Origin of the sequence: Nostoc sp. (assembly GCF_036917555.1) — a bacterium.
In the GTDB taxonomy this organism is placed as follows: domain Bacteria; phylum Cyanobacteriota; class Cyanobacteriia; order Cyanobacteriales; family Nostocaceae; genus Nostoc.
On sequence record NZ_JBALDD010000033.1, the window covers coordinates 1 to 107,510 of the forward strand.

At 41.3% G+C, this 107,510-nt stretch carries 84 protein-coding genes and 1 CRISPR repeat array; of the genes, 39 read left to right on the forward strand and 45 right to left on the reverse strand.

Annotation, left to right across the window (positions count from 1 at the left end; translation table 11 throughout):
- The first annotated feature begins 196 nt into the window (after positions 1–196).
- Positions 197–523: direct repeats of the CRISPR family, unit length 37 nt; unit sequence GTTTCAATCCCTAATAGGGATTTTGATGAATTGCAAT.
- Between the two features lie 398 nt (positions 524–921).
- Positions 922–1,239: a hypothetical protein gene (locus V7K60_RS14060; RefSeq protein WP_334926405.1), complete on the reverse strand. Its 318-nt coding sequence runs from the start codon at positions 1,237–1,239 to the stop codon at positions 922–924.
- Positions 1,240–1,446: 207 nt separating this feature from the next.
- Positions 1,447–2,283: a prephenate/arogenate dehydrogenase gene (locus tag V7K60_RS14065; RefSeq protein ID WP_334926407.1), complete on the reverse strand. Its 837-nt coding sequence runs from the start codon at positions 2,281–2,283 to the stop codon at positions 1,447–1,449.
- A 70-nt stretch (positions 2,284–2,353) separates the two neighbouring features.
- Between V7K60_RS14065 and V7K60_RS14070 the strand changes: the two genes are divergently transcribed.
- The 3 genes from V7K60_RS14070 to V7K60_RS14080 all read left to right on the forward strand — a co-directional run bounded on the left by V7K60_RS14070 (position 2,354) and on the right by V7K60_RS14080 (position 5,543).
- Positions 2,354–3,925, forward strand: coding sequence for a pentapeptide repeat-containing protein (locus tag V7K60_RS14070; protein WP_334926543.1), 1,572 nt, complete (start codon positions 2,354–2,356; stop codon positions 3,923–3,925).
- 69 nt (positions 3,926–3,994) lie between these two features.
- Positions 3,995–4,588 (forward strand): DUF1517 domain-containing protein, encoded by a 594-nt coding sequence (locus tag V7K60_RS14075; protein ID WP_334926545.1) that lies wholly within the window; start codon positions 3,995–3,997, stop codon positions 4,586–4,588.
- A 70-nt stretch (positions 4,589–4,658) separates the two neighbouring features.
- On the forward strand, positions 4,659–5,543 hold the full coding sequence (locus V7K60_RS14080) for a hypothetical protein (RefSeq protein WP_334822065.1): 885 nt from the start codon (positions 4,659–4,661) through the stop codon (positions 5,541–5,543).
- Positions 5,544–6,148: 605 nt separating this feature from the next.
- Here the strand turns inward: V7K60_RS14080 and V7K60_RS14085 are convergent.
- Entirely contained in the window at positions 6,149–6,922 is a 774-nt protein-coding gene (locus V7K60_RS14085; protein WP_334926408.1) for a hypothetical protein, read from the reverse strand.
- Positions 6,923–7,149: 227 nt separating this feature from the next.
- A complete protein-coding gene (locus tag V7K60_RS14090) occupies positions 7,150–8,037 on the reverse strand; it encodes a LysR family transcriptional regulator (protein ID WP_334926409.1) in 888 nt (295 codons plus the stop codon).
- Positions 8,038–8,151: 114 nt separating this feature from the next.
- Between V7K60_RS14090 and V7K60_RS14095 the strand changes: the two genes are divergently transcribed.
- Complete coding sequence (locus V7K60_RS14095) at positions 8,152–9,630, forward strand: ketol-acid reductoisomerase (protein ID WP_334926410.1); 1,479 nt, start codon at positions 8,152–8,154, stop codon at positions 9,628–9,630.
- A 21-nt stretch (positions 9,631–9,651) separates the two neighbouring features.
- On the opposite strand, the gene V7K60_RS14100 is transcribed toward V7K60_RS14095, so the two are convergent.
- A complete protein-coding gene (locus V7K60_RS14100; protein ID WP_334926547.1) occupies positions 9,652–10,059 on the reverse strand; it encodes a hypothetical protein in 408 nt (135 codons plus the stop codon).
- 67 nt (positions 10,060–10,126) lie between these two features.
- Here V7K60_RS14100 and V7K60_RS14105 point away from each other — a divergent pair, with 67 nt between their 5' ends.
- On the forward strand, positions 10,127–10,792 hold the full coding sequence (locus V7K60_RS14105) for a class I SAM-dependent methyltransferase (protein ID WP_334926412.1): 666 nt from the start codon (positions 10,127–10,129) through the stop codon (positions 10,790–10,792).
- A gap of 59 nt (positions 10,793–10,851) precedes the next feature.
- On the opposite strand, the gene V7K60_RS14110 is transcribed toward V7K60_RS14105, so the two are convergent.
- Positions 10,852–12,540 (reverse strand): fasciclin domain-containing protein, encoded by a 1,689-nt coding sequence (locus tag V7K60_RS14110; RefSeq protein ID WP_334926414.1) that lies wholly within the window; start codon positions 12,538–12,540, stop codon positions 10,852–10,854.
- A 912-nt stretch (positions 12,541–13,452) separates the two neighbouring features.
- Here V7K60_RS14110 and V7K60_RS14115 point away from each other — a divergent pair.
- Positions 13,453–14,142 carry a hypothetical protein gene (locus V7K60_RS14115; protein ID WP_334926415.1) on the forward strand — a complete coding sequence of 230 codons (690 nt, stop codon included), beginning with the start codon at positions 13,453–13,455 and terminating at the stop codon, positions 14,140–14,142.
- A gap of 631 nt (positions 14,143–14,773) precedes the next feature.
- Here V7K60_RS14115 and V7K60_RS14120 read toward each other — a convergent pair.
- From V7K60_RS14120 to V7K60_RS14135, 4 genes are all read right to left on the reverse strand, one after another.
- Positions 14,774–15,241 (reverse strand): GNAT family N-acetyltransferase, encoded by a 468-nt coding sequence (locus V7K60_RS14120; protein WP_334926417.1) that lies wholly within the window; start codon positions 15,239–15,241, stop codon positions 14,774–14,776.
- 41 nt (positions 15,242–15,282) lie between these two features.
- Positions 15,283–16,968 (reverse strand): M14 family metallopeptidase, encoded by a 1,686-nt coding sequence (locus tag V7K60_RS14125; protein ID WP_334926419.1) that lies wholly within the window; start codon positions 16,966–16,968, stop codon positions 15,283–15,285.
- A 117-nt stretch (positions 16,969–17,085) separates the two neighbouring features.
- A complete protein-coding gene (locus V7K60_RS14130) occupies positions 17,086–20,946 on the reverse strand; it encodes a CHAT domain-containing protein (protein WP_334926420.1) in 3,861 nt (1,286 codons plus the stop codon).
- 196 nt (positions 20,947–21,142) lie between these two features.
- Positions 21,143–21,844: a hypothetical protein gene (locus V7K60_RS14135; RefSeq protein ID WP_334926422.1), complete on the reverse strand. Its 702-nt coding sequence runs from the start codon at positions 21,842–21,844 to the stop codon at positions 21,143–21,145.
- 362 nt (positions 21,845–22,206) lie between these two features.
- Here V7K60_RS14135 and V7K60_RS14140 point away from each other — a divergent pair, with 362 nt between their 5' ends.
- Positions 22,207–24,267, forward strand: coding sequence for a DNA polymerase III subunit gamma/tau (locus tag V7K60_RS14140; protein WP_334926424.1), 2,061 nt, complete (start codon positions 22,207–22,209; stop codon positions 24,265–24,267).
- Between the two features lie 437 nt (positions 24,268–24,704).
- Here the strand turns inward: V7K60_RS14140 and V7K60_RS14145 are convergent, their stop codons facing one another.
- The 3 genes from V7K60_RS14145 to V7K60_RS14155 all read right to left on the reverse strand — a co-directional run bounded on the left by V7K60_RS14145 (position 24,705) and on the right by V7K60_RS14155 (position 26,722).
- Positions 24,705–26,111: a glycosyltransferase gene (locus V7K60_RS14145; protein WP_334926426.1), complete on the reverse strand. Its 1,407-nt coding sequence runs from the start codon at positions 26,109–26,111 to the stop codon at positions 24,705–24,707.
- Positions 26,112–26,314: 203 nt separating this feature from the next.
- Positions 26,315–26,464, reverse strand: a complete 150-nt coding sequence (locus tag V7K60_RS14150) for a hypothetical protein (RefSeq protein ID WP_334926428.1) — start codon at positions 26,462–26,464, stop codon at positions 26,315–26,317.
- Positions 26,465–26,539: 75 nt separating this feature from the next.
- Positions 26,540–26,722: a hypothetical protein gene (locus V7K60_RS14155; protein WP_334926430.1), complete on the reverse strand. Its 183-nt coding sequence runs from the start codon at positions 26,720–26,722 to the stop codon at positions 26,540–26,542.
- Between the two features lie 45 nt (positions 26,723–26,767).
- On the opposite strand from V7K60_RS14155, the gene ebsA reads away from it, so the two are divergent.
- Entirely contained in the window at positions 26,768–27,142 is a 375-nt protein-coding gene (gene ebsA / locus V7K60_RS14160) for a type IV pilus biogenesis protein EbsA (RefSeq protein WP_104905290.1), read from the forward strand.
- A gap of 197 nt (positions 27,143–27,339) precedes the next feature.
- On the opposite strand, the gene V7K60_RS14165 is transcribed toward ebsA, so the two are convergent.
- Both V7K60_RS14165 and V7K60_RS14170 read right to left on the reverse strand, forming a co-directional pair.
- Positions 27,340–28,143, reverse strand: coding sequence for a PEP-CTERM sorting domain-containing protein (locus V7K60_RS14165; protein ID WP_334926432.1), 804 nt, complete (start codon positions 28,141–28,143; stop codon positions 27,340–27,342).
- Between the two features lie 315 nt (positions 28,144–28,458).
- Positions 28,459–29,874, reverse strand: coding sequence for an AAA-like domain-containing protein (locus tag V7K60_RS14170; protein ID WP_334926434.1), 1,416 nt, complete (start codon positions 29,872–29,874; stop codon positions 28,459–28,461).
- A 494-nt stretch (positions 29,875–30,368) separates the two neighbouring features.
- Here V7K60_RS14170 and V7K60_RS14175 point away from each other — a divergent pair, with 494 nt between their 5' ends.
- Complete coding sequence (locus V7K60_RS14175; protein ID WP_334926436.1) at positions 30,369–31,919, forward strand: PAS domain-containing sensor histidine kinase; 1,551 nt, start codon at positions 30,369–30,371, stop codon at positions 31,917–31,919.
- Positions 31,920–31,981: 62 nt separating this feature from the next.
- Positions 31,982–32,122: a hypothetical protein gene (locus tag V7K60_RS14180; protein WP_334926437.1), complete on the forward strand. Its 141-nt coding sequence runs from the start codon at positions 31,982–31,984 to the stop codon at positions 32,120–32,122.
- Positions 32,123–32,251: 129 nt separating this feature from the next.
- Here the strand turns inward: V7K60_RS14180 and V7K60_RS14185 are convergent, their stop codons facing one another.
- The gene (locus tag V7K60_RS14185) at positions 32,252–33,751 is read right to left on the reverse strand and encodes an SIMPL domain-containing protein (RefSeq protein ID WP_334926439.1); all 1,500 of its coding nucleotides are present in this window, start codon (positions 33,749–33,751) and stop codon (positions 32,252–32,254) included.
- Positions 33,752–34,097: 346 nt separating this feature from the next.
- Complete coding sequence (locus tag V7K60_RS14190) at positions 34,098–34,331, reverse strand: hypothetical protein (protein WP_334926441.1); 234 nt, start codon at positions 34,329–34,331, stop codon at positions 34,098–34,100.
- Positions 34,332–34,556: 225 nt separating this feature from the next.
- Between V7K60_RS14190 and V7K60_RS14195 the strand changes: the two genes are divergently transcribed.
- From V7K60_RS14195 to V7K60_RS14205, 3 genes are all read left to right on the forward strand, one after another.
- Complete coding sequence (locus V7K60_RS14195; RefSeq protein ID WP_334926443.1) at positions 34,557–35,156, forward strand: cytochrome b/b6 domain-containing protein; 600 nt, start codon at positions 34,557–34,559, stop codon at positions 35,154–35,156.
- A 129-nt stretch (positions 35,157–35,285) separates the two neighbouring features.
- A complete protein-coding gene (locus V7K60_RS14200) occupies positions 35,286–36,719 on the forward strand; it encodes a bifunctional orotidine-5'-phosphate decarboxylase/orotate phosphoribosyltransferase (RefSeq protein WP_334926445.1) in 1,434 nt (477 codons plus the stop codon).
- Positions 36,720–36,877: 158 nt separating this feature from the next.
- Positions 36,878–37,969, forward strand: coding sequence for an AI-2E family transporter (locus tag V7K60_RS14205; RefSeq protein ID WP_334926447.1), 1,092 nt, complete (start codon positions 36,878–36,880; stop codon positions 37,967–37,969).
- A 246-nt stretch (positions 37,970–38,215) separates the two neighbouring features.
- On the opposite strand, the gene V7K60_RS14210 is transcribed toward V7K60_RS14205, so the two are convergent.
- Both V7K60_RS14210 and V7K60_RS14215 read right to left on the reverse strand, forming a co-directional pair.
- Positions 38,216–38,848, reverse strand: coding sequence for an RloB family protein (locus V7K60_RS14210; protein WP_334926448.1), 633 nt, complete (start codon positions 38,846–38,848; stop codon positions 38,216–38,218).
- Positions 38,833–40,149 (reverse strand): AAA family ATPase, encoded by a 1,317-nt coding sequence (locus V7K60_RS14215; RefSeq protein ID WP_334926450.1) that lies wholly within the window; start codon positions 40,147–40,149, stop codon positions 38,833–38,835. Before V7K60_RS14215 ends, V7K60_RS14210 begins: the two co-directional genes overlap by 16 nt.
- A 204-nt stretch (positions 40,150–40,353) precedes the next feature.
- Between V7K60_RS14215 and V7K60_RS14220 the strand changes: the two genes are divergently transcribed.
- Positions 40,354–42,258, forward strand: coding sequence for a GTPase family protein (locus tag V7K60_RS14220; protein ID WP_334926463.1), 1,905 nt, complete (start codon positions 40,354–40,356; stop codon positions 42,256–42,258).
- 535 nt (positions 42,259–42,793) lie between these two features.
- Positions 42,794–44,473, forward strand: coding sequence for a hybrid sensor histidine kinase/response regulator (locus tag V7K60_RS14225; RefSeq protein WP_334926465.1), 1,680 nt, complete (start codon positions 42,794–42,796; stop codon positions 44,471–44,473).
- 36 nt (positions 44,474–44,509) lie between these two features.
- Here the strand turns inward: V7K60_RS14225 and V7K60_RS14230 are convergent, their stop codons facing one another.
- From V7K60_RS14230 to V7K60_RS14240, 3 genes are all read right to left on the reverse strand, one after another.
- On the reverse strand, positions 44,510–45,007 hold the full coding sequence (locus V7K60_RS14230; RefSeq protein WP_334926467.1) for a DUF29 domain-containing protein: 498 nt from the start codon (positions 45,005–45,007) through the stop codon (positions 44,510–44,512).
- Positions 45,008–45,232: 225 nt separating this feature from the next.
- Positions 45,233–45,559, reverse strand: coding sequence for a helix-turn-helix domain-containing protein (locus V7K60_RS14235; RefSeq protein ID WP_334926469.1), 327 nt, complete (start codon positions 45,557–45,559; stop codon positions 45,233–45,235).
- Between the two features lie 184 nt (positions 45,560–45,743).
- Positions 45,744–46,853: an S-(hydroxymethyl)glutathione dehydrogenase/class III alcohol dehydrogenase gene (locus V7K60_RS14240; RefSeq protein ID WP_334926471.1), complete on the reverse strand. Its 1,110-nt coding sequence runs from the start codon at positions 46,851–46,853 to the stop codon at positions 45,744–45,746.
- A 316-nt stretch (positions 46,854–47,169) separates the two neighbouring features.
- On the opposite strand from V7K60_RS14240, the gene V7K60_RS14245 reads away from it, so the two are divergent.
- Positions 47,170–48,453 carry a valine--pyruvate transaminase gene (locus V7K60_RS14245; protein WP_334926473.1) on the forward strand — a complete coding sequence of 428 codons (1,284 nt, stop codon included), beginning with the start codon at positions 47,170–47,172 and terminating at the stop codon, positions 48,451–48,453.
- 93 nt (positions 48,454–48,546) lie between these two features.
- Positions 48,547–49,134, forward strand: coding sequence for a ribosome maturation factor RimM (gene rimM, locus V7K60_RS14250; protein WP_334926474.1), 588 nt, complete (start codon positions 48,547–48,549; stop codon positions 49,132–49,134).
- A gap of 461 nt (positions 49,135–49,595) precedes the next feature.
- Here the strand turns inward: rimM and V7K60_RS14255 are convergent, their stop codons facing one another.
- Entirely contained in the window at positions 49,596–50,138 is a 543-nt protein-coding gene (locus V7K60_RS14255) for a GNAT family N-acetyltransferase (protein WP_334926476.1), read from the reverse strand.
- A gap of 38 nt (positions 50,139–50,176) precedes the next feature.
- Here V7K60_RS14255 and V7K60_RS14260 point away from each other — a divergent pair, with 38 nt between their 5' ends.
- From V7K60_RS14260 to V7K60_RS14285, 6 genes are all read left to right on the forward strand, one after another.
- The gene (locus V7K60_RS14260) at positions 50,177–50,383 is read left to right on the forward strand and encodes a hypothetical protein (RefSeq protein ID WP_334926478.1); all 207 of its coding nucleotides are present in this window, start codon (positions 50,177–50,179) and stop codon (positions 50,381–50,383) included.
- Between the two features lie 99 nt (positions 50,384–50,482).
- Positions 50,483–52,150 (forward strand): DUF1565 domain-containing protein, encoded by a 1,668-nt coding sequence (locus V7K60_RS14265; RefSeq protein WP_334926480.1) that lies wholly within the window; start codon positions 50,483–50,485, stop codon positions 52,148–52,150.
- A gap of 557 nt (positions 52,151–52,707) precedes the next feature.
- The gene (gene argZ, locus V7K60_RS14270) at positions 52,708–54,819 is read left to right on the forward strand and encodes a bifunctional arginine dihydrolase/ornithine cyclodeaminase (protein WP_334926482.1); all 2,112 of its coding nucleotides are present in this window, start codon (positions 52,708–52,710) and stop codon (positions 54,817–54,819) included.
- A 33-nt stretch (positions 54,820–54,852) separates the two neighbouring features.
- Positions 54,853–55,395 (forward strand): DUF2085 domain-containing protein, encoded by a 543-nt coding sequence (locus tag V7K60_RS14275; protein ID WP_334926484.1) that lies wholly within the window; start codon positions 54,853–54,855, stop codon positions 55,393–55,395.
- 716 nt (positions 55,396–56,111) lie between these two features.
- Complete coding sequence (locus V7K60_RS14280; RefSeq protein WP_334926485.1) at positions 56,112–56,420, forward strand: hypothetical protein; 309 nt, start codon at positions 56,112–56,114, stop codon at positions 56,418–56,420.
- 12 nt (positions 56,421–56,432) lie between these two features.
- Positions 56,433–56,828, forward strand: a complete 396-nt coding sequence (locus V7K60_RS14285; protein WP_334926486.1) for a hypothetical protein — start codon at positions 56,433–56,435, stop codon at positions 56,826–56,828.
- A 3-nt stretch (positions 56,829–56,831) separates the two neighbouring features.
- On the opposite strand, the gene V7K60_RS14290 is transcribed toward V7K60_RS14285, so the two are convergent.
- The 8 genes from V7K60_RS14290 to V7K60_RS14325 all read right to left on the reverse strand — a co-directional run bounded on the left by V7K60_RS14290 (position 56,832) and on the right by V7K60_RS14325 (position 66,209).
- Complete coding sequence (locus V7K60_RS14290) at positions 56,832–57,098, reverse strand: hypothetical protein (protein WP_322670393.1); 267 nt, start codon at positions 57,096–57,098, stop codon at positions 56,832–56,834.
- A gap of 87 nt (positions 57,099–57,185) precedes the next feature.
- The gene (locus V7K60_RS14295) at positions 57,186–58,469 is read right to left on the reverse strand and encodes a glycosyltransferase (protein ID WP_334926489.1); all 1,284 of its coding nucleotides are present in this window, start codon (positions 58,467–58,469) and stop codon (positions 57,186–57,188) included.
- A 906-nt stretch (positions 58,470–59,375) separates the two neighbouring features.
- Positions 59,376–60,635: a glycosyltransferase gene (locus tag V7K60_RS14300; protein WP_334926549.1), complete on the reverse strand. Its 1,260-nt coding sequence runs from the start codon at positions 60,633–60,635 to the stop codon at positions 59,376–59,378.
- A gap of 164 nt (positions 60,636–60,799) precedes the next feature.
- Entirely contained in the window at positions 60,800–61,267 is a 468-nt protein-coding gene (locus V7K60_RS14305) for a DUF2141 domain-containing protein (protein ID WP_334926490.1), read from the reverse strand.
- 77 nt (positions 61,268–61,344) lie between these two features.
- Positions 61,345–62,328, reverse strand: a complete 984-nt coding sequence (locus V7K60_RS14310) for a glycosyltransferase family 2 protein (protein ID WP_334926492.1) — start codon at positions 62,326–62,328, stop codon at positions 61,345–61,347.
- A 221-nt stretch (positions 62,329–62,549) separates the two neighbouring features.
- Complete coding sequence (locus tag V7K60_RS14315; RefSeq protein ID WP_334926494.1) at positions 62,550–63,554, reverse strand: NAD-dependent epimerase/dehydratase family protein; 1,005 nt, start codon at positions 63,552–63,554, stop codon at positions 62,550–62,552.
- Between the two features lie 207 nt (positions 63,555–63,761).
- Positions 63,762–64,940, reverse strand: a complete 1,179-nt coding sequence (devC, locus tag V7K60_RS14320) for an ABC transporter permease DevC (RefSeq protein ID WP_334926496.1) — start codon at positions 64,938–64,940, stop codon at positions 63,762–63,764.
- A gap of 60 nt (positions 64,941–65,000) precedes the next feature.
- Positions 65,001–66,209, reverse strand: a complete 1,209-nt coding sequence (locus V7K60_RS14325; protein ID WP_334926498.1) for an ABC exporter membrane fusion protein — start codon at positions 66,207–66,209, stop codon at positions 65,001–65,003.
- Between the two features lie 2,120 nt (positions 66,210–68,329).
- On the opposite strand from V7K60_RS14325, the gene V7K60_RS14335 reads away from it, so the two are divergent.
- The 7 genes from V7K60_RS14335 to V7K60_RS14365 all read left to right on the forward strand — a co-directional run bounded on the left by V7K60_RS14335 (position 68,330) and on the right by V7K60_RS14365 (position 85,513).
- A complete protein-coding gene (locus tag V7K60_RS14335) occupies positions 68,330–73,840 on the forward strand; it encodes a beta-ketoacyl synthase N-terminal-like domain-containing protein (RefSeq protein WP_334926500.1) in 5,511 nt (1,836 codons plus the stop codon).
- Positions 73,841–73,958: 118 nt separating this feature from the next.
- Complete coding sequence (locus tag V7K60_RS14340; RefSeq protein WP_334926501.1) at positions 73,959–75,686, forward strand: SDR family NAD(P)-dependent oxidoreductase; 1,728 nt, start codon at positions 73,959–73,961, stop codon at positions 75,684–75,686.
- A gap of 147 nt (positions 75,687–75,833) precedes the next feature.
- Positions 75,834–80,582 (forward strand): PfaB family protein, encoded by a 4,749-nt coding sequence (locus tag V7K60_RS14345; protein ID WP_334926503.1) that lies wholly within the window; start codon positions 75,834–75,836, stop codon positions 80,580–80,582.
- Between the two features lie 188 nt (positions 80,583–80,770).
- Positions 80,771–82,447, forward strand: coding sequence for a PfaD family polyunsaturated fatty acid/polyketide biosynthesis protein (locus V7K60_RS14350; protein ID WP_334926505.1), 1,677 nt, complete (start codon positions 80,771–80,773; stop codon positions 82,445–82,447).
- Between the two features lie 2 nt (positions 82,448–82,449).
- The gene (locus tag V7K60_RS14355) at positions 82,450–83,964 is read left to right on the forward strand and encodes a thioester reductase domain-containing protein (RefSeq protein WP_334926507.1); all 1,515 of its coding nucleotides are present in this window, start codon (positions 82,450–82,452) and stop codon (positions 83,962–83,964) included.
- Positions 83,965–84,023: 59 nt separating this feature from the next.
- Positions 84,024–84,254, forward strand: coding sequence for a hypothetical protein (locus V7K60_RS14360; protein WP_334926508.1), 231 nt, complete (start codon positions 84,024–84,026; stop codon positions 84,252–84,254).
- Positions 84,255–84,709: 455 nt separating this feature from the next.
- Positions 84,710–85,513, forward strand: a complete 804-nt coding sequence (locus V7K60_RS14365) for an SDR family NAD(P)-dependent oxidoreductase (RefSeq protein ID WP_292781029.1) — start codon at positions 84,710–84,712, stop codon at positions 85,511–85,513.
- Between the two features lie 45 nt (positions 85,514–85,558).
- Here V7K60_RS14365 and hetI read toward each other — a convergent pair whose 3' ends face one another.
- Complete coding sequence (gene hetI, locus V7K60_RS14370; protein WP_334926511.1) at positions 85,559–86,278, reverse strand: 4'-phosphopantetheinyl transferase HetI; 720 nt, start codon at positions 86,276–86,278, stop codon at positions 85,559–85,561.
- 493 nt (positions 86,279–86,771) lie between these two features.
- On the opposite strand from hetI, the gene V7K60_RS14375 reads away from it, so the two are divergent.
- Positions 86,772–86,939 (forward strand): hypothetical protein, encoded by a 168-nt coding sequence (locus V7K60_RS14375; protein ID WP_334926513.1) that lies wholly within the window; start codon positions 86,772–86,774, stop codon positions 86,937–86,939.
- A 123-nt stretch (positions 86,940–87,062) separates the two neighbouring features.
- Here V7K60_RS14375 and V7K60_RS14380 read toward each other — a convergent pair whose 3' ends face one another.
- On the reverse strand, positions 87,063–88,127 hold the full coding sequence (locus V7K60_RS14380; RefSeq protein ID WP_334926514.1) for a YheT family hydrolase: 1,065 nt from the start codon (positions 88,125–88,127) through the stop codon (positions 87,063–87,065).
- A 157-nt stretch (positions 88,128–88,284) separates the two neighbouring features.
- On the opposite strand from V7K60_RS14380, the gene V7K60_RS14385 reads away from it, so the two are divergent.
- A complete protein-coding gene (locus tag V7K60_RS14385) occupies positions 88,285–89,028 on the forward strand; it encodes a response regulator transcription factor (RefSeq protein ID WP_104905330.1) in 744 nt (247 codons plus the stop codon).
- A gap of 489 nt (positions 89,029–89,517) precedes the next feature.
- Here the strand turns inward: V7K60_RS14385 and V7K60_RS14390 are convergent, their stop codons facing one another.
- The 3 genes from V7K60_RS14390 to queA all read right to left on the reverse strand — a co-directional run bounded on the left by V7K60_RS14390 (position 89,518) and on the right by queA (position 93,298).
- The gene (locus V7K60_RS14390; RefSeq protein WP_334926516.1) at positions 89,518–90,360 is read right to left on the reverse strand and encodes a methyltransferase domain-containing protein; all 843 of its coding nucleotides are present in this window, start codon (positions 90,358–90,360) and stop codon (positions 89,518–89,520) included.
- 486 nt (positions 90,361–90,846) lie between these two features.
- On the reverse strand, positions 90,847–91,956 hold the full coding sequence (locus tag V7K60_RS14395; RefSeq protein WP_334926518.1) for a tetratricopeptide repeat protein: 1,110 nt from the start codon (positions 91,954–91,956) through the stop codon (positions 90,847–90,849).
- 112 nt (positions 91,957–92,068) lie between these two features.
- Positions 92,069–93,298 (reverse strand): tRNA preQ1(34) S-adenosylmethionine ribosyltransferase-isomerase QueA, encoded by a 1,230-nt coding sequence (gene queA, locus V7K60_RS14400; RefSeq protein WP_334926551.1) that lies wholly within the window; start codon positions 93,296–93,298, stop codon positions 92,069–92,071.
- Between the two features lie 245 nt (positions 93,299–93,543).
- Here queA and V7K60_RS14405 point away from each other — a divergent pair, with 245 nt between their 5' ends.
- On the forward strand, positions 93,544–93,933 hold the full coding sequence (locus tag V7K60_RS14405; RefSeq protein ID WP_012412259.1) for a hypothetical protein: 390 nt from the start codon (positions 93,544–93,546) through the stop codon (positions 93,931–93,933).
- 70 nt (positions 93,934–94,003) lie between these two features.
- Here V7K60_RS14405 and V7K60_RS14410 read toward each other — a convergent pair whose 3' ends face one another.
- Positions 94,004–94,501 carry a YraN family protein gene (locus tag V7K60_RS14410; protein WP_334926520.1) on the reverse strand — a complete coding sequence of 166 codons (498 nt, stop codon included), beginning with the start codon at positions 94,499–94,501 and terminating at the stop codon, positions 94,004–94,006.
- A gap of 14 nt (positions 94,502–94,515) precedes the next feature.
- Here V7K60_RS14410 and V7K60_RS14415 point away from each other — a divergent pair, with 14 nt between their 5' ends.
- Positions 94,516–95,100, forward strand: coding sequence for a pentapeptide repeat-containing protein (locus V7K60_RS14415; protein WP_442944398.1), 585 nt, complete (start codon positions 94,516–94,518; stop codon positions 95,098–95,100).
- Positions 95,101–95,185: 85 nt separating this feature from the next.
- Here the strand turns inward: V7K60_RS14415 and V7K60_RS14420 are convergent, their stop codons facing one another.
- The gene (locus tag V7K60_RS14420) at positions 95,186–95,587 is read right to left on the reverse strand and encodes a hypothetical protein (RefSeq protein ID WP_334926522.1); all 402 of its coding nucleotides are present in this window, start codon (positions 95,585–95,587) and stop codon (positions 95,186–95,188) included.
- A gap of 162 nt (positions 95,588–95,749) precedes the next feature.
- On the opposite strand from V7K60_RS14420, the gene V7K60_RS14425 reads away from it, so the two are divergent.
- The 3 genes from V7K60_RS14425 (at position 95,750) to V7K60_RS14435 (ending at position 97,745) form a co-directional block, all read left to right on the forward strand.
- Positions 95,750–96,520: a Uma2 family endonuclease gene (locus V7K60_RS14425; protein ID WP_334926524.1), complete on the forward strand. Its 771-nt coding sequence runs from the start codon at positions 95,750–95,752 to the stop codon at positions 96,518–96,520.
- Positions 96,521–96,623: 103 nt separating this feature from the next.
- On the forward strand, positions 96,624–96,746 hold the full coding sequence (locus V7K60_RS14430) for a hypothetical protein (protein ID WP_334926526.1): 123 nt from the start codon (positions 96,624–96,626) through the stop codon (positions 96,744–96,746).
- Between the two features lie 108 nt (positions 96,747–96,854).
- Positions 96,855–97,745 (forward strand): DUF6615 family protein, encoded by an 891-nt coding sequence (locus tag V7K60_RS14435; protein WP_334926528.1) that lies wholly within the window; start codon positions 96,855–96,857, stop codon positions 97,743–97,745.
- A gap of 190 nt (positions 97,746–97,935) precedes the next feature.
- Here V7K60_RS14435 and V7K60_RS14440 read toward each other — a convergent pair whose 3' ends face one another.
- From V7K60_RS14440 to V7K60_RS14450, 3 genes are all read right to left on the reverse strand, one after another.
- Positions 97,936–98,409, reverse strand: a complete 474-nt coding sequence (locus V7K60_RS14440) for a hypothetical protein (RefSeq protein ID WP_334926530.1) — start codon at positions 98,407–98,409, stop codon at positions 97,936–97,938.
- Positions 98,410–98,756: 347 nt separating this feature from the next.
- Positions 98,757–99,005 carry a hypothetical protein gene (locus V7K60_RS14445; protein WP_334926532.1) on the reverse strand — a complete coding sequence of 83 codons (249 nt, stop codon included), beginning with the start codon at positions 99,003–99,005 and terminating at the stop codon, positions 98,757–98,759.
- Between the two features lie 53 nt (positions 99,006–99,058).
- Positions 99,059–100,813, reverse strand: coding sequence for an N-acetylmuramoyl-L-alanine amidase (locus V7K60_RS14450; RefSeq protein WP_334926533.1), 1,755 nt, complete (start codon positions 100,811–100,813; stop codon positions 99,059–99,061).
- A gap of 84 nt (positions 100,814–100,897) precedes the next feature.
- Between V7K60_RS14450 and V7K60_RS14455 the strand changes: the two genes are divergently transcribed.
- Both V7K60_RS14455 and V7K60_RS14460 read left to right on the forward strand, forming a co-directional pair.
- Positions 100,898–102,535 carry a CTP synthase gene (locus tag V7K60_RS14455; protein ID WP_334926535.1) on the forward strand — a complete coding sequence of 546 codons (1,638 nt, stop codon included), beginning with the start codon at positions 100,898–100,900 and terminating at the stop codon, positions 102,533–102,535.
- 146 nt (positions 102,536–102,681) lie between these two features.
- Positions 102,682–103,104 carry a hypothetical protein gene (locus V7K60_RS14460; protein ID WP_334926537.1) on the forward strand — a complete coding sequence of 141 codons (423 nt, stop codon included), beginning with the start codon at positions 102,682–102,684 and terminating at the stop codon, positions 103,102–103,104.
- A gap of 343 nt (positions 103,105–103,447) precedes the next feature.
- Here V7K60_RS14460 and V7K60_RS14465 read toward each other — a convergent pair whose 3' ends face one another.
- From V7K60_RS14465 to V7K60_RS14480, 4 genes are all read right to left on the reverse strand, one after another.
- A complete protein-coding gene (locus tag V7K60_RS14465) occupies positions 103,448–104,923 on the reverse strand; it encodes a sugar ABC transporter substrate-binding protein (RefSeq protein WP_334926539.1) in 1,476 nt (491 codons plus the stop codon).
- A 201-nt stretch (positions 104,924–105,124) separates the two neighbouring features.
- A complete protein-coding gene (locus V7K60_RS14470; protein WP_334926541.1) occupies positions 105,125–106,027 on the reverse strand; it encodes an ROK family protein in 903 nt (300 codons plus the stop codon).
- 75 nt (positions 106,028–106,102) lie between these two features.
- A complete protein-coding gene (locus V7K60_RS14475; protein ID WP_334822535.1) occupies positions 106,103–106,312 on the reverse strand; it encodes a hypothetical protein in 210 nt (69 codons plus the stop codon).
- A gap of 87 nt (positions 106,313–106,399) precedes the next feature.
- Entirely contained in the window at positions 106,400–107,296 is an 897-nt protein-coding gene (locus V7K60_RS14480; RefSeq protein ID WP_292847128.1) for an ABC transporter permease, read from the reverse strand.
- Positions 107,297–107,510: the final 214 nt, after the last annotated feature.

Consider the following 107,510-nt stretch of genomic DNA (forward strand, 5'->3'; position numbering starts at 1 on the left):
CACGCTCTAATTTCACAAGCAGGTCTTTTCCCATAATTGTGATATTCCGCCTCAGATGTCACATTTGTCAATACCTCTTGACCTGAATCCTTACTTAATTAGTAAACGTTAAGTGCAATCGCTCTGTTGATTCAGGCTGGCGATCGCCGTGATGGTTGCAATTTTGAATACTGCGTGTTCTTCTCCATACACAGTAGTTTCAATCCCTAATAGGGATTTTGAGAAATTGCAATAATATTCGCAATTTGGCAATTTTAGGGCAACATTTGTTTCAATCCCTAATAGGGATTTTGAGAAATTACAATTTAAGAATTGTAGTTGTCGCATCTGCTACCGTGTTGTTTCAATCCCTAATAGGGATTTTGATGAATTGCAATGCTCTACTCTCTCTTATTTATGAGTAGCAGATCCAGTTTCAATCCCTAATAGGGATTTTGATGAATTGCAATTCGATCTAATCTCCACACCAAAAGCAGCAATGGCTGTGTTTCAATCCCTAATAGGGATTTTGATGAATTGCAATAGCGGAAGCCGAAAAGCCAAGTTATATGTAGTTTTCAAGGTGCGGTTGCGCGATTTGGGAGCAATCATAGCATTATAGAATTCCTTTGGGAAGAGTGCCGGGAAAGGTTAAAGGCTGCCACCCTAGTTTTTGTAAGCATTTCAGAGATTGTGCGGATGATAATTAGGTGATGACTGGGGTGAAATGCTTGCTGGTATTGAGATAGAAGCACTTTTTTGGGACTGTGGAATTTGTACACCTACCCACTCGCACATTTGACATATAGGAACTCTGTAAGATATGCGATCGCTAAAAATAATCTAATGGTGATGGGGGGCGCGATCGCTGCCTTCGGAGCCAGAAATCCAGTCTTTATATGCTTATAGCCTCCCACATCACACACAACAACACTTCTAATGTTAGTCTTGAGACTCCTCAGAGATAGATTCTGATTCTGTTTCAAGTTCTTCTGTTTTAACTTTGGGGGCTGGAGGTTTAACGGGTTTTGGGCCACGCGCTAGTGCAGGATTCACCGGTTGCCTGCCTTCATCCCTATATGATGATGCTTTTTTGCCTTTGTCAGACGAGCGTTGGCGCAGCCCGCCTTCGGCATCGCGGCTCGGTTTTGAGCTTTTGGGGTTGGATTCAATAGGGGTTACAGAATCCGAATTTTCGGAATTGCTGTCAGTGCTTCCTTGAGACTGACGTTCCGATTTCTTGATTGGACGTTCTACCATTGTTGATTTTTGTAAATTTATCTGTATGGTACATCGGTTTGGTGACTATCAGACTGTCGAGTAGCATTTTTAAAGATTTTATTATTGGAATTTCTAAGTAGCTGTGGAGAGTTGTTTTGACAAAAAAGCAGCCAACAAACTTTATTAATTAACTCACTAAATTAAAAAATGGGTGCGTTATCCATAGCTAAACGCACCCGACAACTATTAAACAAAATCAGGTCGTGCCTGTTGCCTTGATTTGAACTTTTCTTCTAAAACTGCCCAATTTTCTTGCTCAATTAAGTTAGTTAACTCATCGAGGTTTTGACGATATTGTTGGAGCGATCGCAGCAATGCTTGACGATTATACCGCGCCATCATCACGCCCAACTCTGGATTCCCACCACCCACACGACTAGTATCCCGAAAACCTGAACTAGCTAACTTTTGGGCTAATTGCAAAACATCGGGGTCAGTTTCGCTCAAACAAGCAGCAATCAACGAGGAACTGACCATTACAGGTAAATGGGAAATCCAACTCACAGCGCGGTCATGTTGTTCTGGTTGACAATAATAGATATTAGCTCCTAGCGATCGCACAATTTCTTCCACAACTGTAATTGCACTAGTTGGTGTTGTCGTTATCGGTGTTAATACGTAAGGTTTATCAACAAATAAATCTCGCTGTGCAGCTTCTATCCCACTGTCTGTTCTTCCCGCCATTGGATGACCACCAATAAAATTATCCCAAAGGGGAGTAATATCCTTGACTATCTGTGCTTTCGCCGAACCCACATCAGTCACGACTGTAGCGAGAGGCAAATGAGCGACTAACTGTTCAAATTGGGGCACAATAAGGGCTAGAGGTGTACAAATAAATACAACTTCTGTGGCTGCTAACAGGCTCAGATCGACTGATGCTTCATCAACACTGCCGAGGGTAACTGCCTTTTGACAGGTTGCTTCACGGCGACTAACTCCTAAGATATGATGTCCTTGCGATCGCAAATCAAAACCCAAAGATCCACCAATCAGTCCCAATCCTAAAATTCCAATATTCATTTTTGATTTTAACATTCCGTTTTTTATGACTTTACCAACTATTAAAGTTGGCATCCAAGGGGTAGCATTGATGACTGTAGAGGAATTACTCGAACTATACGCAGCAGGAGTCTTAAACTTTAGTGGTGTTGACCTCCCAGAAGCCAACCTGAGTGGGGTAAAACTCAGTGGCGTGAATCTGAGCGATGCTAATTTGAGTATAGTCAACCTGAGTGGTGCGAATCTGAGTGAAGCTAACTTGAGCAATGCCAAGCTGAATGTAGCTAGACTCAGTGGTGCGAATCTATGCAGCGCCATCCTTAACAACGCCAGTCTCAACGTCGCTAATTTGATTCGAGCCGATCTAAGCCGCGCTCAACTCAAAGGAGCCTCATTAATCCGCGCCGAGTTAGTTCGCGCTGACCTCAGTCGCGCTGACTTATTGGAGGCTGATCTCACCAGTGCTGATTTGCGAGAGGCGACACTCCGCCAAGCAAATCTCCGTCACGCTAACTTAAGTGAGACTGTCTTGAAAGGCGCTTCCTTGACCGGAGCCAACTTAGAGATGGCTAACTTAAACGCCAGTGACCTCAGTCGTTCTGACTTGAGCGGCGCAAATTTGCGAGATGCTGAACTCAGACAAGCCAATCTCAGCCATGCTAATTTAAGCGGGGCTGATTTGAGCGGCGCAAATCTCCGGTGGGCTGATTTGAGCGGCGCAAATCTCCGGTGGGCTGATTTGAGCGGCGCAAAATTGAGCGGGGCTGATTTAATTGGCACAGATTTAAGCAGTGCCAATTTAACAAATACAAGTTTAGTCCACGCCAATTTAACTCAGGCAAAATTAATTAGGGCAGAATGGATCGGTGCTGACTTAACTGGAGCAACTTTAACTGGAGCCAAGCTTTATGCAACCTCCAGGTTTGGTTTAAAAACTGAAGGGATGGTTTGTGAATGGGTTGATCTTAGCCCAGCTGGCGATCGCTCCATTGTCCAAAACTTCCATTCTGAAGAGTCACGAGATTTTTTTAACGAAACACCGCCAACAATTCGGATTATTGTTGATGCAGCCCTAGAACACGAAGCTAATTTTGCGATCGCTGGTGCTTACTACCAAATTGCTCAAGAATATCGAGGGCTGAAACAACCTCCAAGCATTGAAAGTGGTCGTCGTAGAACTATTTTTACCTTTCATGTAGATAGCGACGAAGCATTATTTATCACTGCTTACATTGTCATTCTTCCCTTTCTAGATGCAGCATCTACCCAAAAGAATATTTCCAGTATAGTGGAAATGATTAACAGTGAAGTTGTTGTAAACCAAAACTTAAAATTGCTAAAATCGCCTCATATAGTGAAACAATTAAATACTTTTTTAGAACAAGCTATAAATCAGGCTACAACAATTAAACAGATGAAAAGAAATATCGAAGTAGCTGCAAAATTAAATTTTTGTAAAGCTCCAATTCAAATAGTTTTAACGAATTCCAGTGCTCACACTTTGATTGTTTATGACAATCCCAACTTTGGGAAAAGATTTATTAATCGCTCTGCTCTCAATGCTTCAGCTTATGATATATGCAGTGATTCAACAAAAAATATATTACCTTCATTAGATATAATTATAGATTTTGTAAAAGGATTTCATTATATTAGTCATTAGTTATGGGGCATTGGACAAATGATTATTGACAAATGACTATTGACAAAAAACAAAATTTTGGAGGAAAAAATGCGCGATACTTTTAATAAAATGATTGGTCGGACTCGCTATGTAGTTTTTCGCCTATTTCTGCACTTAGGGGGAGGTGAGGTAGCGCCAATTTTGGGAGTATTAAATAGTGCTGGACGGGATGCGATCGATGCCGATGGCGACTTAGAAGTTTTAGGAGAAGGATTGGTAGAAATTAGCCAAACCCTGCTGCAATATGATGAATATTGGCTTTCTGCTGCCAACGAAGGTGACGTATTTTTTGATGAAGGTGAAGCGGGGGATTACGTGAATGAATTATTTACTGACTCTGCTGAAAGATATCTCAGTGAACCAGATTATGCCTCTAACTCTGGATTGAATGAACCTTTATCTATACCTGTAACCCGCAACGTCATTGTGATGATTACAGTAGCTTATGAAGGAGAAGTACCAGATTTGGAAACCGATCTTTCTAACGTTCAGGCACTCAAGGAAGGATTGAAAGCATTGATAAATTTGCATTACAAACATAGATTGAAGGCAATCCAAGTGCATTTCTCTCCAGCACAGTTGGGCGATGAACTCACTAGCGATCAACTACTGCAATATTACCCAGAATTGATTCCTTTGTAGTTTGTTGGGTAGTCCGTACTTACTACTCGTATCGATAAATTGTTAAGCTCAGAGATAGGACAATAATCCAATGATCATGACCATAGTACGTAAATTTACAGCCGTTTTTTTAGCTCTGAGTTTGTGTATCACAACTGTTGGTTGTGGAGGCGAGAACCAAAGTACTCCTCCAGCTAAGAACGTTAGCCAAACCTCTACTAACACCAAGCTGAGTGATGGAGAGTATCAAATACAACAAGCTACTTATGACGATGCAACTGGTGAGTATAGCCTGTTTTTACTTAACAATAATCCCCCAACCTTTGCAACCGAAAATTTGCAAATGGCACGGTTAACTGATGATGAAATCAAGCAGGGTAAGAAAACCTATCTAAAGGTAGAAAAAGGACAACCGATTTTATATCTAACGGAAGACTTTAAAATTGAGTACGTCCACAACGTTACTGAGAATAAAACTAATCCCCAAACAGGACAACAAGAGACGGTTGTAGTCCGTCGAGAAAATAACTTCTGGGCACCATTTGCTGGGTCTGTGGCTGGTAGCTTGGCGGGACAGGCAATTGGTAGTATGTTGTTTAGACCCCAGTATTATGTACCCCCTGTCTATCAATCAGGACAAGGATTAAGTGGCTTCGGTGGATATGGCGGAAGCTATGGCCAAGCAGTTCAAAGCTACCAAACTCGCTACAATACGCAACCTGCAGCCGTGAGAAATCGCACTACGTTCCGCAATACAGGGACAATTAGAAGGTCATATCCTGGAAATTCAAATATACGCAATACACCCCGTAGTACTACAGGTAATAACCGTCCTTCTGGTTCTGGTTTTGGTGGTAGTACGTTGCGGCCCTCTGGTAGAGCCACTTCACCCAGACGCAATTCTGGTAGTGGTTTTGGTAGTGGGCGTAGTTCAGCACCCCGCCGCTCAACTGGTTTTGGCAGCAGACGCCGTTAATAAATTCCAAATTCAATAAACTGCCTAAGAAATGAAGGTAGTGTGTTGCACAAAGAAGCCGGAGGGTAATAAGTCAATCCCCCGGCTTCTCTTTATATCGATGTAATTTGTGAGGAGGAATTATTAATTATTCGGTTAAATAATATGAAATACTAAATATAAATATTGCTAAGAGAACAGGAATCATTTTATTCAAGTCTATTCGCTTTTTTTGAATCATTTCTAAACAAGACATCGGAATCATCAAAGGCCAGAAGATAGTTGTAACCACAAAGATCACAACCGATAAAAATTTATCTTCTGGATTGGAAGCAGTATGACGTAGGGAAAATATTAACCAATTAGTTAAAAAATAGCATGTTATTAATAAGTAAGCAATAGTTAAAGTCAGTTGTATCTGATTCACCGTGAGTACTCCTGAAGTTATGTGAACTTCACTAATTATCATTCGTACAAAGTTATAACATATACAGTCGGAACCTCACCCCGTATTTGCTGACGCAAACACTCCCATCTCCTTACTAAGGAGAGGCGTTGGGGTTGAGGTTGAAAAATGTACTTTATATAAACGATAACTGCTATAGCTATAGCTATTAAAGCAATTATTAAGCGGTCTTAAAAAATCGAATAATTTCGCGGACATGATCGAGAAATTGCCCGTCAGTGGAAAGTTGCGCGATCGCATTTCTGGCTTCTCTCCCCAAACGCTCATGTTCTGTTTGATTTGTCGCCCGTAATTCTTCTAAATTAGCTGCAATTCGAGCTAAATCTCTGCGAGTTTCTTCGGTAAAACGTTGTTGAGTTGCGGATAAGGAATAAGGTTGTTCGGGATTAAGCTGATCTTCCAAAGACTGGATTTTTTGTTCCAATATAGAGAAGCGATCGCGCAGTTCAAAAATATCTTCGCGCGGATACTTCCATTCTTGGCGAATCATCGCTAACCGCGCATATAAATACTCATAAGCGCGAATCGCTGGACGCAGAATTGTTAATAACAAAGCTGCACCAGAACTTATATACCCAACCGTACTAATACCAGTGGCAGCAAGAGTATAAAGACCAACGGCTGAGAATAAGTGTAAAGCAATCGCAAGCCAGAGCGATCGCTTTGCCAACACTGTGACATACTTCACTTGTTTCTCATCGACTGGAATGCCTTTTTCAGTTGATTGTGCTGCTTCTGCTAAAACTTCTTTGGCTTGAAAATGCACATTCCACGGTACGGTAACAATTACCAACAGCCACCAGAAACTTGCACCACCAATCACCCAATCAAGAAAGTTACCTGTAGGTATGTGCAACCATTGCAGTAAGCCAAAAGCCACCAGCACCGGAACCACAATTCCAATAATAGAACTGATGAAAAAGTTAATATACATCTTGCTGCGTCTCCGGTAAAACTATCACCTCAATCATGACTGTGCCCTAGCATTTATACGGAAATACTTGTGATGGTTTTTCTAGTAGCACATATCTCACTGTGCAGAATTAAAACTTCAAAATTTCTTGGGTTCAGAATGCTTGTGATAGTTTTTTTAGTAGCACATCTGTTATTGTACGTAATTCACAATTTAAAAATTCTGATGTTCAATAGGTCAACCATAAATCAATTTTGAGGAACAATTTCTTTAATGATCTCAATAAATGTTTGCAAGATAGGTGATGACTCATCTTGTCGCCAGACGGCTGCAAGCTCCACCTTTGCGATTGACGTGTTGAGATTGGTATAAACAACCCCTGTCCTATGGATATTACGAATTGATTCAGGAGCAAGGGAAACACCCATACCAGCAGAGACAAGACCGAGTATTGTTTGCTTATGGCTTGCTTTTTGGACGACTTTAGGACTGAAACCAGCTTGTTGGAATAAACTGATACATAAATCATAATAGCTGGGTTCTAAATGACGCGACACCAAAATGAAAGATTCATTGCTTAAGGCGGACAAAGTTAATTCCGGCTTTTTAGCTAGAGGATGAGACTCTGGCAAAACCACCACAAATGGTTCTTGCAAAATCATAGACAAGTTTAGAGACGCATCATTTACAGGGGGAATCATCAGCCCAAGATGAATTTGACGGTTTTGTAAAGCCTGTACTTGGGCGCTGGTTGTCATTTCCTCTAAATCCAATTCCACGCTAGGGAAACGCTCTCGAAATACCTGAAGAACTTTCGGCAAAATGCTATAAGTTGCAAAACCAGAGAAACCCACAGCAAGTCGTCCAATTTCTCCCTGTGCAACAAGTCTTGCCACTTTTATTGCGTGAGATGCTTTATCCAAGACTTGACGCGCCTCCTGCAAAAAAGCTTTTCCTGCTTCCGTAAGCTGAACCTGACGCTTGGTGCGGTGGAATAGTGAGACGCCCAATTCTGCCTCTAATTGGCGTATTTGTTGACTTAGAGGTTGCTGTGCCATGTGGAGTCTTTGGGCTGCTCGACCAAAATGTAATTCTTCTGCAACTGCGACAAAATAGCGTAAATGCCTTAGCTCCATTTTTTGAACTTTTTAAGTGTTAATTACCTATAAAAAATGTGTTGGACAGGGTGACAGCTAGCATCTAATGTAATAGCTAGTCGTTGCGAAATATAGCACTGTAGTAATAAGTCTATGAGTAGTTTGCACTTCAACACCAAGATATTTCAAAAAGAAAAAATTCTTTTAGCAAATACAGAAGAATATATCATCCGGGGAGGGCATCATCTTTTTCCACTTTTACCCAAAGCATTTGCAGGTATTGGGCAAATCGGAGTCATAGGTTGGTCATCTCAAGGTTCTGCCCAAGCACAGAATTTAAGAGAATCTCTTAGGGGAACTGATATTAAAGTCAAAATAGGTCTGCGAGAAAATTCGACTTCTATTCCATTAGCTCAAAAAGCTGGCTTTACCACAGATGATGGCACATTGGGAGAGATGTATGAAGTACTTTCGTCTTCACAGTTGTCAATTCTTCTCATTTCTGATGCCGCACAAGCTAACAATATAGAGCGAATTTTTGAGTCTCTTTGCCCAGGTTCTACACTCGGCTTATCTCATGGATTTTTGCTGGGATACCTCAAAAGTATTGGTAAAGATTTTCCGGAAAATATTAGCGTGATTGCCGTATGTCCCAAAGGGATGGGCCTTTCAGTTAGGAGACTTTATGAGCAAGGCAAAGAAGTGAATGGGGCTGGCATTAATTCGAGCTTTGCCATTCATCAAGATATTAACGGCAAAGCAACAGACTACGCACTAGGATGGTCAATTGCCATAGGTTCGCCTGTTACATTTAAAACTACTCTTGAAGAGGAATATAAGTCTGATATCTTTGGAGAAAGAGGCGTGTTACTGGGAGCAGTTCACGGGATTGTAGAAAGTCTTTACCGCTGGTTTATTGGTCAAGGGTTTTCTAAAGAAAGTGCGTTTGCTATGAGTGTGGAATCTATCACTGGCCCAATTACTAAGCTGATTTCCCAAAAGGGAATTTTGTCTGTTTACGAGTTTTTGAATGAAACAGATCGGGAAGCTTTTAAAAAAGCCTACTCTGCTGCTTATCATCCTGCTTTTGAAATTTTGATGGAGATATATGACGATGTTGCTTCTGGAAGTGAAATCAAGAGTGTTATTGAAGCAGAACATCGGCATCAACGCTATCCTATGAAAAATATTGATGGGACACAAATGTGGCAAGTTGGCGCTAGTGTCCGTGCTAAAAGACAACCAGAAAATATTGGCGTTAATCCCATCACCGCAGGCATTTACATTGCCACAATGATTGCTCAAGTAAACTTACTTCAAGAAAAAGGGCACTCCTACTCAGAAATCGCTAATGAATCCATTATTGAAAGCGTGGATTCTCTTAATCCCTATATGCACCACAAAGGCATCGCGTTTATGGTTGATAATTGCTCGATAACAGCGCGATTAGGAGCAAGAAAATGGGCATCAAGATTCGATTACATTTTAGATCAACAAGCTTTTCCTACACTAGACTCCAATCTGAAGATAGATCAGGAACTATTCGATCAATTTTTGACGCATGAAATTCATCAAGTTTTATCAGTTTGTGCAAAATTACGTCCGTCCGTTGATATTTCAATTGTTGGGTGAATAGCGAACTTGTTATACCAATTATTGAATGAGATAACTACGCCAAATTGGTTGAGTATCTTTGCTACCTTTATCTGGAATTAGCAATCGCCAAGTTTTACCTTCTTGCTGAATTTGTAGATAAACATCGAAGGGTTTTTGTGGTTGCGTCAAGCGTCGTTTTGGTAGCTTAACAATCAAGTCGTATATTCCCCGAACGTGGAAAGCTGGTAAATTTTCAATCGTCAGGGGTTGTTCCTGGGTAATTGATAACCGCTTGATTTCAAATCCTTGAAAATCTAGATCCAACTGTTGGCTAAGTTTTTGTTGAGTTTGTTCTAGCCCAAGTGCGATCGCTTTTTGCACTAAATCGCTAGTCGGTAGCAGTCCAATACTGCCACAAGCTGTCACTAGCACCAGCAATATTACTGTCAAAACTAACCGCACCATGTTATTCCTGGGATTCCACTTATCAGCGATAGTATAACTGTAGTTTCTCTCAATTCTCTCATCTACCATGTCAAAACAGTCTATAGGTCTTGATAGCCAACTCTACAGTTATCTTTTATCCGTTTCGCTACGGGAACCAGAGATTCTTGGGAGGTTGCGCCAAGAAACCGCCAATCATCCCCGGGGTGGAATGCAGATTTCACCAGAACAAGGGCAATTTATGAGGCTTCTGGTGCAGTTGATTGGAGCGAAGAAAACCCTAGAAGTTGGAGTGTTTACGGGTTATAGCTCACTTTCTGTAGCTTTGGCATTACCGGCTGATGGCAAGATTATCGCTTGTGATGTCAGTGAAGAATTTACTGCGATCGCTCGGCGGTATTGGCAAGAAGCTGGGGTTGCCGATAAAATCGATTTACGATTGGCACCAGCTTTGGAAACTTTAGATCGGCTATTAGCAACTGGACAAGCTGAGACTTTTGATTTTGCCTTTATTGATGCTGATAAAGAAAATTATGATGGATATTATGAGCGATCGCTGCAATTAGTGCGTCCAGGTGGATTGATTGCGATCGATAATGTTTTATGGTCTGGACAAGTAGCCGAGGAGCAGAATCAAGATGAAAGCACCCAAGCTATCCGGGCGCTCAACCAGAAGTTACATCATGACGAACGCATTACCCTCTCTCTTGTCCCCATCGGCGATGGACTTACTTTAGCAATCAAGCGACCTTAATACAATAAGAGCGCACAACTAGCTGTGCGCCCTATATTCTATGTTCTACTTCTATTTACTTAGAAGTTATAGCCAATTCCTAACTGTAGTCCGACATCAGTATCATCCACAAAAGCAGCATTTACACCACCTGTTAGCGTAAGTTTAGAACCGATAGGAAGGTCTACACCACCTGTTAACAGTAATCCAATATCAGTATCAGCATTAGCTTCAATTGCTACACCAGCACCGATATAAGGGGATATAGCAAAGCTTCTTTCACCCACTGAACCTGCTCTGCGGGGAGAAAAATCTAAAGTCACAGGAACTAGAAATACTGTATCGTCCCCAAAGATTACCGATGGTCGCACTGATATATTGTTTGTCAGACCAAGTTTACTAATTACTGTAAAGTTAGTATCGCTCAGAGCTGTATCATCGCCACTCAAACCAATGTTACCACCAACTCCGATATAGCTTCTGCCACCACGAGTACTTCTACCTACGTTAACATCAGGTGTTGTACTTCCTGTTGGAGGCTGATTTAACTTACTGATGTTAACATCAGGCGGAATCAGGACTTGGTTAATTGCATGGATAATACCATTGCTAGCTTTCACATCCGCCTGGAGAACTCTGGCATTATTCACCGAGACTTGACTGTTTGCGGAATCGATTTTAACATTTACAGGTCTTCCTTCATCGGTTGTCAATTCCCCTGCCGAGAGTTGACTAGCAGTTACCGCACCGGGAACCACATGATATCTCAAAATCTTAACTAACGCTTCTCTATTCTCTGGTTGCTGTAACTGTTCTAAGGTAGCGGCAGGTAAAGCAGCAAATGCGTCATTGGTGGGAGCGAAGACTGTATAAGGGCCTGGCTGTTGAAGAATATCTGCTAGACCGGCTGTCTTTAATAAAGAAGTCAGAGTTGTAAAAGAACTACTCGATGCTGCCAGAGAAACAATATCAGTACTGGCAGGAGTGCCAGCTACAACGTACTGACTAGCTGGAAGATTGCTAGCAATGGGTTGCACCCGTCCCTGTTTAACTAAAGCTTGATATAAAAGTGCTGCTGCTTCAGCACGAGTCAAAGACTGTTGCGGATTGAGTTGTTTTACATCTGGGTAGTTGACAACAAGATTACCTACTGTTGCTGCTGCCACACTGCCAACAGCATAGTTCGGGATAGCTGAGGCATCGTTGTAGAAATTAGTAAGAGTACTTGTATCGCCACCAGTTAAACCTAAGCCACTACTTAAAGCAACGATTCCCTGCACTCTAGGAATTTCTTGATTTGGTCTAAACACATTCCCAGGATAGCCTGCCAAAAATCCAGTTTCGTAGGCGCTTTGAATTGCAGCAGCTGCCCAGTAGTTAGCAGGAACATCACTAAATCCACCTGCACTTAATTGCCGAACTCGGTTTTGGTTACTGAAAGCTTTTTGAATCAAGGCAGCAAATTCAGCACGAGTCACAGGCTGATTTGGTCTATAAGTGCCATCAGGAAAACCACTAATCACGTTATTCTCAGCTAGGGCTTGAATGAAGGGACGCGCCCAATAATCTGAGGAAACATCAGACAAGTTAACTGTTGAAGTTGGCGATGGTGTCGCAGGTGATGGTGTCTCAGGTGATGGTGTCGCAGATGGAACAGGAGTTTGAGATGAAGCTGGGGCAGAAATTACGATGGGAGTTATTGTAGCAGCTGTCATTCCCAGAACTAGCAAAGTAACCTTTGCTGATGACCAACGAAACAAACTAGACATGGAAATATCCTCTTTTCAATTTCTTGGGTTGACTATTGGAAAATACTGGATGCAAGGTTAAGTGAATACAAACATCTAGATGATTATTTGGTTCGCCTCGACATGAAAACCAGAAATGAAACCTGTTAGCTCTGGAAAATTAAAACGCTGAACATTATGAGTAGCTGCTCTGATATCTCATAACGTTTATCCTCATGTGCACCACACATAGTATCGAATTCCTATTTTTTTTTTAAGAACCACAGAACACACTAAAAATAAGCATGGCTCCTGTGATAATATAATATGTTGCAACAATAAAGAGAATTAATGCAAGTAGGCGATTTTATTCAGTTCTAAAATTGCAGTCAAGCAGTAAAATAATTGGCCTTTAATAGCCGTCTCTTTATAATTGCCGAGGAGGGTTAATGCCGTCAAATTCAATGTATCATAATCTTTAGCAATATTTAAGAAATAAAATTAATCTTGGCGATATGGTGTATTGTTAATCTTTTACCCTAATTATACAACTAACTCAGGGCTGGATTTTGAAGAAAAACTTTCACTCTTTAGATAGTTGTCCTTGATGGTAAATTTTCAAATACTAAACTGGAAATTAGTGATCGCAATCAAAAATTTCAAGAGTGATTGCGCCAAGATTTTTGGCTAGGAATTATTTTTTTACAAAAGATAATTTTATGAAAAGGAACTTACAGATAAACTAGGATTTTTGGAAGATGTCTATTGTGTTTGACTACATTGTGTCGTACACTTAAAATCAAAACAGTGGTGGAATTTGAGAAAGTTTTTTGTTGTAGCGAAAGTAGTAAAAACCTTGCTTAACTGGTGTAATTAAACACCTTGATACACTTAAAAATCTTCATATGTACTTTTAGTGTTTAGTGTGATTTCATTGTAGTTAGGAAACAATTTATGAAAAATTTACAAAAAATTTTTACAATTGCAGCCTCTAGCTTAATTACATTAGGAGGATTAATTGCTTCTCCTGCTTACGCGACAACGTTGGTATTTAGCGGACAACCTCAAAATACTTGGCAAGTCAATTTGAGTTACGACGAAAACAACATCAATTACTCAACAGAAGATGGTACAACAGTTGGCACAACCCTTGCAACTAATTTAACAATAGATGGCTATATCGGTAGTTACGACAATTCCGATGATTATGGTCGGTGGGATTGGACAAATGTTGGAGATACTATTACTTTTTCCAAGGACAACTTTTCAGATCCTTTAGAACCGCTTCAGATTAGCCTTCGGGTATATCCTCCAGTGCCGTCTGATGCCAATGCTGATGCACAATACGGTGGAACTGGTAGTTTAATTTTAGACTTTGAAACTTTAGGCAATACGGGTACAGGTTCAATAGATTTTGAGGATGGATGGTTTGCATCTGGTGGCTATACGTTCGGTGGAGACATTTTAGACTATAAAGTTACTTTGGCATTGTCTTCTAACTCAGCAAATACTATTCCTGAACCCTCTACTACTGTAGGTTTAATGCTATTTGGGTTACTCAGTGTTCAAACACTATTGCTCAAAAAAAGACAGTCTAATTCAAAGGCACGTAACACAATGGCACATTTGAAAAGCTGTTCTTGAGATGGGGAGGCACTTAGAGATGCTTGAGGAAACAAGAGTGATTTTTGGTAATTGTTACTACTTGATGGTTTTCAGTACAGTTATCTATTTATTTCCTCCAGTATTTTTAAGCTCAAGAACAGCTTGCCTCAACAAATACAAACAAACAAGCGTGCCATTCACTTTGTAATACAATTTTCAAAATTATTCGTTTTTTTGTGTAAAACCAAAACTTGAGGCATTTGTGAGAGGTTAAGGTCGGATACTATTTGTTAATAAGCAAGAGTACTCAAAATATGGCTCTTAAGGGACTTCAAGAAAATAAAATATACACCCAATAAAAATGATAATCATTATGAAGGGGAGGAAGAGGCTGCTGTAGGCAGCCTCTTCCTCCCCGTTTTGTAGTAAATTTAATGATGATTGAATTTGTGAGTGGAAAGAGGTGTCTATAGAATTAACGGATTCACTGAAGAAGTTGTTGAAAGAAACCGCAGAGCAATTAAGCTCACTGCACTCAATAGTTCTTAAGTGCAGACATTTATCTTGCATATTTATTGGGGGATAAAGCGGTTGCCGACGGCAACCGCTTTATCCCCCATAAAATGATTATCATTAGCATTCACTGTATATTTTATTCTCTGGAAGTCCCTTACAACTCCTCTGGAGGTAGGGCAACAAATCCAGTTTTCACTCCCCGCTTGAACCCGGCATTTTCATAGAATTTCAACGTCTCTTCGTGTTTTGAGCCACTCAGAAGCATCACTTTATAACACTGTTGTTGCCATGCTAAAGCTAACGCATAATGTAGCACCTGTGTACCGAATCCCTGTTGTCGATAATCGAGATGGGTGACAACATTTTCAATAATGCCGTATGGACGTGCGCCACGCGTCAAGTTGGGAACAATGGTTAAATTACATGTTCCTACTAACTGGTTATCAACATCAGCCACAATGTAATACAAGCGGGGATCATGTAAAATCCCATCCCAGATAGATTGTAAAACATCATCAGTCGGTAGAGGTGCATCAACGGGATTTAGGTGGTGATATAAAGCCAAAAGTTGGGGAAGTTCGTCGCGTGTAATTAGGCGAACGGTAATTATCGGTTTAGACAAAGCTGTATTAGAATAATTTTTGACAATTTTAAATGTGAAAATTATGGGAATGTCAATTCAGTGCGAGCAACTCCACCACGTTTATGACGGGCTAGCAGTTTAACTGTGCTACCTTGAGGCACACGCACCACCCATTCAACTTTTGCCCGATCCTTGGTAGGATCGCTGTGCCGTCTAATGGGAGTTGAAGGCTTGTAGGCTCGTCCTTCTAATTGACCTAACTCTTCACGGGGCTTACCCGTTATTAAAGTTCCCCCAGGAGGTAGTTCAATTTCACAGATACAGCCCCGCACCAGCTTTTTTTCTAAAGCTTTTTGGGTGACATTGGTGGGCAACCAGCCTGTATTATGCACAACCAATTGCACCCGATAAGTATCACCACCCAAGCTGTGAACACTGGCATCGTAAATCTCTAAACGAGGAGATATTAATAGATGCCAAACCAGCCATTCCGGGAAGAGGGCTATTTCTTTTTCCAGAAACTCAGGGGGTGGATTTGTCCAAGCGTACATCGTATCCCAGCCGCCTAGTTCAATCTGACCGAGTTGGGGATGCTCGAAGGGATACCAATCTACGTAACCCTTAAAAGCTAGTTTTTCATCATTCCAACGCAGCAACTTCAGGTCATCTTCTACAGGGTGTTCTCGCTGCCAATCGATGTATTTATAATCATTAATTCCAGCTTGGCGTTGCGGACTCCAGACTTCCACTGTCCAGGCAAATAGACCTTGATATTCATAAGCCCAGTCGTGGAATGTACCTGTAATGAAGTCTTTGGGGTCATAGCGGAAATCATGAAAGGCGGAGATGGCTGGGTATTGAGTAAGTTCAATGCCTTTAGCGCCAATGCGTTGATAGGTGCGGAGGTCATTAACAGGGAATTCGTCATCGCTGAGATGGGTGTAGGGACGGATGAGAACACCGCTAAAGGTATGAAAGGCGATCGCTCCTGTAATATTAAGATGTGTAGTGATAAACTCAACGAGCGATCGCACTTCTGTTTCAGATGTAGGATAGGGGCCAGACCCCGATTGCTCAGATTCTTGCCGCCACAAAAATGGAAAATTCCGGTTTAAATCTAGCCCTTCTTTAGAACGCTGAATTTGAATCTGAACTCCGTCATAATTTTCTATCTTTCCTTCTGGTAGTACGCGATAATACTGACCACCTGTTTCTGTTGGTTCGCGTCGCACCAGCAGGCGGGGTTCGGTAGGACAGACTTTCCAAGCCCCATTAGCATCGGGGATTCGCATCAGTAAAATCCGACCATCGCCATCGATATCTTCCATCACTAACCCATCGTTGCCTTCGTCATCATAGGGATAGGGACGAGTACCGGAGCGAATAAATTTCGGTTTGTCAGCCAGTGCCAACTCAGCACCATCAGGGTTAACACGGGGGCAAATGTAGAAGGTGCGGGTATCCAAACAACGGGTAATTTCTGGGTGAGTACCGTAGGCTGTAACTAATGTTTGCAAGAGATATAGGCAAACACTTGATGGGGCTAGTTCAGTAGCGTGGATGTTGCCATCAACCCAGAGGGCAGGTTTTTCTTGATGTGGGCCAGTGGCAAAGTTGGTAACTGTCAATAGCCAGATGTCACGTCCTTCGTAACTTTTACCAATGCTTTCTATGCGTACTAGTTGGGGAAATTCCTTCGCATAACTGTGTAGAATGCGTGTTAAGTCTTCATAACGATAGTATTTATCAAACCGAACATCTGGCATAATAAACCCCTCAGTACGAATTATTTTAAACCTATTGCCGTTTCAATTCTTGGGCTAATTTTATGGCTGGAATAGAATGTCCAAAATCAAAAATTGCTTGTGACTAAGTTTCAAAGATTAATTAGGCTTACCCATAATCATGAATGCTGCCCAGTAATAAGGATGATTATAAAGATTTTTATCTGATGCCATTTTACTATTTCTATATAGTTGTGTAGCTAAATAAGTTTGAATTCTTACTTCCTCTGGATGCAGATTATTCAAAATATCTTCATACCATTTTGTCAGTTCTCCAGCAGTTAGTTCTTTCAGCCATCGTGTTGCTTCAGCTAAAGCAGTAACTGCTGATTTATTGGGCTGTAATCGTCGGTAAAACTCAATCATCACCAAGGCACTAGCCGAAGATTCTACACTCCAGAGAGTACTCACTACATGAGGTACGCCCTGAGTTACAAAACCACTGACTAAACTCACATATTCGCTGCTGATAGTGTAGTTGTTAGTACTTAAATTTTCACAGGCAGAGAGGGTAATAAGGTTGTAACTAGCTAGATTTTGTTGGCAAATTTCATCTAGAGTAAGTCTGTCTTCACCTGCTAATGCTAATTCTGATTTTTTAGGTTCAGCTAGATTATTAGTGACATGACCCGTAAAATGCAAGATATTATAATTTTTAGATAAGGCATTTTCAACAATATTTTTTGTAGCTTCTGCTCCCTGAATTCGTTGGATATTATTAAACATCTGACTAACAATTTCAGACTCCAGTTTGGCAAATTTCAGTGGGGGATAACCTGTACTTTCAGGATGTTCAACACTGAGCAATAACTTATTTTGCCACTGCGAAATATCCTCAGTTCTGATTGATAAACCTATTTGGGCACTAGGTAGATAGGTAACGCTGAAATTTGATTCCACATTTGGTAACTCTTGCGGTGATGGCGAAGAAAGATGGAAAAGTGTATGAATGGGCAATCTATACAAGTCACGGTGAGGAATTAAGACCAGTTGGGTGATGCCTTCGAGTTCCTGTGCAATTGTGGAAATATTCAGAATTTTATACAGTTGCAACAGTTTCTCTTCCATATCAACTCGCCAAGAATGCTGACTTTTACTTTCTTTGTCGTGGGCTGTGCTGCGATATTCTTGGTATTGTTGATGCCAATCTTCTAGCCAAATTTCAAATTCAATTAGGCGTTGCACTGCTTCGGGTAGAGGCAATTCATTGAGACGGATAGCATCTTCTCCTAAAGGTATTACCCCAGCATCTTGCATGGGTGTAAACAGGAGAATTGGTGATGGAGCTTGGTCTTTGAGAATAAAAGTATGTAGGGCAACTGGACTAATATGCCAGTAAATAATTGCTGTTGTGGGATTGAATAGTTGTTGAATTGCGTCATAATAAGGGGAGTATATATTATCATTCCAGCCAGAAAGCAGCCAGTTTAAACAAGCATTTTTACCTTGTTCGGCAATTTCCCAAGCTTCTACTAAATCACCCGATTCCACAGCTAAATCAACTGCCAATTGATTGAAGCCTGCAAATTTTAGAGCTAGCTGTTTTTTACTTTCGTTTGAGCGAGTTTCTTCACTCAGTAATTGTCGCAATAAATCTGTCCCACGTTGCAGCAATTCTTGAACTTGTGTAGTTTGTCCCAAACCCATCAACACTTTGCTTAGAGATTGTAAAACCTCTAAGTGCAACTGGGGAAAATATTCTAATGTCAGGGTTAACAGCGCTTGATGGTACTCAGATGCAGCTTTGCGCCAATAATCGCGGGGATTGGTAAGTTTTTTGCCTTGCTCATAGTAAGTATTAGCGATCGCAAAATGCAATCTACCCCAACCTTCTGGATGGGTATCTGTCCGCAGATGCTTTAACCCTTCTTCGTAGCTGGCTAATTTTCCTTCGTAGCCGCCCTGTTGTAAGGTGGGATTTGTCGCTATCAGACTACTTGACAAATTCCGCAATGTCTCAGAATCTACTAAATTACCGATCGCAGTTCCCCGACCAATCCAAGCTTCCCAATAATCTTGTTTAATTTGCAAAGCGTTGTCATAACAGGCGATCGCTTCGGCAAATTGTTCTAAATAAAACAGTGCTACTGCCTGATTATACCAAGCTAAGTGGAAGTCGGGTTTGATGGTGATCGCTTGCTGATAAGAGGCGATTGCTTCTTGTCTACGTCCTAAGTTGTCTAATGCTATACCTCGGTTGTACCAAGCTAAGTAGAAATCGGCTTGAACTGAAAGTGCTTTATCCCAGGAGGCGATCGCTTCTGACCACCTGCCTAAACTAAACAGCACTACGCCCCGGTCTATCCAAACTTCATGGTACTCTGGGTCAATTTCTATAGCTCTGTCGTAAGATATAATCGCCTCGGCAAATTGTTCGCTGACAGCTAGGGCTATGCCTCGGTGATACCAGTTTTCCTGGTCTTCTGGTTCGAGTTGTAGCGCTTGGTCATAACTAGCAATCGCTTCTGGTAGCCAACCTAATTTCAGCAGTGCCAAACCCTTGCTTGACCACGCTTCTTGATAGTCTGGCTTGATTTCTATAGCTTTGTCAAAAGAAGCGATCGCTTCTTCAAAGTATCCTAATTCTCCGAGAGTTCCACCCCGGTTGTACCAAGCTTTGTAGTAGTCGGGTTTCAGTCGTGTGGCTGTTTCATAAGAGGCGATCGCTTCATCAAAACGTTCTAAATGGAACAGCGTTAAGCCTCGATTAAACCAATATTCTGAGAATTCGGGTTGTAATTCAATGGCTTGGTCATAAGATGCGATCGCGCCTAACAGATCACCTGTTTTTGCTTGGCTTAGACCTTGGTAAAACCACCCTTGAGCGTGAGTAATCGGATTATGGCTATGTCGCTCAATAATATCAGGGGAATTACTGCTTTGAACTGCCAAATCCGAAGCAAGTTGCTGGACTAAATTGGTACTTTGATCCAACCTCACCCACAACTCATCTAAAGTATTAGCTACATTTGGCTCTAAATTCGTCAAAGTGTTATCCCAGGTTTCCACCGAGGAAGACGTTGCTAATTCAGTCCTTTGTCTAGTGGAAAGGAGATTTGCTGGTGTTGTAATTTGAACAACTTCTTCTTCTTCGTCGAACCTAAGTTGGGTTAACAAGCTGATTGAATCTTCCGCTGCTGGGAGAGGGATATTTTCTGATATTGTGGTTTGGGCATCTTCCCTTTCATATTCCCATACCAGTTCCTCTAAGTTTTCCGGCAATCTTTCCTCAAAAGAGGCATTTTGGGGTGCTGACGTTATTGGTTCAACATCTGGCAGATCATATTCCCATAATTGTTCACCTAAGCTACGGATTAGCTCTTGTCCAGGGGAAGTTGGGAGAATTTCCTCATTGGTTGTGGTTTCTACCACATCTGGTTCATCATACTCCCATAACTGTTCGCCTAAATTGCGGAGCAGTTCTTGTCCAGGAGTAGTTTCTATTACATTTTGCTCATCATACTCCCATAACTGTTCGCCCAAATCACGGATCAGTTCTTGCCCAAGAGTGATTTCTAGATCATCTTCTGCCTGATTGTCAGGGTAATCTTCTATTTCTGTAGGTAAGTTTTGCATTAGCCGAATGCCAATGTCATAAGCAACTTCTCCAATTCTGCCAACACCAAGTTCCCCCAATTGCACCATCTGTGTTGCTAAAAGAGGATTTGGTGTCGGTGAAGCTAGCAAGCTTTCGCCAAACATCACTAACCAGTCTATCCAGCGTTCAGCCGGAACCCGATTTTCGATCCGTTGCAGATACCTCAATGCCCACTGTCGTCCTCGTGCTTGATGCACGCCTTCTAACAATTGGATAAACAATTGTTCCAGATCCGCATTGGTTAGTTCTGGTAGTACCCCCACCAGATTGTGTCCTCTCGCACCCTTGAGAGAACTATGCTGTTTACTTGCAATGAGGCGCTTTAAAAACCTTTTAAGCGACTGCGATATCCGCCTGAGCATCTGCCACACTCTTGGATTTTGTTTTTCTAGATTGTAGCCATCGTTGTGTTAAAAAAATCATCAATTACGTCAAAATCCATAGATTCAGACAGCGCTTCCGTAGAAGGTTAGCAAAAAATATACAAATCTTCAAGAGCATAGCATTACAACGTTACAATTTCCAGATTTAACTCTTGAATTTGACTCTGGCAAGCAGTTAATTTTCAGTTTGCTCTGTAGTCGATTGACCAGCAGGATATAACTGACTAATTAATGCCTGGACAAGCAGTTGTGGATCATCTGTTTCAACAGCAAGCTGTTGAGCAATCTGCTGACGTAAATTTTCATCCTCCTGCAACATCACAAACAACTCTTCTAGGGTGACAGTTTGGTATTCTCCCTCTGGGGGGTTCTCTAGTGTGTCTGCTGACTCTGATACTGGGGTAGCTACCTCAGAGGGCAAAGTAGTGCTAAAAGCATCTGGTCCTTCATATTCCCAAATTGGTTCGCCTTCATTGCGTGTCAACAACTGCATCCCGATATTATAGGCAATATCTCCAATTTCTCCGATGCCCAATTCACCTAATTGCACTAACCGCGCAGCCATTTCATTATTTGGTGTCGGAGATGTGAGCAATCTGTCGCCAAAGCGCCCTAACCACTCAACCCAGTCTTGAGTTGTGATGCGATGTTCGATATTATGCAGCCACTTCTGTGCCCATGCTTCCCCTCTTGCTTGATGTACTCCTTGCAACAGTTCGTTGAAGAGAAATTCCAGATCCGTATCGCTTAAAGGTGGTGCTGGTTCTTTTTCCACATTCCCCCTAGATTTTGAGGTAGTCTGTTTTCTCCCACCAAACAAGCTCTGAAAAAGCTTTTTGAGCCATTGAAATAGCCGCTTGAGCATCTGCTGCACCATCGAGTATTGCTTATCTATAAAATTGTAGCGATCGCACTGGACTATAGCGTTAGTTCAGTCAATAAAACGTATAGTCATTTGTCATTTGTCAAGAGTTATTCTCCTCTGCTCCCCAGTCTCTCAAATAGAACAAATGTACTAAATAATATGCTATAATTCCTATACATTGATGTTGAAATCATAGTAGAGGATAAGCTCTGGTTGCTTGCTTTGCTGAGTGCCAAAATTTACGGCATTAGTTGAGTCTTGGGCTATGGCAACATCGATAAATAAAGCCAGGTACGAGAGTTTAAAATAATTGAATCCTCAACTCGACTCGGTGCTACTAATTAACGTTGAAAGGCATTGAAGTCTATATTTTCATGTCTTACGAACCCCTGCACCACAAATATCGGCCCAAGAGTTTTGCTGAACTGGTGGGCCAAGAAGCGATCGCCACCACCCTCACGAACGCGATCGGCACATCTAAAATCGCCCCTGCCTACTTATTCACTGGGCCCAGAGGTACGGGGAAAACTTCTAGTGCCCGAATTCTGGCTAAATCCCTTAATTGTCTCAAAGGTGATCAGCCCACTGCTGAACCCTGTGGTGTATGTGAGGTTTGTCAGGGGATCACCAAGGGGTACGCCCTAGACGTAATTGAAATAGACGCCGCCAGTAACACTGGTGTCGATAATATCCGCGAGTTGATTGAAAAAGCCCAGTTTGCTCCTGTGCAGTGTCGCTACAAGGTTTATGTAATCGATGAATGCCACATGCTCAGTACACAGGCATTCAATGCGCTACTTAAGACACTAGAGGAACCACCGAGATATGTGGTTTTTGTATTGGCGACAACAGACCCACAACGGGTGTTACCAACGATTATTTCGCGCTGTCAAAGGTTTGATTTTAGACGCATTCAGTTAGAGGCGATGGTGAAGCATTTAAGTGCGATCGCATCTTATGAAAACATTCATATTTCACCCGACGCTGTCACCCTGGTAGCCCAACTTTCTCAGGGAGGGTTACGGGATGCCGAAAGTCTACTTGACCAATTGGGTTTATTAGCGGGTGAAGTGACACCAGAGCGAGTTTGGGATTTGGTGGGGACGGTAAGCGAACAGGACTTGTTAGCACTTTTAAATGCGATCGCTCAAGATAAACCGGAAGCAGTTCTAGACTGTACTCACTACATTCTAGATCGTGGTCGAGAACCCCTGACTATTCTGCAAAATCTTGCCGCTTTTTACCGCGATTTACTGATTGCTAAAACAGCACCCAACCGCCACGATTTGGTTGCTTGTACTCAGCAAACTTGGACAGCGCTGGTTGAATTTGCTCAATACTTCGATATGAGCGTGATTTTGGCAGGACAAAAACACTTGCGAGAAGCTGAAGTACAAATTAAAAATACCACCCAGCCGCGTTTGTGGTTGGAAGTAACATTACTAGGATTGCTACCAAGTGCGACAAATATTCAGCCACAAGCCTCAAGTGTGGCGCCACGAGTTAATACACCTGCTGTATCTCCAAGCTATCCTCCAGTAGTTGCCCAAAATCACCCAGTCTCTTCTGTACCTTTAGCTGAACCGCAAACAAATCATAATTCTACATCTCCTAATCATCAAGCGGCTGCCCAAAATCAGCCTGTCACTTCATCTCCCCCAGTTGAACCGCAAACAAATCACAATTCTGCTGCTAACTCAGTTTCACCACCAACCCCAGAACCTGTTGCTGTTCCTGTGCAACCTGCGAACATTGAACCAGTAACTTCAGAAGTTGTTGGCGAAGCAGAAGTTGGCGAAGCAGAATATGACTTAACTCAGATTTGGCAACAAGTGCTTGCCAACCTCCAGCCAAAATCAAGGCAAGAAATGCTGCGTCAAATGAGCCAACTCATCGAGTTCGACGGTGTTGTGGCTCGAATTGCGATTAAACAGGCATGGTATGACAAGGGGAAATCTTATCTACCGATGATTACGGCAGCTTTCCAGCAGACTTTCCAGCGTGAAATCCAGATAAATATAGAAAAAGGAATTTCTTCAAACTCTACCTCAGCCAAAAAAAATCCTCCGCCAAAAGACTCTACTCGCCCTCAGCAACCACCTACACCTAGCTACAACCAGCAAATTTCGCCTCCAGCGCCAGCACCACAGCCAACTAATCCATCACCAGCACCACAAAAAACCGAGTTGGCAGCAAGAAATGGCAATGGTGTAAATGGAAATGGGGTAAATGGAAACGGGATGCAAACTTTGCCTCTACCCCCAAAACAAACACCCGCACCTGATTGGGAACCTGACGAAGTAGCGATCGCAGCTCAACGTCTAGTAGAATTTTTCAACGGACAAATTATCCGTTTTGCAGATGATTTCCCAGAATTCTCCGATTCCATAACTACACCAGAATGGGTAGAAGAATCAGAAGTGGATGATGAATAAAAAATTGGGCATTGGGAAAAACCCTAAGAAAGTTCTCCCCTGTCGCTTTACTCCCAATACGGTTCGGATAAGATCCCCCCGCCTGCAGCGACCCCCTTAAAAAGCAGGGCTGATTTATTCCATTTAAAACAGGATTTGTCAAGATGTTAGCAAGAAAATTATAAGTAAGCGTGACGAAGAGACGAACATTTAAGCACTGAAATATCAGTAAAATAGTTGGTTTCATCGGTACGCCAGTAACAAAATAACTAATTTTTCATTGCTAGAACCCTTGATTTTTAAAGCTCTTTGGGGAATGAATCAGCCCTGCTTTTTAAGGGGGGTTGGGGGGATCTTCGAGAGACAAATATGTTAACCGAACCGTATTGGCTCTACTTCTCTACTGCATCATCCCCCTATTCCCCATGCCCCATTCCCCATTCCCCATTCTCTATTCCCTACTCGCCATTCCCCGTATGCAAGGTTTTCACCCATTTTAGGCGCTTTGGTCTTACCGACATCCGGGCAGTAGTACTGCTCATGACGACTAACCAGTGCAACATATATAAACTGCCACGCAAGGTTTGCACCAGCATCATAAGATATGTAGAAAGTGGGAATTTTTGATCTTGACGTACCCGCTTCAGACCTGTAAACATCCCTACCATCGACATAGAAATGGATAAGCCTGTGATCGGACTTAACATTGGTGGACGATGACGAGCGATCGCCATTAATAAATCTGGGACTGCTGCTGTCGGTAAGATATACATAATCAGCAGAAAAATCAGTAAATCCCAGCTTTTACGCCCTCCCATGCGGTTTTTGAAAATTAAATCCCAATAATCCAAATAGCGCTGATAACCGCCTTCTGCCCAACGGTTGCGCTGATGCCAGAGTGAAACTGCACTTGTCACTCCTTCTTCTTGTACTGCTGGATGGAAAACACACTCAATATCCCATTTATCCAAATGTAAGCGGATTGTCAAATCCAAATCATCGGTAATGGTTTCTTCATTCCAGCCACCGCAGCTTTCCAAGGCCGAACGCCGGACAAATTGACCATTGCCCCGCAGTTCACCAATGCCACCAAGGGCAGTTCGCTGTTGCTGAAACCAGGTATCAAGTGCCATTTCGGCCATTTGACCCTTAGTCCAAAAGTTTTGTTTAGCGTTGGCGATCGCTTTTCGCACCTGCACCGCCCCCACCTTTTCTCTTTGAAATAAAGGTATTACCTGTTGCAGCAAGTCTGGTGTTACTTGGGCATCAGCATCAAATACTGCTATAATGTCGCCCTTTGTCAGCGGCAATACCTGATTCAACGCCCCCGATTTGCCACCAGTAGCTTCTGCTGAACGCCTTAGTACTTTCAGTTGGTCGTGTTTCTGTTGGAGTTCTGCTAATAAATGTGGCGTGCTATCACTGCTGCGATCGTCAATTATCCAAATTTCGTACTGCCCACCTGGATATTCCAGATTACAAAGATTTTTGACTAATTTAGCAATTACCGCTTCCTCATTTTTCGCAGCCACCAGCACAGAAACAGAAGGTAGATCTCCCTGTATTTCTTTTGGATAGCGACGGGATTTAGTAAACACTACCACCAAAGCATGAAATCCTAGAATGGTAGTCAGTCCTAGAATAAAAATGGAAGCCCAAGAAACTAAATGTAGAGCGATCGTGCCACTCCAGACGATAGTCAAGACGAGAGCTGCTTTGCCTCTACGACCTTGAAACCGGGATGGTAGAGACATAGAATCTGTCTCTAACACTGACTCCTCATCTACTGATAGGTCAGACAACAAGGAGTTGAGCGGATCAAGCTCTTGATAAGAATCTTCTTCGGGCCAGGAATTCGCTGGCATAGGTTAGGTTGCTTGATTCAAAAACCACTATTTGTCTACAGTTAGTAATTTTACGGACAAATATCCCTAAGCTACTTTTCCCGATATTAATCGGAATGGGCAAACTGCAATACCCGCTATCCCTAAGCCAAAAGCCTCTGGGACTACCTTTGTTGTCACCGCTACTGTGCGTAATTACCTCATATTAACCGCCTTTGCTACTCTTAGACAGAGGCTTGATTCCTTTGATAGCCACTTGGGCAGGAAGCTTGTAGAGTGGGACTTTCTTCAATGAGAACTCCGGTTTGGGCAAAGTAATAGCAAGGTAGCAGCAGCTTTTTATTGGGGAAAACTGCAACAACGGTATCCACCACTTTACAGTAGGGATTTTTAGTGTTATCGTTCCCAGATTCGATAACTGTTAATGCAGCATCATTGTAACCGAAATTTTAATATTTCTTAGTAGTAACTTCATTTATTGGGCATTGAAAAGAGGCAGAGGGGCGGGGTGCAGGCTTGCCGTGAGCGTAGCCGAACAGGAGCAGGGGGGAAATTCTTCTCCCTTGCTCCCCTGCTTTTCCCCATTCCCCACTATGTGCTTTAGACACATCTTTGGGGAATACTACTAACATCCACTGATATCCCCAGTTGCTAACTAACTTGAGGAATATTTAACTATGTCTATTGAGCAACTCCAGCCTGCAACTCAACAACAAGCCAGTGTTTACTTACCTTATGTTCAAGGCGCTAGGCGCAATTTCTTACCCTATGCCATCAGTCTTTATCAAAAAGGGGTCTTGGAGGGACATCGGAAAATCGAAGCTAGCGAACATGTCCCCTTTGTCGCTTCCTGGAATGTTGCTACTTTACCCTCAGACTTAACCCGTTGCCGAATTCAGTTTGATGGCAATGCTGACCTAAGTTATGAACTGATGATGGCTAGTTTCGAGTTTATTAATTTTTTAATTGAACTTATGGACAACTATAAACGTTATCGCGTCACCGATTTTTCACAACCATTTTACCGCAAGCTACTACGTATAGATGATTAATTAAACTCAGCCGGATTTGCAAAAGTCCGGCTTATATTTAAAATTACACTAATAGTTTGTCAATTTTAAATTGATGGGTAAGTACACGCGTAGGGGCAGGGCATGCCGTGTCCCTACACCCGGTGATATAATGTTGTACCGCATCTGAAGGTAACTGTTATAAGCCTTGTGAGCTTTCTTACAACAACCTTTCAGTTTTAAAACGTCTTCCTAAGTCCGATATCTTTTCTTCTTTTCAAAACGATACCAAAACTAGCTACCATCAAAGTTCCGAGAAGGCTAGCGGGTTCTGGAATAGAAGTTTCATTTATAGGTACTTTGATTCTTAAATTTGCCAAAGTAGCGTTAGTTATGGTCAAGGATGTTACGCTTGGCAAACCTGGGATATCGGACTGGAAATCAAAGACCGTGGGAGTTAAATTACCATTGGGATTACTATATCGTTCCCCATATCCACTCACTTCAAAAGTACCTTGATACTTCTTTCCGGTGTCTGGGTCGATGACAGTACCAGTGTAGAAAGCTTTTGTGAGATTAAATTCATCCTGAACTACTCCTTGAAATGTGGTTTTTGCCAATTGTCCCTGGTAGAGAAAAGCAGTCAACTGACCACCAGAAAGAACCGGCGATGTAAGAACACCATCAAACGAGACAATCGGAATACCTTTAAAATCAACAAAGTAATGCAGACTTCCATCAGACCGTGTTTCTACCTTTAAATAATCTGACTGGTATACAGGAACATAATTAGGATGATTATTAGTACCTAAGTTCTGGTAATAAGTTCCAGTGTCATCCGTATCAATACGAGTAATACTGTTATTTAAATTGGGATTATTTCTGGGAAGCTCGATAGTACCTGATAATGTACCAGTACTTTCAATTGTGATGAATTGAGCAGCAATTGCACTTGCTCCACTGATAGCGATCGCCACTGCTGTGAGACAACTGCTGCTAACAACTGCAAAACCTAGCTTAATCCCTGATGAACTAACTTTCATTAACAAATTGTTCCTTTAATTGTCGATGGTAAACACACCTAATCTGCTGAGAACCATTGCAAATATTTCTCAAGCATGATTTATTATTCCCAAGCTGGTGATGGAAGTTTCATCATCAACAAAAAGTCTTGTCAATTGCTAGTTTTATTCTTGCGCTTGTGGAGTATGTTGGTGACAATCACCTTATTAATTAATTTAAATCTCGTGATTTGATTATAAATTTTATATTAAACTACAACGCGATCGCATCCTTTGATTTTGGCTTGATAGAGTGCTTATTCAGTAGCATTAGCTAAAGTAGCAGCGATTTACTAATTAAGTCAGTTCATCTAAGTTAGGGAGAACGAGCAACTGTTGATTTTCTTGTTTTAACAGTTCAATATGAGTATTGTTGAAATGCTCGCTTTTTTTGAGATATTGTTGGAAATATAAACGATATAGTTCATATGTAGGAGTACTGCGATCGCCTTCTAAATTAATTAGCCCTATACTCTGTAATTTATCTGCCAATCTTGGCTCTAATTTCACATAATTTGTAGTATTAATCACTTCATAAAAAGCATCACCCAATTCTGGCTCATCTCGAAGTGCTAACACATACTGCCTTAAATACTCGTTATAAATTCCGGCTTCTGTAGGTGCTTGTTGCAATAACTGCCCTAAATCCCCTTTTAATCCGCCTTTACCCATAAGGTGATACAATGCCAATCGCACCAAATAAGGATTTCCTCCCACCATTGCCATCAAACTATCGGCATCTTTACCATCTGTCCAATCCAACCCGTGACGTTGTGCTAAATCCTGCACCTGCTCTTTCGTAAAGGGAGGTAAATTAATTGTCAAACCAATATTAAATGGCGATTGAGTTAGTTTTATGGTAACAAGAATTTCCGTTGAATAAACCAGAACCAGACGTAATTTTTGCCAAATCTCTACCCTTTTGGCTTGTTCATGCCACAATCGCACTAATGGTAGCAATTCTCCAGCAATTCCCTGATACTCAAATACCCAATCCACCTCATTTAATACTAAAACCAGGGGACTTGAGAGCGCAGACAGTAAATATTTTTGGAAATATATAGAGCAGCTGACTTTGCTACCCATCTCTTCATCCCAATAATCATAGAGTTTTGATTCTAGCTGTAACTCCTGACTAACATTGGTACAGAACCAGCGCAAAAATTTATCCAAACTGGCAAATACTGCTTTGTCTGCTTGCTGAAAGTCCAAAGTTACGGTATGAAAGCCTTGCTTGTTAGCGTATGCAAGCAACCGTAAAACCAAAGAGCTTTTCCCCATCTTTTTAGGTGCTTTGATGCAAATTACACTCCCAGGTTCAGCCATTTCTGCGTAAGCGAGTTCTTCAATTGGTGGGCGAGGGATGTAAAATCTGGAATTAAGGGATACTGGGCCAGTAGGAAATTCTAAGGATATCGCTGTGGCGGCTCGGTTGAATTCTTTAATTAATTGCTGATGCGCTTCGCTAAGAGGGTGATTTTCTAGAGTCTGGCGAAAGTTGGATTTATGTATTGGCTCTTTGCAAAAATTACTCAGTACTTGCCATAAATGAGCAGCGATTTTATTGACACGTTCCTCGCGGTAGTGCGCTTCACTAGCTATATTGGTGTGGGTTTTTCCTTCCCAAGAAGAACGCAATATCAACTCTTGGAGCGTCGTTAAACCGGTTGCTTGACTGGCTTTTAGTAGCAATACTAGTTCATCTATAGTCATTACTCATTGACTCTAATTCAGTATGATATTTTCTCACACCATTAAGCTTTGGAAGTCAATGTAGACTGCCTTGTATGCATAACAGCCAGCCCTGACTAAAAAAGCTACAAAAAAGCCTTGACAATTTTTTGCATCCTGAAATTATTTGGCGTGATTCAATCATAGAATTTTTTTTACAAATTTTTCGGGGTTTTTAGGTAATTGTATGTGACTTTAACTACTTTTTTTAGACATATCTTAGAATGTAGATGCACACAATCTAGCGATTTTTTCTTTTTTCTAAAAGATTGCTATTGCGATCGCAACAGAGGTTACACGCGTCCGTTTACCTTTTTCTAAATTCCATCCTAATTTACGATATGGGCTGATATATCCCCAATCTAAGTTACAGCCTAATAAACCAACTAGGCGATTTGTCCATAACTGAATCGTCAGGATGCTAAAACAGCGTAGAGAGAGAGCTACAGAATATCTTCCTCATCGTATCAGCAGCTATGCATATTCAAGAACCCGCTACCCATGAATCAGAAGCTCCACATTCAGTACAAGATTCTCAGAGTTTCCCAGAAGCAAAAGACTTATCTCCAGAAAATCTAGATACTTGTCAATGCTCACAAGCCGCCTTACAAATGGCATTAATCGCTAGTGGCTTGGGGTTGTGGGATTGGAATCTCATAACTGACAAAACCTATTACGATCCTCAGTGGAAAAGTATCCTGGGATATAAAGTAGACGAAATCGACAACAATTATAAATCCTTTGAGCAACTTGTACATCCACAGGATTTACCAAGAATTCGCCAGGTATTGCACGATTATCTTCAAGGATGCATACCTTTGTTTGAAGTCGAATTGCGAATGTTGACTAAATCTGGGGAGTGGAAGTGGATTTTGACTTGTGGCAAAGTATTTCAGTGGGATAAATTCGGTAAACCAGTGCGGATGGTGGGAACGCACAAGGATATTAATCAGGATAAGGCGATGTCTACGACGGGCTGCGCCTACGCTACTCAACAATCCCAACTATTTGAACAACTCCAAACAGAAATTGCTCAACGCCAGTTTAGCGAAGACCAAGTTAGGGAAAAATCACAGCAGCTAGAAACTACCCTCGAAGAACTCAAATATACCCAAAAGCAGTTATTGCATAACCAAAAAATGGCTAATCTTGGTCAACTGGTGGCGGATATGGCTAACGAAATTAACAACCCCGTTAGCTCTATCTCCGGCAATCTCCATCCCGCTAGTCAATACGCTGAAAACTTAATCAGAATTATTGAACTTTACCAATATTACTATCCCACGCCTACCCCAGTTATTGCCTTACATTTGCAACACCTTGACCTTGGTTTTGTGAAGACAGATTTTTTAAAATTACTGTGGTCAATGCGAGCCGGTTCTGAGCGCGTTAAAGAAATTGTTTTCGCCTTGCAGAATTTTTCCACCTCTGACGAAGGTCAAATGAAAAAGGTTGACCTGCATGAAGGACTTGATAGTGTTCTCAGGATTTTGCAACATCGTCTCAAAGAAAAGCCTGATAGAGCAGAGATTAAAGTAATTAAAACCTTTGGTAATTTACCTTTAATCGAGTGTTACCCTGGTGAACTAAATCAGGTATTCATGAACATTTTGACTAATGCCATTGATGCCTTAGAAGAGAGGATGAAGCATGATTATTCTTTTACTCCAAAAATTTTGATTCATACAGAAGTTGTTAGCAGTCATTTATCATTGGTCAATAATCATGAACCTTGGGTAAATGATAAACTACTAGGGAAAAAACACAAAGTTATAATTCGCATTTTTGACAATGGCAAAGGTATACTTCCCCATATCCAAAGACATATATTTGAACCGTTTTTTACAACCAAGCCAGTAGGCAAAAGTCAAGGACTAGGGCTATCAATTAGTCGGCAAATTATAGTTGAAAAACATCAAGGTAAACTTAAGTGTAATTCTCAATTAGGTAAAGGCACAGAGTTGGTCATTGAAATGAATACAACAGCAAGACACTATGCCGCCATTAGAAAACACGCCAGCTTTTAGGTAATGAACCTTGGGGCAGAGGTGTTAATTTTTGCAAACTGATGCATTAACAAGGCAGGTCGATGCATTCACAATATCTGAGTTCGATAGATTTGGTGTTGTTCCAAGGAATCCAAAAGGAAAAAGTCAGCACCTACACCACCGATGAGAATGGCACGTGGCGCGGTGTAGTTGCGCCACTCCTGATTAAGAGGATGTTTTAAAAGGGTCTTTTGCTTTCATCATTAGCACAGCTAAGTATCTCAGTACATGGCTAAAACCTTGATTTATCATCAGAGCTAACTCAAGTCAGAACGGCAAAATTATACCTTCTGGGACTTTTAAAACATCCTCTAAGCAAATTGCTGCAATCCATTAAGAGGTAGATCGAGAATCACTGCTGAATTTGGAGAATAACTGATATCTAGAGAAACACTAGCTTTTATCGTTTGAGGACCACCAATTATAGGAGTTGTAGTACCGATTGCAAACGCCCTATCTGCTGTTAGATTAGACACCAAAGGAGATGGTCTAGGATTGTCATCTGAGTTAATATCAATGTCAATAATCTCTCCGGGGGTTAACTGCAAGGTACTAAAAACAGCCTGAGCCTGAGCTTTAGCATCTTTAACAGCTTCGCTCAAAACTTGCAGACGTGCCTGCTGCAATGCTTCGTCTGAGGCAGTGAAGCTGATATTCTGTATTACATTTGCGCCTGCTTGAATAGCTTTGTCAATTGCTGACCCAGCTTGATTTGTTGGTAACTCAAACTGAAGTGTGTTGAGGCCTTCAAAGCCGGTTAGGGTTTGAGTACTATTTTCATAGCTATAGACAGGATTTAGTTGAATAGATGTAGTTTGAAGTTCTTGCGCCCCAAGGTTTCGCAGTACATCAACTACTCCTGTTGAACGTTGAGCAACTTGTTCTTGAACTTCAGTTGCAGTTTTTCCCTGTACTTTAATCCCCAATTCTACATCAGTTAAAGTAGTGGCAACGCTGACCTCTCCTTGACCAGTAACTTCCAATATCTGAGTAGTTTTTGGAGCAGTGCTACCAATTAAGGGAGCGATGATCGCACGACCCGGATTTCTCACACTGGTGAGATTATCAGTAGCTGAAGCGAGAGTGCCTACTGAATTTGGAGAATAACCGATATCTAGAGAAACACTAGCTTCTATCGTCTGAGGACTACCAATTATAGGAGTTGTACTAGCTGTTGCCAAAACCCTATCTGCTGTTAGATTAGACACGAAGGGAGATGGTTCAGGATTGTCATTTGAGTTAATATCAATGTCAATAATCTCTCCGGGGGTTAACTGCAAGGTACTAAAAACAGCCCCAGCCTGAGCTTGGGCATCTTTAACAGCTTCGCTCAAAACTTGCAGACGTGCCTGCTGCAATGCTTCGTCTGAGGCAGTGAAGCTGATATTCTGTATTACATTTGCGCCTGCTTGGATAGCTTTGTCAATTGCTGACCCAGCTTGATTTGTTGGTAACTCAAACTGAAGTGTGTTGAGGCCTTCAAAGCCGGTTAGGGTTTGAGTACCATTTTCATAGCTATAGACAGGATTTAGTTGAATAGATGTAGTTTGAAGTTCTTGCGCCCCAAGGTTCCGCAGCACATCAACTACCGCTGTTGAACGTTGAGCAGCTGCTTGTTGAACTTCGGTTGCAGTTTTTCCCTGTACTTTAATCCCCAATTCTACCTCAGTTAAAGTAGTGGCAACGCTAACCTCTCCTTGACCAGTAACTTCCAATATCTGAGCAGTGTTTCCAGTAGTGCTACCAATGAAGGGATCGGCGATCGCAAGACCCGGATTTCTTACATCAGTGAGATTAGCTGTGTTAGCCATCTTATTCTCCTTGCTTAAATGATGTTTGATATCTGTTGATGTTTTAATCTTAAAGGATGTCTAAAAAGTAAACCGCGTTTATCACCAATACATACTGGATAAAAAACGCTCTCGCATTCGCCAGCCAAAATTTGATAATTTGACAACTCTAGGGTTGTCAGAAAACCCCATTCCATCAATAAAGAGCAATCCCGTACTGCTTGCCGTGGGTTACAAAGCGATATACCCCTCGGATAAAAAACAGCAATTGCAACAACAACGGGATAAACTAGCTCTATTAAACAACAAGTATAAGAAAATTATTGACTACGACAACAACGAACCCAGTTAGAAACAGATGCGGTAATCACTGAAAGCACAAGTTTAAAACAACGGTTACAAGATACTCAAAATCTGCTAGGCAATAAACATTTCTATTCAACAATATCGCATCTGTTAATTCAAAGGTAGCATCTTTGGTTCCACCTAAATGTTGATAAGCTACTTGACGTAATTCTTCTAGTCTGGCAAGTTTCATACTGGCAGGTAAGAGTAGGTGATTCAACTCTGGTGCTTGTGCCAATTGGGGGACAGTATTCAATCCGACCCCTTTTTTCCTTTTTTCCCTCATTTATATTTAGTCTAAACTCCAGTTAGAACAACCCTAGCCATACCTAAACTGACAATTAAAACAGCAGATGGACACCATCAATGTCAGAATACTGAATCTAATGATGAGAAAATAAAGATAAGCAATGCTCACCTCCAAACTTGCTGGGCTATTTACCCAAGACAGATAAACAGCAAATTTTATCAGTCAAAATTTATGACTTCCAATGTTCCCTCTCCAACTCGAAAGCGACCCACTCAAGCAATAGGAGCCAAAATTTTCCACTCTTGTAACATCATTAGTCTATTTATCATGCTCACCAGTGGACTACAAATTTACAACGCCAACCCTGTTTTTGGTGGACGCGCAGGTTTGCACATTCCTCCGATATTTACTTTAGGAGGTTGGCTTGCAGGAGGTAGACACTGGCATTTTGCAGCAATGTGGCTATTCTCGCTGAATCTGTTGTGGTATGGAATTTACATTTTAATTACCCGACGCTGGCGACATCGCTTTGTAGGTGCTAATGACTTCAAAGCATTACAAAAAACTCAAAGTTCCCAACGCCTAATTTATGCTTGGCATCGGATTGCTTATACAGCAATTATTCCTATTTTGCTGCTGGCATTATTTACAGGGATAGGAATGTATAAACCTGCTCAATTTCCCTGGATTGTGGATTTCTTTGGTGATTGGCAAGCATTGCGAATTGTTCACTTTGCCTCAGTGCCGATGGTTATCTTATTTGCAGTCATTCACTATCAATTAGGGAAAAAAGCTGGAGGTACTCAACTAACAGAATCAATGTTTCAGTAAACAAACTATGGTCATGGAGATAGGCAGACGCAGGGAATAGTGACCAATACTTCTCTACGAGAGGCTACGCCAATGACTACGCTCAGTACAAGTGACCAATGACCAATAACTCTTTTTTAAACTAAAAAAATGAACTTTTTTGATAAATTGAATCGTAATATCTTGGAAAATCAAAGCTTACTATTTGTAGGACTTGATCCAAATCCAGAGATGATGCCTGGGCGTTATGAGTCTGAAGAACTCATAGCTGGTTTGGAAAAGTGGTTACAATTCATTATTGCGGAAACTTCTGATTTCGTTTGTGCTTATAAACCGACATTTGGCTTTTACGAAGCGTTAGGTATTCCTGGTTTAGAACTGCTGTACAAAACTTTAGCAGCTATTCCAGCCCACATTCCAGTGATTTTAGATGCCAAACACAGTGACTTAAATACTAGTACCATCTTTGCCCAGACTGTGTTTACAAGATGGCAGGTGGATGCAATCACTCTCAGTCCCTATACAGGACAGGATCACGTAGCACCTTTTTTAGTCTATCCTGATAAAGCGGTGTTTATTTTATGCTGTACTTCTAATCCAGGTGCAGAAGCACTACAGCAATATCCTACAAACGAATCACCCCTTTATTTACAGGTAGTAAAAGAATCAAAAACCTGGGGAACTCCAGAACAATTGGGTTTGGAAGTGGGAACTACAAATCCTGAAATTTTAGCACTTATTCGAGCAGTTGCACCTGAACGAATTATTATGGCGCGTAGCATCTGGGCGGAGGGTCAAAACTTGAAGCAAATTTTAGAAGCTGGCTTGAATAGTAATGGTGATGGTTTACTGATTCCTGTTCCTCAAGATATGTTGGTAAATACACAATTATCAGAGGAAGTCCAGTCTCTACGTGCAGAAATTAATCAAATCAAAACTGAAATTATTCAGGAAAATTCTACTTGTTCTGTGTGGTTTCCTGATGTTTGTTTTCTAAATCAGCATCCCCACCAAGATTTGATTTTACAACTTTATGATATTGACTGCATTATGTTTGGCAGCTTTGTCCAAGCATCAGGAGCGATATTTCCTTATTACATCGACTTACGCAAAATTATTTCCAATCCCCAACTTTTTAATCAAGTTCTCACAGCTTATGAGGATATTTTGAAGAACCTGAATTTTGATAGATTAGCAGGTATTCCATACGGTTCATTACCTACTGCGACTGGTTTAGCTTTGCGCCTTCATTGTCCGATGATTTTCCCGCGTAAAGAGGTGAAAGCACACGGAACTAGAAGAGTAATTGAGGGGAACTTTCATACCGGTGAAACAGTTGTAGTGGTTGACGATATTCTCATTAGCGGCAAAAGTGTCATGGAAGGGGCAGGAAAGTTGGAATCAGCCGGATTAAAGGTTAATGATATTGTGGTATTTATCGATCATGAACAGGGGGTGAAGGATAGGTTACAGCAAAATGGTTATTGCAGTCATGCAGTTTTAACTATTTCAGAAATTACTAATACTCTCTATCAAGCAGGGCGAATAAATGAGGAGCAATTTTTAGCTTTCGCTGAAAGTTAGTAATTGGAACAATAGGGAGTAGGGAATGGAGAATTGGGAGAGACGTGATTAATCGCATCTGTACTAGGGGAAGATTTTTATTGTCTATGTCCTCTTGAGCAGATTCGATTATTCGGTTAAATCTAGTAAATAGAATAATTTTCGCTTTTAAATTAATTATGAATTTTTCACTGAATCAACTACTTAGATGGTTAATCTTTACGCTGTTATTTCCTCTAGTATTTCTCAATGGTTGGCTAGCATTTTTGCTGGTTAAAAACTTTCAACCCGTCGTAACAATTCTTGTCTTGGCTACCTTGCTTGCATTCGTTTTAAACTATCCTGTTTCGATTCTCCAACAGCGGAGAGTTAAACGCAGCTATGCAGTAGCATTAGTTTTTATATTAGCATTGGTAATTGTTGTGGCTTTAGGTATCACTTTAGTGCCCATTGTTTTAGAGCAATTTAATGATATGGTTAAAGTCTTTCCGCAATGGATTGATTCTAGCGAAGAAAAACTTCAAATTGTCAATGATTGGTTTTTTGAACATAAATTAAATGTGAATATAAGTCAGCTATTAGCACAAATTACTGACCAATTACCTAATGAATTAGAGTTTGTTTCAGATAAACTTTTAAGTATTCTCATAGATACAATTGATAGTATTTCTGAGGCATTAATCACAGTAGTGCTAACTTTTTACTTGTTGTTAGATGGTCCAAGAATTTGGGATGCAATATTTAAGAAATTACCTGGAAATATTGCCCAGCAGATAAGCCAGTCTATTCAGCAAAACTTCCAAAATTACTTAATTGGTCAGGGAACTTTGGCTTTGCTGATGGGTGTTTCAATAACATTATTGTTTTTAGGTTTTCAAGTCCAGTTTGGTTTACTCTTTGGTTTGGGAGTTGGGCTTTTGAGCTTAATTCCCTTTGGTGATGTCGTTAGTCTGGTTTTAATAACTTTAATAATAGCGTCACATGACTTTTGGCTAGCAGCTAAGGTTTTTGCCGTAGCTGTTGTCATTGATCAGTTAATCGATCAGGCGATCGCACCACGTCTACTAGGTAAGTTTACTGGTATTAGACCAATATGGGTATTAATTGCTTTGCTTGTAGGAACCAATGTTGGCGGAGTCTTGGGTTTACTAGTTGCGGTACCTATAGCTGGTTTTATCAAAGATGTAGCAGATGGTTTTTCCAAATCTGATAACGTGGGTGAGGGTGAAGCAGCATCAGAATTGTTAGTAGAAGAATCAATATCACAATAAGTTGTGGATAAAATTGTTATCTCTACTGTTAACGGGAAGTTGCAACAGTGTCATTTAGGTCGTATTCACTCAAGTCAACAACATGCTCATTGGTATTTTAGGTTTTATGGCAAGCGATCGCTATCTTTATTGTTGCTTGTGTAGACGCAAAGCGACTTATCGTTAGACATGGCTTACAAGCATTTTAAGTTTTGATGACAAGCAATAATGAGATAAAGCTGATTAAAATAATTTTAAGTAATTTCTCTAACTATTCTCTAAACTTAATAAACTACTAATCAGTTTAGGCAAGCCATTACAACAGGGATTTGAATGCTCTGATAATTCATTACCTTCTATCTGCTTTGCCATTTTTTCAGCACGTTGAATCGCTTGTTCAGTTAATGATTTTAATGGTTTTGGATACAAGCACATTGATTTGTCGTAGTTGGGTATATGCTTTTCAAGCAAATTAACTAACCTATCACGAGTGATTTGTGCAAAATGGTCTTGAAAGTGAATTAGATACCAGAGTTCAAAACAAGGATTGGTAATTGCCAGATTAATCTTTTGGCTTATAGCTCGATTTATTGCACTTTGCCAATTTGCCAGACTTTTTTCAATATGCTCATCTCCGTCAAAAACAGCCCAGGCTTTATCTTCTTTACTCCACTGCTGGTTATCTTTCCTCTGCTGTCGTTCTTCGATAAGTCTTTCAATAATACTACGTGGATCAGTTTTATTTTGATGAGGTAATACAATAATATCTAAAGTTGATGAACGTAATTCATTTCGGATACTTTTGAAATAAATTGGTTCTGTTTTACTTCCTTCACAAGCAATTAGTATTTTCTGAGCAATATTCCTACTAGGTGGGCGGCGATTTAACTTTCTTGGCACTGCTCATTACCCTGTAAAATTATTTCCTCTTCAGATGGGAGAAATGGAACGGCCCCAAAACGACCATCTAAATATGCTTTGTCAATCGCTAAATCATTTCGCACATGGAAATCAGTCAGAGGATACAACTCAGTGCTTTGATCGTCTCGCTTTTGTGTAAACCAAATTTGGTCGCGTCGTAACAAGTTATTTCTTTGTAAGGTATTATCATGACTAGTTAAAATTAGTTGAGCGTTTTTGGGATTGGTTTTAGGATTTTGAAATATTCTGATAATACTTCTTACAATATTTGGATGAATATTTGTCCCTAATTCATCAACAATTATTAATCCACCTATTTTCATCACTACTACTATCAGAAATACTAAACTAAATAAGCGTTGCGTTCCCAGAGATTCTTCATCAAAAAGCCAAGCGACTAAACCACCCTCATGGGTATTATGTATAGCAAATATATTGTAGTCATTTGGATCATCATATTTATTTTCAATTTTGATTGTTGACAGTCCTGTGTCGAATTTTTGTAAAATTGTCAATACTTCTTCAAGAACTTCATTTAACATGGAACTATCAGTACCTTGTAGTGATGTGATCGGGGTAATATCGTACTGTTCATTTCCTAAATTAATTCCAATAAAGCGAATTTTTAACCAGCGCAGAAAAGACTCAATAACATCTATTTTTAGCTTTATTAATATGCTAATAAATAACTCGTTTTCTCTAATATTATCCTGGAGTTGATTATGAGAACCAGCAAAAAAATCACCAGTTTTCCATATAAATCTTTTACTAATTTCATCCCATTGGCGATTAAATAAACGACGAGTACGCTTAGTTTTGTTTAAAGCATAGTCTAAGTTTTCTGAAATTATATGATTTTGATTAATTACTAGTGAATAAGTATAAATATTATTCTCGAATAAAGTTCTTAATTCAAATCTTGTAGGTTTTTGAGCAGAGATGCTATCTAACTTGAAAGGATCTAGTTTTGCATATTTAAAGATTCTCTGGAATTTCACCGCTTCCTGTGTGCCATGAGACATCATAAGCAATAAATAATCGAGAGCTTGGATAACATTACTTTTACCTGATGCGTTAGCTCCAAAAATTGCCAGAACAGGTAAAATTTCAATGTCCCATCCTTCAACATAATATCCAGGTGCAATTTCATGATCTGACTTCACCCGTTTGCGTTTGCTGTTTTGGCTTGTCTGACGATCGCTTTGTTTTTGAGCAACCGCACTTAGGGTTACAGGTTCTTTAATTGAGCGGTAGTTTTCAACCGTAAAATCTACAAGCATAATTCAACGCCCACAAGGCAGTTTTTTGTGATTTATTCACGTAAATCTTATCTTAAAGGCAGGCAAATCTCCACTTTTACCACAATACATCACACGAACTAGTAGCTAGATTACACTCTAATACACGCGGTAATCCAGAACTCACCACAAGATTTAGATCGACAATAACAATATAAGAAGTCTAACCAAGGCAGGTATGGGGCAATGGTGCGATTAAAACTGTGGCAGTGGGTTGTCTTAGCAATTCCGATCGCGTTTATCATCATTTTTTTACTGGTGTCTGCCGGTTCGCAAATTCACGCTTGGGGCATTAATTGGATTTGGGGTGTATTCACCGTTTTATTTGTTGGTTGGCGTTGGCTGCTAGTCAAATGGACTCAACCAGCTGTTAACCAAGTAGAAGCTGTATTAGCCCAAGTCCGTGAAGAACTGGAATCGACAGCAGAGGATACAGTAGCGCGACCTGTGGGAAGTGACACCACAAAGCTTGCAGAAGCCGCCCTTCAAGAAATTCTCCAAGCAGCACAAAGCGATCGCCCGATTTGGGAAGACTGGCAAACTTTTTGGACGCGATGCCAAGATTTAGTGGTGGCGATCGCTCATATCTACAATCCTCAGATTCAATATCCCCTGCTGAATATTTACGTCCCCCAAGCTTACGGGCTGATTCGCGGAACGGTGGATGATATGGATCGGTGGATGCAAAAGTTATCTCCTGTCCTCAATCAGGTAACGGTTGGACAAGCATACCAAGGATATGAAGTCTACCGAAAGTTGGAACCATCGGCTCGGAAATTCTGGAAAGTTTGGAACTGGGCACAGTGGATCTTAAACCCGGTGGCGGCGGTGGCAAAACAAGCCAGTCAGGGTTTCAGTAACCAAGCAACTCAGCAATTATTAGGGAATTTGAGCCAGTTATTCCGGGAAGCTGCCCTGAGAAACTTATGCCGACAAGCGATCGCTCTTTACGGACGTAGCCCAGTTCCAGCAACCGTAGTTTCCACACCAACTTTACCCAAGGCAAAAACCCAAACACTCCGACAAATCCTGACTCAAGCTCAACCAGCCAAGGCGGTTGAGCAAAAACCTGTAAATATTCTGCTGGTGGGGCGCACGGGGGCGGGAAAGAGTAGCCTGATTAACACGCTATTTCAAGCGGATCTCGCAGCCGTTGATGTTTTACCCAGTACTGATCGCATTCAGAATTATCAATGGCAGACTCAAACTGGGGAAACCCTAACGCTTTGGGATACACCTGGTTACGAACAAGTCAACCGTGCGGATCTCCGAAATATAGTGCTTGATTATGCCATTAATGCAGATTTGCTGCTGTTAGCCACCCCTGCCCTCGATCCTGCCCTGCAAATGGATGTGGACTTTTTGCAAGACATCAAAGCAGAAGTTACAGATTTACCTGCAATCGCGATCGTCACCCAGGTAGATCGGCTGCGTCCGATCCGCGAGTGGCAACCACCTTATGATTGGGAATGGGGCGAGCACGCCAAAGAAATTGCCATTCGCGAAGCCACTGAATATCGCGCCAAACAGCTGGGAAACTTCTGTAATCTAGTTTTACCCGTGGTTACAGGTGACAGCAAAACAAGACGAACCGCTTGGGGAGTGGAGGCGCTATCGTTGGGATTAGTGGATGCGATCGCACCTACCAAGCAACTCCGTCTCGCCCGCTTTTTGCGTAATCTAGAAGCCCGTACCATCGCCGCCGCCAAAATCATCGACCACTACACCTTCCAGATGACGACAACACAAGGATTGACGACATTGCTCAAAAGTCCCGTCCTTCAGTTTGTTTCTACGCTCTCAACCGGATCTCCAGCTTTAGCATATATGCTGGCGGAGCAAATTCCCGTAGAACAGTTGCCGATTATGATTGGCAAACTCCAAATGGGATATGAACTTTTCTCGCTCTTGAACCCCAACTCGCTCAACTTTGAATTGCTATCCCTTTGGCCGCTACTGCTGGAAAACTCCGCTTCACCCGATCGCAACGCCTGGGCATTTGGTCATGCCTTAGTAGAGTACTGGACTCAGAATCTAACGGTTAAACAACTTGGGCAGCGATTTGAGTATTATTTAGCGATCGCCAAATAGTTTGCCTGTGCTCGGCAATGTCTACAAAGGATTGTGACCAAAGAGGCAGGGGGCAGAGGGAAAGATAGTGGAATTAGCCCTGCCACAAGGGTTTCAGAGCAACTAAATTTATTTATGCCCAGAAGTAAAAATATTTATTTCGAGATGTGTAACACGAGAAATAATGCGTCCAAGTTTTCAGAGCAACTAAATTTATTTATGGGGTTTTCCCCCTGCTCCCTGCTCCCTGCCCCTTTTCCTCTTCTATGACGCATCTTCGATTCTCTTGCAAATGCTACGCCTAAATAACAAGTTTAAGCTGCTACGTAACCCAGTAGATTAAACACCAGAAGTTGCATTAGCAAATACGAGTAAATTAATAATATTTACGTAGAATCTTCAAAGATGTTTATACCATAACAGGAGAATCTAAAATGCGTTAATATCTTGTACTTTCAAGATCAAAGTTAAGATTACGATTGAGAGTAGGTGTCTGCTGAACCTACCCGCTTTAGCTGAGTTTTTATACAAACATCCCTTTTGTTCGGAGTTCTTTATGAAAAATACATTAGACATCTCCATTTCTCAAGAACAGAATTCAGATCAGAGCCATAGTATTTCGTCTTACAACAGGCTGCTTTCGGTTGTGAAGGATTTGGCTTGTGTGCGGACTATTGAGGAAATTATTGAGATTGTGCGTTTGGCTGCTCGCGATCTCACAAATGCTGATGGAGTAACTTTTGTATTGCGGGATAGTGAATGTTGCCACTATGTCGATGAAAACGCCATTGGGCCACTTTGGAAAGGTATGCGTTTTCCCCTCAAATCTTGCATCTCTGGTTGGGCAATGCTCAATAAAAAAGCAGCCGTGATTGAGGATATTTACCAGGATGCACGAATTCCTATTGAGGCATACAAGGTGACTTTTGTCAAAAGTTTAGTGATGGTTCCCATTCGGGTTTCCGATCCACTGGGTGCGATTGGAGCCTACTGGAGTACACACCACCTAGCCACGCCCCAAGAGATTGGAATGCTAGAGATTTTGACTGACACTACAGCAGTTGCGATCGCAAACGTGCAACTTTTCCAGAAACTGACGAACCAAAACGCCCTGAAAGACAAATTTATTGCCATGCTGGCTCACGAACTGAGGAATCCTGTTGCCCCCATCTCTAACGGCGTTCAGCTACTGAAGTTGAAGCTAGGCGAGACTGGCGCAGTTGGGGAAACAGTTTTAAGGATGCAACACCAGATTAAGCACCTCTCAAAATTGATCGATGAGTTACTTGACGTATCGTCCATCACTTATGGAAAGATTTCATTAAACCTTGAGAAGGTTAATCTGGTAGAATTGGTTCGCCAAAGTCTCAATGACTATGCACAAGCAATCAAGAGATGGAATCTTAACGTAGTACAAGACCTGCCAAACACACCCGTGTGGGCTGATGTTGACTCCACTCGCTTCTTCCAAATCTTTGGGAACCTTCTTGATAACGCCTTAAAGTTTTCCAAGCCAGACGGGACAATCTGGGTGGATCTCTCAGTTATTCCAGGTGAGAATGGCTCAGGTAGTGTAGCGGTCTTATCTGTAAGAGACTTAGGTATAGGAATAGAACCGACAATATTACCAGAACTTTTCGAGCCGTTTACCCAGGCCGATCACAGTTTAGATCGTTCGCGGGGCGGGCTAGGTTTGGGACTTTCGGTAGTAAAAAGTCTTGTGGAACTTCATGGTGGTAATGTTGAAGCCTCAAGTAGAGGGATTAATCTGGGAGCAGAATTCAGAGTCACTCTCCCTGTATGCGAAGAGATTACAACCTTGCACAACGACCTAGAGATTACAGAGGCGGCTAAAAAATCATTGAAAATTTTAGTCATCGAAGATAACGAGGATTCAGCCGTATCATTACAAGCAGTACTTGAGCATTTTGGGCATGAAGTTTCCATTGCCAATAATGGAATTTTAGGGATAGAAACCGCAAAGAAGCTTGAGCCTAATGTGATTATTTGTGACATCGGACTTCCCGAAATGGATGGATTCGCCGTTGCACAGGAACTGAGTAAAGACTCCAAATTTACTCACTCAATTATGATTGCGCTTACCGGCTACGGTAGCCAAGAGGATCGGCAGCTTGCGCTTCAGGCTGGTTTCAAATGCCACTTGACCAAGCCTGTAGACTTTGAAATTCTGATAGCAGAAATTGCTCGATACTTTGATGAAGTATTATCAAGTTGACAAATTTTACTACTTGTGAATTTTGACTGAGGAGTGTCAATTCATTAAATCATCTGTGGTAAACTCACCGGGATAAAAGCGATCGCTCAAAATTTCCTCAAAAGGATATAAACATTGCTGGGGAAAAGTTGAGAGTGGCAGATTTGTTTCTCCTGATGCCAAATCCCTACTGTTTTGATATGATTCCTGAAGTGCTTCTTCAAGGTAAAGTTTCAAACTAGGATTCTCGCTCAACAACTTCAAAATTTCCCGTCGTTGTACTCTAATTGTTGCTAACCAGCTACGACTGCGTTGCTTTGATTGATATTCCCATTTGAGCAAATGTCCAATTAATATACTCAGACGATTTCTCAATTCTTGGCGTTCCTTTCTTCCCAAAGATTCAATTTCCTCAATTAAATTGGGCAGGTCAAGCTGGTTCCATTGGTGATGACGCAAAAGGTTCGCCTGTTGTTGAGTCCAACTGTAGAAGTCATTTTCGTAGAGGTTTGGCATCAGGTTTACCGCAGGTTGTCCGGTTTGTGGTATCTGCATAGTGGGTTCAAAACAAGCGTGAACTTTCCCTAATTATAGTAAAGAAGCATAGATGTGCATTGGTGTCAAACTTTTCTGGTTTCTCCTTCCCAGACTTTGGGTGGAAATGCCGATTGTGGGGGCTAACGATGCAAAGCTAGATTATTGCTAACTTTTAAAGATACCCCTTTAGAATCAACTAAAGAGGTATCTTAAGATTTGCTATCACGAGTTTTTATCTATTACTTAGCAAACAACTTTTGTCCAAGCTTGCTTGCGGTCTTCAGGTTTTCGTTTGATGACAATCTCTACATCATTATCTAAATCATTCAAAAATTGAAATAATCTATCAATTGAAAAGCCTGAAAGTCTACCTCTCACCAATGCTGAAATTTTTGGTTGATCAATTCCTAAAACTTCAGCAGCTTGGACTTGTGTTAATTTACGGAAAGTGATTGCTTCACTGATTTTGCGTGCTAGTTCAGCTTTCACTAATCTTTCTTCAGAATTAGGTAAACCTAAGTCAGTAAATACATTTCCACTGCTAGTATAAACACTATTTTCTTTAGTCACTTATTTACTCCTTTTCTTTAGCAGCTTGTTCCGAATAGTCTTCCTGGGTGGCTTTTAACCTCTTTTTTACTAAATTTATATCTTGTTGTGATAACTATTACACCACTACCAGCTATTTATGATTATTACATCTGTGCGCTCTTACAGTTAATTGTGTTTTGATAAAAAGCTTTGCATCTAACAGTTAAAAAGTCACCACACTACGAATTGATTCACCTTTTTGCATCAATTCAAAAGCATCATTAATTTGCTCAATGGGCATCAGATGGGTAATTAAATCATCAATATTTATCTTACCTTCCATATACCAATCTACAATTTTTGGCACATCTGTACGTCCTCTAGCGCCACCGAATGCCGAACCTTTCCAAACGCGCCCAGTTACTAGTTGAAAAGGACGAGTACTGATTTCCTGTCCAGCACCAGCAACACCAATAATCACACTCACGCCCCAACCTTTGTGGCAGCATTCTAATGCTTGACGCATCAATTTAACATTACCGATACATTCAAAGCTGTAATCAGCACCGCCTTTTGTTAAATCAACCAGATAGGGAACTAAATCACCCTCTACTTCTTGAGGATTAACAAAGTGTGTCATGCCAAACTTTTCTGCCAAAGCGCGTTTGTTGGGATTAATATCTACCCCGACAATCATATTGGCCCCTACCATCCGCGCTCCTTGGATGACATTTAAGCCAATACCACCCAAACCAAAAACCACAACATTTGCTCCAGGTTCCACTTTAGCAGTATTGATGACTGCACCAATACCAGTAGTCACACCGCAGCCAATGTAACAAACCTTATCAAAGGGGGCATCTTCTCGAATTTTTGCCAAGGCGATTTCCGGCAGCACCGTATAGTTAGCAAAAGTGGATGTACCCATATAATGATGAATCATCTGCCTATCGATACTAAAGCGACTGGTGCCATCGGGCATAATACCGCGTCCTTGAGTTAGGCGAATGGCTTGACAGAGATTAGTTTTGAAACTCAAACAATATTCGCACTGGCGACATTCGGGAGTGTATAGGGGAATTACATGATCTCCTGGTTTGAGACTGGTGACACCAGCGCCTACTTCCACTACCACACCAGCACCTTCATGTCCCAAAATCGCTGGAAACAAACCTTCGGGATCATCACCAGATAGCGTAAAGGCGTCGGTATGACAAACTCCGCTTGCTTTCACCTCAACTAACACTTCACCAGCTTGCGGCCCCGATAGTTGAACAGTTTCAATCGTCAACGGCTTACCTGCGCTGTAAGCTACTGCTGCTTTAACTTCCAATGTCAGCGCTCCTGTATAGTTTTGTCATTTGTCATTTGTCATTTGTCATTGGGCATTGCTTATTTCTCCCTTGTCCCCTTGTCTCACCACTCTCTTCATAAATATTGAACGCATGATAAACTTTTGTATTACTTCATCGTATTTACTAAGCACGATCGCCGCTATAACGATAAATATTACTTTGTTAAAATATCATTCTCTAGCTAGATTGGTTAAAGGCGGCAACAAGCTGTTTTGGCAACGATGTAAACTGGATGTCAGCAGCAACCCCTAAATAATTTGTCCACCCCTCAATTAATACATTTTGTCACAGCTTATGAACCCTGCCCTAACTCAAATTGGCGCTCAAATGTCCAACCTGACTGGCGTTAGAGCAATCATGAAGGATATTATCGAAACATTACAAGCGGGTGCAGGGCAGCAATTTATTAATTTGAGTGCTGGTAATCCGTTGATTTTGCCAGAGGTAGAGCAATTATGGCGGGATTGTACTGCACAACTTCTTGCTAGTCCAGAATATGGCGAGGTAGTTTGTCGCTACGGATCAAGTCAGGGCTATGCACCATTTGTTGAAGCGATCGTCAACGACTTCAACAAACGCTACAGCTTAAACTTAAGCGATCGCAATATCCTGATTACCCCCGGTAGTCAAACCCTCTACTTCTACGCTGCCAATACATTTGGTGGCTACACCCCTAGCGGCGAGTTAAAACAAATCGTTTTGCCCCTGAGCCCTGACTACACAGGTTACGGTGGTATCTCCTTAGTTCCAAAAGCCCTAATCGCCCACAAACCGACTCTTGATATTGATGCAGCCGCCCACCGATTTAAATATCGTCCTGACTTCAGCCAACTGTCGATTACAGAAAATACTGGTTGTGTTCTCTTTTCTCGCCCCTGTAATCCTACTGGTAACGTCCTCAGCGATGATGAGGTGAAAAAGATTGCTGCTCTAGCTGCGCCTTACAATCTACCCGTGTTAATTGATTCAGCTTATGCGCCTCCCTTCCCAGCATTAAATTTTACTGAAATGACACCAGTTTTTGGTGATAACATTCTCCATTGCATGAGTTTATCGAAAGCCGGATTACCAGGAGAAAGAATTGGTATAGCTATTGGGGATGAAAAGTGGATTGAAGTGCTGGAGTGTTTCCAGGCAAATATGAGTCTTCATTCTTCACGTTACGGCCAAGCGATCGCAGCTTTTGCAATCAATTCTGGTGCTTTAGTGGAAATTTCTCACACTGTCATCCGTCCCTTTTACCAAAATAAGTTTACCGTTTTAGAAACCAGCCTAGAACAAGCGATGCCCAAGAATTTACCTTGGTTCCTCCATCGCGGTGAAGGGGCAATTTTTGCGTGGTTATGGTTACAGGATTTACCCATAAGTGATTGGGACTTTTATCAGCAAGTTAAGCAAGTAGGTGTGATTATTGTCCCAGGAAATAGCTTCTTCCCCGGTTTAGAGGAAGAGTGGGCGCACAAGCAACAATGCTTCCGCATCAGCCTCACCGGCAGCGATGAGGAGATTGTCACTGCTATGCAACGTTTAGCAAAAGTGGCTGAAGAAGCTTATAAGCGTGCGGCTGTGAGTGCCTGATTAGGGAAAGTTAGGAGTTAGGAGTTAGGAGTTAAAAGTTAGGAGTTATAAGAATTTTTTCTCCAATGCCCAATGCCCAATGACAAATGACAAATGACAAATGACAAATCAGATAATTGGCTAGAAATTGGTAAAATTGTTGCCCCTCAAGGATTGTCTGGAGAATTACGGGTTTATCCTGTATCAGACTTTCCTGAAAGATTTGAGGTGCCGGGAAAACGTTGGTTGTTGCTTCCTGGTGATATAGAACCACAACCAATCGAATTATTAACAGGACGTTATATCAGTAATAAAAATTTATATGTAATCAAATTAGCTGGCGTGGAAAATTGTGATCAGGCAGAGGCTTTGCGCGGTTGTAAGTTAATGGTGCCAGCAAGCGATCGCCCCCAATTAGGCGAAGATGAATATCATGTCCTCGATTTGATTGGTTTGGAAGTCTTCATGCAAGCATCTGGCGAACTTGTGGGTACGGTGGTAGACATCATCCCTGCGGGCAATGATTTGTTAGAAGTAAAATTACACCCATCTTTTACCATAGACAAAGGACAAATCACAAATGACAAAAAGCAAAAGACTGTTTTGATTCCATTTGTGCAAGCGATCGCACCAGTGGTAGACTTGCCATCTGGTCGCATTGAAATTACACCACCACCTGGGTTATTGGAAATTAATAATTAGGTTATTCCTTGATCTGCCTTTAGCTAGTTTTGCTGTACTGGATAGTTCAAGGCAATGCAAAGCCATCGCTTTTGTGTTTAATAAAAGCAAGTTTGCTAAGTTCCTATATTAAATTCGGGCAGTCGTTGATTGAATTCGGGCAGTCGTTGATTGAATTCGGGCAGTCGTTGATTAAATTCGGGCAGTCGTTGATTGAATTCGGGCAGTCGTTGATTAAATTCGGGCAGTCGTTAATTAAATTCGGGCAGTCGTTGATTAAATTCGGGCAGTCGTTAATTAAATTCGGGCAGTCGTTAATTAAATTCGGGTAGTCATTGATTGAATTGTTCCTCATCTGGTGATTCAGCTAATTTCACTTTCACCATGCAGCGTTGCTGAATTGAGGGATGATTTAGCAAGTTATAAAATTTCTCCCCCTACTTCCCCTGCACCCCCTCCCTGCACCCCCTGCCTGCCTAAATTCATCCCCCTGTTTTGCAACGCCCACCATGCCAATCTGCTCGACTCAGGCAATAAACAAAGCACTCATCGTCACCAAACCGTCGATACTCAATAAATTTGAAGCCAAAGCGTTCATAGAAGCGGTGAACGCGAATATTACTGGCTAGCGGATCGACAAGTATAGCCGTCACTTGCAGATCAGCAAAACATCGAGCAAGTGCAAGCCCCATCATTTGTGTTCCATAGCCTTTACCCAAATCAGTTTCTTCCCCAATCCAGATATCAATGGCACGAAGATTCGCCGTAACATCACCCCAGTAATGACTATCCTCATGTGCTGGATCAATAATCTGAATAAATCCGATGGGACGACCATCAATTTCAGCAATTAATTGCTCTCTCCATTCGGGAGCGCGGTGAAGTTCTACTTCCCAGCCCCAATCATCGTTAGGATCGGAGTCAACCACATGAGGTTGCTCATCCCAGTGGCGCAATAAATCCAAATCAGCAAAGCTAGCAGGGCGGAGGTTTATCCTGATCGCAGGTGGCAGGGCATAGTTCATACTGTTTCTCCTATGTTTTCGGCGATTCACTGGACGAATTGAATCACGACACTGTTGGGGTTTGTGACTTGAAAGAACCTTTCACCCCAAGGTTCAGTCTCGATCTCCGTTGTAATTTTCACACCTTACTGATTGAATTTGCGCGTATTCCCGATCAATATCATCTACCACAAAGACAATCAGTAAACCATCTGCTCGATGTCCCCGCATCCCAGAGCGATCGCATCATGTCAATAATTTTTTAACTCTGTAGTGAGAAGTACTTAAACTTACTTAATGCATCAACTGCTACCCACCTTCATGGTTAGCGCTAGGATAGCTATGTATTTTATGAAAGTATAAATATGGCTCAAACTTTTTACGTAAATTCAGTAGCAGGCAGTGATGCCAACCCAGGTAGCCAACAAGCCCCTTTCAAAACTATTACTAAAGCCCTTAAAGTAGCTACTGTTGATACCAAGATTCAACTAGCAAATGGTAATTACAATGCTGCTAGCGGTGAAGTCTTTCCACTAACGGTTCCATCTGGTGTGAGAGTGGTGGGTAATGAAACCGACAAAGGCAATGGTATTTTGATTGAAGGAAGTGGTAATTACCTAAGCCGTACTTTTGCTGGTCAGAATGTCACTTTGGTGTTGCTGGATAAAGCCGAACTGCGGGGCGTGACTGTAACAAATTTGGCTAGCCGTGGTAGTGGTGTCTGGATTGAATCAACTGCCCCTACTGTTGCTAATAGCACCTTCATCAATAATAAGCGGGAGGGAGTATTTGCTACAGGCGATGCTAGCCCAGTGATTCTAGGTAATGTGTTCAGTGAGAATGCAGCCAATGGAATTGCGATCGCTAAAAATTCTAAAGGTCAAATTGAAAATAACACCTACTTCAAAACAGGTTTTGGCATTGCCATTAGTGATACTGCATCACCTATCCTTCGAGATAACAGAATTTATGAAAACCGTTCTGGAATCATCATCTCTGGTAGCGCTCGTCCCGTATTACGTAATAATGTCAGTGAAAATAATACTGAAGATGGTATCACAGTGATTGGAACTGCTCTACCGGATATCGGTGGTAATAATAATCCAGGGGGCAATACTCTACGCAATAACGGTAAATTTGATTTACAAAATGCCAGTTCCAACAAGCTGGTTTCTCTAGGAAATAAAATAGATGCGTCTAAAGTCGCCGGAAACATAGAGTTTGCAGATAGTTCGGTTCCAACACCGACACCAACGCCAACACCAACACCAACACCGACACCAACGCCAACTCCAACGCCAACACCAACACCAACTCCAACTCCAACACCAACTCCAACGCCAACTCCAACACCAACTCCAACTCCAACTCCAATTCCAACTCCAACTCCAACCCCGACTCCAACGCCAACACCAACACCAACACCAACACCAACACCAACTCCAACACCTACTATTGAATTAACCGATATTGCGAATCATTGGGCAGGTGGGTTTATTCGGGAATTAGTAAAATTGGGGATAGTTAATGGTTTTCCTGATCGCACATTTAAACCCAATGCAACGATGACACGGGCACAATACGCGGCAATACTGGTAAAAGCTTTCAACCCACCACCAAGCCGGGCAGCGATCAAATTCAAAGATGTACCAGCAGACTTCTGGGCATCCAAGGTAATTCAGCAGGCATATCAAGGTTTATTTCTCTCTGGTTTTCCCGACAATACCTTTAGTCCCAACAAAAATATCCAGCGCGTGCAAGTAATTGTCTCTTTGGTGAATGGACTGGGGTTATCTAGCGATGGTACGGCAACTATTAAAGTTTTCGATGACCAAGCCAAGATTCCTGAATATGCTAAGGATGAAGTGATAAAAGCTATAGACAAGGAAATTATCGTCAATTACCCAAACCTGAAACAACTCAATCCTACCCGTGATGCTACACGCGGTGAGGTAGCGGCGATAGTGTATCAAGCTTTGGTAGATGCTGGTCGTGTAGCAGCAATCAACTCGTCTTATATAGTAACTGCTTGAAGGAGGCAGGAGGCAGGGGGCAGAAGGAGCAAATCATTTATAGGACAATACAGTTCAGTTAAGCATTTCTTCCTTCTCTTCCTTTGCGTTCTTCTCTACAAAACCCAACGCGTAGCTTGCTTCTCCGTAGCAGTATGCGTTTTTTGCGTTAGCCTATGGTAGTTTTGCGTCTACGTTAAAAAAATTGACTTTGATAAAAAGTTAAGCTTAATCCAAGCGTATTTAGCGATCGCTACCAATATTTACTATTGACTGCTTTTAACGGTGTTTTCACCTGCCCCACTTTCCTGGAAACCCAAATATATAGCAGTTTTCATGTATTTGAACCACATCTGTGCCCCTACTGCGTGGTCTATTTACCTGAAAATAGCTGTAAATCAGGCTTTCTTAATTTTGAATTTTGAATTGGTATTATTACCATAGAATTGATAACGAAGCCTTTGTAAAGTCTTCAACTATCAAAAGATAGAAGCTCTAGTAGCAGATTTTACCTGTAAAAAAACAAAAGTCTGTATTCAAAGTAAGCTTGTAGCATACAAAACGCTTGTAAGATTTTTATGACTTCCCGGATTCGCTTTTTAATGTGCCCTCCTGACCACTACGACGTGGACTATGTGATTAATCCTTGGATGGAAGGGAATATTCACAAATCATCGCGCGATCGCGCCGTGGAACAGTGGCAGGGACTACATCAAATCCTCAAAGAACACGCCATTGTAGATTTAGTACCACCTGAAAAAGGCTGGCCTGATTTGGTTTTTACTGCCAACGCTGGCTTAGTTCTGGGTGATAATGTCGTCCTCAGTCGCTTTTTGCACAAAGAACGTCAGGGAGAGGAACCTTACTTCAAGCAATGGTTTGAGGGAAATGGTTACACAGTCAATGAACTTCCCAAAGATTTGCCCTTTGAGGGAGCAGGAGACGCACTGCTGGATCGGGAAGGACGCTGGTTATGGGCGGGATACGGTTTCCGCTCAGAATTAGATTCTCACCCTTATCTAGCTAAATGGCTGGATATTGAGGTGCTATCTTTACGATTAATAGACGAACGTTTCTATCATCTAGATACCTGTTTTTGTCCCTTAGCAAATGGCTATTTGCTATACTATCCCGGCGCTTTTGATTCTTACTCCAACCGCTTAATTGAAATGCGAGTCGCATCAGAAAAGCGAATTGCAATTGAAGAGGCTGATGCAGTCAACTTCGCTTGTAATGCGGTGAATGTGGATAGCATCGTCATTATGAACAAGACGAGTGATGCTTTGAAAACCCGTCTTGCGGATGCAGGTTTCCAAGTGCTGGAAACGCCACTTACGGAATTTCTCAAAGCTGGTGGTGCAGCTAAATGCTTAACTTTGCGGGTGACAGAACCAGTTAGAGATGAAATTCATGCCAATGTCTCGGTAGAAAGCCGCGTCATTCGCATGGAAGGACATTTGCTAGATGCTGGCTTAATTAACCGTGCTTTGGATTTGATTATAGATGCCGGGGGAAGTTTCAAAGTCCTGAATTTCAACTTGGGAGAACAACGGCAAAGTACTTCAGCCGCCGAGGTAAGGGTATCAGCACCATCCCATGAGGTGATGGAAGAAATCATCTCCCGGTTGATTGAATTGGGTGCAGTAGATTTACCCCATGATGAGCGAGATGCCAAACTAGAGCCAGTAATTCAAGATGGCGTTGCGCCCGATGATTTCTACGTCAGTACAATTTATCCCACCGAAGTGCGAATTAATGGTCAGTGGGTGAAGGTAGAAAATCAGCGGATGGATGGGGCGATCGCCATTACTCAAACTTCCACAGGTTTAGTTGCTCGGTGTAAAATACTTCGCGATTTAAAAGTTGGCGAACAGGTAATTGTAGACGTTTTAGGTATCCGCACCATCCGCAAAACTGAATCGCGGGAACTCCGCAGCACTCAAGAATTCAGCTTTATGTCGGCAGGAGTTTCCAGCGAACGGCGCGTGGAATTAGTCGTTGAACAAGTGGCTTGGGAATTGCGTAAAATCCGCGATGCTGGTGGTAAAGTAGTTGTCACGGCTGGCCCTGTGGTAATTCACACTGGTGGCGGCGAACACTTGGCACAACTGATTCGGGAAGGATATGTACAGGCATTGCTGGCTGGTAATGCGATCGCAGTTCACGATATTGAGCAAAATATCATGGGCACTTCCTTGGGTGTGGACATGAAGCGGGGTGTCGCCGTGCATGGTGGACACCGCCATCACCTGAAGGTAATTAATAGTATCCGCCGTTATGGTAGCATTCCCAAAGCTGTGGAGGCGGGAGCAATTAAAAGTGGCGTGATGTATGAGTGTGTCCACAATAATATACCTTTTGTGCTTGCGGGTTCGATTCGGGATGACGGGCCTTTGCCTGATACCCAAATGGATTTGATTCAAGCACAGGAGCAATATGCCAAACACTTAGAAGGTGCAGAGATGATTTTGATGCTGTCATCAATGCTGCACTCTATTGGGGTGGGAAATATGACCCCGGCTGGTGTGAAAATGGTATGTGTAGATATTAATCCAGCTGTGGTGACAAAGTTAAGCGATCGCGGTTCTGTAGAATCGGTGGGTGTGGTAACAGATGTGGGTTTGTTCCTCAGTCTGTTGATTCAGCAGTTGGATAAGTTAACAAGTCCTTATGTAAATAAGGTACGTTAAGAAAATAAACCGCAGAGGCGCAGAGAAAGGGAGATGACAAGAGTAGCTTTCAGTGAAGAGTTGCAGATTAATTGGGTCAGTTTTATAGCTGATTTCTTGTTGGTAGGGATGGTTTTTGGCCCGCCTATCGCTCCCTTTTTGGCTGCGTCTGGAGTATCTTTGCTTCCTGGAATTGCGGACATCATTTATTTCATGGGAAATCATGTCTGTCCGCAACCAGATATGGGGTTAGATTTAGCACCACCGTTTATTATGGCTGTGTGTATGCGCTGCTATGGCACTGTCACGGGTTTGCTAATTACTCGTCTGTTGTATGGCGTAACTGATGGTAAGGGATTTTACTGGTTAAGTCAGTATGGCAGGAGTGGTGTGGCGATCCCTACGGGGGCAAGCTACGCAAGTGTGCTGATGATGGCTTATCCTTTGGAATTGGCAGCACAGATTTTTGGTTTGTGGAGTTTTAATAACTATCTGGTTACGCCTTTTGGGTTAATTACAGGTTTGGCGTGGGGATTGTTTACTATGCCTATTTTGCATGGGTGGCATCGTACTAAAACTAGCTTGACCCAATTGTAGATTTTACCGCACAACTTTATAGAATGGATTAATTTTTGTAAGTTGATGCAATGGTATTGTAAGCCGAAACAATCGCATTGTAAGTTGATGCAATGGCATTGTAAGTCAAAACAATCGCATTGTCAGTCGATGCAATGGCATTGTAAGTCAAAACAATCGCATTGTCAGTCGATGCAATGGCATTGTAAGCCGAAACAATCGCATTGTAAGTTAAAACAATCGCATTGCAGCAGGTTGCGTTTAAATAGCACAGCAATGCAAATACAAAAATGCAAGAGGATAATAAAAGCAGTCCACCTCGGTTTTAGCTTGCGTTAACGTTAGCTAAAGTGGTGAAGAAGATAAAAGCTGTTTACGGACGCGCTCGCTTGCGTTATGGATGGAAGAAAAAAGTCAAATCCTTTTCCCTTCTGCCTCCTGTCTCCTGCCTCCTGCCTTGTTTCTTAAATAAGCGATCGCTACCAACCAATAATTGCTAAACCCGGTACTTTTGGAAATTCCCGATCCGCCGTTACTAGGTTCGCAGTTAGTTTAGATTTATCTCCAAATATACACAAGAAGCTGACTAACCTCGCTAACTGTACTGGTTGAAAGAAATCAGAAATTCTGATAATCCTTTTAGAGCAAGCATTTGAAGAGATTAATATTCAGGTAATTAAGTAAGTGAGTTACTTAACTCAAATAACTTGTGCTTCTATTATACCAGTATTAATTTCATGGAAGCTTTACCCGATAATTGGGCAGATATTCAACCTGATACTGTATATCTTTCAACCAGTGGTCTGCTAGTTTCATTTGCCAGTGAACAAATCAAGCTAGGATTAAAATATGATCACAAAGGGAAACATTTAAAAGCCATTGAGAAAGGGCAAGTGCCCCCTCGTGGTAATGTTGGGTTGGTGGCTTCTCAAGAATCAGGCTACGATTTGAAATCTAAAGTCTTAGGTAAAGGTGGCGACCGCCGATTTCATGCAAAATTCATTGATGGTAGATTACACTTCCCTGGTTTGGTGACAGAACATTAAACCCACATAAATATGACAAGATTAGAATTAAAAAATCATCAAGTCTGGAGAGATTTAACTGAAATATTAGAAAAGTTAGATGCCAATATTCTTGTTCAAGAACATCTTAACCAATGTGATTATAAAGTATGCGGTTACTGGGATGAACAAGATGAATATTATGAAACAATTACGTTGCCTCGTACCCTAGAAGCCAAATTAGTTAGCAGTTCTATTGGTATTACTTACCAAGAACGTTTTTTACAACTAAAATTTTTCCTTATAGTTGATGTAGTTGATACCACAAAAATACCAAATAATAACACTCAAAAGATTGGTGAATTAGTTCTTATTTATGATGAAAATATAGAATTTGTTGATGAAAATTGGTTTTTAGATGTCGATTCTTCAATGCTTGAAATAAGTTGAACTTCACTCATGACTTGCATCGATTTCTGGACAGAATTCGTTGTGTCGTAAGATTCGGATCATCTTTCGCCCAGGATGTTTGAACAACACATCAAACTCACTATTGGGCATTCTCAAGTTTTCAGGAATAAGATAGGTTTGGATTGGTTCTGTTAGCACTAACCCATGCCCAGGAAATAGAATAATGGTAATTTCACCAGCACATAGACATCCTAAAACTCGTGCAGGGACACGCACATAAAAATACGAACTGTCTTCTTTATGGTGCATATCACGATATTGTAAGCATCAGCTAGTAATGTGCTGTAACTATTTAGCGATCGCTAGTATTTACAGTACTAGCGATCGCCATATTTCTTATCGCTGTGGTCTTATACTGGTTGTACCTACTTCCACCTTCTGCGCTCCTTCAACGATTTGGTAAAGTTTGTGTTCAAATTTCTGCATACACGCCGACCAATCAAAGTCAAGTATAGAGGGGCGAGCGTGTCTAGTCATATCTGCTTTCAAATCAGGATTTTCCAGAATCGCAATTACTTTTTGGGCGAAATCTGTGGGATTGTTAGGTTGGGCAAGGAAGCCGTTATGTCCAGGAAATACCTGTTCTGAGGTTGATGGTGCAACAACAGCAACCAGAGGAGTTCCAGACGCTAATGCTTCGTTATTTGTCGTGCAGAAGTTCTCGGTGACGGAGGGATTGACAAAAATATTTGCTCTGGCAAACCAACCTAGAAGTTCCGTACCATGAGACTCACCCCATACAGTAATACCTGAGCCAAACTTTTTAGCACGCTCACGGATCTCCTCATCTAGCGGGCCACTACCAACAATCACCAGATGGACATCAGGAATTTTGGCAGCGATGAGTGGAAATATATCAAGTAATTGATTAACATTCTTTTCGGGTGTGATGCGTCCGACAAACAACAGAGTTGGTCGGTTATCGTTGGGAATTGGGTTGTAACAAATGTTTCGCGGGTGAAATTTTTCGCAATCGATGCCTTGATAAGCGACGTATTCAGCGCGTTGGCATTTCAGTTCTTCGTATTTAGTCAGTTGTTCTTTAGAAGAGAAATAATTGAAGTCATAAGACTCACTAAATTGCTTGACTAAAACGGGAACGATGGGACGAACCAAATTGAAGAACCTGTCTCCAAAGTAATATTTGATATACGCAACGATATCTGTATGGAAGAGTGATATTATTGGCGTGCCTGTTCGTTTTGCGTATTGAGTGCCGACAGGACGACCATAACCTTGTAAGAAAAATGAGTATAAACCTCTCATTTGCGCTGCTTCTTCAACCACGATAATATCGGGTTTGAATTTCTCCAGCAACTTGGTATCACTCCAATGCCGATAGTTCAACGGTTGAGGAAGAGACTTGTAGAATACCAGTGGTTCTGTGGGGAATGCGTAAGCAGAAAAATTGGCGAAAGATTGAATTTCCTCCAAACCTGGCATGGGGCGATCGCCAACATTTTTGGGGTAGCGATCGTTGATTTGCGGATGGATTAAAAAAACCTCATGTCCCTGCTCTAGCAACCAACGAACTCGTTGGTGAACTGCAACGGAAACACCAGTTAAGAAAGGAGCGTACAATCCTGTAAACAGTGCAATGCGAAGTTTTTGCTTAGTCATAATAAAGGGGAATATTTCACAAAATTGCTGGTTTTTAACTTAGGATTTACGCAGCTTATGTTTCATGAACATCCTGATTATTTGGCTCAGAAATTCCCACTAATACAGTTAGACTAAAGATTTACGCATCGTCAAATAGCTGAAATTTTCGATTTTGAAGTGGATGTTTATAGTGCTTCTAGTTTGTGTGCAATAGATTCTGAACTCTCTCCTTCTACAATAGATGCTTTGAGGCACTCCCCTGATAGCAACAAAAGTTTTTCCGCTTTTCTCTCTTCTTAGGCTACGGTGTACACACAAGTCCTTGTAACCCCCTCTAACTCCCCCAATGCCTTGGGCGAGAACTGGATATTTCCCCCCTTGGTAAGGCTACCGTGTATACACAAGTCTGAAATAGCTGAGAAATCACGGTTTTACCCCACTCTAACCCTCCCCTTTCTAAGGGGAGCCACTGCGTTGGGTGGGCAATGCCCGACTTGAAGCACGTGGCGTGAGGGAACTAGATTTTCCGGTTTCCCTCCAATAAAGGGGGGGATTAAGGGAGGTAAATTCAGGGTTTGGGCTTCATTACCAAGATGTGTGTACACCGTAGCTTCTTAAAAGAGAGTTAGAGAAAAGTATGGAAAATGTTGGGGATTAAGTAGACTCAATTGCAAACCTGTATATAAACCTGGGTTAGAAACTAACAAAACATCCAAAAGGCTAAGTCAAAATTCCCCTTAATATATTTGTCTAAACCCTTGCCATTAATGCAAATCCATTTTGCTATTCAACAAGTAAAAACGTATCTTTTTACAAGGGTTATAGCTAACATAGTTCTACTAAATATAAGATAATACAATTTGAAGACTAGGGAATGTTTAATGTAATAACTTTCATGCCCTAGTTGATATTTAGCGATTTAATTCAAAGAGAAACCTTGCTATTAATAGGCTGATCCAACCATTGATAAGGGCGATATTCCACTAAGCGGACATTCCAAGGTCCTTTAACCCGATAGCTGACACCACGCCAGGTAACTGTTGATGTCCACAGGGATGATAGCATCGCTAACCCATAAACCCACTGTGTCAGCGGAATCCCAATCAACATTTTAATGATTGTAGCAGCTGATAATTTGGCGATTGCCTGGTCATTAGAGCGAACCACTCGCTGTATCTCTAATTCCAACACCAGCATTATCAAGAGTAATCCGACAGTGTAAACTCCATAGCAGACTAACAATAGAGCCGCAGCTTCCCATTTTGCCTCTAACAGCGACTCTAGAACTAAAATGATCAGTACAGTCGGAAACAAAATGCTAGAAACAGCTTCACTAACAAGAGCCAACCAACGGGGATGATACAGTCGAGAAAAAAGGATAAGGCGCTTGAGATAGTCTATTAAGTTGAATAAATCAGTCTCTTCACGATTGACTATTAGCAGCGAAGGCACAAACTTTACCTGAAAACCATGTTTTTTGAGGATACCGTGCATCATAAAATCTTCGCCTAAAGCTTGTCCCCACTTATCTAGCAGTTCTGTTTGGCGAAGTACTTCTGTTTTCACAGCCAAAGTTCCACCCCAAGGAATTTGGAAGATAAACATTTGTACTACTGTGGACACATTGCCGACGTACCGCACTAAAGAACCCCAATACTTACCAGTTGGTACGTACCAACGATTGCCGGTTGTTGCCCCGATTTTCGCATCGCCTAAAGGACTAACTAATTCTCGCAGCCAATTCAAATGAACTATAGTATCAGCATCTACTAAAGCAACCACCTTATAAGAATCGTCCAACTCACGGATAGCTTGGATTAAAGAACTGCATTTGAGACTACAATTGTTGCGTACTATTCTCAAAGGGCTGATTTGAACATTAGTTGCTTCTTGCTCAGTGATGGTTTCACTAGCAATTTTCCAAGCAGGATCTTCGTGACTATCAACGATTAATTTTAAATCATACTGTGGATAGTTTTGATTTAGGAGCGATCGCAAACATCTAGGCAAAAACGGATCGGCTCCGCGTAAGCAAAGAATTACTGCTGTTTTGGGCAACTGATCATCTGGTAATAAGTTCTTTTTAGACGATCGCAGATACCATATAAAGACAAGCGTAAAACACACCTGAATAACCAGCCAACCCATCAAAGACTTAGACAGAAATATTGCCAAATCTTCCATTAAATTTTTAGTCTCCGACAGAATAAGGGATTGGGCATGGGGCATTGGGCATGGGGCATTGGGCATTGGGCATTGGGAAAGAGGAGGCAGGAGGCTGAAGTTCTTTAATTTTGAATTTTGAATTTATTTCCCCCTCATCTCCCTCATCCCCACTCCCCACTCTTTTACGAATCCAGCGAATATTTCATAATGATGTTGACTGTTGTATTTTTGTTTACAGCAAAACTGGCATCACGAAACTTTGGTGTACCTGTTTGTATGGACACAGTTGGATTTTTGGAAATCCCAAAACCTTCTTTGGGAATACCGAAAAAGTCTTTATTGAGTTTGCGATCGCCATTTTGATCGTCAACCACAGCGACAGCATAAGTTCCAGGTTTCAAACCGGAGAATTTTTTTGTTACAGAAATGCCAGTAATTTTAGCGCAGCCACTTTGAGCTTCACTAGTACTACTCATAGGAAATCCTTTGTCATTTGCATAAACTCGAAAGCAAATCTCACCTTTTTGGTGATGTATTCCATTTACTACAACGTTAAGTGTTGTAGTTGGCTCTGCATTCGCTGTTTTAGCAAAGCTGATGCTCACTAAAGTAGCAAGTAAAACATGAGATAGTTGAGGTAGTTTCAGCATAATTTTGTGTCAGAATAGGTGATTTCGGGGTTGATAGAAAGCTGCGTTAGTCAGCTTTTATTTCTGAACTAATTCGTTCAAAGTGTGATTTGCTGTTCTTTAATTGATGCTGGTTGCCAACCTTTCCAAAGTCTTGGCAGTGCTATTAGCAAATCTTTCAGTAAAAGATGTTCTGTTCCTTTTAACTGCTGATATAGACTTATATGACAACACAGCCGCTCATATAAACTCAGGGGACAACACCAGATGGAGAATATATACTCCCAGATTATTCTCCAATGTGGGAATAAAATTTGTCCTTTCTTTGCTGAATCAAACCACACTGTATACCCATAAAAATCAGGCAGCATACTCAAGAATGATTTTTGGTTTTTATTTGTTAACAACAAATAATTGGGGAAAAACATACTCATTGATTGTTGCGGATGACTTCTGAAGAAAAACAGGTATTCAGGGATTTCATAAAACCTACCGAGAATACCAAGTCTTAACAAGAGAATTCCATCTGCATTACCATAACCACCCATAGGCGGTATCTTTTTCAAAACACTAGCACGAATTACCCCGTAACATTGATCACATAAATGCTTGGTCAGTAATTCGTGAAAACGCTCATGTGGTTTTAGTGCATCTGCCTTGACTTTAATATCATAATTTTGGATAAAATTCCCCTGTTCATCAATGAAATATGCCTGGGAGTGACACAAGATTATGGTCGGATCTTGGTCAAGTACCTCAACACACTTCTTGATAAAATCTGGAGAATGTAGATCGTCATGCGCTGCCCATTTAAAATACTCACCCGAAGACAGTTTCAAGACGCGATTAAAGTTACCAGCACAACCGATATTCTTGTCATTGCGGTAGTAACAAATACGCTGGTCTTGCTCGGCATAAGCTCTACAAATTTCCTCAGTTTTATCTGTAGATGCATTATCTGAAATAATTAGCTCAAAATCTTCAAAGGTCTGAGCCAAGAGTGAATCTATGGCTTCTTTGATAAATTTTTCACCATTGTATACAGGTAATCCGATGCTCAATCGTGGCTGATTGTTACTCATAGAAAACAAGTATTCGGAAAATCTGTGGATTAGTTTATGCTTAATCGTAGTTAGGTAGATGCAACATAAAAATTTAGAATTCAGAATCCAAAAGTCAGAATTAAGAATACTTTGATACCAAGCTTAATCATTTCAAGTAAATCCAGTGTCTTCTAGCTTATTCCTTTTACAATCATTCTGAATTCTGACTCGTGACACCTGAATTCCCAAAAATCTATGAACTATTTCATCAAGCTTTGAATATCTGTTTTTTGCAGCCATTCATGTGTTTGCTGCATTCCTAATTCTAGGTCAACGACTGGTTTATAATTTAACAGATTTTGGGCTTTGGCAATGGAACAAGCGTAAGGACGAGTCATAAAATCTATAGACTCTGGTAGAATATCAACTTTTTTCCGAAAAAGCTTTTGTCCTTGAACACGTAGCTTTAGAAACAACTTGATTTCATCTTTCGATAATGAAAGGGGTGCTTGTAAATCTTCCATTGCTGCTAAACGCATAAAATACTCTTTCCACGAAGTTTCTTGTCCATCGGTAATATTAAATATTTCACCGTAGATTTCTTTTTCTATTGCCAGAAAGATACTATCAATCAGGTTATCTATATATACATGATTAATCACTCCTTTAGCATCATTGGCGCAAGCAAATAATTTTTGGCGCATCATCAGAATTGGTCTGACTATCCAGGGGATACTTCCTGGTCCGTAAACATCTCCGGCTCGAATAACGATGATGCCAAAATCTGGAGGATTATTCAGTTCTAAAACTGCGGTTTCAGCTTCTATTTTAGTTTGACAGTAGGGATTATTTTCGCCAGATAGTGGCCCAGATTCTGTAACACCATTAGGATAGTTGAAACCGTAAACCATCACACTAGAAAGATGTACAAATATTTTTACATCAGCTTGTTTAGCGGCTTTAGCCATGTTGACAGTACCGCCAACATTAACATCACGAAAATGCTTAATTGCACCAGTTTCTTCAGCAATTTGCTCTGTATGTAAAACAATATCTACTCCCTGGCAAGCCTTTTGAGCAATAGTAGAATCGGTGATACTACCAATAATTACCTCTACACCTAAATTCTGTAATCGTTTGTTCTGTTCTGTAGAACTTTGTAGTCCACGAACCTTCATCCCTTGCGCTATGGCTAACTCGGCTGTACGCAAACCGACAAATTCATTAATCCCGGTAATTAGGAGAGTTTTGTCTTTGAGGTTCATAAAATCGAAATTATTGTTAAATAGGTGAATTTGAGTTGTTAGATAAAAGACTTTAAGTAATACCAAATTCAAATATTGGTAAATACTTTTAATCTAAAATCTAAAATTGATATAAGAAGAATTTTTCTGTGGAGAGGCTGCACTAATATTCAGATATCAGTCTAGAGCGTGGCAAAACAGTCAATTCATTTTGCTGCCATGAATCAGTTAGAAAATGTCTCCTGGATCTGCAGAGCGGAGTTTATTGATAGCAAGCGCTCCTGATGTTATACACATTAAAACTGTTGAGGTTAAGACAATCACTGCATTATTAGTAGTCATAACTATTGGCAGTTTAGTTGCTTCGGCGGCAAAACTATATAACAAAACAGAAGTAAGAAATCCTGGGATATAACCTAAGATTGCCAAAATCAAAGCTTGCTGAAATACCACATTTAGTAAATAGCTATTGGCATAACCTATGGCTTTTAAAGTGGCGTAAGCAACAAACTGTGTAGCAATATTGCTGTAAAGAATTTGATAAACAATAACTACACCAACAACCGCAGCCATTGTTAACATCAAGTTAAGAATAAAACCAATGGGTGTTCTGACAGCCCAATATTTTTTTTCAAAATCAATGAAGCCTTGGCGGGTAAAAACTTGGACATCATTAGGCAAACTTGCTTGTAAATTTTTCAGTACTGTTTCTGCATTAGTACCAGGTTTGAGGGAAATCAAACCAATATCTATCATATCTGCCGGACGAGTATTGGGATTTATCCTCAAGAAAGTGGAGTCACTAACAAGTAAATTTCCGTCTACACCAAAGGAAGGCCCTAATGTGAATAAGCCACCGATTCTAACTCTATAACCAATTAATGAATTGAAGGGAAATATTTCAATTGTCTGTGCAGTCTCTCCCGCATTAAATTTTTCAGCTATTGGGCCAAACTCTGGGCGAGAACCCCGGTCAAAAAGCATGACATCAGGAGTTTTGAGTTTATCTAAATTTATCTCAACTTCTGGGATGTTTATCACAGGTCTACCCGGATCGAAACCAATAACGTATATTGAATATTTCTCACCAGTTGCCGGATTTTTCAGTTTGGCAAATTGCAAATACATGGGACTAACTGACTCGACGCCATCAAACCCCAGAGATTGGTATAAACGAGTCCGCGAAAAACTTTGATTTGAGGTCAAAGATTTATATTGCGAACTAACTAAAAATAAATCTCCTTTAAGATTCTGATGGACTGCGGTTGCACTGGAATAGAGGGCATCCTGAAAACCAAGTTGCACAAACATTAGCAGCACAATAAAACCAATTCCGGCTACAGCTACTAATAAACGAACTTTTTGCTGGGCTAGCTGTAGCCATGCTAAAGGAATTTTGAAAATCATGGATTTATTTATTATTTGTCATTTGTCATTTGTCATTTGTGAATGACCTATGCCCTATAACTAAATATGAATGGCGACATCCACTTGTAAATTAGTTAAACGAGCGACCTTTTGACTATCTGCGGGATTATCGATGGAGATTTTCACTTCAACTATTCTGCGGTCTGTATCGGAACCAGGGTTTAGGCTGAAGATGTTTTGCTTGTCAACTTGCCAACCAATCTCTTTTACAGTTCCTTTTATTGTTCCAGTAAATGCAGTGCTGGTAATTGTGGCTTTTTGTCCTACACGCACTTTTTGAACATCGGTTTGATACACCTCTGCAATCACATACATTTGAGATGTCTTACCTATTTCAGCAAATCCTCTGCTGGTGCTGATTACTTCTCCGGTTTTGGCGTGAATTTTCAAAATTTTGCCATTTATGGGAGATTTTATGTAACTTAAATCCAAGTCGGCTTTTGCTTGTTGAACAGAAGTTGTTGCACTGTTGACTTCGGTTTGTGCGACTTGAACATCTACACTACGCACTTCGCTAATACTGGTAAGTTGCGCTTGTGCTTGCTTGCGTTGTTCTTGGAATGTGTCTTGAGTCCGCTTGAGAGTGGCTTGAGCTTCTGTTAGCTGCTGTTGTGTAGTCTTTAGTTGCAAAGCTTTGGTATCTGCTACAGAAGCCGCGATCGCACCTTGTTTGTATAATTGCTGATAACGATTATTCTCGGCTTGAGCGTTGTCTACTTCCGCCTGGATGCGGTCGATTGTCGCCTGTTGGGTAGCAACGTCCCCTTTATATTGTGGCTCTAACCGGGCGATCGCTGCCTTTTGAGCATCGACATCTCCGGTTTTACCTCCAGATTTCACCTGCGCTAATTTAGCTTTGGCAACTTGCAGTTGGTCTAAAGCCTGTTGTAAAGCTGTTCTAGAACGACCATAATTTTCGAGATAGGCTAATAATTGCCCTGCTTTAACCGCATCTCCTTCTTTGACCAACAGTCTATCTACTCGTACCCCATTATTAGAAGCAGGAGCAGTTAAAGAAGTAATTTCGCCTTCTGGCTCCAAACGTCCCAAGGCTGTCACAGCAACTTTCGCAGGCGTGGCAGCTTTGGGAGGATTCGCTGGTGCTGTCACAACTTTTGGTTTAGACCAATAGGGTGTCAAACTACAAAAAGCGATTAATCCAGCTGCTAAAGTGAGAGAAGCTGCTAAAATTACTTGCGATCGGCCTACGGGTTTTGTGAATAATCGACTTTCTTTATTTACTGCCATATTTTCATTCCAATTCTGCTTTTTTAGGGGATAACTTGGTTATATTTAGTCGATTAAAATAGACTCATCCGCAAATTACCAAGAGGGTTTTTCCTCTAGGTTTTCTACCTTAATCAAGTGGATAGGTCTAAATTGGTTTTATATGAATTGTTGTACGCTTTTACCGCCCAAACTTACTATTGTGGCGTGAAAATTAATGGCGTGTTACTTCAAAGCTTCCTAAGTTATATCCTATTTTTTCATCTAATCCCGTAGCGTAAAATACAATAGCGCTAGTCAGAAAACTTAACTTTCAAGAACAACAAAGCGCTAAAAAAATGAGATCAAAACTTGGATAAACTTGTTATTAAGTATGAACTAAAAGTTGATTTTTGTCAACTAATTTAATTTGCATAAGTCCTGATTCTATCACTAAAATATTTCATCACAGTAAGATTAGGTGCTGAAAAAATGTACCGATCGCTAATCTCTTATCTAGCAATTGAATACCGACAAATAGTTAGTTATTAAGCAGATTTGATATTACTAACAGATTATTATTATCAAGGTTGTGTAATATAAGACATTCTTATATAGCGGTTCTCATTCAGATGCGGTACAACATTATATCGCGGGGTGTAGAGGCACAGCAGTGCCCATTGGTGTCAACTTAACGTGAAACCCAGCTTGGTGAGAACGTTTTGCCCTCACCCCCATCCGCGAGAGGGGAGCCAGAGATTTAATTCCCCTTCTCCCAAGGGAGAAGGGGTTAGGGGATGAGGGCGTGAGGTGATGTGTAAAATACCTACCCAATATAGTTTTCAGCTTAAGTTAACCTGTAGGGGCACGGCATATACCTCACGCAAACGAGAAGCGCTATAGCGATTTCTAGTAGTGACAATTCATCAATTACCCCTACTTAAGCTATTAGCCCTGTAATTGATTGCAGAGCAGGTCAGTGGTAGATGAGATGCAAAACCTAAGCTTTGCTTCAGTTTACTTTTTATTGAAGATTCATTTAACTCATATTATGTTTATCAAGCAACATACTTAAAATTAATATTTGCTTTATAAATAACCACTTTGCTTCTTAACTTGACTTATATTAAAAAATAACTAAAAACTTTGACTCAATTCTGATGTTTATCTGAGAAATAATACTTATGGTTGTTCAATTTATCTATGTATTCATTGAATTGTTACTTAATAGACAATAGATTTGTAGTGTTAACTTAATCAAGAGAATATTTATGCTTAACCCGTAGATAACAAAAAGCCTCAAATATTTATATAGTCATGAATTATACTTTGATGTTGAATTTTATTCAAAATTGATATCAGTAAGAGTATATAGCTATTTATAAAATAACTTTAAAGGAATGATTGAGTTTCTGTAAAGTATGTTAGTGTTTTTATTAATTCAATGCTTTAAAGTGGTTATACAAACTAGTTATTTCATTGAGATTTTTAAATTAAAAATAACTAAAAATAACTGCTTTGTAATCAACTCACGATTGTTTAATTACTTTTCCAACTTGCATAAATTCGGATTAAAGGTGGTGTCTTTTCTGTAACGAACTTGTCAACTTTACTGGGTCAAATACCATAAAATATATTATCCTGGACGTTGAAACTAGCTATGACATTGATTGAGATACAGAACGTTGTTATTAACACCAGCTATGTTGCTGTATTTAGGCTAGATAATCAAACTGTTTAGGGTGAAAAAAAGTTTCTGTTTCCTTAGCTACTCCTCAGTTTTCCTCGCTCCAGTAGGATACCATTGCTCAAAATCTCTACTATTACAAATGGATTGAATTCACTGGTCAAGCAGCTATTACACTCCAAGACTATTTTACCAGTTTTAACAACATCATCGACCTATTGCCACAATATCAAGAGTCTAGTGTTGTATAAGATTTTTTCGCGATGTCTACGACGGGCTACGCCTACGCAGTGTGCCAAAATCGCCTATAAATCTAAGGCTTTATCAGGGCAGTATGTGTCGTGTGGTGTCGATTTGGAGAAAAGCATTTAGCAAAGATAGGATAGCTAGCTGCTTACAAGACGAGAGATTTTCATTATTTAGTAGGCAACAGAAATTACTGTAGCTACACAATCCACAGTACTAACTATGCCCTATGTCTGCTTATTCAATTGATACTGCCTTAGCGGAGTTAGAGAGCCTTATCAATAATTGTGAAAAGGCTGTAATGAGGTCTATAGAGGAAAAAAACATGAAGTCAGATAAATCAGTGTCAATCAACAAAATTAACAGACAATTACAACACAATCCTATAGCCATTGTTGGGATGGCTTCTCTATTGCCTCAAGCCAGAAACTTACGGAAATACTGGCAAAATATAGTCAACAAAATTGACTGTATTACTGATGTTCCTTCTTCCCACTGGAGCGTCGAAGATTATTATGATCCCAATCCTAGAACTACTGAAGATAAAACCTATTGTAAAAGAGGTGGGTTTCTTCCAGAGGTTGATTTTAATCCGATGGAATTCGGCATACCACCTAGCATTTTGGAAGTCACAGATGTATCGCAACTATTAAGTTTAGTGGTTGCGAAAGAAGCGATGGAAGATGCAGGTTATGGCGAGAAACGTGAGTTTAACCGCGAGATGGTTGGGGTAATCTTAGGCGTGGCTATGGCCAAGCAATTAGGAATGCCACTTTCTGCGAGATTGGAATATCCGATTTGGGAAAAAGCACTCAAAAGCAGTGGTTTATCTGACGAAGATACGCAAAAAATCGTTGATAAAATTAAAAGCGCTTACGTGAAGTGGGATGAGAACGCTTTCCCTGGAATGTTAGCTAACGTAGTCGCGGGTAGAATTGCCAACCGTTTAAATTTTGGTGGGATGAATTGTGTAGTTGATGCTGCTTGCGCTAGTTCCTTTGGTGCTTTAAAAATGGCAATTAGTGAACTAGTTGAGCATCGTTCTGACATGATGCTGACTGGTGGTGTTGATACCGACAACACCATCATGGCTTACATATCCTTCAGCAAAACACCAGCTGTTTCTCCTAGTGAAAATGTTAAACCTTTCGATGCTAAATCCGATGGGATGATGCTGGGTGAAGGTATTGGGATGATTGTCATTAAACGGTTAGAAGATGCTGAACGTGATAACGATAAAATATATGCCGTAATTAAAGGTATTGGTACTTCCAGTGATGGGCGTTACAAGAGCATTTATGCTCCCCGCAAAGAAGGCCAAGTTAAAGCCTTGGAACGTGCTTATGAAGATGCTGGCTTTTCTCCCGCCACTGTTGGTTTAATGGAAGCACATGGCACCGGCACAATGGCTGGAGATCCGACAGAATTCGGTTCTTTAAAAGACTTCTTTGATGGACATGATGACAAAAAGCAGCATATCGCTTTGGGTAGTGTGAAATCACAAATTGGACACACAAAAGCGGCTGCGGGTGCGGCGAGTTTGATTAAAACTGCTTTGGCTTTACATCACAAAGTATTACCGCCGACAATTAACATTACCGAGCCGAACCCCAAACTCAACATTAAAAATTCATCCTTTTATTTGAATACCGAAACCAGACCTTGGATTCGTCCAGAAGGCGAAGCACCAAGACGCGCAGGTGTAAGTTCCTTTGGCTTTGGTGGAACCAACTATCACGTTGTTTTGGAAGAATATGAAGCCGACCAAAACGACGCTTACCGCTTACATAGTGATGTTAGTGAAGTGCTGTTGTTTGCTCCCACAGTAGAGCAATTATTGAGCAAATCGGAAGAGATTTTAGGTAAGTTGCGTTCACGAAGTGACTCCGCAGGAGTATCGCCAGATGCACATACACACTATGCACAATTAGTCAAAGAATGCAAATCACCACAGATTCCCCTCTCTGCTCCCAGGTTTGGATTCCTAGCCGAGAATCTGGAAGAAGCTTGCAAGTTCTTGCAAATTAGCATTGACTGGCTGAAACTCAAAGGGTCAGCAGCATCTTGGGAACATCCCCAAGGGATTTATTACCGTTCCTCTGGTATGGAGTTGGGCGGAAAAGTTGTCTCTCTATTTTCTGGTCAAGGTTCGCAATACTTGGAGATGGGCCGGGAACTGGTGATGAATTTCCCTTTGATGCGCCGTCTTCATGGTTATATGGATAGCCTGTTAATTAAAGATAATTTGCAGCCGCTTTCAGAGATAGTTTTTCCTCATCCTGTGTTTGGAGAGGCAGAAAAAAATGTCCAAATTGCTGCCTTACAACGCACAGAGTATGCTCAACCAGCCATCGGGGTGTTGAGTGCAGGGATGTACAGCATCCTGCAACAAGCTGGGTTTAAGTCAGATTTTGTGGCGGGACATAGCTTTGGTGAACTCACAGCTTTGTGGGCTGCGGGGGTTTTGAGTACCGAAGATTACCTGTTCTTGGTGAAAGCTAGGGGTCAAGCAATGGCTGCACCCGAAGACCCGGATCATGATGCAGGTAGTATGCTGGCTGTCAAAGAAGACATCAGCAAAGTCGAAGTAGTGTTGAGACATTTTCCCCAAGTTGCGATCGCTAATCAAAATTCTCCGACTCAATTTGTCTTGGCTGGGCCTACCGCAGAAATAGCGAGAGTCAGAGAGGCTTTACACGAGAAAGGATATACAGCTGTATTGCTACCTGTTTCAGCAGCGTTCCATACACCGCTAATCGCCTTTGCTCAGAAATCCTTTGCGATCGCTACTAAGTCTGTCAAGTTCCAAACTCCCAGAATCCCTGTTTACAGCAACGTCACCAGCAAGCAGTATCCCAAGGAACCCCTAAATATTCAAAAAATCCTGGAAACGCACCTTTCCAACTCAGTGCTGTTTAAGCAGGAAATTGAAAATATCTATGCGGCGGGTGGTACTTGCTTTGTGGAATTTGGGCCGAGGAGAATTCTCAGCAACTTGGTGAAAGAAATCCTTGGCGATCGCCCACACCTAACCGTATCTTTAAATCCCAGCACTCAAAAGAATAGCGATCGCTCCTTGCGAGAAGCAGTTGTGCAGTTGCGGGTAATTGGTTTGGCTTTGAATAACCTTGATCCTTACCAACTTCCCCAAACTATCCCCCCAATTGAGACGAAGAAGACATTAAATGTCCGTTTAAACGGCATAAACTACAGATCCGAAAAAACGAAAAATGCCTTCGCTCTAGCTTTGCAGGATGAGCACAAAGTTACATTACCCACTCCCGAATATTCTGATGCGGCTCCTTTATTTAGCAGCCCAGGTGTGACTCCAACTCTCGCTGCGATCAAGACTAACGGACATAAAAAACTTACCCCAGCAATGAGTAGTGTGACTTCTAATATCACCCAAACAGAGCAACAAATGAATCCTGTTACCCTGTCACAACCAGCCCAGGAATCTAAGATGCAACCAACACCAGAAAAACTTACAAATTACGAACAACTTTTAGCAAGTTTAGAATATCTCCTGACACAGTTTCAGGAAAATCAAGCCGAGAATTTACAAGTTCACGGTACTTATCTCAACCATCAAATGGAATACGCCAAAGCGTTTTTCCAACTGATGCAGCAGCAGAATTCTTTGTTGAGTGAAAGTAAATCAACAGCCGAAACTGCCAAAATGAAGCTAGTTGTGATGGAAAGCTTAGAGCGCAGCATGATGCAGTTTCATTCCCAACAAGGTGAAACCCTACGCATCCATGAGCAATATCTCCAAGAGCAGCTAGAATATACCAAAAACTTTTTCCAACTCATACAGCAAGAGTATTCTCAAATCATCTCAGGTGATGGAGCAACCCAACTCACAGAGAAACTAAGCAACGGGGTAGGACATCATTTCATCCCATTCACCACAGAAACAACTGTTACTGATGCACCCGTACCTGCTACTACCAAGATAGTAGAAAGCCAGCCTTTGCCTGTAACTGAGCCTGTAGCTAAAAATGGCTTAAATGTTACCCAAGCACCTCTGCCACCCGCTCCCCAGGTGGTACCTGTAATTGAAACTCCTGTATCCCCCACTGCTAAGAAGGATGAAAATTCCTCTTCTTTGCTCCCTAATCTTTTCTCAACAGAGACAGTAGAGCCTGTAGCGGCATCACCGATTCCTCCAGTTGTAGAACCTCAAGCCGAGGTTGTAGTCAAAATTAGCTCACCTCCAGTCAACGAAGTTGTTGCATTCACCCCAGAACCAGCACCCACAACTGCTGCACCTGTATCTGGCGCAACCATCGATATTGTTGACTTGGATAAAAACCTCTTAGCCATCACCAGCGACAAAACGGGCTACCCAGTAGAGATGCTGGAAATGGATATGGACATGGAGGCGGACTTAGGAATTGACTCTATCAAACGGGTAGAAATTTTAGGGGCGCTACAAGAAATGTACCCCAACCTACCCAAGCCCAATTTAGAAGAACTAGCAGAAAAACGCACCATTGGTCAAGTTGTAGAGTATCTGCAATCCCACGCTTCCAAAAGTATTACTGTAGAAATTGCAGTTCACGAAGTACAACAAGCAACTGAGATTCTAGTAGAGACTGCACCCGTAGTTGAAGTAATAACTTCACCTGAGACAAGCGTAGTTGAGGTAGTCACTTCACCTGAACCAAGCTTAGTTGTCGCATTCACCCCAGAACCAGAAGCTGTTACAAGTGATGAATTTGCAAACTTAGGTGAAACCCTGTTAGCCATCACCAGTGATAAGACCGGCTATCCAGTAGAGATGCTGGAATTGGAAATGGACATGGAAGCCGACTTAGGGATTGACTCCATCAAACGGGTAGAAATCTTAGGGGCGATGCAAGAAATGTACCCCAACTTACCCAAACCGAATATCGAAGAACTCGGAGAACTCCGCACCATCGGTCAAATAGTCGATTACCTACAGCAGTTAGCTGGAGGCGAAAAAAAAAAATCTGAGCCTGAGTTTGTCCAACAACAACCACCAGAATTAGAGCATAATATCCAGCGCCATCCCGTCAAACTCAAAAGCCTACCACAGCCAGATTATTTGGATTTCACGTTACCAGAGGGACACATCGCTTTAATCACTGATGATGGTTCCCTCACCACTTATAAATTAACTGAATCCCTAATCGAGAAAGGCTGGAAAGTAGTAGTTGTCAGCTTCCCCCAATCGCTGATCGCCCAACAAGCGCCCTTACCCACAGGAGTAACCCACGTCACCTTAGCAAACTTGAGTGAAGAACATCTCCAACAACAATTGCAAGCGATCGCATCTCACTGTGGAGCAATTGGGGCCTTCATCCATCTCCATCCGATGTTTGTAGGAAATCACACCGGGAGTATTTCTTATAACGAACAAGAAAAGGCGATCGTCAAGCACGTATTTTTGATGGCGAAACACCTTAAACCCTCCCTCAACGAAGCCGCGCATCATGGACGTAGTTGTTTTTGCACAGTTGCTCATCTCGATGGCGCATTCGGTTTAGAGTACAAAGTCAACTTTGGGGCGATCGGCGCTGGTTTATTCGGATTAACCAAAACTCTCAGATGGGAATGGCCAAAGGTTTTCGCTCGTGCGATCGACCTAAGCCCCAGACTTGATGCTAAACAGTCAGTACAAAACATCATTGCCGAGCTTCACGACCCCAATCTTTATATTAGTGAAGTTGGCTACGGCTCACAAGGACGAGTCACTTTAATTGCTGAAGGTTAATCACTTCATCTCTTCTCTCTGCGCTCTCTGCGTCTCTGTGGTTCGTTAAAAAAAACCGCAGAGGCGCAGAGGACACGGAGGAAAAAAAACAAATTTATGCAGGTATTTACGAGGATTTATGACCCAAACAGCCCAGCTTAGTCCATCATCTGTCTTTGTCGTGAGCGGCGGTGCAAAAGGGATTACGGCTGAGTGTACTATCAGATTAGCCCAGCAGCAACCCTGCAAATTTATCCTTCTCGGTCGCTCCGAACTTTTAGAAACCGAGCCAGATTTTGCTCAAGATTGTGATGAATCAGCATTGAAAAAACGCATCATGGAAAATCTTCTTTCTCAAGGAGAAAAGCCTACACCCATGAGCGTGCAAAAGATATATAACAAAATTACCTCCAGCCGCGAAATTAAAAAGACTTTAGCAGCAATTCAAAAAACAGGAGCTAAAGCAGAATATATCAGTGTTGATGTCACAGATACGCAAGCTTTACAAGAAAAACTTGCCACTTCTGTACAATGTATGGGCCCAATTACAGGAATTATCCACGGGGCTGGTAATTTAGCTGATAAATTAATTGAAAAGAAAACAGAACAGGATTTTGAAAAAGTTTACACCGCTAAAGTGCAAGGATTAGAAAATCTACTTACTTGCATTAACCCTAGTCAACTTCAGCATTTAGTTTTGTTTTCTTCTGTAACAGGTTTTCATGGAAATATTGGGCAGTCTGATTATGCGATCGCTAATGAAATTCTCAATAAATCAGCCCATCTAATCAAGCAAAACTATCCCTCATGCCATGTAGTTGCGATTAATTGGGGAGCTTGGGATAGTGGTATGGTGACACCGGAATTAAAGAAAGTTTTTCAAGAACGTAAAATTGAAATAATTCCGATTGCATCTGGGGCACAAATGCTCGTTCAAGAAATAAATAGCGCCACTGATGCAACTGCACAAGTTGTGATTGGTAGCACAATGATTACAGTTGCAACAGAACTAGATTCTCAACTGCGAACCCATCATATTCGTCGCCAAATGACACTAGCAGCTAATCCTTTTTTGCTGGATCATACTATTGCTGGTTCTCCAGTTTTACCAGCAACTTGTGCAATGTCATGGATGATCAATGCCTGTGAACAACTTTATCCAGGTTACAGATTGTTCTATCACAAAAACTTTAAAATTTTGAAGGGAATTACTTTCAATGAATCTTTAGCAAAGGAACATATTTTAGAAATAGAAGAAATTTCAAAAACTAGCTTTGAAAACATCGAAGTTAAAGCAAAAATATGGAGTAAAAACCCAGAAGGAAAAATTCATTATCATTTTAGCGCTCAACTCAATCTCCGGCAAGAAATCCCCATTTGCCGCCCTTATGAATCAATTAATCTTGAACAGGATAACATCATCACCGCTACAGGAAAAGCCCTTTACCAAAATGGAGGAAGTACATTATTTCATGGCCCTGCTTTTCAAGAAGTCCAAAAAGTCTTAAACATTAGCCCTGAAAAAATCACTACAGAATGTTTTTGGCAAGAAATCAGTGACAAGCAACAAGGACAATTTCCAGTGCAATGGATCAATCCTTATACGATTGACTTGAGTATGCACGGGTTATGGATTTGGACACAGCACTTTTATCAAGAAGCTTGTTTACCTGGTAGGGTGGAAAAATATGAACAGTTTGTAGCTACACCACATAACAAACCTTTTTACGTTTCTTGTGAAGTGAAAGCGAAAACAGCAACTAGTGCGATCGCTGACTTTATCATACATGACCGTCAAGGACAAATATATTCGCGTATGCTCGGTGCCCACGCAATTATTTGGTCGATGAAATCACTCAGAAGCTAGTAATCTCCAACTTCTTCTCTCTGCGCCTCTTTTGTCTCATACGTGAGCTATTTCTTCAGCAACCGCCTTTTTAAAGTTTGGGGAACAGCGTAAATCCTGCCTTGTAATAATCTCTTGCCTAATACCCAAACCTTAAGGATATAACTAGTGGAAAAAATAGCGATCATCGGATTATCATGTCTATTTCCCGATGCAAAAAATCCCGAAGAATTCTGGCAAAATATTGTTAATCAAAAAGATTCGACATCCTCTGCAACAATCGAAGAAATCGGAGTAGATCCGACAATCTTTCACAATCCAGTTAAAGGCACACCAGATAAAACCTATTCTCTCCAGGGAGGATACATTCGGAACTTTCAGTTTGACCCTGGTGAATACAATCTACCATCAGAATTGATTGCTGGTTTAGATAATACCTTTAAATGGTCGTTGTATGCTGCTAAACAAGCAATTGTACATAGTGGTTATTGGGGGAATGAAACTGTTCTCTCTAAATGTGGTGTAATTTTAGGTAATCTTTCGCTTCCTACGAAATTATCTAATCAATTATTCTCTCCGATTTACCATAAAGCGATTGCACCTGCTGTCAGAGAACTTTTGCAGTATGAAGACTTTGATTTAGCTGTCTCATCTGCAACTAAAGCATCTTTGTACAATGCCATGATATCTGGCTTACCAGCATCTATAATTGCTCAAGCTCTATCTTTATCCAAGATTAATTTCTGTCTGGATGCTGCTTGTTCATCATCATTTTATGCTATTAAAGTAGCATCTCATTACTTATGGTCACACAAAGCTGATGTCATGTTAGCTGGAGCTATAAGTTGTGCAGATTCCCTATTTGTGCGGATGTTATTTTCCGGTGTTCAAGGGTATCCAGAAAACGACATCAGCCGCCCCTTAGATAAGTCATCAAGAGGGCTAATCCCCGCCGATGGTGTTGGGATGGTGATGCTGAAAAGATATTCTGATGCCATCAGAGATGGTGATCATATTCTCGCCACTATCTGTGGTAATGGACTTTCCAATGATGGCAAGGGTAAGCACTTACTCAGTCCTAATTCTAAAGGACAAATCCTAGCTTTTGAGCGAGCCTATAATGAGGCGAAAATTAATCCAAAAATTCTCGATTATTTAGAATGTCATGTTACTGGCACATTACTGGGAGATACAACTGAAGTCAACTCTATAGAAACATTTTTTGGTGAAAATAATGCTGCACCTTTAGTAGGTTCAGTCAAGGCAAATACTGGTCACTTACTAACTGCTGCTGGCATGGTTGGCTTGACTAAAGTTGTTTTGAGTATGTCTCATGGTGTAATTCCACCAACCATTAATATTACTGAACCTTTAACTTCTGAAAGTAGTACAATTTCCACTGACAAAATTGTTAGAACAGCTACGGCATGGCCCAATACTAATGCACCAATTAAACGGGCAGCTATCAGCGCTTTTGGATTTGGTGGCACTAATTCTCATCTGATTTTAGAACAAGGAACTACAACACAATCAGTTGATTCAATTGCACCTGTTCCACCTGTCAAAATTGCCATCGTCGGTATGGATGCCTTTTTCGGTAATTGCAATGGTTTAGATGCTTTTGAACGCAGTATTTATGATGGAACACAGCATTTTACTTCCCTACCGCCTCAAAGATGGCATGGTATAGAAAATCAAGAGAATGTCCTGAAAGAGTACGGTTTAACAGATGGAAAAGCACCAATAGGGGCATACATCAAAGATTTTGAAATCGATACTTTATCGTCCAAAATCCCACCGAATGAAATAGAAAAATTAAACCCACAACAATTATTACTCTTGAAAGTTGCTGATCGCGCCGTGAAAGATGCGAAACTAAAGGAAGGCAGTAATGTGGGGGTTATTATCGCTGCTGAGACAGAGTTTTCTGTGCATCAGCTACAACAAAGATGGAATCTTTCTTGGCAGGTTAAGGACGGCTTACTCAACCAGGGAATTTCTCTACCTGCTGAACAACTCGCACAACTGGAAACCATCGTCAAAGATAGTATTCACCAACCAGTAGAAATCGGCGAATATGTCAGTCACATCGCCAACATCATGGCAAGTCGAATTTCGGCTTTGTGGAATTTTACTGGTCCTGCATTCACCATAACGGCTGGCGAAAATTCTGCCCTCAAGGCATTGGAAGTTGCACAAATGCTACTTGCTACGGGAGAAGTTGATGCCGTGGTTGTGGGTGCAGTGGATTTGGCAGGCGGTGTGGAAAATGTCTTGTTCCGCAGCCAATTTGCACCAATTAATACGGGTGTCAATACGTTGGGTTATGACCAACAAGCTAATGGCTGGACGGTTGGCGAAGGTGCGGGTGCTGTCGTCCTCAAGCGCTACGAAGCTGCTAAGGAAGACAATGAACGCATCTATGCAGTAATTGATGCCATGAGTTTTGCACAAGGTAATTCTACCATAAGTAATGCTCTGGTAAAACCTGATGCTTCAGCCATCAGCGATGTCTGCAAACAAGCTTTCCAGATGGCAGAGATTCAACCTACAGAGGTTAACTATGTAGAAGTGTTCGGTAGTGGCATTCCCCAGGAGGATGAAGCCGAAATCACAGGTTTACTCCAAGCTTATCCGAAAGTGGGCAATGGTTTGCATTGTGCATTGGGCAGTGTCAAAGCCAATATCGGCCACACCTATACAGCATCGGGAATTGCTAGCTTAATCAAAACCGCTCTCTGTCTTTATTACAGGTATATTCCTGCCACACCCAAATGGTCTGGTGTCAAAACACCGCAAGTATGGGAAGGTAGCCCTTTCTATGTAGCGATGGAATCAAGACCTTGGTTTGTCGATAAAGGCGGCACACGCAGAATAGCAGCAATTAATAGTATGGGTATAGATGGCAGTTACGCCCATTTAATCTTATCAGAGGAACCTAGCCAAGAGGAGCGCGACAACAGATATTTGCAACAAATGCCTTTTTATCTGTTCCCTATAGCAGTTAGCGATCGCTCCACCATACCAGATTTACTTAACCATCTCCAAAAATCCATTGAAGCTAGTTCTTCTTTATCAGCTACCGCCAGCGAGACATTTGCTAATTTTCAACAGCATTCTGAGGCTAAATACGTCTTATCAATCACAGGACGTAACACAAAAGATTTACTCAAAGAAATTGAATCTGCCCGCAAAGGTGTAAATAATGCTTTTGAAAACGGCATAGATTGGCAAACACCTTTAGGAAGTTATTTCACAGCAAAACCATTGGGTAAAACCGGAGCAGTTGCTTACGTTTACCCCGCAGCAGTCAATTCTTATATCGGTATTGGTCGCAGCGTCTTCCGGTTATTTCCGAAAGTCTTTGAGGACTTAAAAAGTAACAATCTCTACAATCGTGCTGCTGATGTTGAAAAGTTGGTTTATCCCAGAAGCTTACCTAAATTGACAACTAGGCAACTAGAAACTCTCGAAAAGCAATTGTTAGATGATTCACTGGGAATGTTTGAAAGTGAAATCGCCTTTGCAAGATACATGACGGCAATTTTTAGAGATGATTTTCAAGTCAAGCCGCAATGTGTATTTGGGTATAGCTTAGGTGAAACTAGCATGATGGTTGCCCAAGGAGTTTGGAGTGATTTTGAGGGCGGAAGTAACACCTTAAACTCATCACCTCTATTTGGCGATAAGTTATCTGGGCCAAAAAATGCTGTGCGTGAATATTGGGGATTAACAGATTCACCAAACAACAATTTTTGGAATACTTATGTTCTCATGGCTACTCCATCGCAAGTTAGAGAATGCCTGAAACATGAGAATCGCGTCTACTTAACTCAAATCAACACACCAGAAGAAGTATTAATTGCTGGTGAAGATGCAGCCTGTAAGCGATTGATTCAAACTCTAGATTGCAATTCTTTCCCCGCTCCTTTCGACCATGTGATACATTGTGAAGCGATGCAATCACAGTATGAGGAAATCAAAAAGGTAAACACTTTACCATCGCAAACTCTCCCTGGTATTGTCTTCTATTCAGCCGCCGATTATCAACCGATCGCACTTGAAAGCGACGCAATTGCTCACAACATTGGCAAAGGATTGTGTCAAGAGCTTGATTTTCCACGATTAGTAAATCGTGTTTACGGCGATGGTGTCCGAATATTTCTAGAAGCAGGTGCTGGTAGTGTCTGTTCGCGATGGATTGATAAAATCCTTGGCAACAAAGAACACATCACAGTTTCTCTGAATCGTAGAGGAATGGATGACCATGCTTCAATGGTCAAAGCATTAGCAAAACTACTCAGTCATCAAGTGAACGTGGATTTATCACCACTGTACAGCAAAGCCCAAGACACTGCTAATTCAAATAAAGCAACATTGAGAACAGTTACCTTGGGTGGAAAAGCAATTGCTGCTACAATTTTGAGCGACGAAAATCGCAAACTTGTTGAAGGTTTTGCTGGGGAGCTTAGGAGCGATCGCTTAAAAATACAGCATCTAAATATACCTAATGTCCAACAATCTGAAATCACAGATTTTTTTAACACTTCCAACAAAATCACCCAAGTAGAAAATTATTCCCCTAACATCTTGCCTCAGCCAGAAGAAGTAAAACTGAAAAATATCATTGATAACGTTTTTGAACCGAGAGAACAATTACAATCTTTTGAGTCAAGCGCAATTAGACAGCAAATTCCTTTTTCTTCTCCACCTGTCATAACTCAAAAAACTCGTAGTATCATCAGCATGTTCGATTTAAATCAGACCCAGTATCAAAAGCTCAATGCTAATAATTCCAAGATAACTAAAGCACACACTGCTTTCTTACAAGCTAGACAAGATTACAGTCAACAAATGAGCGAAATCATTCAATTGCAACTAACTTGCGCCCAAAACTTGCTTAACGACGAATCTTAATATCTCATACCAATTCTCTCTCAACTTGCACCGCTTAATTCTTAACTTATCTCTTCCTTCTCTTCGAGACACTGCGCGAACGCGGTTCGTTTAAAAATTATTACATGCATCTTCAGAGAGAATTGGTATGAAAATGTAGCCTCATTCAACTTGATCATCCATTGCTTGTAATCTGAGGGATAACTGCTGTGACAACCGTAGATACGGTACTAAGTAAACACGATAATGGCCTTAATTTCTCTTCCTGGTCTTATAATAAAAACCAGGTTTGGAAAGGTTCTTTAGAAACTGTATCTTTTGAGAAACAAACCATCAAAGATAAATTGATGGTATTAAATAAACCCTGCTACATCGTGAAAGTTGCCGGAAAAATCGGTGTCACTAATGAGGGGTATTTATCCCCTGGTGATAATGGCACAACAGCACAAGTAGAACTGTTAACATTTGCAACCCCAATCCGCATTCAACAGTTTGGAGATCCCAATTTTCTCTCCTCTCATAGAGTGAGATATGCCTACGTTACTGGCGCAATGGCTGGCGGAATTGCTTCCGAAGAAATGGTCATTGCACTCGGAAAAGAGCAAATTCTGAGTTCCTTTGGTGCAGGTGGTTTAACTCCAGAACGTTTGGAAGCAGCCATAAATCGCATTCAACAAGCTTTACCCCAAGGGCCTTATGCATTTAATTTAATTCACAGTCCCAATGAACCTGCGATTGAACGCCGGGCTGTGGATTTATACCTCAAATATCAAGTGAGAACAGTAGAAGCATCTGCATTTCTCGACTTGACCCCCAACATTGTTTATTACCGTGTTGCTGGATTGGGATTGAATAACGCCAATCAAATTGAAATCAAAAATAAAGTCATTGCCAAAATTTCTCGCCGAGAAGTTGCGACTAAATTTTTGCAACCAGCACCAGCCAGAATTCTCAAAGAACTCCTGGAACAAGGGTTAATTACTGAGTTACAAGCAACCCTTGCAGGCAAAGTTCCAATGGCTGATGATATTACCGTCGAGGCTGATTCTGGAGGTCATACAGATAACCGTCCCCTGGTTTGTTTGCTGCCTTCTATTATTGCCTTGCGAGATGAAATTCAAGCACAATATCATTACCAAACACCAATTAGAATTGGTGTAGCAGGGGGAATTGGAACACCACAATCAGCATTAGCAGCTTTCATGATGGGCGCTGCTTATGTAATGACCGGTTCCATTAATCAGTCATGCGTTGAATCTGGGGCTTGTGAACATACCAAAAAGTTATTAGCCCAAGCAGAAATGGCTGATATGATTATGGCCCCAGCAGCAGATATGTTTGAAATGGGAGTCAAATTGCAAGTTCTCAAACGGGGTACAATGTTCCCCATGCGAGCGCAGAAATTATTTGAACTCTATCGCGCTTATGATTCCATTGAAGAGATCCCTTTAGCAGAAAGAGAGAAATTAGAAAAACAAGTTTTTCGCAAAACTATTGCCGAAGTATGGGAAGGAACTGCGGCTTATTTGTCCCAAAAGAATCCTGAGAAACTTGGGAAAGCAGTCAATAATCCTAAACTGAAAATGGCGTTGATTTTCCGTTGGTATCTAGGATTATCTTCCCGTTGGTCTAGTTCTGGCGAAAAAGGTAGAGAAGTCGATTATCAAATTTGGTGTGGCCCGGCAATGGGCGGTTTCAATGACTGGGTACGCGGTTCCTACCTGTCTGAACCAAATAATCGTCAGGTAGTTGATGTTGCTAATCAAATTATGACTGGTGCAGCCTTTTTGTATCGCGTTCAAAATTTGAAAATTCAAGGGCTGCAAACTTCCGATTATTACAGTCAATATCACCCTGTTTGTTCTACATCATTCTTGGAGATTTAAAAATGACTATAAAACAGTCTTTCACAGCAGACGATATTCAAATATTTTTGGTATCTAACTTAGCTAAGTTGCTAAAAGTAACAACTGATGAAATAGATGTCAAAGAACATTTAGAAAACTATGGGTTAGATTCAGCCCAAGCAATGGTTCTAGTAAGTAACTTAGAAAAATTGCTAGGATTTCAACCATCTCCATTGCTACTGTGGCATTACCCAAATATTGAAGCTCTTTCACAGCGTTTAGCTGAAGAAGTGCAAGAAGGTTCACCAGTTCAAGATACAGGTGTGACAGCTTCTAATGCTAATACTATACCCTCTGTTCTAGATTTAAGTGCCGAGGCTGTTCTTGACCCTACCATCCATCCCGGTGCTGTATCTAATGTGCTTGTGGGTGAACCTAAAAATATCTTTTTAACTGGAGGAACAGGCTTTTTAGGAGCTTTTATCATCCGGGAATTGCTACAAGAAACCAATGCGGATATCTATTGCTTAGTGCGTGCTGCTAATTCTGAAGAAGGCAAAAGCAAACTCCAAAAAAATCTGCAACAATATGCAATTTGGCAGGAAGAATTTCACTCCCGGATTATTCCGATTATCGGTGATTTATCTCAGCCATTATTAGGTGTTGGCTCTGAACAGTTTCAAATTTTAGCTACCAATATTGATACTATCTATCATAGTGGTGCTTTGTTGAATTATGTGTTTCCATACTCCGCACTGAAGGCAGCTAATGTTTTAGGAACTCAAGAAGTTTTGAGATTGGCTTGTCAAATTAAAGTCAAGCCTGTACATTATGTTTCTAGTGTGGCTGTTTTTGAATCCACTGCTTATGCTGGCAAGGTTGTTAAAGAACAGGATGAATTCAATCATTGGGAAGGTATTTATCTTGGTTACTCACAAACTAAATGGGTAGCTGAAAAGTTAGTTAAAATTGCTCATGACCGTGGACTTCCTGTAACTATTCACAGACCCCCACTGATTTCTGGTGATAGCAAAACAGGTATTTGTAACACACATGACTTTATCAATTTGATGACCAAGGGCTGTCTACAAATGGGAAGTTTCCCTGATGTAGATTATATGTTAGATATGTCTCCTGTGGACTATGTAAGTAAAGCCATTGTTTATCTCTCACGGCAAAAAGAATCTATAGGTAAGGCTTTCAATTTACAACACCCTCAACCTGTCTCTTTGAAAATATTAGTTGATTGGATACGCTCTTTTGGTTATTCAGTTGAGATGATTTCTTACGAAAAATGGCAATCAGAGTTAATCAATAATGTGTCTTCTGTAGACAATCCTTTGTATACTCTGCGACCCTTTTTACTGGAACGTTGGTCTGATGAACAACTGACTATTCCTGATTTGTACTTGCAAGCTAGAAGACCCCATATTAGCTGCCAAGATACTCTCCATGCACTAACAGGTAGTTCTATTGCTTGTCCCCCGATTGACTCTCAATTGTTTATGACTTATACCGCCTACTTGATTCAAAGCGGTTTCTTAAATATCGCTTAGAAACTCAAAAGTTGCGTAGGATATGTTAGCAACTTAACGCACCGTCCCAGATATTTTCGGTGCGTTACAGAAGCCGTAACACAACGCCAGTTGCGACAACGCATAGCGCAGCGTTAGCAAGTCAGACGCTCCTACGGACGCTTGAGTACTCGCTACTGCTACGCTATCGAGCGTTGGGAACCTCCCTTCGGGTGACGCTCCTACGTCGCTACCGCTACGCTAACACCAGTCACCTACAGCGCTGGATTCACCGCAACGCACTGGCTCCCCTACAAAATAATTTTATTTAGTCCATGTTTTTTAAAACTCAGTACTACTGAATAGCCAATCTTTTAGATGCCAGGAACAACTCATAGACTAACAGCGGCAATATAATTGCCCTGTTTTTTTATGCTAAATCATGTAAATTTTTAGTATTCACCTCTTGACAGAAGTAATTGAGGATAGAATGGTTAGTATCGGGTATGAAAGTTTGATTCTACCTGCTGGCTTTTGTCAGTAATTAAAAGCCAGCGCTAGGAGTTTGAAATAACTGAACTTTTTTAATGCCCAACTTATTCGATGCATAAATCCTAAATTTGCGTTTGGACTGCTACATATATCAAAGGCATCACACAAGCATTTGAAAGGGTAATAACTCAAGACGTTTCTCGTCAGTTGAGATATTACGCATACTTAATTGTAGAACGAGAACAACTGTAAATGCAACGCAGCTTCATCAAATTGAATTCACCAACATTCTTACATGAACAAAACACATCAAGGACAGAGCAGACAAACTGCTCTTATTACTGGGTCAGCTGGTGGAATTGGCTACCAATTAGCGTGTATTTTTGCTGCTCATGATTATAATCTGGTCTTAGTAGACAGAAATGGGCCAAAGCTAGTAGAAATTGCTGTTAAATTCCAAGAAGAATTTGGAATTTTTGTCAAACCTATTGTTAAGGATTTATCTATATCAACGGCTCCTGAAGAAATTTTTACAGAGTTGCAAAAAGCCGATATAAATGTTGATGTCCTGGTAAATAATGCCGGATTTGGGATTTATGGATTATTTCACGAAACTGACCTAGCAACTGAATTGGAAATGCTACAGGTAAATTTGGTGTGTCTTACCCATTTAACCAAGCTATTCGTGAAGCACATGGTAAAGCAAGGTGAAGGTAAAATCTTAAACGTCGCTTCAGCTGCTGCCTTTCAACCAGGGCCTTTGATGGCAGTTTATTTTGCTACTAAAGCTTATATCTTATCTTTTTCAGAAGCGATCGCTAATGAATTAGAAGGTACTGGTGTCACTGTGACAGTTCTTTGCCCAGGCTCAACCGCATCAGCCTTTCATGAAAGAACTGGGATGGCTGACTCTAAGTTGCTCAAGGGTAAGAAGATGATGGATGCACGAACAGTAGCCGAAATTGGTTTTCATGCCTTAATGAAGGGCAAAACCATTGTTATTCCTGGTTTTATCAATAAACTACTTGCAAAAAGCGTCAGATTTGTACCTAGAAAGCTGGTGACAAAAATTGTCAGAAATATGCAGGAAGATAAGTAGGGGCATTGGGAAGAAAAACTAATGACAAATGATAAATGACTAACATTAATACTGCCAACACTTTAAAATCCAGCCAAAATTCTCTACCGCAACAGCAGCAACATAATTGTTAGCAGGTACTAGTTCAAAAAGACTCCAGTCTTCAGTTATCTGTAACTTGGCTGGTTCTGTGAGAGTCAGCGATACTTCGATTTGCTCTAACTGGGATAGTCCGTCTCCAGTTGCCTTTAAATAAGCTTCCTTACAAGTCCAGTAACGGAAAAATACCTCTTGCTGTTGGTTGTGAGATAGCGATCGCAACATTTCATATTCTCTCGGTAAAAAGAATCGTTTGGCAAGAGCTTCTAAATCAGACATCGGGCGAATATATTCTAGGTCTACACCAATTTGGCAGGTACAATTCACCGCACACAAACCCAACCCTTGGGAATGAGACAAGTTAAACGCCAGTCCACTATCGGCAAATGTATCTGCTAATACTGGTTTGCCGCGCTGTTGATAATTAAACTGCACTTGTCGGGGCTGGATACCCAAATAGTTACCTAATATAGTTCGCAGAATACCACGACCAGCAATGAAACGCTGTCGATGTTCCTGAAAATAGAACCGTTCAGCACGAGCCGTTTCGTCACTGGAAAGAGTTGCTGCTAAACTTTGCAGTTGTGTTTCCGGTTGCTCAAGGTCTATGCGCCAGACATGAATCTCATCCGGTAATAAAGTTAAATCTGTCGGTGCAGGTTGCCAAATATTATTAGAAGCGGTCATTGAGTCAAAAAGTCAAGGGAGTTGTACTTTAATAGTTTGTTTAATTACGACGATTATTATGGGTGGATCTGGTTTGACGCTTTAGCACTACTATATACAACTGCGCGTGTTTTTCCTAAAATCTGCCAGAAGAGTTGTTAGATGTTAAGTCTAGCTGTAAACATAACTACAGGTAGCCGCTATTGCTTCTGCCCGCTAAATATTATAATTTATTGCTCTAGATATACGCTCCTCAACTCCACCTTAAATCTCCTGAGAGAGAATGCTTTAAAACCTTTGACAGATAATCGCAAATTTCCTTTTGGCTACAACATTAGCTATTACAGCATTACTCAAAGTAACTACGACCAATGTCTGCAAGTGTTCTGAAGTAGATATCTTTTCAGTAGTAAATAGTTTTTCTCAGAAAGTGTTATGTCTGGAACAAAAAAACCTTACCAAAGCTTGTTAAAACCTATTACAACTACTTTTTTGTAGAACATAGTGAGGATGAATGATTATTAATTTGGAGTACTTTGCCTTCTTTATACTGCTACTAGCAGCACTGCTATTAGCAATTAGGCAAATGAGTGTTGCTTTGGATGAAATAGATATTGAGCGCTTTACTCTCTGGACAGGCATTGCATCTGTCATTGCTGGTTTACCAATAATGTTATGGTAGCTTCTCAATCAATGCCATCCTTTCGATTAGAGACTGACAAATAAAAAAATATCCCACTGCTCACAGTCAACCGTCATCAGTCACCAACTTCAAACAGGATAATTTATTTCTTGGAGTTCCTTATTACTCTGTTTGCTTTTGCTCCAGCCATTGTAAAATCCGATTCCATGCCCACCAAGGGTCAGGATCTTGTAATTGGCGTTGGCAATTTTTGCTACTCATATAGCCAACATGACCCCCATAACGGGTGAGCAACAAATCTATTGCCGGATTGCGATAGCAGGCAGCTTGCAAGTCAGGTATGATAGCTGGGTCAAAAAGTGGGTCATCGGCAGCATAGATAATCAAAGTCGGTTTTGATATTTGCGGTAATATTTGTAGAGCGCTGCTGGCTTGGTAATATGCTTCCACAGAAGGAAAACCTAGTCGGTTAATTACCAGTTCATTATCAAAACCCCAAATACTGTTTGCCCGTTCAATCGCTGCTGGGTCAATGCTTCCAGGATGAGCATCATGTATTCGCCATGCCAGTTTTTTTAAATTCTGTGCAATCTGCCTTTCCAAATATCTACCAAAGGGCTTAGTGACTAGATAAGATAGCGATCGCTCAGAATCCAAACTGGGACAAATCACCATACCACCACCAATATCGCTATCTTCTAGTCCTAAATCCTCATGCTCTCTAATCACTTCAGCAGATACTTTCAGTGCCCATAGCGCCAATTGCCCTCCTAAAGAAAATCCTGTAAACCAAAATTTTCCTGGACATCCCATTGCCTTAGCGGTGGCGGCAATCCGAACATAATCTTCCCCCTCATACAGTCCATCGGAAGTCAGAGTTGGCGACAAGTCGGCGGTTTTACCGTGGGCACGCCAATCAAATAAGACTACAGCGTACCCTTGAGTGTAGGCTTTACGTCCCAGCACTCTCAAAGACCATTCTGTCTTTAACTCTCCAGTAATGCCATAAGTACCAATAATTGTGCTATGAGCATTTTCAGGAATGGCAACCAAGCCAAAAATTGGCACACCTTGCCTACCTATAAAGATTTTTTCGTGATAGGACGGTTCTGGGTTTTGATTAGTACTTTCCCAATAACGGCTTCCCCACAAAGCGGTGTGTACAGTCATAACTACACCGTTTTGTAAAAACCAAGACGGATTGAAGGGGGGAGTATAACAGATCATAGACTATAAGATTTCGTGTAATTGAGTCTTGATTTCACAGTCATTTAATCTTAATATTTATGTAAGATTTAAAAACTTTTTTAGAATCGATTCAAAAATCTTTGTATCTATCAAAGGTTGTTAATTATCCTTAATAAGTAGTAATAATTTTTTAAGAATGCCGAGGATTCTTGTCATAGACGATGACCCAGCGATTTCAGAACTAGTTGCCGTCAACTTGGAAATGGCTGGCTACGATGTTAGTCAAGCTGAAGACGGCATCAAAGGTCAAGCGCTGGCTCTCCAGCTACAACCAGACTTGATCATGCTCGATTTAATGTTGCCTAGGGTAGATGGGTTTACCGTTTGCCAACGCCTGCGCCGAGACGATCGCACCTCTGAGATTCCCGTGTTAATGTTGACGGCTTTGAGCCAAACTCAGGATAAGGTGGAAGGCTTCAATGCTGGCGCAGATGACTACCTCACCAAACCTTTTGAAGTTGAAGAACTGCTGGCGCGGGTGCGGGCACTTTTGCGGCGTACTGACCGGATTCCCCAAGCCGCAAAGCACAGTGAGATTCTCAACTATGGCTCATTAACCCTGGTTCCCGAAAGATTTGAGGCAATATGGTTCAATGAGACGGTGAAATTGACTCACTTGGAATTTGAGCTACTTCACTGCTTACTGCAACGCCACGGTCAAACAGTTTCTCCCAGCGAAATCCTCAGAGAAGTTTGGGGCTACGATCCTGATGATGACATAGAAACGATTCGAGTCCATATTCGCCACTTGAGAACCAAGCTAGAACCAGATCCTCGCCATCCCCGCTATATCAAGACAGTGTATGGTGCTGGATACTGTCTTGAATTACCCGGTATCCCTCCATCAAACGAAGGGGCTTCGGTAACAGTCGTTGAATAAAATCACGCTAAATTCCTTTAAACTTTGCGATCACTTAGGCAAGAACTCTCTGTAACTCTTATTCCTTACCGCAAAGTTTAAGGTTATTGGTGGAATTTACTAGTATGTAGAGATGTTGCAATACAACGTCTCTACAAGTGCATCCGTGAGAGTTTAAAATAAAACGTCTTTTGTCAATGAGTTAAAATACTCAAATTTAGCTTAGTAAAAATGATAATCGTGTGATGGAGAGGGAGAGGATGTGATTTTTGGTAACACTCCTCTGCCTCTTTTTGATTATCATTATTTTCAAAGTCTTTGACAGCTTAAATGTTATATGAAAAAGTATTGTAACGACAGAATAACTTTGTCAAAAACGTGCTTAATTATTAGGTAAATTCAATTATGAAACTGAAATAAGTTACAAAATTGGAGTTAACAATAATGTGGTTTTTTATAAGTGCGATCGCACTGTTTCACCACAGCACGATCTTTTCCCAAATAACGTTTCTACTTATTCCCACACAATAAACCAAACCGAACTAACCCGCACTCATAACCGCGACGCATTAACCCCAGTGATAATGCCCCTTGAATGGTAGTCCAACCGGCATTGAGTAAGCCCCAAAGTGCTTGGGGAGTGAACGCCGAATCAATTACTACATTCCAAAAGGGGGCGACAGCGGTTGACCAATCGGCGGTGCGAATATTGTTTAATGGAAGTTGACGTGCGATCGCCTCATACTCTGGTAAAGAAATCACATAAGGCAAACAATATACCCGATAAATATCCTGCAAATGCTTTTCCTCATCTGCCGTCAGTGGTAACTTATCAGTCGGTCGATGACACCAAGTCACCATAATTAACTTGCCGCCAGGTTTCAATACCCGATAACATTCTTGGAGAAACTTAGTTTTATCTGGCATGTGTTCGCCGCTTTCTAGCGACCAAACCAAGTCAAAAGAATTATCAGCAAAGGGCATTGCTTGAGCATTGGCTACCTGAAACTGAGTTTTCAGACTCAAATTCGCTTCCATTGCGCGTTCCGTTGCTCTGGCAGCTTGCACAGGACTCAAAGTAATTCCTGTAGCCTTAGCATTAAACTTTTCTGCCAGATATAAAGAACTGCCACCAATGCCACAACCCACATCGAGGATATTTTCTGCTGCTTGTATCCCTGCCCAATTGAGCAGTTCTTCGATTAAATCAATTTGAGCTTGACGGCGGTCTTTTTTCTGGCTGCCATCGACACCGTAGTAGCCGTGGTGCATGTGTTCGCCCCAAATCTGTTCCCACAGACCAGAGGAAGCATCGTAGAACTGCTGAATTTGCTGGTAAAGTGTTGCACTCATGAAAAAAGTAGTATTGAGACGAAGTAGAATTCAAAAAAAACATACAGGTTAGGCTACCATGTATGTTTTTAATTAAATAAGGGTATTTTTACTTCCAGCGAAGGTAAACCGAGATTTATCCTCCTGAGAAAAATTTCTCAGTTTTACCTTAATAAACTTTTCTTAGTCGAATTTATACCAATTATCCCAAAAAAACCTATATATACAATAAGTGAAAATCTAGATTTACTCTAACTTTCTTAATTACGAATTACGAATTAATTATTATGACTGTCATTCGCACAATTTGCTTGAGGTTTCTGGCTGTCATTGCTATTGGTACTATAATCAAAAGCCCTCACCCTAAATCCCTCTCCCAAGCTTAGGAGAGGGACTTTAAAATTCGCTTCCCTGCTACCAAAATTGAGAGAAGGGTTGGGGGATGTAGCAAGATCCCGCAGGTGGGCAAATTTTGCATTTTTGCAAATCGCCTTAACTCTGAGTTTTTTATTGTCCGGGACTTGTTGAAGTGGATTGTGGTTCAACTGAGACAGGTACATCACCAGGGTTCACGGGCGTTTCTGGTTGATTTGGCGTCTGTGGCTCAGGTGTTTGTACTGCATTACTGGTAGAATCTGAACTCTGAGAAGGAGTAGCTGTTTGACTGGCTTGAGGTTGCTGTTGCCCACTTTTCTGAGCAATTTGGTGCATTAACTGCTCAATTTTCTGGGCTTGTTCAATGTTGCCTTGCTCACGATATTCATTGTGAGCGCGTTTCAAGACTCCACTGGCTTTTTTGAACTCGCCCTGGTTATATAAAGTTACTCCCAAGTTATAGTAAGCTGAGGCACTTTTCGGATTTAGGCGAATAGCTTGCTGATAAACAGAAATAGCCTCAGAAGCTTGACCGTGCATTGCTAGCAAATTTGCCATATTGCTGTAGGCTATGGCATTTTTAGGATCTAGCTTCAAAGCTTGGCGATAAGTGGCGATCGCAGGCTCGATTTGACCTTGTTGTTGCAAGGCGATCGCTAAGTTAAGATAAGCTTTGGCGTTGCTGCTATCTAGATTAATTGCTTTTCGGTATGCAGCGATCGCGTCCTCTAACTTTCCTTGTTCATATAGCAACAAACCCAGATTATACAGCGCTGCCACCCTTATGGGATTTATCACCAAGCTCTGGCGATAAGCCGTAATTGCTGCATCTTTTTCTCCTTGTCGGTGCAACACTAACCCTAAGTTGTAATAAGCTTCGCTAAAATTGGGATTAACTTTAATCGCCTCTGTAAATTCTTGTAAAGCTTCATCCAGGCGATTTTGCTCCATCAATATATTACCCAGATAATTCCATGCTGCCCCAAGGTGAGGATCTCGTTGCAACGCTTGGCGAAAGGCATATTCCGCACCTTGTAAGTCTTGGCGGTTATGGCGCGTGACTCCCTGCTGGAAAAAGCTAGCTGCTTCGAGATCCTGAGAAATTGCGGTTTCTGCCAGCAGCTTGCTGACTGGGAAATTACTAATTGTCGGTGCAGCCAAAATCAAAAATGCAGAACAGCTACCGAGTGTCACCTGACAAAATAAATTTAACCAATGAGAAAATGGATATTTTTCAGACATTAATAGCAGACCTGTACTTATTTTTAACTCCTCATAAGCCAGAGTACCCACCACGAAAGAAAAAATTCCAAATTCTCAACTTTTAACAGACGCGATTAATCGCGTCCTACTCCTAACTCCCCACTCCCATAGCTGACGGCAAAATTAGCATGGCATCACCGAATGAATAAAAACGATATCCAAAAGCGATCGCTTCGTTGTATATATTCAATAATCGTTGTCTGCCAATTAAGGCACTTACCAACATCAACAAACTGGAACGCGGTAAGTGAAAATTCGTAATCAAACCATCTACCACCCGCCATTGGTAGCCAGGATAAATAAACAAGTCTGTTTTTCCACAAAATGGTTGTAAATTACCCGATTGAGCCGCCCCTTCTAAAGCCCGTACTGCCGTTGTTCCCACAGCAATAATTCGACCGCCAGCAGCTTTAGTGGCGCGGATTTGCTCTACTGTGGCGGCGGGAACTTCAATCCATTCTTCATGCATCTGATGGGTAGTTACGTCCTCTACTTCCACAGGGCGAAATGTACCGACACCAACGTGTAGCGTCACAAAAGCTTGATTGATTTTGCGATCGCGCAACTGTTGTAATAATTCTGGGGTAAAGTGTAATCCTGCCGTCGGAGCTGCGATCGCTCCTGGCTGTTTAGCATAAACTGTCTGATACTGCTCATCAGCTGCTTCTGAGGTAGTGATGTACGGTGGTAACGGTACTTCACCAAATACCTCTAACAGTTGCACCAAAGTCTTTCCCTCTGGTACATCAAATTGCAACAAACGCCCCCCGGTTGCTGCGTCTGTTTCTAGAACCGTAGCGGTGAGTTGGGAACTGGGTAATGAGAACACTTCGACAAGCTCAGTGCATCGCTGGGGACTAGGGACTAGGGAAGAATCTTTACAATCCTCAATCCCCAATTGCCTTGGTTCAAAAATAATCTTAGCTCCCTGTTTGAAGCTTTTTCCCGGCTTAACTAAAGCTAACCAACAGTTATGCTGCCGTTCTTCCAACAGCAACACCTGGATTTTCGCACCAGTGGATTTATAACCATAAAGCCGCGCTGGAATGACCCTTGTATTGTTCATAACCAACAAATCACCAGAGCGCAATAGTGCAGGTAAATCATGGAAAATGTGGTGTAGGGATGCTGTTTTGGTGCCTGTAGTGGGAGAATTAACCACCAGTAACCGCGAACTATCTCTAGGAACTGCTGGGTTTTGGGCAATGAGTTCTGGAGGTAGTTTGTAATCATAGCCAGCTACCGAGCAATCTAATTCCAAATCTTTTTCTTGTGGGCTAGAAGTATCTTTCAAATTGGCTTGTACTAGTTTTTGCTTTATTTAGTATTTATACTCTCTTAAAAAGCCTGGGTTAAGTTTTCCCTTCTAAAGGAACTTTAAGGTATCTTCGCTCAGTTTTGTCGCTAGGCTATAAGATTGTTACTATTAAGTAACACGGAAAAATTAACATAAAAATTGGGTAAACCTCCCCATCTAAAAACGGGGGCTTTTACCCTACCGGGAACAGGCACTGATTGACGAATATAGATATGTAGGATTGGCTTTGATCCCAAGCACCAACAAACATGGAATACTTGTACTATCTGGCAAATGCCAGTCTAACCCTGAGGGTCGTTCAACACCTCCACGCTAGACCCCAGACACCAGTTTCGTTCGTCACCGTAATTCATCAAATTGATGGCTGGGTGGTTAGGATCAAACTCAAAGGTCAAGTTTCGCCCCAAGAAGATGGCGACTTTCGTGCTTTTCTAAATGAATTAGGAATTAGCTACGAACCGCCAATGAGGGTGCAAATGGCACTTTGGAGTTTGGAAGCGGGACAATGTCCTGTGGATGTGATGCGTCGCTATCAAGTAGCGATCGTTTCTCATGGTAGCCCAGAGAGAGATGAAATTGAAGCGTTCCGGCAACAGTTTGTCCGGGGCTTAGGTTATTGTCCAGAAACTTTGGCTTAACACTATTTGGTTGTAACGTCACTACAAAATTATTGGTCATTGGTAATTAAGATATTTTATCTATTACCGATTAACCATTATCAATTGAAGAGTCAAAAGCTGCCAGAATGTATTCTTGCAGCTTAAACTTGTATCCGGGTACTGATGAAGTAGCCAGAGCTTCTTGATTTGCTGTAACCCCAGTCAAATTTTTTGATATCTTTTGACAGTAGACAATAGCAACATCAAATCGACAAGAATAATCTGCCTTCTCAGGATACTGGGCTAAGAATATTCCAGCTGTACGCCAGATTTTTGCCTGCTTTTGTGGAGTGATTGCGCTTCTTCCTCCGGCATCCCAACTACCTGAACTACGGGTTTTGACTTCAACAAATGCCAATAATGAGTGCTGAGTAAGGAGTTTTTCCCCAGTTCGTCCATCATGTTGAGCAATAATATCAATTTCCCCCCAGCGACTAGAAAAGCGGCGATGAAGAATTATCCAACCAGTAGATTGCAACCATTGGGTTACTAAGTCTTCTCCTAATGAACCAATATCTGGATAATGAGATTGAGGAAGGTTAGCCATTGACTAAAAATATCATGAATTCTGTGAATTCTAGGTTAAGCGATCGCACAGCAGGTTCTACACTCAACTTATCTAGTACTGAGTTGGAATTGAAGCGTAAAACAGACCATCGAATTTGGGCAATTATACTCAGTTTATTCCTTTGGGGAATAGTTGGCATCACTGCAACCGTAGGTTTTGCTTCAACAGCTTTGGCACTCGAATATAATAAAGAAATCTTGGTCGAGGCTGATTTCTCTGGACGTGATTTAACAGACTCCAGCTTTACTAAAGCTAATCTTCGCCAGAGCAACTTTAGCCATGCTAATTTGAACGGTGTCAGTTTCTTTGCAGCAAATTTAGAGTCTGCGAATTTGGAGGGTTCTGATTTGAGAAATGCGACTTTAGACTCGGCTCGTTTAGTCAGAGCAAATTTGACAAATGCACTGTTGGAGGGTGCGTTTGCTGCTAACGCCAGATTTGATGGTGCAATCATTGATGGGGCAGATTTTACCGATACGCTGCTGCGTCCCGATGAGCAAAAAAAATTGTGCAAACTTGCTAAAGGGACTAATCCTATTACAGGACGAGATACGCGTGACACGTTGTTTTGTCCTTAGTATTTTTTAGCTGGGAATTGGGAATTGGGAATTGGGCATTGTGCATTGCTTATTCCCCATTCCCTACTCATAAAATATTGAGCAACTACCAACCACTTGCACCAATCTTTTGACAAACAATTTTCATACCTTTGCCTGGTGAAGAACTTGCTACAAAAGGGATTTCTCCTTTTTCTTTATCCTCTTCAAGTAGCTGTCCTTCTGATCCGTAAATCGCAATGCGATTGCGAAACAGCCGCGATTCTTTGCACGATGCATCAAAGGTAGTCTCGAAGATGCCATCTCCATAGATCCCGTAAAGCTTGTATATCGTGCCCTTAATAGTTTTTGTATCCAGAGCTACGCTGTTTCCTAATTTATCATGGCCGACAGTGATATATCTTTCTGCATCTTGAGCGATGGCTGCGTCAACATCTTTAGCAATCGCACTGCCATTACTCAATAAAATAGCGATCGCTCCCACTATACCGCCGATTTTAAAACACATACGTTTTCAAAATATAAGATTTCATATATTTCTACCCGCAATCAAGTTGTTCTGGCAGGGTAGAAGCACTGAAATCAAGATATAGCAAGGTGTTATACTACTTCGTAATACCTAATGGGAAGCGTAAAGGACTATATAAATAGCTGCAATACTTTTCAAAGTATGAGTGAAACACTTGCTGATATTGCCATACCACCCCAGTTTCCCGATCACACTCAACTACCAGAGTCTGATGGTACGTTTGTGAAAAATTTTCAAGAACATCCCCAAACCATCATTCTTACAGACTCAATCGCTCAGGTTTTGCAAAACCTACATCCAGATGGACAGTATTGCATTGGTCAAGATTGCGGTATTTACTGGCGAGAAACCGATCCGCCAGAAAAAGGAGCAGCAGCACCGGACTGGTTTTATGTCCCTGGTGTACCACCAAGGCTAGATGGCAAAAACCGTCGCTCATACGTTTTATGGCGGGAATACATACCTCCATTGATTGCCATAGAACTAGCTAGTGGTAATGGCGATGAAGAACGAGATGTCACTCCTTTACCTCTAGCTGGTAGTCGGGAAGGGGCAAAACCAGGTAAATTTTGGGTATATGAGCGAGTAATCCGAATTCCTTACTATGCCATTTATGAAATTAGTAATGAAAAACTAGAGGTTTATCATCTCGTAGATTTTTCATATCACAAAATGCAGCCTAATGAGCAAGGTCGTTATCCAATTCCTCCTTTAGGAGTGGAACTAGGGTTATGGCAAGGAAATTATTTAAATAATCCTGAGCAATTTTGGTTGCGCTGGTGGGATTTAGAGGGAAATTTATTACTGATTGGTAAAGAAGAAGCCGAGTTGCAAAGGCAAAGGGCCGAGCAAGCAGAACAAAAAGTTGCACAATTAGCAGAACGGCTTAGGGCAATGGGTATCGATTTATAAGAGTAATATTTGCGTAAGTTATGGCAAGCCAAAAAACTTAGTAATCACGGGTAAAAGCTTACCACAGAATTAAACTAGCTTTTGAGTAATAGGCAAATCAGCGATGTCTACGACGGGCTACGCCAACACACCTTTCAATAACTTGAGGGCTGTTTTTGCTATCTTCTACATTGCTCCATCTTCTGGGTTTGGCAGTGAGGCGATCGCATCTGATGCCCTAATTTGACTTTTAAATCACTTGCTGTAATCGGATTTCTTAATATTTCTTTAAATACTAAACTTTCACTTGAGTTGGGGAATACTAAAACTATGTATTACTTTTTATATTTTCTATATGCGTCCAACTTTATGTGACACTTTCAGAAGCCGTGCCTTGTGGACATGGGATATGCTTGATAAAGGACGTTCTATCAATTGTCAAATTGGAGAAGAAACTTTAACAGATTTAAATATTATTGAGCTAAAAATCAGGCACTCGGCTGAAATTTGCAGCATAACATTTAATAAAATAGACGAAGGAACAAACGGCGCTGATTGGGAATGGTGGTTTACTAATTCCAGTGCAAACAAATGGATAGGATTTCGAGTACAGGCTAAAGTTATAGATATTAAAAAGCAATGTTTCGAGCATCTTTATTACAAAAACTCAAAAAATTCATTACATCAATGCGACATTCTCATAAATGATTCTTTAGCCAAACCACATCCCCGGATTCCTTTGTACTGCCTTTATTCAAACTGGAGTAATTCAACTGAACTACCTTTAGACTATCAGAACTACTACAGCTTAAGGGAGATTTATGGCTGTTCCATACTTCCTGCATTTGCAGTTCGTTTTTTACGCTGCAAGAATAAGCCAAAACATCTAAAACATTTGCTTCAATATATGCGTCCTTGGCATTATTTAGTATCTTCTGGCAAAGATAAATCACGTGAATTACCGGAGAGAGTTTATGATTATTGGGCGAATTTTATCCGTCCAATAGAGAACTTGATTCTTGAAGAACTTGATGATAATATTCTTCTGGAACTAAATGAATGGCAAAATAAATATTTAGAAAAATATAATAAAATCTGCTTTGTAGATAAACCACCCCAACAAGTAATTAAGTTAATGAATAACGAACTAGTAGATCGCCCTGACCCAAATTTGCGAACGATTACTGTTTTTAAGGAACGAGATAGAGGATGTGAGCAACTAGACGAGTTTATAAGTAACCTTTAGAAATCAATTAATTCTAACCTTTAGTATTTAGTAAAATTAAACAACAAATTTAAAACAGTTTATTAAAGTAATGTTCTACGTTGGCACGCTTAACTCGCCAACTTTTACCTATGAGTTTGGCTTTTAAATCACTGCTGTAATCCCATCTCTGAGAAATTATTCACTTTCCAGAAGACAAGTAACACAACAATTACTGAAACATGGATGCAATGATTCCTGCTGATTGATTTAAAGACTGCTGACTATTCCAAACAGCTTGATTTAATCTATCCATTGGGGTTGAGGTAGGGTAAAACATATTTGGTGAATAACCAAGTTGCATATATACACCTAACAGAAAATCTGGATCAATTATTGGTAATCCATTCGTTTGAATATTAATATTTCTTGTAATAACTAACACTATTTGATTTTGATAAGAAACAACAGGTGGGTTACTACAGTAAGGATTATAAGGACTTTGCCCTCCATGAACACCTCCGTATAAACCATGCAGGTTACGAATACTATGGGTGCTATGCAAACTGCCATAAATCCCATCAAGATTACTAATGGAGTTCGTATCATGTCGGTCACTTGATAGCAACCCTAAAAATTGTCTGTCAGCAGAAGACCATAACTGAGCTATACCATTAGCAGCAGCAAGAAATTGTGGAATTGACATAATTTTTTGCGATCAAAGCTTCAAACATTTCTCCAGCTTCACTCACTATTACTGCTAACCGCATCAGTAGCAATAATGATATTTATTCATAAATTATTGGCTTAAAACTTCGCTTTTGAGCGAGTTGCATGAAGAAATGCTAGGCACTCCTCTAGGTCATCCCCACGCCAAGTACCAGCAAATTTGAGCAAGTCTTGACCTGTAGAACCCCGTCGGATAATAGATTGAGAACGATCGCCACGTTGTTTGATTTCAGCGATCTTAGCAGCAAAATCTTTAGGCGGTTGTGTTATGTTCTCATCTTCAATGCACTAATTAGTACATTAGTATCAAAAACGAACCGCCGATTATTTGTCATCATTCAAAATCGATTTTAAGATTTCAGGCGTTAATCGTCGCTCTTGTGCTTCAAGACTAGCTTTATCCATTGTGTTTCTCAAACGTGCAATGGCCTCAAGTCTCGGAGTTGTAAATTGAGACTGCATAATTGCCGCAATCTTAAGTTGCAATTGTTCCTGTTCTTCTTCAGTGGCATTGCGGTATGCCTCTGCTACCTCAGAGGGAACTTTGATAGTAATTTCTTCTTTAGTAATCATGATCTATCGCACTCCACCAAATACAATGAAAAACTAGTGTTGTACCTCCAAATTTATCTCACACTCCTAAACCACTCAGTAATCCCCTGAGCGATCGCATCAGCCGTTTTCTTCTGTACCTCTGGGTTCACTATCTGCTCAAATTCATCAGGATTGCTCATAAAACCCAATTCCAACAACACCGATGGTGCAGCTGTCGGACGTGTCAGTGCCAGGTTATCCCAAAACACACCATAAGAAGGTCTACCGATTTTTTTGACTACATAGTTGTGTAAAAACATTGCGAGGTTATGGGCTTGGGGTTGATACCAAAAAGCGGCAAATCCCTTGATTTTCTCGGCATCGCCATCATCGGGTAGAGAATTGTGATGTATGGAAAGAGCGATCGCAGGTTCTTCTCGACTGATAATTGCCTGACGTTCTACTAGCGAAATCTCCTGATCATCCTCCCGTGTCATTACTACCGTTGCTCCTTCCTTCACCAAATCGTCGCGCAGTAACTTAGATACCACCAAATTCACATCTTTTTCTAAATATCCAGTTGGGCCACTGGCACCAGATTCTTTACCGCCATGCCCTGGATCTAGTACAATCTTGAAATTAGCTAAAAGCTTGCGTCTTGTGTTCCCGATTTTAGGCGGATAACGCAAAGCCAAAACCAGGGTTGTACCGTCGTATCTTAGCTTGTATCCCCACTGTTGAGCTTTTTTGAGGTTAAAGGTGTATTTTACTTGTCCTGGGGCTTCCTGTTGCCAGTCTAGGCGATAAATTAGGGGGTTATCATCCAGGCGAATTATGTCTGTTTGGGCAGTGGTATTGTAGAGAGTGAGAGCGAGAGTTTGCTCACTTTGTTGTACGCTCACGGGTACGGGAACTTGCAAGGGGAAAATTATCTCTGTCGCACTAGGGAGTTGACGGTATCCGACACTGCGAATTATTGTTTGTGGCGGAACTGCACCAGGTAGAATGCGGGTTTCTTTACTATTAATCCAAGCGCCATAATCTAGGCGCAACCATTCACCTTCCCTACCTGTAACTGTTGCGCGTGTGCCTTTGGGCAGTGGTGTGAGTCGAGAATAATCGGTGCTAGGGCCAGTACGAGCAACACCTGACTCTACTGTAACCTCAGAAACTGGCAACTGTGCTCTTGAGAGGATTTCAATCTTACCAGATCCTGGTTGAGTGATCGTCTTGCCATCAAGCGTCAGTTGAAATTGAGGTTTTTCCAGATCGGCAGCTGTTGCCACTGTGGTGCAACCTTGATAGTTGCCTACGCTAGACTGGGCATGAGGCTGATTTTGCCCTGTCAAAGCTGCCAAATTACTTGGTAGTTGTGCCTGTTGAGGTTGCGGTAAAAGAGCAATAGTTTGATTAGCCAAGTTTACAGAGACATTAGCGTTAGGGGGTGCGATCGCGCCAAAACAAATTACTTCTCCCGGTAATCTGGCAATGTCAACTGCGGGAGTCAGGGAATCTTTCGCAAAGGCTACCCCCTGTGGTAGTTCAGGGCTAGTGTTAAGCCTGATTACCTTAATTTTAAGTTCTTGATTCTGGCGACGCACAGTAAAAAGATTCTCCCCCAACTGCAAGGGGAAACTAGGGGAAAAATGACCAGCTTTGCTGCGGGTAATTGGCTTACTATTGATCAAAACCTGACCATCTGGTGGTGCAGTGCCCAGAAAAAAGATTTTTTGGGCACTTGTCTGGTAGTTTGTCTGGGGAAAAATGACTATAAGAGATGGCTGTGCCAATGCTATGGAGGAGGAGAGAATAAAGCCTAATATTACTAATCCTAAGAGGTTTTTCACAGCAAATCACAGAAGATGACACCACAACAACTGTGGCACAATGACGGGATGTATTTTTAGAAGTTGTTAGAAATTCAAACTACTATGACTAAGTTTATCTTTGTTACTGGAGGCGTAGTTTCCAGTATTGGTAAGGGCATTGTAGCAGCAAGTCTAGGGCGTTTGCTCAAGTCGCGCGAATATTCTGTGTCGATTCTCAAACTCGACCCTTATATCAATATCGATCCTGGCACAATGAGTCCCTTTCAGCATGGGGAAGTATTCGTTACCCAAGATGGTGCGGAGACAGATTTAGACTTGGGGCATTACGAACGCTTTACTGATACATCGATGTCGCGCTTAAATTGTGTGACTACTGGCTCGATTTACCAGGCAGTCATCAATAAAGAACGGCGCGGAGACTACAATGGCGGTACTGTACAGGTAATTCCTCATATTACCAATGAAATTAAAGAGCGGATTTTGCGTGTTGCTAAAAGTACAAACCCTTCTGTAGTAATTACAGAAATTGGCGGGACGGTGGGAGATATTGAATCACTGCCGTTTTTGGAAGCAATTCGCCAGTTCCGTAAAGAGGTGGGACGGCAGAATGTGCTGTATATGCACGTCACGCTGGTGCCGTGGATTGCCTCTGCGGGTGAAATGAAAACTAAGCCAACACAGCATTCAGTTAAGGAACTGAGATCCATTGGTATTCAACCAGATATTTTAGTTTGTCGGAGCGATCGCCCTTTACCTAAGGGATTAAAGCAGAAATTGTCGGGATTTTGCGATGTACCGGAAGAATGCGTCATCACTTCTCAAGATGCCAAAAGTATCTATGAAGTACCGCTGAATCTAGAACGGGAAGGAATGGCAGAACAAGTGCTGAACTTGCTGCAAATGGAACAACGTAAACCAGATTTGACGCAGTGGCAAACCCTGGTAAAACGGTTACATAGTCCCAAGCACGAGGTAGAAATTGCCATCGTTGGTAAATATGTGCAGTTAAGTGATGCCTATCTATCTGTAGTAGAAGCGCTGAACCATGCTGCAATCTCCACTTATGGCAAACTGCGTCTGCGTTGGGTGAACTCAGAAGATTTGGAAACTGAACCAGCCGAAAATTATCTTCAGGGTGTTGATGGCATAGTTGTACCAGGAGGTTTCGGGGTTCGGGGAGTCGATGGTAAAATTGCCGCGATTAAATACGCCCGCGATCGCCAAATTCCCTTCTTGGGTTTATGCCTGGGAATGCAATGTTCCGTGATTGAATGGGCCAGGCACGTAGGGGGATTAACAGGTGCTAATAGTGCTGAATTTGACCCTTACACAATTGATCCGGTAATTAATTTATTGCCAGAACAGCAGGAAGTTGTAGATTTAGGGGGTACAATGCGCTTGGGACTATACCCTTGTCGTATTCTCCCTGATACTTTAGCTTTTAAGCTTTATCAAGAAGATGTGATTTATGAACGACATCGACACCGCTATGAGTTCAATAATGCTTACCGCGATTTGTTGTTAAAGTCTGGCTATGTGATTAGTGGTACTTCTCCCGATGGACGTTTAGTTGAAATTGTGGAATTACCCAAGCACCCATTCTTTCTTGCTTGTCAATTTCATCCAGAATTTCAATCACGCCCCAGTACACCTCATCCTTTATTTAAAGGGTTCATTCAAACAGCGATCGCTCTTTCTCTGTTAACATCTAGCACACCAACACCATTGGAGGTGTCATAACAATTCGTAATTTGTAATTCGTAATTCGTAATTCAAAATTAATTTTTTAGATTTTGAATTGGTGAATAACAACATTAACTTAAGGCTTCAGTAGACTTGGACATATAGGGTGCATCATTCGTAAATTTCGGACTTGGGGAGATGTTGTGGCGTACTGGGTGAAAATCCTTTACGAAAGGAAAGAATATGTAGTTAATTTTGAACGTGTCCATGCTTTTTGTTATGAACTGAATGGCAGAGTTACTTTTTGGCTACCCGATAGTGCTATTCCCATAGTAATTAATCCACAAAATAACCTGGAAGACTATCAAAAAATTCTCGATTATTTAGAATGTGTGACAGGATTAAAATTAGATTGTGCCCATTGGGTAAAAATAATTTACGAAAAAAATGAATATGTAATTAATCTCAACTGCATCAGTTCCTTTTGTCATGAACCGAACGGCAGGATAACTTTTTGGTTGCCAGATGGCACTATTCCTATTATCATCAACCCTGTAAGTAATCCTGAATCTTATGATAAAGTTGTGAAATACGTTAAGAAAGCAACAGGATATTCTTTGTCTTGAAATTCCTGTGTAGCAGAACAAGATAAAAATAAAGTTTAAAAACAGATTTACTGTCTTCCCAATCTTAAAAAATGGTTTGTGGAAATTTTTGCTCAATTAGCCTAGCTATTGATATCAAGTCCGGGTAATTACTTATAATAAAATCTATCAATATAGGTTGGGTTTCACTGCCGTAAAACCCAACATGAATAAGGATCAAATGTTGGGTTTCGCTCCTCAACTCAACCTACAGGTATTATAAGTGTTTAACCGAACCTGATATAAATCATCTTTTTTGTAGAGTTATCTAAGAAGAAAATTGTAACTTTAGTTGTAAGGTGCTAATTCTAAAATTGCATATAGCTCACTGCCATTCGTTAAAAATTTGTTTTATCCGCTCAATTGCCGTGTCTGCTGCTTCTTCTGGAGATATGCTATTGACAACTATTCGATTGAGAGCCTTACCCCAAACATTCTCTTCTAAAACTAGGCTGTAAGCAGGGTTTTGGACAATATAAAATGGGCGAGTATCTTTAGTTAGTGTTTGAGTTGCAGTGGAAAGATGAGGATCTGCTGGATTTGTCCAAAAAGGGTCTTTCCAAACAGGCTTCATTACTGGTAGATACCGACCTCCGGTAGCTTTGAGATAGTTTCCTATAATCTCAGGTTTAATTAAATACGCGAGAAAGTCTTTGGCTACCTTTTGGTTTTTAGACTCGGCAAACAAAACTATTTCATTAATCGAGACTAAGTAGCGCATCGGTTTACCATTGGGTTTGTTCGGAAATTCTAGGATACCAAGCTTGTTACGATAGGTGTCAGAATCTTGGCGGACAGCAGCAGGAATCGAGAGCGAGGAGTTAGGCGTCATAATCACGCCACGATTGAGCAAGCTGCGATTATTGTCTGGATTTAACCAGTTTACTGCGTCTGGTGGTACGTAGCCCTGCTGGAAAAATTTCGCATACCACTCTAAGCTTTTAACAATACCTTGATGCACCTGAGGATCGTTGAGGAGAAGTTGACCCTTGGAGTCTAAAATTTGGACATTGTATGCCTCTAAAATCTGCTCAAATAAGTAGTAGGTATCTGTAGACCCAGTGGAGAAAGGAAAGCCTAACCCGTAAATATTCTGTTTTTGCTGTGCGCGCAAATCATCCTGCACTTGTTTCCAAAACTCCCAGAAAGCATCCCACTCTTTAGGAATATCGCTTTGAGTTCGACCTACTTGCTCTAGCAAGTCTCGCCAGTAGAAAATGTGAATTGTTAATTGATTAATTGGGACTGCATAGTAACTCGGCTTTTTATCAACGTTGTTATATAAACGAACTGCTTCCAGCACACCTTCAGAATAAATACTTTTGACTGGCTCAATTACATCAGAGACATCTGCCAGTTTACCTTCCCAGGCAAGACGTGGATACAGCTCCCTCTCAGCACTGCTATTTATAACGAGATCAGGCGAATTACCTGCCTGAAGTGCTCTTTGAGTCTTTTGTGGCAACTCATCGTTAGTATAGAAAGTAAGTTTAATTTTGTTGCCGCTTTGTTGTTCCCAGTTACTAATGATCTTCTGGAGCGCTTCATCCTCTTCCAAAGTATAACCTTTATCTGACCAAATCTTTAGAACTTTACTGTTAATCGGAGACTCGGTGACTAAGGATTGGTTAGATTTTAAGATGTTAATGCAGGCAAGAATTATCAAGCTGAGTATCAATGCCACGAGTACATAGCGATGGCTAGCTCTTATTAGCATTACGATAAAAGTTTGCTTGACTTTTTGCTGATTCTTAAAGCCTTTAGCCATTGGACTGGCTTTGGTTCTGAATAACATACTCATTTTTTATGATTTTTGCCAGAAAAACATCTTTACTGCATCTTCTGACATCACATAGCGCTTATTCAAGTCTTATTTAATCCGCAATCCTAAGTTCTCTGTCTATTCTGTAAAAAAGTTGGTGTCTGTAACAAGTTGCAAACCAAATTTTTCTTCTAATTCCTAAAGACTGATGTCTCTAGCTGGGATTGTTTGAACCATAATTTAAAATCTTGAATAGTTTTGCCATGCCAACTTTGCTGCACCTACTATCCCTGCAAAATTGCCTAACTCCGCTGGCAATATTTGTAAACCCGCTCGTGATAAAGGCTGCACTCGCTTCTCAATTTCTGCCTTCACTGCGGGTAAGAAAAACTCAAAGCTGCCACTGATACCGCCACCAATCACGATCGCTTGCGGTGTGAGTACATAAATCAAACTCGTCAAACCAATTCCTAAATTAACACCATATTCTTGCCAAAAAGTCAATGCTGCGGCATCTCCTTGTTGGGCAAGAAAACCCAATTCGATGGGTTCTTTGAGAGTGCGGCGGCGAATCGCAGTTGCACAAGCATATTGTTCCAAAGAGCCTCGATTGCCACTATTACAAATTGGGCCATCAGGATTTAATGAAATTAAACCCAATTCCCCGGCGGCTCCTTGATGTCCAATGAATAGTTTGCCATCAAGGATAATTGCACCACCAACCCCAGTACCTAAAGTTAGCAGAATTAGATTTTGAAAGTGGCGACCGGCTCCTAGCCAAGCTTCTCCCAAAAGAGCGCAATTAGCATCATTAGCGATCGCAGTCGGTTTGCCAGTTTTAGCTTCTAACCAGTCTGCTAAAGGCACATCGATCCATTCAGGTAAGTTAATAGCGATTTTGGCAATACGTCCTGCGGCATCGGATGGGCCAGGAGTACCAACACCAATGGCAACAGCTTGATTATCTGGATCAATTTGAGCGATCGCATCTACCAGCACCACCAACACAGCCTCCGGCGTTGTTGGTTGAGGAGATACCACAGTCAAAGATTGCAGACAAGTACCATCATCTGCAAAACGCCCCAGCTTAATTGCTGTTCCCCCGACATCAATGCCAATTACTTGAATTTTGTCATTTGTCATTTGTCATTTGTCCTTGGGCATGGGGCATTGGTAATTGGTGAACAGCTATTCCCTATTATTGGGCGCGAGTCGTTTTCAACCCCGATCTGTTCGCACAGTGTCTCCGCTTGGGAGAAGACGCGCAGCTTTCAACTCCGATTTCTGTAAATTAGCAAAAGTCGTGCTGCGGAAACTTGATTGCTCTTGCCAAGCTGTAATTGGCGCACCTCTTAAGATACCAGCAAGAGCAATGGAAAGGATAAACCCGCCAGTAGCGGCAGCAATTAACGTTAGATTATCTTTCATATAAATCTCTGTATTGTTTATTTGTCATTTGTCCTTTATCCTTTGTCTAAAACTAATGACCAATGACTAATGACTAATGACCAATGATTACTGTCGGATTCTATTTTCTCTCCGTAATCGGGGATTGACAAATTCATTTAACCCCTCACCAAGTAGTGATAACCCTACCACCATGAATGTCATCGTTAAACCAGGGAAAAGGGTAGTCCACCAAATGCCAGTAGGTAGAGCTTCTAGGGCTTGTTTTAAATCATGTCCCCATTCTGCCACTTCTTCAGGAAGTCCTAGCCCCAAAAAACCCAAACCGCCCAACACCAAAATCGCATCAGCGGCATTAAGTGTAAATAGGACAGGTACGCTTTGAATGACGTTGAAAAACAGATAACGAGAAAGCACAACCCAAGTAGAAGCGCCCATTGCTTGAGCAGCTTCGATGAACACTTCAGTTTTCACGCTCACGGTGTGGTTACGAACAACACGATAATATTGGGGTATGTAGGCAATGCTAATAGCGATCGCTGCATTTAATATCCCACGCCCCACCACAAACGCCAGTGTCACAGACAGCAGTAGCCCCGGTAGAGTGTAGATGCTGTCCATAATAAATAGCAACACTTTATCCAACTTCCCGCCGAGATACCCACTGAGCATCCCCAAAGGCACACCGATAATCATACTCAGCGCCGTTGCCAAAATCACCACCTGCAAAGCAGCTTGAGCGCCGAACAATGTCCGGGAGAACACATCATAGCCCAGGCGACTAGTACCAAACCAATGTTTAGCTGAGGGTGGCTCGTGAATTGGATTAGAGAGAAAATCTTTGGGGTTTTGCAGCCATCCCCAAGCCTGCAATACGGGAGCAAAGAAGGCCAGGAAGATGAAAAATAGGGTAATGGCTAACCCGATGAGCATGAGTTTTTGGGAAAGATTGAAACTTTTGCCAAACTGTAAAAATGTCGGTAGCCGCCGTTTTGTAATGGCCATGGTGCGATCGCCTGGATCAAGCAAGATACGCTGACCATTTTACATATTAGACAGGGGATTGCGTAAACATCCTGGATAAAAGTCCAATTTCTTGAGTGGTGGTTACAGAGCTAGACTGAGTAATATCATGTTCGCATAATCGCTTATGATAAAAGTCAAGAGTGCATCTATGAACTATGCCGAAACGGATCAATATAGCGACACATTTAAATAT

Bases quoted from the DNA above. Each gene is read 5' to 3' on its own strand.
- V7K60_RS14060 (WP_334926405.1), bottom strand. From the start codon at position 1,239: ATGGTAGAACGTCCAATCAAGAAATCGGAACGTCAGTCTCAAGGAAGC.
- V7K60_RS14065 (WP_334926407.1), bottom strand. From the start codon at position 2,283: ATGAATATTGGAATTTTAGGATTGGGACTGATTGGTGGATCTTTGGGT.
- V7K60_RS14070 (WP_334926543.1), top strand. From the start codon at position 2,354: ATGACTGTAGAGGAATTACTCGAACTATACGCAGCAGGAGTCTTAAAC.
- V7K60_RS14075 (WP_334926545.1), top strand. From the start codon at position 3,995: ATGCGCGATACTTTTAATAAAATGATTGGTCGGACTCGCTATGTAGTT.
- V7K60_RS14080 (WP_334822065.1), top strand. From the start codon at position 4,659: ATGATCATGACCATAGTACGTAAATTTACAGCCGTTTTTTTAGCTCTG.
- V7K60_RS14085 (WP_334926408.1), bottom strand. From the start codon at position 6,922: ATGTATATTAACTTTTTCATCAGTTCTATTATTGGAATTGTGGTTCCG.
- V7K60_RS14090 (WP_334926409.1), bottom strand. From the start codon at position 8,037: ATGGAGCTAAGGCATTTACGCTATTTTGTCGCAGTTGCAGAAGAATTA.
- V7K60_RS14095 (WP_334926410.1), top strand. From the start codon at position 8,152: ATGAGTAGTTTGCACTTCAACACCAAGATATTTCAAAAAGAAAAAATT.
- V7K60_RS14100 (WP_334926547.1), bottom strand. From the start codon at position 10,059: ATGGTGCGGTTAGTTTTGACAGTAATATTGCTGGTGCTAGTGACAGCT.
- V7K60_RS14105 (WP_334926412.1), top strand. From the start codon at position 10,127: ATGTCAAAACAGTCTATAGGTCTTGATAGCCAACTCTACAGTTATCTT.
- V7K60_RS14110 (WP_334926414.1), bottom strand. From the start codon at position 12,540: ATGTCTAGTTTGTTTCGTTGGTCATCAGCAAAGGTTACTTTGCTAGTT.
- V7K60_RS14115 (WP_334926415.1), top strand. From the start codon at position 13,453: ATGAAAAATTTACAAAAAATTTTTACAATTGCAGCCTCTAGCTTAATT.
- V7K60_RS14125 (WP_334926419.1), bottom strand. From the start codon at position 16,968: ATGCCAGATGTTCGGTTTGATAAATACTATCGTTATGAAGACTTAACA.
- V7K60_RS14130 (WP_334926420.1), bottom strand. From the start codon at position 20,946: ATGCTCAGGCGGATATCGCAGTCGCTTAAAAGGTTTTTAAAGCGCCTC.
- V7K60_RS14135 (WP_334926422.1), bottom strand. From the start codon at position 21,844: ATGGTGCAGCAGATGCTCAAGCGGCTATTTCAATGGCTCAAAAAGCTT.
- V7K60_RS14140 (WP_334926424.1), top strand. From the start codon at position 22,207: ATGTCTTACGAACCCCTGCACCACAAATATCGGCCCAAGAGTTTTGCT.
- V7K60_RS14145 (WP_334926426.1), bottom strand. From the start codon at position 26,111: ATGCCAGCGAATTCCTGGCCCGAAGAAGATTCTTATCAAGAGCTTGAT.
- V7K60_RS14155 (WP_334926430.1), bottom strand. From the start codon at position 26,722: ATGTTAGTAGTATTCCCCAAAGATGTGTCTAAAGCACATAGTGGGGAA.
- ebsA (WP_104905290.1), top strand. From the start codon at position 26,768: ATGTCTATTGAGCAACTCCAGCCTGCAACTCAACAACAAGCCAGTGTT.
- V7K60_RS14165 (WP_334926432.1), bottom strand. From the start codon at position 28,143: ATGAAAGTTAGTTCATCAGGGATTAAGCTAGGTTTTGCAGTTGTTAGC.
- V7K60_RS14170 (WP_334926434.1), bottom strand. From the start codon at position 29,874: ATGACTATAGATGAACTAGTATTGCTACTAAAAGCCAGTCAAGCAACC.
- V7K60_RS14175 (WP_334926436.1), top strand. From the start codon at position 30,369: ATGCATATTCAAGAACCCGCTACCCATGAATCAGAAGCTCCACATTCA.
- V7K60_RS14180 (WP_334926437.1), top strand. From the start codon at position 31,982: ATGCATTCACAATATCTGAGTTCGATAGATTTGGTGTTGTTCCAAGGA.
- V7K60_RS14185 (WP_334926439.1), bottom strand. From the start codon at position 33,751: ATGGCTAACACAGCTAATCTCACTGATGTAAGAAATCCGGGTCTTGCG.
- V7K60_RS14195 (WP_334926443.1), top strand. From the start codon at position 34,557: ATGACTTCCAATGTTCCCTCTCCAACTCGAAAGCGACCCACTCAAGCA.
- V7K60_RS14200 (WP_334926445.1), top strand. From the start codon at position 35,286: ATGAACTTTTTTGATAAATTGAATCGTAATATCTTGGAAAATCAAAGC.
- V7K60_RS14205 (WP_334926447.1), top strand. From the start codon at position 36,878: ATGAATTTTTCACTGAATCAACTACTTAGATGGTTAATCTTTACGCTG.
- V7K60_RS14215 (WP_334926450.1), bottom strand. From the start codon at position 40,149: ATGCTTGTAGATTTTACGGTTGAAAACTACCGCTCAATTAAAGAACCT.
- V7K60_RS14220 (WP_334926463.1), top strand. From the start codon at position 40,354: ATGGTGCGATTAAAACTGTGGCAGTGGGTTGTCTTAGCAATTCCGATC.
- V7K60_RS14225 (WP_334926465.1), top strand. From the start codon at position 42,794: ATGAAAAATACATTAGACATCTCCATTTCTCAAGAACAGAATTCAGAT.
- V7K60_RS14230 (WP_334926467.1), bottom strand. From the start codon at position 45,007: ATGCAGATACCACAAACCGGACAACCTGCGGTAAACCTGATGCCAAAC.
- V7K60_RS14245 (WP_334926473.1), top strand. From the start codon at position 47,170: ATGAACCCTGCCCTAACTCAAATTGGCGCTCAAATGTCCAACCTGACT.
- rimM (WP_334926474.1), top strand. From the start codon at position 48,547: ATGACAAATGACAAATCAGATAATTGGCTAGAAATTGGTAAAATTGTT.
- V7K60_RS14255 (WP_334926476.1), bottom strand. From the start codon at position 50,138: ATGAACTATGCCCTGCCACCTGCGATCAGGATAAACCTCCGCCCTGCT.
- V7K60_RS14265 (WP_334926480.1), top strand. From the start codon at position 50,483: ATGGCTCAAACTTTTTACGTAAATTCAGTAGCAGGCAGTGATGCCAAC.
- argZ (WP_334926482.1), top strand. From the start codon at position 52,708: ATGACTTCCCGGATTCGCTTTTTAATGTGCCCTCCTGACCACTACGAC.
- V7K60_RS14275 (WP_334926484.1), top strand. From the start codon at position 54,853: ATGACAAGAGTAGCTTTCAGTGAAGAGTTGCAGATTAATTGGGTCAGT.
- V7K60_RS14280 (WP_334926485.1), top strand. From the start codon at position 56,112: ATGGAAGCTTTACCCGATAATTGGGCAGATATTCAACCTGATACTGTA.
- V7K60_RS14285 (WP_334926486.1), top strand. From the start codon at position 56,433: ATGACAAGATTAGAATTAAAAAATCATCAAGTCTGGAGAGATTTAACT.
- V7K60_RS14290 (WP_322670393.1), bottom strand. From the start codon at position 57,098: ATGCACCATAAAGAAGACAGTTCGTATTTTTATGTGCGTGTCCCTGCA.
- V7K60_RS14295 (WP_334926489.1), bottom strand. From the start codon at position 58,469: ATGACTAAGCAAAAACTTCGCATTGCACTGTTTACAGGATTGTACGCT.
- V7K60_RS14300 (WP_334926549.1), bottom strand. From the start codon at position 60,635: ATGGAAGATTTGGCAATATTTCTGTCTAAGTCTTTGATGGGTTGGCTG.
- V7K60_RS14305 (WP_334926490.1), bottom strand. From the start codon at position 61,267: ATGCTGAAACTACCTCAACTATCTCATGTTTTACTTGCTACTTTAGTG.
- V7K60_RS14310 (WP_334926492.1), bottom strand. From the start codon at position 62,328: ATGAGTAACAATCAGCCACGATTGAGCATCGGATTACCTGTATACAAT.
- V7K60_RS14315 (WP_334926494.1), bottom strand. From the start codon at position 63,554: ATGAACCTCAAAGACAAAACTCTCCTAATTACCGGGATTAATGAATTT.
- devC (WP_334926496.1), bottom strand. From the start codon at position 64,940: ATGATTTTCAAAATTCCTTTAGCATGGCTACAGCTAGCCCAGCAAAAA.
- V7K60_RS14325 (WP_334926498.1), bottom strand. From the start codon at position 66,209: ATGGCAGTAAATAAAGAAAGTCGATTATTCACAAAACCCGTAGGCCGA.
- V7K60_RS14335 (WP_334926500.1), top strand. From the start codon at position 68,330: ATGTCTGCTTATTCAATTGATACTGCCTTAGCGGAGTTAGAGAGCCTT.
- V7K60_RS14340 (WP_334926501.1), top strand. From the start codon at position 73,959: ATGACCCAAACAGCCCAGCTTAGTCCATCATCTGTCTTTGTCGTGAGC.
- V7K60_RS14355 (WP_334926507.1), top strand. From the start codon at position 82,450: ATGACTATAAAACAGTCTTTCACAGCAGACGATATTCAAATATTTTTG.
- V7K60_RS14365 (WP_292781029.1), top strand. From the start codon at position 84,710: ATGAACAAAACACATCAAGGACAGAGCAGACAAACTGCTCTTATTACT.
- hetI (WP_334926511.1), bottom strand. From the start codon at position 86,278: ATGACCGCTTCTAATAATATTTGGCAACCTGCACCGACAGATTTAACT.
- V7K60_RS14375 (WP_334926513.1), top strand. From the start codon at position 86,772: ATGATTATTAATTTGGAGTACTTTGCCTTCTTTATACTGCTACTAGCA.
- V7K60_RS14380 (WP_334926514.1), bottom strand. From the start codon at position 88,127: ATGATCTGTTATACTCCCCCCTTCAATCCGTCTTGGTTTTTACAAAAC.
- V7K60_RS14385 (WP_104905330.1), top strand. From the start codon at position 88,285: ATGCCGAGGATTCTTGTCATAGACGATGACCCAGCGATTTCAGAACTA.
- V7K60_RS14390 (WP_334926516.1), bottom strand. From the start codon at position 90,360: ATGAGTGCAACACTTTACCAGCAAATTCAGCAGTTCTACGATGCTTCC.
- V7K60_RS14395 (WP_334926518.1), bottom strand. From the start codon at position 91,956: ATGTCTGAAAAATATCCATTTTCTCATTGGTTAAATTTATTTTGTCAG.
- V7K60_RS14405 (WP_012412259.1), top strand. From the start codon at position 93,544: ATGGAATACTTGTACTATCTGGCAAATGCCAGTCTAACCCTGAGGGTC.
- V7K60_RS14410 (WP_334926520.1), bottom strand. From the start codon at position 94,501: ATGGCTAACCTTCCTCAATCTCATTATCCAGATATTGGTTCATTAGGA.
- V7K60_RS14415 (WP_442944398.1), top strand. From the start codon at position 94,516: ATGAATTCTGTGAATTCTAGGTTAAGCGATCGCACAGCAGGTTCTACA.
- V7K60_RS14420 (WP_334926522.1), bottom strand. From the start codon at position 95,587: ATGTGTTTTAAAATCGGCGGTATAGTGGGAGCGATCGCTATTTTATTG.
- V7K60_RS14425 (WP_334926524.1), top strand. From the start codon at position 95,750: ATGAGTGAAACACTTGCTGATATTGCCATACCACCCCAGTTTCCCGAT.
- V7K60_RS14430 (WP_334926526.1), top strand. From the start codon at position 96,624: ATGTCTACGACGGGCTACGCCAACACACCTTTCAATAACTTGAGGGCT.
- V7K60_RS14435 (WP_334926528.1), top strand. From the start codon at position 96,855: ATGCGTCCAACTTTATGTGACACTTTCAGAAGCCGTGCCTTGTGGACA.
- V7K60_RS14440 (WP_334926530.1), bottom strand. From the start codon at position 98,409: ATGTCAATTCCACAATTTCTTGCTGCTGCTAATGGTATAGCTCAGTTA.
- V7K60_RS14445 (WP_334926532.1), bottom strand. From the start codon at position 99,005: ATGATTACTAAAGAAGAAATTACTATCAAAGTTCCCTCTGAGGTAGCA.
- V7K60_RS14455 (WP_334926535.1), top strand. From the start codon at position 100,898: ATGACTAAGTTTATCTTTGTTACTGGAGGCGTAGTTTCCAGTATTGGT.
- V7K60_RS14465 (WP_334926539.1), bottom strand. From the start codon at position 104,923: ATGAGTATGTTATTCAGAACCAAAGCCAGTCCAATGGCTAAAGGCTTT.
- V7K60_RS14470 (WP_334926541.1), bottom strand. From the start codon at position 106,027: ATGACAAATGACAAAATTCAAGTAATTGGCATTGATGTCGGGGGAACA.
- V7K60_RS14475 (WP_334822535.1), bottom strand. From the start codon at position 106,312: ATGAAAGATAATCTAACGTTAATTGCTGCCGCTACTGGCGGGTTTATC.
- V7K60_RS14480 (WP_292847128.1), bottom strand. From the start codon at position 107,296: ATGGCCATTACAAAACGGCGGCTACCGACATTTTTACAGTTTGGCAAA.